The organism is Pantoea sp. DY-15 (assembly GCF_019795935.1).
GTDB classification, from domain to species: domain Bacteria; phylum Pseudomonadota; class Gammaproteobacteria; order Enterobacterales; family Enterobacteriaceae; genus Pantoea; species Pantoea leporis.
Window position 1 is genome coordinate 1 of the sequence record NZ_JAIMIF010000003.1, and the last position, 115343, is coordinate 115343.

A 115343-nucleotide genomic window follows, 5' to 3' on the forward strand; every position below is an offset into this window, starting at 1 on the left:
CAGCGATGCGTTGAGCTAACCGGTACTAATGACCCGTGAGGCTTAACCTTACAACGCCAGAGGCGTTTTGGTCTGAGAGACCGGATTTTCAGCTTGTTTTACGGATTAAAGATTTAGCGGAAGCGAATGACATTCGTTTTTGCGCAAAGAATTTGCCTGGCGGCTTTAGCGCGGTGGTCCCACCTGACCCCATGCCGAACTCAGAAGTGAAACGCCGTAGCGCCGATGGTAGTGTGGGGTCTCCCCATGCGAGAGTAGGGAACTGCCAGGCATCAGATAGTGAAGAAGCCCCGAACGAAAGTTCGGGGCTTTTTTACGTCTGTACATAGCGGAATGAAGCCAGTAGATGGCTGAATTTACGTGAAAATCAGCAAGAAATTGCACTAAAAACTCCGCGGCAGTCACATTTTGTACTCCAGGAATAGAGACAATTCCCGCAACCACTTAATAGATGCTTTACTGAATCCTTTGGCGCTAATTATTCGCAAGGAAAAGAGGTAAGCATGACTGACTCACAACAACAAAAAGTAGCACTATCGGAAACGGCAGCCGACAGTAAAAAGCGCATCTGGGCGATTGTCGGGGCATCATCCGGCAACTTAGTCGAATGGTTCGATTTCTACGTCTACTCCTTCTTCTCACTCTATTTTGCCCACGTATTCTTCCCAAGCGGGGATACCACCACCCAATTGCTGCAAACAGCTGGCGTCTTTGCCGCTGGTTTTCTGATGCGTCCGATCGGTGGATGGTTATTTGGCTACATTGCCGATCGTCACGGCCGCAAAACCTCAATGTTGATCTCAGTGTGCATGATGTGTCTGGGATCATTAGTGATCGCTTGCCTCCCTGGCTACAGCGAAATTGGCCTGGCCGCGCCTATCATTCTTCTGCTGGCGCGTATGTTTCAGGGATTATCGGTTGGTGGGGAATACGGTACCAGCGCCACTTATATGAGCGAAGTAGCATTGGAAGGACGAAAAGGATTTTATGCCTCTTTCCAGTATGTGACGCTCATTGGCGGCCAACTGTTAGCGGTGCTGACCGTTGTAGTCTTGCAGCAAATCCTCAGTGATGAAGAACTTCGCAGCTGGGGATGGCGTATCCCGTTCTTCCTCGGGGCGGTGCTGGCTGTGGTGGCATTGTGGTTGCGTCGTTCACTCAACGAAACCTCAGAGAAAAAACACCGTGAACATCGTGACGCCGGCAGCATTACCGGCTTACTGCGCAATCACACCCGTGCATTTCTGATGGTGCTGGGCTTTACCGCAGGCGGTTCGCTAAGCTTCTATACCTTCACCACCTACATGCAAAAATATTTGGTGAATACTGCTGGGATGGATGCGCGCAGTGCCAGTGGATTAATGACCGGTTGCTTATTGGTATTCATGTTGATTCAGCCGATAGTTGGCGCACTGTCAGATAAAATTGGTCGTCGCGCCTCAATGATGATTTTTGGTGCCGGGGCAGCTATCTGTACGGTACCTATTTTGCTATTGCTGCAAAATGTGCAAAGCAGTTGGCTGGCATTTGCCTTGATCATGCTGGCGCTAATCATCACCAGTTTCTACACCGCTATCAGTGGCATTTTGAAAGCAGAGATGTTCCCGCCGGAAGTCCGCGCGCTGGGCGTTGGGCTTTCCTATGCGGTGGCGAATGCTATTTTTGGTGGTTCAGCAGAGTACGTAGCCTTACTGCTGAAAAGGGAAGGTATTGAAACCAGCTTCTTCTGGTATGTTTCGGCAATGGGCGCTTTAGCATTCCTGGTATCGCTGATGCTGCATCGCAAAGGGAAGGGGATTGCGCTGTAGTTACTGACTGAGATTCCACAGTGCGATACCGCTGGCGGCGCCGGCGACATCCCAGCTAAGATCTTTCCAACTCCAGCCGCTCCCCGCTGAGCGGCTGTCATATAACTCTTTCCCCACACCAAAACTCAACGAGAAAAGAAAGCCGAAACGCAAATTCTGCCCGCGGCTGTAATTTTGATGCTGAGAAATCTCGCTACCTGCGGCAGCCAGAACAGCAGAAGAGAAGTAGTGTTGCGCTTTGTCTTTGCCGGTCCAGTTATCATTGGCGACATGCGCACATCCACTACACAGCAAAACCACGCAGAGGATGAGCGCACGCATCGGCTAGAGCAGACGGCTAATCAAGCGATCGATGCGGATACGGCGCAGGCGACGGATCAGCTTGCGAACCTTCGCCGGATAATCGGAAATACTTTCCAGCTCGCGATAATGCTGCACCACGGAAGTATGCTCACGAATCAACGCCAGCTCTTTTTCGCGCTGCTCGACCAATTGATTGAGCGGATCGTGAATCAGCACCGCATTTTCCAGATCCAGTCGCCACGCACGTGGATTGAGGTTATTGCCGGTGATCATCATCCATTCGTCATCCACCCAAATGCCTTTCAGGTGATAACTGTTCTCACCATCTTTCCACAAGCGCACCGTCAGCTGACCGTTATTCACGTAATACTGCAACCGGCTAAGGAAGCGACGCAGGTTAATCTCATAGAGATAAGGCAGCGCACCGATAATCTTAAACGGCTGTTCTGGCGGGATGTAGAAATCATTGGCCGTTTTATCGCCAATAATGATCTCAACTTCTTTACCCTGACGCAGTAATTGAATCAGGTTACGCACCAGAATAGCCGGCAGGTTGAAATAGGGCGTACATAATGTCAGCTTGCGCTCGGCGCAAGGCATCAAATGGAAAATGGTTTTGTTCAGCAGGCTGCGTTTGCCCAGGCCAACCAGCGGCGTGACGGCAAGGGATTCATTATCTGCATTGCCGGTAAACTGATAGTTAAAGCTGCGCAGCTCCTGACGGAATTGACGCGTTTCGTTTTTGATTTCCGGGCTGGAAGGGCGCTCAGTTTTATCGAGGCGGTTAACCGCATCGGAATCCTTGAGATTTTCGCAGATCCACGCATACATGGTATCAGTAAGCTGTGGATTGCGGATCAGTTGATAGCGGTCATAACGGTATTTATCATGCTGATGCAGATAGACATCGTTCAGGCTCGCGCCGCTGTAGAGCAACATATCATCAATGATAAACCCTTTCAGATGCAGCACGCCGAGCGCTTCGCGGGTGTTAACCGGAATGCCGTAAACCGGAATAGCGATATCCGGGTGCTGAGTCGCCATTTCGCAATACCAGTCAGCGTTGGTCACGCCGCGAGCAGCGCCAATACGACCACGCTGCGCACGATGCCAGTCAACCAGAATACAGACATCCAGCTCCGGACGTGCCTGACGCGCTGCGTACAGCGCCTGCATTATTCCCCGACCGCCGTCATCATTCTCCAGATACAGCGCGGTGATACAGATACGCTTTTCTGCTGCGGCAATTTTCGTCAGCAGGGTTTCGCGAAACTCGGCAGGCGAGTAAAGCGTCGTCAGATCCGACACGGATTGTGACAGTTTAGGCAGCTGTGCGAGGTGTTGTTGGTGTTTATTACGTTTAAATTTAGACAACATCACAGTGCACTTCTTCTCTGTTCATTGCATGGCCTTTTGCCATCAAATCATGATCCTAACGGTAAATAATACCATCAACCGGCCTGTAGAGGAGGAATTTTACCTTTCTGTACAGGTTAGCTGAAGACATCACCGAGCGGCAAATTCAGGCTGACAATGCCATCATCCAATTGAATATTCACGCGAAAATTGAGCTTTCGCGCCAGCGTGATCATGCCGCTATTGTTTGGCATGGTGATACCGTTCAATTGTTGCAGGCCATGATCGCGCGTATAGCGAATCATCTTCTCCAGTAAGCGCCTGCCCATGCCCAAGCCTTTCAGGTCAGACCGCACCAGCACGGAGAATTCAGCATCGATATTATCGGCATCGGAGATCGCACGTGTTACGCCAATGATCTCGTCGACGCCGTTGTGCTGCCGTACAGCGACAATCGCCATTTCGCGGTCGTAATCAATTTGCGTCATATTCGCCAAATCTTCATGGGTGAATTCATTGATTTCACTGAAGTAACGATAGTAGAGATCTTCTTTCGTTACCTGGGCGATAAAGGCGCGCAGCTGCGGTTCATCTTCCGGCAGGATCGGGCGGAACAGGCAATATTGCCCATTTTTCAGCTGCACCTGCTCTTCAAGATGATGCGGGTAAGGACGAATCGCCAGCCGTGTTTCGTTATCACCATTGAAAGGCGCCAGCTGCAGCGTGACATCCAGCAGCGTGAATTCGTCAGCTGATGCCAGCAGCGGATGAATATCCAGGCGCTGAATCTCCGGACAATCGACCACCAGGTTTGAAACCTGCACTAACAGCTGGCTAAGCCCGGTGATATCCAGTGGTCGCAACGCACTACGGCTGCGAACTTTGCCGCTTTTCATCGCCTGAATCACCAGATAGCGCGCCAGCGTCATATTCAGCGGCGGCAAAGCCACGGCGGCTTGCTTGTCGGGCTGCCACTCCACGCCGCCTTCGCCCAGCAGGATGATGGGACCAAACAGCGGATCCTGTTCGACCACCACACGCAACTCCTGCGCTCCCGCGCGATTCGCCATACTCTGCACCAACAAGCCATCAATATGCGCCTGTGGATGGGTTTCGCGCACGCGATCGAAAATGGCTTCAGCCGCTTGTTCTACTTCTGCAGCGCTGCGCAGATACAGCATTACGCCTTGTACCTCAGACTTGTGCGGAATATCCGGCGAACGCAGCTTGAGCGCGACCGGATAGCCAATCTGATCGGCGATGCTGGCAGCCGCGGCGCTGTCGCTGGCAATCCAGGTGGGCAGCGTCGCCAGGCCGTAAGCCTGCAACACCGGCTGCACTTCGTGGGTGTCCAGCGTGGTGATGCCTTTATCCAGTGCTTGCTGAATCAACTGATGCGCCTGCGCGCTGTTCTGCGTCAAACCGATCGGCAGCGCGGGCGTCTCACGCAGCTGTTTCTGGTTGCGGCGATATTCCACTTGATGCATGAAGGCGGTAACGGTGCCTTCCGGCGTGCGCCAGGTGGGAATGCCAGCCTGAGTAAACGCGCGCCGCGCGCTCTGCGAGGAGTATTCGCCACACCAGTTCGTCAGCAGCGTGACCTGCTTGCCACGCGGATGTCTGGCAACCGCAGCGATAATCTGCTCGGCGGTTTCGCTCGAAGGTGAAACGGCGCTTGGCGCATGAATGATCATCAGTGCATCGAGTTCATGGCTATCCAGCAGCCGTTCAATGCAGGCGACATAGCGCGCTGGAGTCGCGTCATCTTTCAAATCCAGCGGATTGCCGCGACCAACGCCTTCCGGCAGCAGTGTGGCCAGCGCTTGCAACGTTTCGTCACTCAGCGTCGCCAGCTTACCGTTGCGCGCATAAAGTTCATCCAATGCCAGCGCCGCCGGGGCCGCGCCGTTGCTGATGATCATCAGTCGATCGCCGCGCAAGGGACGCATATGGCTCAGTGACTCAACCGCCGTAAACAGCTCGTGCGTATCCTGTACGCGCAGTAAACCGGCGCGCTGAATCGCCGCATCCCAGGCAGCATCCAATCCGCTGTGGGTACCGATCATCGCCTGCGCCTGATGGCTGCGACCACTTTTTATCACCAGAATCGGTTTATTGCGTGAGGCGCTGCGTGAAGCGGAAACAAAGCGACGCGCATCGCTGAGGTGTTCGAGGTAGAGCAGAATGGCGCTGGTTTTACCGTCGCGCGCGAGGAAATCCAGTAGATCATCAACGTCGATATCCAGACTATCACCCAAGGCGATAAACCAGGAGAAACCGAGGTTACGCTGCTGCGCCCAGTCGAGAATGGTGTTAGAGACCGCAGCGGATTGCGAAATAAAAGCAATGCGACCTTTAGCAATCGGCACTGGCGAGAAGCTGGCATTCAACCCTTGCCAAGGCGCCAGCAAACCTAAGCTGTTGGGCCCAAGCAGGCGAATTTGCCACTGACTGGCGCAGGCTTTCAGCTCTTCCAGCTGGCTGGACGGCGCCGAGAGAATAATACAGGCCTTACAGCCTTTTTCGCCCAGTTGTTGCAGCAGTTCGAGATTACGTTTGGCGTGGGTACAGATGATGGCGAGATCGGGCGCGAAGGGCAGGCTGGCAATATCCGGCCAGGCCAGCACGCCGCTCACCGCTTTATACTTCGGCGTCACCGGCAATACCGGACCGCTAAATCCACCGGCCAGCAGGTTACGCATCATAAAGTAGCCGGCGCGCCCCGGTGTAATTGACGCACCGATTACCGCGATTGATTTAGGTCGTAACAGCGCTTCCAGTCCGCGTTGGCTCATCATCCGCTCCTGCTATCAAGATTGGCATGATTGTAAACGCTTTTTAGCGCGCGTGCCGATTCACCGATCGCAGGCTGAGAGCCAGCTTCAGATTCCGCTACTCAATGCTTCTTCCAGAGCATGAATCGGATGATGCGGTTTCCCCGCCAGATAAGCATGACGGAAGCGGGCGAAATAGTGCTGCAATTCTGCGGCGGCGGCGAGATCCCCGGCCTGTTCCAGCAGCGCGGCAGCAACTTCGGCGGTGCAGTGCTGGCCTTCGCCGTGGGCCTCGCGCAGCGTGTAGCGCGAGGGCGCAGACACGTTGAGCGACATCACCGGCAACGCATCCAGCCACGGACTTTTGCGGAACATCTTGCGCGCTTCCGTCCAGGTGCCGTCGAGCATAATAAACAGCGGCGGTTTGCCGGTGAGCGGCGGGCTGGTGAGCACTTCGCGATCGGCATCTGCGTAAGACGCCGGGAAAACCACCAGCGGCTGATAATGCGCGTTCTTCACCACCGCCAGCAGCGCGGCATCCGGCTCGGTGCGTGACCAGCCAAACGCCTCGGTGTCCGGCAGCACATCGGCAATTAACCTTCCGGTATTGCTCGGCTTCATCGGCTCGGTATCGAACATCACCAGACAGAAGCGACTGCGCGCTTGCTGAGGCTGGATGGTGGCGCACAGACAGTTTTTCTGCGGCAGCAGGCAGCGTTGGCAACGAATGACACGATTACCGCGTGCAAGAAACGGGCGCGTGGCGCGCGCTAAACGTTGCGCACGTAAGCGCAGAACGGCATTTTCAAACATAAATTCGCAGGTAGGAGAAAAAACGCCAGTGTAATGGAATCAGCCGGGAAAGGTAATAAGGAAGGCCAGCACGCGGCTGGCCATCAGCGGTTTACAGCGATTCGTCTAGCCACTCGTTGAAGGGCGCTTTTGGCATTGCGCCATTCAGCATGTCGACCATCTCGCCGTTCTTGAACAGCATAATAGTAGGAATGCTGCGAATGCGGAAACGCGAGCTGAGCGCGGGTTCGGCTTCAGTATTCACTTTCACGAAGCGCACCTTGCCGCGACGCTCGTCGGCGACATCTTTAAATACCGGTGCGAAGTTAACGCACGGGCCGCACCACGGCGCCCAGAAGTCGATCACCACCGGCAGATCGTCTTGCAGATACTTATCCAATGTGGCTGCCGTCGCGTTGGCGACTTCACCGTTGAATAGCTCGCCGCCGCAACGACCGCATTTTGCTCCATCGGCAATGCGCGACTCAGGCACGCGGTTGGTTGCCTGACAGGAGGCACAAACTGTATTCATATTTACCTCAACCCGGACCTGTAAATCTGATGATTGCCGGACATTATGAAAAGGTTGAGTGCTATGCTCAATCTGGATTGCCCAATAGGTTCAATAGTTGATAGCTAAGCACCGACACATCAGGTAATCTTCGCGCTCTCAATGCTGGAGGAACAGATGAACGACGAATTTAAAGGCAAAAGCGGCAAGGTAAAAGTGATGTACGTACGTGATGAGGAGGGTGGTCAAAAGCCGAATCCCCGTACCGGCAAAGGCGGCCGTCCTGCTGCGCGCCAGGAAGATAATCGTCGTTCTGGTCCTCGCAGCGGTGCACGTAATAATGAAGAAGGTGGCCGTAGCGGCGCACGCAGCTCGGCACCGCGCGGTGCGAATAATACCGAACGCGGCCGCAGCTTTGGTCGTCGTGACGATCGTGGTGACGACAACCGCAGCTTCGGTGATTCGCCGTGGCGCACCGTTTCTCGTCCGCTGGTCGCGGATGATAGCCAACTGGATGATGCCGCGAACAAGCCGGTCATCGATCCCGAGCAGATTCGCCGTCAGCGTCAGGAAGAGACGCGCGTCTACGGTGAAAATGCCTGTCAGGCGCTGTTCCTGAGCCGTCCAGAAAGCATCGTGCGCGCCTGGTTTATTCAGAGCATAACACCGCGTTTCCGTGAAACTCTGCGCTGGCTGGCGGCCAACCGCAAAGCCTATCATGTGGTGGAAGATGCTGAGCTGACCAAAGCTTCAGGTACTGAACACCACGGTGGCGTGTGCTTCATCATCAAAAAACGCATGGGCATGCCGGTTACCGAGTGGCTGACCAAGGCACCGACCAAAGATTGCGTACTGGCGCTGGAAGATGTCAGCAACCCGCACAACCTCGGCGGCATTATGCGTAGCTGCGCGCACTTCGGTGTGAAAGGTTTGCTGGTGAATGATGCTTCGCTGCTGGAGTCAGGTGCGGCAGTACGTACCGCCGAAGGTGGCGCTGAGCACGTACAGGCGATCAGCGGCGAAAGCTTTGCCGATGGTCTGGAAGCGTTCCGTAAAGCGGGTTACACCATCGTTACCACCTCAAGCCACGAAGGCACACCGCTGGCGAAAGCCGAGCTGCCTGCCAAAATGGTGCTGGTGTTAGGTCAGGAGAGCGAAGGTCTGTCAGACAGCGCCTTCCAGCAGGGCGATCTCAGCCTGTCGATTGGTGGCACCGGCAACGTTGAAAGCCTCAACGTGTCAGTGGCGACCGGTATTCTGCTCGCCGAATGGTGGCGTCAGAACGCATAAAAAAAACGGGCCGCAAGGCCCGTTTTTGTTTGTATCGCTTAGTGAGCGCCACCGCCGCCACTGCCCGCACCGAATGGTGGACGCGCAAACCACACCAGCACCAGCAAGATCAAGAACACTCCCGCCGATGCCCAGAAGATCTCATTCGCCGAGATAATCAGACCCTGATTGGTAATTTGCTGCGCGATATACGCCGAGGCCTGCTGCTGGGTCATGCCCATGCTTTGCAGCTGGTCATACATCTGCTGTGAATTGACGTTGTACGGATTCACCGACTCCGACAGATAGCTATGATGCATCGATTCACGGTTACTCCACATGGTGGTAGTGATCGAGGTACCGATGGAACCCGCCAGCGTACGCACGAAGTTCGACAGGCTCGATGCCGCAGCCATACGCTCTGGCGGTAAGCCCGACAGCGTAATGGTGGTGAGCGGCATGAAGAAGCACGCTACCGCAAAGCCCTGAATAAACTGCGGCCACGCCGATGCACCAAAATCCATCCCCGGCTCAAAGGTGTAGGCGCGCCAGTAGAAACAGACGGCATACATGATGAAGCTGAAGGTCACCAGCTTACGCATATCCAGCTTGTGGGCGAAGCGGCCAATGATCGGCGACAGAATCACCGGCAGAATCCCCACCGGTGCCGACGCCAATCCGGCCCAGGTGGCGGTGTAGCCATATACCTCCTGTAACAGCTGCGGCAGTAACACTATCGAGCCGAAGTAGAGCATATAGGCCAGGCTGATCGACAAACAGCCGATGGTGAAGTTGCGCATCTTGAACAACGACAAATCGACTATCGGATGGTCGTCGGTGAGCTCCCACACCAGCAACACCAGCAACGCCACCACGGCGACCACCATCAGCACAATGATCTCAGTTGAGCTGAACCAGTCGAGCTCTTTACCGCGATCCAGCATTACCTGCAGTGAGCCAATGCCCACCACCAGCAGCACTAAGCCGACCATATCGATCGGGCGGATTTCGGTTTTGGTTTCACGTCCGCGCAGCGTTTGCAGCGTCAGCAACACCACCACCAAGCCAATCGGCACGTTGATGAAGAAGATCCAGCCCCAGTGATAGTTATCGCTGATCCAGCCGCCGAGAATTGGACCGCAGATCGGCGCCACAATCACCGTCATCGCCCACAGCGAGAGCGCCACGCTGCGTTTCGCTGGCGGATAGTTGTTCAGCAGCAAACTCTGCGACAGCGGAATCAGCGGACCGGCAACCACGCCCTGAATGACGCGGAAGAAAATCAGCATCTCCAGGCTTTCGGACATGCCGCAAGCCCAGGACGCCAATACAAACAGGATGGTCGACCAGGTAAACAGCTTCACTTCACCGATGCGCTTGGCCAGCCAACCGGTAATCGGAATCGAGATGGCGTTCGCCACCCCGAAAGAGGTAATCACCCAGGTGCCCTGCGAGTTCGAGGCACCGAGGTTACCGGCGATGGTCGGAATCGCCACGTTAGCGATGGTGGAGTCGAGTACCTGCATGAACGTCGCCAGCGACAGGGCGATGGTCATCAGGACTAACGGCGCACCTTCAAGCGGTTTTTGTGCCATAACAGCCTCCCGCGGCGTTAGTCAGCGTTGGCACGAACGATGTCAGTAATCAGCTGGTTAACCGGCGCGAGGTCGATTGCCAACGCATTACTTTCATACGCGGCTTGCGAACGCACGGTGCTGGCCAGCGTGGCACCCTCTTTGTTTTGGGTATCCACTTTCACCAGCGTGGAGAGGCCGATACGCAGCGGATGTTCCGCCACTTGTTTCGGATCCAGCTCGATACGCACCGGCAGACGCTGGACCACTTTAATCCAGTTACCGGTGGCGTTCTGCGCAGGCAGCAGCGAGAAGGCGCTGCCGGTACCCATATCCAGACCCACCACTTTGCCGTGATACTCGATGTCATCGCCGTAGATATCACTGATCACCGTGGCCGATTGGCCGATACGGACACCTGCAAGCTGGGTCTCTTTGAAGTTTGCGTCGATCCACAGATTAGTGGACGGCACCACCGCCAACAGCGGGGTGGTGGTGGAGATTTGCGAGCCAACCTGTACGCTGCGACGTGAAATGAAGCCATCAATCGGGCTACGGATTTCAGTACGCTGCAGCGCCAGCCAGGCATCGCGCAGCTCAGCCGCACTCTGCTGTACCGCGGGCTGATTTTCCAGCGAGGTATTCAGAATCATCGCCTGGTTAGCGTTGTATTGCTGCACTGCCACATCCAGCTGCGCTTTGGCTGTCGCCACGGCATCACGCGAGTGTTGCAGCTCTTCGCGGCCAATCAGATTAGACGCGCCCAACGGCTCGCGGCGTTTCAGGTCAGCTTCGGCCTGTTCCAGCGCGGTTTGCTGCAGCTTGATGGTGGCTTGATACTGTTTGCCATTGATCATCAGCTGGTGGGTTTGACGCACGCTGGTGGCTAACGCGGTCTGCGCTTTTTCAAACGCCTGCTCGGCATCGGTTTTATCCAGCGACACCAGGACGTCGCCTTTCTTCACCACGTCGGTGTTATCAAACCACACTTTGTTTACGCTGCCAGAAACCTGCGCCATCACCTGCACCTGGTTACCTGCTACGTACGCATCATCGGTTTCCTGGAAGTGACGCAGCACCAAATACCAGTAAGCCAGATACGAAACACCAATAATTACAAACACGATAGCCAGCAGGATCAGCACACCTTTGCGCTTCTTCTTTTTATTCGCTGGCTGTTGCGGGCTTTGAGCTTCCGCTGTCGCACTCATGTCGTTCTCCACGTTTTCCATTTAGTCGGGATGTGCCGATCCTTCAACACGGTTGCCCGAGTCAAAAAAGCCAGCACTTAAGCGCTGGCCGGACAAAAGGGGATTAAAATAGCGATTTCGGAAGGTGATTGTGTCGCACTTCTTGCTATTAGCGCGACAGGGAAGCGATAACCTGATCTTCGTCCATTTTATCGAGACGGTTAAGTAACTTACGGGTAATCGATTCCAGCTGATCCTGCTCGTTAGTAGAGAGCGAAGACCACAGGTATTGCAGGCTCTGATGCTGCGGTGGCAGCAGCTGGCGCAGGAATTCATTGCCTTTTTCGGTCAAATGCAGATGCAGGCAGCGACGGTCGTTCTCGCTTTCACGACGTTCGATCCAGCCGCGCTTCTCCAGCTCATCAGCGATACGCGTGGCATTGGTGCGTGAAGAGCCGAGGGCAGAACTCAGTTCTGAAGGCTGAATGCTCTGATTTTCCTGTGCATCAAGGGTAATCAGCGCCATGAATAAGGTCTCGTTAATTCCCTGCGCCTTCAACATTTTGTTGCGATTATCCAGCAGTTTACCCTGCATGTGCATGCACAAGCGGGTCAAAATGATCTCCTGCAGCGGAAAATCTTTATGGCGGTTAGCACGGATGTTAAGCATCTGTTCAATGGGAGTAAACGAACTTTCCATTTTAAAAAAACCTCTTAGTTGCAACTGGTATAGTAATGATGGTGACAGATTAAGCGTAGTCACAATTTCCGCAGGTGATTGTTAGCACGATCACATAGTCAACATCTGACATTCCAGGTTGTTCCTTAACCCTGGGCATTTTGCCCTGACATCCCACCTGAACATACAGGCAGCCGATGCCATCAATTCGTCTCGGGAAACCTTTTTACAGATAAATAATTTCGCGAGAAAAAATAACTCTGGTGAATAACTGCGCGGCTAACCATAACAAACCCAATCATTAATGAATAGTATTGCTCAGCGGTTTAGAACCATCTTTACGATTTCTAAACACTTTTCGCGCGCCGCTTATCCACGTAAATCAAGGTGTTGATTAACATACTCTTAACAAAGCCCGCGCGAATGCGACACCAGCCTAAGTGATGGAATTTGATCGCTAAACGGGAAGCAGTCATTGCGTGCGGATAAGAGAGATAATCATTTGTAGGTAATAGTAACCGAAAAAATTATTTCAATGGTGTGTTAATTAACAGGACGTACCAGTGCGCTATAGCGCACGCTTCGCTTATCGGGTGAAAGGAAAAGGGGGAGGCAGCCATTTGCCGTAGCGGCGCAATTTATTGCGCTGAGTTCTTAAAGTGGATTGATTGCATGAAAAACGGCGCGATAAATCGCGCCGCTACAATACCAACGCTAATGTAAATGCGTTACTTCGCTGCCGCCAGTGCGTCCTGAATCCACTTATCGAATTCCGCCTGGTGACCTTTGATCCAGCCATCAACGTGGCCATTGATATCGGCTTCAGAAGCATGGCCCGCATGCATCGCCGCATTCTCGGCGTTGATGTCGCCAATCGGCAGCTTCATCTCAGCAAACAGCTTTGCCGCGGCCGGATTTTTCTCGGTCCAGGCTTTGTTGGCGACGATATGCATGGTGTTCACCGGGAAACCGTAGTTAGCCCCGTTCGCCAGCTTGGTATCGACTTTGCTCTGCTCGCCCGGCAGTGAAGAGAACGGCACCTGCAGCCATACCACATCTTTACCCGGCTTCAGCACGTCGCTGACCCAATACGGCGTCCAGGTGTAATAAAACACCGGTTTGCCCTGTTTAAAGCGCGTGATGGTATCGGCGATCATCGCCGAGTAGTTGCCCTGATTGTGCTCCACGGTGTTGCTCAGCTTGTAGGCATCAATCTGGTGATTAATCACCGCTTCACAGCCCCAGCCTGGCGTACAGCCGGTCAAATCCGCTTTGCCATCACCATTGGTATCAAACAGTTTGGCGATCTTGGGATCTTTCAGCTGTTCAATATTGGTGATGTGATACTGCTCGGCGGTTTTCTTATCGATCAGGTAACCCTGAGCCGCGCCACCGACGTAAGTGCCCTGGCGATAAAACTTCGCATCGCCGCCCGCGGCTTTATACATATCGTCGTGCAGCGGTTGCCAGTTGGTGGCAATAAAGGTGGCATCACCGGCTGCGATGGTGGTGTACGCCACGTTGTAATCAATCTCGCTTGGCTTCTCAACGGTATAACCGAGTTTCTCCAGCGCGCGGCTCACCAACAGCGTTTGGAAGGTCTCTTCAGAGATGGTGCTCTGCGTCGGTTTAACGGTGATGCCTTTACCGGGCAGGTCGGCGGCGGACACGTGCGTCGCGGCGAACGTCGTCAGGACGGCGGCGATGAGAGCTGTCTTGCGCATAGTCATTCCTTATTTTACGTGTTACGTCGAAGACGGGCGGCCGCAGCGGACCGCCCATTGAAATCAGGCTTTTTTACTGAAAGGGCGCATCAGCAGACCGAGCGGGCCAGTGCTGTACCAGTGACGGCTGCCACGGCTGCGGCTGTCGCGGCCCATCGACTGCGTCAAGCGATCGAGGATAATGGCGAGGATCACGATGCCCACGCCACCGACGGTGGCGAGGCCCATATCCAGGCGACCAATGCCGCGCAGCACCATCTGACCGAGACCGCCAACCGCGATCATCGAGGCGATCACCACCATCGACAGCGCCAGCATCAGCGTCTGGTTTACGCCAGCCATGATGGTCGGCATCGCCAGCGGCAGCTGCACTTTGAACAGCATCTGACGCGGGCTGGCACCGAAGGATTCACTCGCTTCAATCAGGTCGGCTGGTACCTGCTTAATCCCAAGAATGGTGAGGCGCACAATCGGCGGCAGCGCAAAGATAATGGTCACCACTACGCCCGGCACGTTGCCGATACCAAACAGCATGACGATCGGCACCAGATAGACGAAGGCTGGCGTGGTCTGCATCGCATCCAGCAGCGGACGAATAATGCGCGCGGCACGTTCACTGCGCGCCAGCCAGATGCCGAGCGGCAAGCCGATGATGATGCAGAACAGCAGGGCGGTTAGCACCAGCGCCAGCGTCACCATCGCCTGCGACCAGGCACCAATCGCGCCAATGGCAATCAACGAGACCAGCGTAGCAATGCCCATCGCCGGGCTGGCAATCTGCCAGGCGATCAGTGCGAACACCACAATCGCTACCGGCGCGGGCATGCCGAGCAGTAACTGCTGGAACGCGCTGAGGATGTAATCCACCGGCACGCGAATGCCCTGAAACACCGGGCGGAAATGGCTGACCACCCAATCAATGCCTTCAGTCACCCAGCTATCAAGCGGAATCCAGGTTTTATGGAACGGGTCCATGAGGTTGAAATGTTCCGGCGCGGGAGCGGGTGCGCTGCTCAGCCAGTCGCTGCTGCTGGCAGCATTGCTGGCGGCATCGTGGCCACCGCTGCTGGCGGCGGAGGGATCGCCCCATGCATCGGCGCTGCCGGAGCTGCTATCTGCAGGCGCGGCACCGCCGCTCGCCCAGGGATCGCTGCTGCTGGCGGCGGGGCTGGTATCAGTGGTGGCAGGTTGCTGGGTGGTTTGGCTGGCGCTTTCCCACGGATTCGCTGTTTGTTCGCTCATGATTAGGCTCCTTCACGGTCTAAAGCACGCAACAGCATGCTTTTCGAAATGATACCGACGTACTGATTCTCTTCGCTGACTACCGGCACGGCGCAGGGCGCTTGTGCCACATGCGACAGCAGATCGTTCAGGGAGGTATCGGCAGGAACCGCTAAGGGCGTGTCGAGCAGCGCGCTATCCAGCCCTTCACCGGCCGCCAGCGCGGCTTTCAATGAATCGGTGGACACCACGCCAACAAACTTCTGTTTCTCCAGCACGTAGCCATATTCGCGATCTTCATCCTGCAGCAGCTTGATGGCGGATCGCGGACCAAAACCGGCGGCTTTGCGGATCAGTGAACCCGCACTGCGACGCGCAATATCTTTGGCGCTAAACACGTGACTAATATCGACGCCGCGGAAGAAGGTGCGCACATAATCGTTGGCAGGATTATTGAGGATTTCATCCGGCGTGCCGACCTGTACCACTTCGCCGCCCTGCATAATGGCAATACGGTCGCCAATACGCATCGCTTCATCGAGGTCGTGAGAAATAAATACAATGGTACGCTGATGTTTGGCCTGCAGTTTTACCAGTTCATCCTGCATTTCGGTACGAATCAACGGATCAAGTGCTGAGAAAGCTTCATCCATTAATAAAATATCAGGATTAATCGCCAATGCGCGGGCTAATCCAACGCGTTGACGCATACCGCCAGAAAGTTCATCGGGGTAAGAGTGGGCGTAATTATCCAGGCCAACCTGACGCAATGCTTCCAGCGCTTTTTCCTGACGTTCGACTAAAGGAATGCCGGCTAATTCCATGCCAAAGGCGGCATTATTTAGCACCGTCATGTGTGGCATCAGCGCGAAGGATTGAAATACCATACTGATCTTATTTCTGCGGACTTCACGCAGTTCCGATTCCGATATTTTGGCAATATCGACACCGTCTATGATTACCTGGCCGCGAGTGGGCTCGATCAGACGATTGAGAAGGCGAACCATGGTGGACTTACCTGAACCTGAAAGCCCCATGATGACGAAGATCTCGCCTTCTTCAATGGCCAGACTGGCATTTTTGACGCCAACAGAGAGGCCGGTTTTTGCCAGAATACTCTCTTTGCTTTCGCCTTTATCGATCAGCTTAAATGCCTTTTCGGGATTATCCCCAAATACCTTATATAAATTCTTTACTTCGAGTTTAATTGCCATGCAGTAATTAATTTCCCGGTTAAATGTTTAACTATTTCTTGTTGTGGTCCTGAGTAAAATTAAGCGCCCTATACCCTAACATAGTGAAATTATCTGACAACCCTGAAGGGCGATATTTGGCAGCGCGCGCAGCAGTCAATCGCTAAAATTTCCAGTGCTCACAAGGGATGCGCGTGGATTGATTTTTTATGACGGAGAGTGTGATTTATCACTATTTCATGGCGGAAATGGCGTCAATGGCGTGAAAAAAGATATTGTTAGTGGAAATAGAAAGAGGGCGGTTGAGGGAGATTTAATTGTCTATTATGAACAGGAGATGGGAATAAATTTGGAATGCAGGTCGCCATAAATGGCGACCTGCATCGTAGGGTGCGCATTCATGCGCACCGGCTTTTAATGTTAAAAATTCCAGTCTTCGTCTTCGGTTTCTACGGCTTTACCCATTACATAGGAAGAACCTGAACCCGAGAAGAAGTCGTGGTTTTCATCGGCGTTGGGCGACAGCGCGGACAAAATCGCCGGGTTGACTGCGGTCAGTTCCGCCGGGAACAGCGCTTCGTAGCCGAGGTTCATTAGCGCTTTATTGGCGTTGTAGTGCAGGAAGGTTTTCACCTCTTCCGCCCAGCCGACGTCACCGTACAACGCTTCGGTATACACCACTTCGTTTTCGTACAGCGCCAGCAGCAAATCAATCGCGAACTGCTGCAGCTCTTCGCGGCGGCCAGCATCGACGTTTTCCAGCGCCTTTTGGTACTTATAGCCGATGTAGTAACCGTGTACCGCTTCGTCGCGAATGATCAGGCGAATCAGATCTGCGGTGTTGGTCAGCTTGCCACGGCTCGACCAATACATCGGCAGCCAGAAACCGGAGTAGAACAGGAACGATTCAAGGAACACGCTGGCGATTTTCTTCTTGAGCGGATCCTCGGCGCGATAGTGCTCCAGCACAATCTTCGCCTTGTTCTGCAACGCTTCATTCTCTTCACTCCAGCGATACGCCGCATCGACATCTGCGGTATTACACAGCGTGGAGAAAATCGAACTGTACGAACGCGCATGCACCGCTTCCATAAAGGAGATGTTCGACAGTACAGCTTCCTCGTGTGGCGTAATCGCATCTTCCATCAGGCCAGGCGCACCAATCACGTTCTGGATGGTGTCGAGCAGCGTCAATCCGGTAAACACGCGAATAGTCAGCTGTTGCTGCTGGTGGTCCAGCGACTGCCATGCGGGCAGATCGTTTGAGAGCGGCACTTTTTCCGGCAGCCAGAAATTACTGGTCAGTCGGTTCCACACTTCGAGGTCTTTTTCGTCCTGGATGCGGTTCCAGTTAATCGCTTGAATTTGTTTTAGTTGCATAGTTTTCATCACAGTGAGCAGGAGACGCAGCCCTGCACCTCGGTGCCTTGAAGCGCCATCTGGCGCAGACGAATGTAATAGAGCGTTTTGATGCCTTTTTTCCACGCGTAGATCTGCGCTTTGTTGATATCGCGCGTGGTGACGTCGTCGCGGAAGAACAGCGTCAGCGACAGGCCTTGATCGACGTGCTGCGTGGCTTCGGCGTAGGTATCAATAATCGCTTCCGGCCCAATGGAGTACGCATCCTGATAGAGGTCGAGATTGTCGTTGGTCATAAACGGCGCCGGATAGTAAACGCGGCCGGTTTTGCCCTCTTTACGGATCTCAATGCGCGACACAATCGGGTGAATGCTGGAGGTCGCATGGTTGATGTACGAGATCGAACCGGTGGGCGGAATCGCCTGCAGGTTCTGGTTGTACAGCCCATGTTGCATCACTGCTGCACGCAGTGCTTGCCAGTCGGCCTGCGTTGGCAGAGTCAGTCCGGCATCGGCGAACAGTTTTGCCACGCGCGCGGTGCGCGGCAGCCAGCGCTGTTCGACATATTTATCGAAGTAACTGCCGCTGGCGTATTTCGACTCGGCGAAACCGTCGAAACTCTTCTGATGCTCCTGCGCCAGCAGATTCGAGGTGCGCACGGCGTGATAGGTGACGCAATAGAAGTAAAGATTGGTGAAATCCAGCGCCTCTTCTGAACCGTACGCCATGCCTTCGCGCGCCAGATAACCATGCAGGTTCATCTGACCGAGGCCAATCGCGTGCGAGCGGCGATTGCCTTCCGCCACCGAAGGCACCGAATTGATCTCACTCATCTCGGAAACGGCGGTCAGGGCACGCACAGCGGTTTCCACGGTTTGCGCCAGATTGCGCGAATCCATGGCATGCGCAATGTTGAGAGAGCCGAGGTTGCAGGAGATATCTTTGCCGACGCGACGATAGCTAAGATCGTCATTGAATTCGCTGGCGCTGTTAACCTGCAAAATCTCGGAACAGAGATTACTCATGTTGATGCGCCCGGCAATCGGGTTGCTGCGGTTCACGCTGTCTTCAAACATGATGTACGGGTAGCCGGATTCAAACTGAATCTCCGCCAGCGTCTGGAAGAAATCGCGCGGCTTGATGTAGGTTTTGGTGATGCGATCGTCCGCCAGCATCTCGTCGTAATGCTCGCTGATGCTGATATCACCAAAGGCTTTGCCGTAGATGCGCTCGACATCGTACGGCGAGAACAGCGCCATATCGCGATTCTCTTTCGCCAGCTGGAAGGTGATATCCGGGATCACCACGCCGAGCGACAGCGTTTTGATGCGGATCTTCTCGTCGGCGTTTTCACGTTTGGTATCGAGAAAGCGGAAAATATCCGGGTGATGCGCATTCAGCCACACCGCACCTGCGCCCTGACGTGCACCCAGCTGGTTAGCGTAGGAGAACGCATCTTCCAGCATCTTCATCACCGGAATTACGCCGGACGACTGGTTCTCAATGCGCTTAATCGGCGCGCCTGATTCACGCAAATTGGAGAGCAGGAACGCTACGCCGCCGCCGCGTTTCGACAGTTGCAGCGCCGAGTTCACCGCGCGACCAATCGATTCCATGTTGTCTTCGATGCGCAGCAGGAAGCAGGAGACCAGCTCGCCGCGCTGCTGCTTACCGCAGTTAAGGAAAGTTGGCGTAGCCGGCTGGAAGCGACCGCTCAGCATTTCCGCCAGCAGCTCGCGCGCTAAGGTTTCATTGCCGCGTGCCAGCGTCAGCGCCACCATGCAGGCGCGCTGTTCGAAGGTTTCCAGATAGCGTTTGCCGTCGAAGGTTTTCAACGTGTAGCTGGTGTAAAACTTCCACGCCCCGAGGAAGGTGTGAAAGGCGAAACCTGCCGCATCAGCTTCATCGTGCAGCTGACACAGGAAATCGAAAGCGTACTGATTCAGCACCTCGGCTTCGTAGTAGCCTTCGGCCACCAGATAGCGCAGGCGCTCGCCTGCCGAGGCAAACTGCACGGTATTGGGTTGTACATGCTGCAGGAAGAACTGGCGCGTCGCTTCGTGATCTTTACTGAACTGGATGCGGCCATCGGCGTCATACAGGTTCAGCATCGCGTTAAGCGCGTGGTAATCAGTCAGCGAGCTGTTTAGGGTGTCTGTCGTTGCCAAAATTGGGTCACTCCCGCTTTTACATTAGCGATATCGTCGGGGGTTCCCATCAGCTCAAAGCGGTAGAGATAGGGAACCTGACATTTCTGCGCAATGATGTCGCCCGCCAGGCAATAGCCTTCACCGAAGTTGCGGTTACCGGCAGCGATCACCCCGCGAATCCCGCGTCGGTTGGCATCATCATTGAGGAATTGAATCACTTGTATCGGCACCGCACCGCGCGAACTGCCGCCGCCGTAGCTCGGCACCACTAAAATGTAGGGCTGTTCGATATGCAGGCGCTGCTTGCCGTCAACCGGAATGCGGCGGGCAGGCAGCCCAAGACGCGTGATGAATCGGTGCGTGTTTTCCGACTGGCTAGAGAAATAGACCAGTGGAAACATGGCTTATCCCCCGACGGCCGCGAGCTGGCTCAGGCTGGCAATTTTGTCGGGACGGAAGCCACTCCAGTGATCGTCTTGCGTCATCACCACTGGCACCTGGCGATAGCCTAGAGATTTGAGGTTGTCGATGGCTTCAGGTTGGGTATCAAGGTTGATCAGCTGATAGTCGATACCTTTGCGGTCCATGGCATTTTTTGTCGCATTGCACTGGACACAGTTGTCTTTGGTGTAAATAATAATGCGCATGATTCGTATTTCCATTTGATTGCGGTCAGATTGCGAGATACGAAGCAAATTCCTGTTTGCATCGAACTTCGTCCTTGACGACATTGGGTAGTTAGTTGATGGGTTGAATACTAGATGTAGTGGGTAAAAGGGTCAAGCCCACCAGATATAGGGTTTTGTGATTTTGATCTTCGGATATTCGCTAAGGCCAGAGATCATGCGCCTTCCAGGCCGGAAAAATTTTTTGTAAAGGGAATGGAGTGGGAAGGTTGGTTGGATTTTGTGCGATTTGACCCTCATCCCAGCCTTCTCCCGCAAGCGGGAGAAGGAGCCGATCTAGCATAGGTGTTACAGTTGAACGCCACCTAAACATTCCCTCTCCCGCCTGCGGGAGAGGGTTAGGGTGAGGGAAAGCGCGCACTATCTCGCGCCCACAAAAAAGCCCCGCATCAGCGAGGCTCATTGCATCAACGAACACAGGCTTATCGGCGTGAAGATACCAGTAGCGCGCCAAGCACTAAGCCTATCGCCGCGCCGACGCCCACGCCGTGCCACGGCTTGTCGTGGACATAGGCGTCAACCTGCGTACCCGCATCACGTGCCGCTTGCGATACGCGACTCTGTCCGCCGCTCAGTTTGGCACGCGTCTGCTTCAACAGCGCCTGCGCCTGGCTACGAGCATTATCAACTTCGTCTTTAGCTTCACTGCCATAAGATTTAAGTAACGCCTCTAGCGAATCGGCCAGTTCGTTTACATCCTGATTGATATCAATGTCATCGTTTTTTGCGCTTCGATTAAACATTTTTTAGCTCCCTTTGATTTAACACGTAATACTTAGTGTAGACGAAGCGTGATTAAACGCAGGGATGTGCCAGGCTTTAGGGAAAATTCCGAATGCCCATGCCATCTTGCTGCTGTAAGGTTGCGGGGCTGTGAGAAGAGAGGAGCAAGCATGTATTTACGACCAGATGAGGTAGCGCGCGTACTTGAGAAAGTGGGCTTCGAAATGGATACCCAAACGCCAAAAATTTACGGTTATCGTCGCGGCGAAAACTATGTGTACGTCAATCGCGAAGCGCGTATGGGACGGACCGCCTTAATCATTCACCCGACGCTGAAAGAGAAAAGCCAGAGCTTTGCTGAACCGGCTTCAGAGATGAAAACCTGCGATCACTACACGCAATTCCCACTCTATTTAATGGGCGATTCGCAGGAGCATTACGGCATTCCGCACGGCTTCAGCTCGCGCGTTGCGCTTGAGCGTTATCTGCAAGGCGTATTTGGCGCCTGAACTTGCGCCCCGTTTCACGCGGGGCCGCAAACCCTGACTCAATCCTCTCCTTCTGCCCCGTTGCAAATCCGCACGCTGACGCGTATAACCTTGTGTCCATATAGATGTTCAGACGTCCATACGGATAAATATCATGCAAACTCAGGATACGCCTCCACAGGAAAACTTTAAGCGCACCATGAAAGTACGGCATCTGGTGATGCTGTCGCTGGGCGGTGTGATCGGAACCGGGCTGTTCTTCAATACCGGCTACATCATCTCAACCACCGGTGCAGCCGGCACCTTGCTGGCCTATCTGATTGGTGCGCTGGTGGTGTGGTTGGTGATGGTCTGTCTCGGCGAACTGGCCGTAGCGATGCCGGAAACCGGCGCGTTCCACGTCTATGCCGCGCGCTATCTCAGTCCGGCCACCGGTTATACCGTCGCCTGGCTTTACTGGCTCACCTGGACGGTGGCGCTGGGTTCCAGCCTGACCGCCGCCGGGTTCTGTATGCAGTATTGGTTCCCGAGCGTACCGGTGTGGACGTGGTGTCTGGTGTTCTGCATCGCTATTTATCTGCTGAATATCGTCTCAACGCGCTTCTTTGCCGAAGGTGAATTCTGGTTCTCCATCATCAAAGTGATCACCATCATCGCCTTTATCATTCTCGGTGCGGGTGCGATCTTTGGTTTTATCCCGATGAAAGACGGCAGCGCTGCGCCGGGATTACACAATCTCACCGCTTCCGGCTGGCTGCCGCACGGCACGCTGCCGATTCTGATGACCATGGTAGCGGTCAACTTCGCTTTCTCGGGCACGGAATTGATCGGCATCGCTGCCGGTGAAACCGAGCAGCCACAAAAAGCGCTGCCGCTGGCGATCCGCACCACAGTCGCACGGTTGATCATCTTCTTTATCGGCACGGTATTTGTGCTGGCGGCGCTGATCCCGATGGATCAGGCCGGAATCGTCAAAAGCCCGTTTGTGCTGGTGTTTGAAAAGATCGGCATCCCGTACGCGGCGGATATTTTCAACTTCGTGATCCTCACCGCCATTCTCTCCGCCGCCAACTCTGGCCTGTATGCTTCTGGCCGTATGTTGTGGTCGCTGGCTAATGAGAAGACGCTGCCGCGCTGTTTTGCGCGCGTCAACCGTCGTGGCATTCCGGTGCTGGCGCTGACCGTGAGCATGATTGGCGGCTTGCTGGCGCTGTTCTCCAGCGTGATTGCGCCGGACACGGTGTTTGTGGCGCTGTCGGCGATTTCCGGTTTTGCCGTGGTGGCGGTGTGGCTCAGCATCTGCGCCTCGCACTATGTGTTCCGTCGTCGCCATCTGCAGGCGGGCGGCAGCTTACAACAGCTGGCGTATCGCGCGCCGCTCTATCCGCTGACGCCGATTCTGGGCTTCCTGTTATGCCTGCTGGCGTGCGTCGGTCTGGCGTTCGATCCGTCGCAGCGTATTGCGCTGTGGTGCGGCATTCCGTTTGTGCTGTTCTGCTATGCCGCATACCATGTCACGCAACGACGCAAGTCATCCCTTAAGGCTGAGGAGGCCAACGATGTCGCGTAATCCTATCGCGCAGGCTCTAACCCAAACTGACACGCTGATTCTGGATGGCGCGCTGGCGACCGAGCTGGAGGCGCGCGGCTGCAATCTGGCCGATGCGCTGTGGTCGGCCAAAGTGCTGATGGAAAATCCTGAGCTGATTTATCAGGTGCATCACGACTACTTTGCTGCCGGCGCGCATGTGGCGATCACCGCCAGCTACCAAGCCACGCCGCAGGGTTTTGCCGCGCGCGGCTTAGATGAAGCGCAGGCGCTGGCACTGATCACCCAGAGCGTACAGCTGGCGCAGCGCGCGCGTGATGACTATCGCGCATCCTCCGCCAGCACCGCGCCCTTGCTGGTGGCCGGTTCGGTCGGGCCGTATGGCGCTTTTCTGGCCAATGGTGCGGAGTATCGCGGTGATTACGCGCTGCCGGAAGAGGAGATGAAAGCGTTCCACCGTCCGCGCGTGAAGGCGTTGCTGGAAGCGGGTGTCGATCTGCTGGCCTGTGAAACGTTGCCGTCCTTTACCGAAGCGCAGGCGCTGGTGAGTTTACTGGCTGAATTCCCTGCCAGCAGCGCGTGGTTCTCCTTTACCCTGCGCGATGCCGAACACATCAGCGACGGCACGCCGTTGAGTAAAGTGGCTGAGCTGGTGCATGCGGCACCGCAGGTGGTGGCGGTTGGCATCAACTGCGTGGCGCTGGAGAGCGTAACGCCCGCTCTGCGCCGCTTCCAGGCGCTGTGTGATAAGCCGCTGCTGGTCTATCCGAACTCCGGCGAGCAGTACGATGCCAGCAGCAAAACCTGGCACTCCGCGCCGTCGGGCTGCACGCTGCATGACAAATTCGCTGAATGGCAGCAGGCGGGCGCACGTCTGATTGGCGGCTGCTGCCGTACCACGCCGCAGGATATCGCGGCGATTGCTGCTTGTTGTCAACCGCAATAAAGCGCAGAAAATCATCAGTGATAGCGCGATTAAGCACAGAAGGGCAGTTTACACTGTCCTATCTGATGCTGAAGCGGACCTGCTATGAACCTGCGACCTCTTTTTCCGGCCTGTGCGCTGCTGCTGAGCGGCTGCGCCACCATTGTTGGCACTGAAACGCAACCGGTGAAAATCGACTCCCTGCCGCAAGGCGCGCGTTTCACCGTGCAGGATGAGACCGGCCGCGCGGTGGCGCAGGGCTATACACCGCAAACCGTCGAGCTGGCGAAATCGACCGGGAATTACTTTGGTAAGAAGCACTATCAGGTGATGCTGGAGAGTCCGGGCTATGTGCCGCTAACCTTGCCGATCGAGGCCAATGCCAATCTGTGGTATTTGCTGGGCAATATTCCGCTGTTGGGCTTCCCCGGCTGGCTGCTGGTCGATCCCTTCTACGGCGGCATGTACGATCTCAAACCAGAACATCCGCAGCCCAAGCTGAACGTCGTCGGCGCGCGGGGTTGAGGAGTGTTGGTCGCCGGCAATGGCGACCATACGTTTACTGCGCGGTGGGCTTCACCATCGCATGGGCGCTTTTATGCTGCGCCAGATGTTGCTGCTGGAAAATGCACATGCGGATGGTGTTGCGGTATTCGCCGTTGATGAAAAACTCGTGCTTCAGTACGCCTTCCACCTCAAAACCCAGCTTGGTGTAGATGTGCACTGCCTTTTTATTCTCTTCATCGACAATCAGATAGAGTTTGTAGAGATTCAGCACCGAAAAGCCGTAATCCATCGCTAACTTTGCCGCTTTTGTGGCTAAGCCTTTGCCCTGATGTGAAGGATCGATAATGATCTGAAACTCAGCGCGGCGATGCACGTGATTAATCTCGACCAACTCCACCAACCCGGCTTTGTGTCCATCATGCTCCACCACAAAGCGGCGCTCGGTCTGGTCATGGATATGTTTATCATACAGGTCTGAAAGCTCGACAAACGCTTCGTACGGCTCTTCAAACCAGTAACGCATCACGCTGGCGTTGTTATCTAATTGGTGTACAAAGCGTAAATCTTCCCGCTCCAGCGGACGTAACTTAACCGTCATACGGTGTTCCTTGTTGTTGAATGTTGCTCCACGATGCGGCCCTGTGCCATACGCGCTGCGCGATCGCACATGTGATCGATCACATCCGGATCGTGGCTGACCAGCACCATGGTTAAACCATCTTTTTGCTTTAGATCGTTGAGCAGGTTGAGGATCTCGGCCTGCACCGACATGTCCAGCGCCGAGGTCGGCTCATCCAGCAGCAGGATCTTCGGTTCCAGCAGCAGGGCGCGCACAATCGCTACGCGCTGACGCTGACCGCCTGAAAGCTGATGTGGATAGCGATCCGCCAGCGCCGGATCGAGCCCGACATGACGGAACCCGGCATTAATGCGGTCGTCGATGTTATCACGTTTGAGCATTTTCAGCGGTTCCGTCAGCGTACGACGCAGGCGATGGCGCGGATGCAGCGAAGCGTAGGGATCCTGAAACACCATCTGCACATCGCGGCGCAGCTGGCCGGTAAACGCTTTGCCGGGCTGCACGGCGGTGCCCGCCAGCGACATGCTGCCGCTCCAGTGCGGATTCAATCCCGCCAGCACCCACAGCAGCGACGACTTGCCGCAGCCGGAGGGGCCAACCAGACCAAAACATTCACCGGCCGCGACCTGCAGCGACACCTCGTGCACCACGGTGCGCAGCTCGTAACCTTGCTTGTGCGAAACGCTGAGGTTCGCTAACTCAATCATAATTCTTCTCCAGCGCGGCACGATCCAGCACCGGCAAACGCTCGCCGTGCGTGGCTTTACTCGGACGACAGGCCCACAACGTGCTGGTGTAAGGATGGCTGGCGTTGGAGAGTTCGGACGCCGGCAAGGTATCCAGCACGCGGCCCTGATACATCACCATCACACGTTCGCAGTGCTCGGAAACCTGTTGCAGATCGTGGCTGATCAGCAGCAAACCCATGTTGCGCTGTTCAACCAGACGACGAATCAGCGCCAGTACCTGATCGCGCATCGCGTGATCGAGCGCCGACGTAGGTTCATCGGCGATCAGCAGTTCAGGATCGGTGATCAGGGCGATCGCCAGCATCACGCGTTGCCCCATGCCGCCAGAAAGTTGATGCGGATAGCGTTTCATCAGCTGACGCGGGTCGGGCAAGCCCACCGCATCCAGCATCTCGCACACTTTCTCTTTACGTTCAGCGCGGCTCAATTTGTGGTGCAGCACCAGCGGTTCTTCCACCTGCCAGCCAATGGTGCGCGTGGGATTAAGCGCATATTTCGGATCCTGCATCACCATCGCTACTTTGCTGCCGCGCAGTTGAATCCAGTCACGCTCGCGCAGGCTCAACGCATCGGTGCCGACAATCTGCAAACGGTCGGCCTGCAAGTGCAGCGAAGGTGACAGCAAGCCCATCAGCGTGCGCGCGGTGAGTGATTTACCGGAACCGGATTCACCCACCAGCGCCACGCGCTCGCGGCCAATTTGGAAGCCAATGTTATCGACCAGCAGCGCATCATCGCTGCGAATCGTCAGGCCTTGTACATCAATTAACAGATCATTTGGCATGGCGAGTATCCAGTCGGTCACGCAGGCCATCGCCTGTCAGGTTAAACGCCAGGCTGGCGAACAGAATCGCGCCGCCGGGTGCGGCGGCTACCCACCATTGGTCGAAGATCACTTTACTGCCTTCTGCCACCATCGAACCCCATTCGGCGGTAGGCGGTTGCACGCCCATGCCAAGGAAGCCGAGGCCCGCCGCTGAAAGAATGATTCCGCCGAGGCTCAGCGCGGCACGCACCACCGCCGTTGGCATACACAGCGGCAGAATGTGGCCAAACATCAGGCGTAAACCGGTGATGCCCTGCATGCGCGCGGCGGCGAGATAATCACTGCGGCGCAGCGCCAGCGTTTCCGCGCGCGCCTGACGGGCAAACGGCGGCCAGCTGGTGAGCGCCAGCGCCAGTGCGCCATTCATCAAGCCGGGGCCGAGCATGGCGACCAGCGCCAGCGCGATCACCAGATTCGGCAGTGACAGGAAGATATCGGTTATGCGCATCAACACGCGCTCGGTCCAGCCGCCCACGTAACCGGCGGTGATGCCGACCAGCAGGCCAACCGGAATGGTCAGCACCAGAATCAGTGACACCAACAGCAGCGTTGGGCGCGCGCCATAAATTACGCGTGACAGCAGATCGCGGCCAAAGCCATCGGTGCCAAACCAGTGCAGCGCCGATGGCGCCTGCAAACGCTGGGAGATGATCTGCGCATTGGGATCGAAAGGCGCCAGCAATGGCGCGAACAACGCCATCGCCACCACAATCAGCACCAACGTCAGGCCGATGGAAAGCGAGGTCACGCGCGCGCGCCGGCGGCGCGGACGCAGCGTTTCCAGTTCAGAGAGTTGTTGAGTCATCGGGTTCTCGGATCGGTTAACCAGGTCAGGGCATCGGCCAGCGCGTTGAGCAAAATAAAGCAGCTGCCAATTAGCAAGGTCGAGCCGAGAATCGCCGGTACATCGGAGGAAAACAGCGCGTTAGTCATGTAGCGACCAACGCCCGGCCAGGCAAATACCGTTTCGGTCAGTACCGAACCTTCCAGCAGCGTGGCGTAGGAGAGGGCGATAACGGTAATCAGCGTGCCCAGCACGTTGGGGAAAATATGACGCAGTAAAATGCGGCCACGGCTGGCACCTTTCGCACGCGCCAGCACCACATACTCTTTACTGCTCTCTTCCAGCAGCGCCGCGCGCAGCAGGCGCGTGATACCCGCCATCGCCAGCAGGCCGAGAATCACCACCGGCAGCCACAAGTGGGCAATCGCATTGCGGAACATCTCGGGATCGCCGGACATCCAGCTATCAATCAGCACAAAGCCGGTTTTTGGCTCCAGCGTGTAGATCCAGATGTCATCAAGCTGGCCCGGTCCGGCGGACCAGTGCAGCACGGCATAAAACAGCAGCAAACCCAGCAAGCCGAGCCAGAACACCGGCACCGAGTAGCCGAGCAGCGAAACAAAACGCGCCACGTTATCGATGATGCTGCCCGGCTTCCACGCCGCCAGCAGCGCTAAGGTAATGCCGAACACCGCGGCAAAAATCATCGCGCAGGTGGCCAGCTCAATGGTGGCCGGGAAGGTGCGCATCAGGTCGGCGCTGACCGGTTGATTGGTCAGATGCGATAAGCCGAGATCGCCGCGCGCCAAATGGCTGATATAGCGCCAGAACTGCACCAGCACCGGCTGATCAAGACCGAGATCGTGTCGCACCTGCGCGTAGGTGGCTTCGCTGGCGTGATCGCCTGCGATCTGTTGCACCGGATCGACTGGCGAAAGGTGCGACAGCATAAAAGTGAACGCTAACAAACCGACCAACGTCACCAGCAGCGAGAGCAGGCTAGTGACGATGTGGCTAACGCGTTGCCAGAGTGGCCGGGCGAACCCGGCCTGTGAAGCTGACACTGCCATTACTTAGAAACCTGCGAGTAATACACCATGTCCGGGTTGATGCCCTGCACATAGCCTTGCAGATTGTCGCGCAGCGCAATCAGGTTTTTCGCCTGCAAGCCAATCACGTACGGCGAGTTCTTCAGCACTTCACGCTGCATCGCCTGATAGAGTTCGACGCGCTTGTTGTTATCGCTCTCGGCGGTGGCGGCCAGCGTTTGCTTGTTCAGCTCCGGGATGTGCCAGTCAGAACGGTAAGCCACGGTTTTGCTGCCATCTTCCGGGTTGTAAGCGAAGGACGCGGCGTTGGTGTTGGGATCGAAATAGTCTGCGCCCCAGGCGTTCAGGGTGGCTTCATATTTGTGCGCCTTCACGCGGGTCGAGACTTCAGAGCTCAGGCCCGGTTGCACTTCCACTTTCACGCCGCCTTTGGCAAAGCTGCCCTGCAGCGCCTGCGCGATATCGAGGTAAGGCGGCTGGTTGCTGGTGGAGAGCTTGAAGCTGACGTTGGTCAGACCGGCTTTCTTCAGAATCGCTTTGGCTTTCTCAGGATCGTAAGTGTACGGCGTGTCGTTGATTGCGCCGAGGAAGCCTTTCGGCAGGAAGGTCTGATGCACGTCGAACTGGCCTTTCAGCAGGTCGTTAGCGATACCTTTATAGTCGAACAGATATCGAGCGGCTTCCCAGAGCGCCGGGTTCTTCAGCACTGGGTTTTCACCGATGTTGAACTGGATATAGTAGAGCGACGCCATCGGAATCGCTTCGGTCTTCACGCCCGCTTTGCCTTTCAGCGAGGCAATCTGATCCGCGCCGAGGTTACGCGCGATATCCACATCGCCCTGTTCCAGCAGCAGGCGACGCGCAGCCGGTTCCGGTACGTTTTTGATCAGGATGTTTTTCAGCTTCGGTGCGCCCGCTGGCGAAGTTGGGTTCGCGCTTAGCAGAACTGCTTCGTGCAGCACCACTTTACGAATCTGATACGGGCCGCTACCGGCAGAGTGAGTACCGAGCCACGCGTGGCCGAAGTCACCGTTCTTCGCGTTGGCCTGCGCGGTTTTCTCATCAACAATCGAAGAGACCGGCGCGGAGAGCAGGCTGAGCACATACGCCGGGCTGACGTTGGCGCTCCAGCTGATCTGTACGTGGTTGTCATCAACCTTTTTCAGGAAGGTATCGACGTTGTCTTTATTCCAGCCAAGTTGGGTAAGAATAAAGGAGGGATCGAGGTTGAGTTTCACCACGCGACCCAGTGAGAAGATCACATCCTCCGGACGCAGCGGATTGCCGCTGGCGAACTGAGCACCTTTGCGTAGTTCAAACGTCAGGCTGCGATTATCGCTGCCCGCTTGCCAGGACGTGGCCAGCGTTGGCTGCAAATCGGTTGGATTAGTGGGATCGGACTGAACCAGGCGCTGATAAATGTTAGTGAACGCTTGCACCGTGGTGAGTTCGAAGCCCTGCGCAGGGTCGAAGCTGTCGGCATCATCGGTAGACTGGGCAATCACCAGCGTATCTTTCGGCGTCGCTGCCTGAACCGAGAAGGCGGCTACCAGCGATAACGCCAGCAGTGATGGAATAATTTTTTTCATGTTGTTTCCTTGCCTAAAAAAAGTAACGCGAGTTTACGAGAGCGCAGCAGTGAAGAATAGTCAATTTCAGGCTATGCATATGCATTAATGATCTAAGCTGTGGGGTTCAGTTATAAGGCTTGAAAGCGTTATGGGCTGTTGGAGAGGTGCGCATGAATGCGCACCCTACGAAAACCATAATGACTACCCATTTCCCGGTGCGCATAAATTGGCAAAGCCGTCGTAGGGGCGCCATTTATGGCGACCGGAATGCGATATATCAACTTAACTGCAACGGAATATAAATGATCGGTGACTAACCGATAATTAACTTTACTTCGTTACTTCCCGGAATATAATGGCCGCAATTTCAAAGCAGGAGAGTTCAGTTGGACAGTCACCCTTTTAGTAGGCATCACAAGGCAAGCTGACGCGCGAACTTTTTTGTCGCTGCTTGCCAACACGGCGGGCAGCAATCCTCTCTTTACTTGATGATTGTTCCCTTAAAACGACACTGTAACGGGCCAAAGCCCGTGGGGATATCATCATGCACATGATTTTTAACACACTTTTCCCTCCGCCTCGATACGCGCGCTGAACCTCAGCGTGCTGATTTGCGCTGCGCATTAGACAGCTTCTCGCTGTTTGACTACGTGGTGTTTACCTTCGAATTTATTAATTACTCGTTATTTAACGAGCGACTCTTTTCGTCTTTAATTTCCGGGAGGTGATATGGAAATTCCCGACAGGTTATTTTTAATTTAAAAACGCATTGCCGTTAATTTAATTTGTGTGCCTCGCACGCAGGGATTTTTATTGCCGTAATAAAGAGGAATGTCACTATGACTGACATGAAACTCAACCAGGACAAAAAAGCCTGGAACACCACGCGCCAGCCGCGTCAAAAAACACCGCGTTACCTGATTGAAGATGAAGCCGGTTTTACTGCCGACGAAACGCTGGTGCGTCTGCGCAGCGATGCGCTTGGCCTGAGTGAACGTGAAGCCGAGGCGCGCCTGAATGTATATGGCCGTAATCAGGTCGAACACGACAAAGCGCCACCGGCGTTGTTGCAGTTGCTGCAGGCATTCAACAATCCGTTTATCTATGTCCTGATGGCGCTGGCGCTGGTGAGCTTTTTCACTGATTTCTGGCTGCCGCTGCGCAACGGCGAGGAGACCGATCTGACCGGTGTCATCATCATTGTGACGATGGTAACGCTCAGCGGTTTGCTGCGCTTCTGGCAGGAGTTCCGCACCAATAAAGCGGCGCAGGCGCTGAAATCGATGGTGCGCACCACCGCCACGGTGCTGCGTCGTGAGTCAGCGCAGCAAGCGCCGCTCAAACAGGAAGTCGATATCGCCACGCTGGTGCCGGGTGACATCATCTATCTGTCGGCGGGGGATTTGGTGCCAGCCGATGTACGGCTGCTGGATTCACGCGATCTGTTTATCAGCCAGGCGATTTTGACTGGCGAATCGTTACCGGTTGAGAAATATGACGTCACCGGCCACGTCACCAGCAAAAGCAGCGGTGCCAGCGAACAGGGCACATCGCTGCTGGAACTGGGCAGCGTCTGCCTGATGGGCACCAACGTGTCCAGCGGCAGCGCCAAAGCGGTGGTAGTGGCAACCGGCAGCGAAACTTACTTCGGTAGCCTGGCGAAATCGATTGTGGGTAATCGCGCACAAACCGCCTTTGACCGCGGCGTCAACAGCGTGAGCTGGCTGCTGATCCGCTTCATGTTGGTGATGGTACCGGTGGTGTTGCTGATTAATGGCCTAACCAAAGGCGACTGGCTGGATGCTTCACTGTTTGCGCTGGCGGTAGCGGTAGGTTTAACACCGGAAATGTTGCCGATGATCGTCAGCTCCAACCTGGCGAAAGGCGCCATCGCCATGTCGCGGCGTAAAGTGATCGTCAAACGTCTGAATGCGATTCAAAACCTCGGCGCGATGGATATTCTCTGCACCGACAAAACCGGCACGCTGACGCAGGACAACATCATTCTGGAGCATCATCTGGATTGTGCTGGCGTGGAAAACTCACGCGTGCTGATGCTGAGCTGGCTTAACAGCCACTATCAAAGCGGCACGCTGAATCTGATGGATCGCGCCATTTTGCAGTACGGCAAAAACCGCGTCAGCGAAGCGGTAAGCGATACCTATATCAAAGTGGATGAACTGCCGTTTGATTTCATTCGCCGTCGCGTCTCGGTGGTGGTGCGCGATCGTCGTCTCAATCAACAGATGCTGATCTGCAAAGGCGCGGTGGAAGAGATGCTGAGCATCGCGACTGCCGAGCGTGAAGGTAAACTGGTGCAGCCGCTGAACGAAACGCGTCGTGCAGAACTGCTGGCGCTGGCACATCAATACAACGAGCAGGGTTTCCGCGTGCTGCTGGTGGCGAGCCGCGTGCTGGCGGAGCCGGGTTTACAGCAGCCGCTGAGCGTGGCGGATGAGCAAGGCTTAACGGTAGAAGGGCTGCTGACCTTCCTCGATCCACCGAAAGAGAGCGCCGCCAAAGCTATCGGCGCGCTGCGCGACAATGGCGTTAGCGTCAAAGTGCTGACCGGTGATAATCCGGTGGTGACCGCGCGCATTTGCCAGCAGGTTGGCATCGACAGCGGCGCGATCGTCACCGGCGACCAAATTGCCCTGATGAGCGACGAGCAGTTGGCAGACGCCGCCGCACAGAGTGCGGTATTCGCTAAACTCACGCCGCTGCAGAAATCACGCATCCTGCGCGCGCTACAGCAGCAGGGCCACACCGTTGGCTTCCTTGGCGACGGGATTAATGATGCGCCGGCGCTGCGTGATGCCGATGTCGGGATTTCCGTCGATAGCGCGGCGGACATCGCTAAAGAGTCCTCCGATATCATCCTGCTGGAAAAAGATTTGATGGTGCTGGAAGAGGGCGTAATGAAGGGACGCGAAACCTTCGGCAACATCATTAAGTACCTGAACATGACCGCCAGCTCGAACTTCGGCAACGTGTTCTCGGTGTTGGTGGCGAGCGCCTTTATTCCGTTCCTGCCGATGCTGGCGATTCATCTGCTGATTCAGAACCTGATGTACGATCTGTCCCAGCTGGCACTGCCGTGGGACAAAATGGACCGCGAGTTCCTGCGTAAGCCGCGTAAATGGGACGCGCGTAATATCAAACGCTTTATGTTGTGGATTGGGCCAACGTCGTCGATTTTCGATATCACCACTTTTGCGCTGATGTGGTACGTGTTCGCGGCGAATACGCCAGAAATGCAGTCGCTGTTCCAGTCCGGCTGGTTTATTGAAGGCTTGCTGTCGCAAACGCTGGTGGTGCACATGCTGCGCACGCAAAAGATTCCGTTTATCCAGAGCCGTGCGGCGCTGCCGGTGCTGCTGACCACTGCGTGTGTGATGATCGCCGGCATTCTGCTGCCGTTCTCACCGCTGGGCGCGATGGTGGGATTGGTGCCGTTGCCATGGGCTTACTTCCCATGGCTGGTGGCAACGCTGCTCGGGTATTGCGTGGTCGCGCAGGGCATGAAAATGCTCTACATCAAGCGCTTTGGTCAGTGGTTTTAAACACATGGAGGTGAAATGCGTAACCGCAATCTCAATAAGGTGGTGTTTCACCTGATAATGATGATGGTTGTCATGGTGGTGTTAACGCTGGTGTTTCGTTAATGAAAAAAGGGCAGGATTTCCTGCCCTTTTCTTTACTCTTCGTCGGGCTGGTAATACTGCACGCCGATCTCAATGCGCTCGCGGCCGCTAGCTACACGATGGCGATTGCTGTCGCGCAGCGAGTAGATGCAGCCGCAATACTCCTGCTGATAGAAACGTTCGCGCTTGCTGATCTCAATCATGCGTGACGAGCCGCCACCTTTCCGCCAGTTGAACTCCCAATAAAGCATATCGGGATAGTGCGCCGCCGCGCGCACGCCGCAGTCGTTGATCTGCTGCATATTCTTCCAGCGCGAAATACCGAGTGAACTGGTGATCACCGGGAAACCGTTTTCATGTGCATACAGCGCGGTGCGTTCAAAGCGCATGTCGAAACACATGGTGCAGCGCACGCCACGTTCCGGTTCCCACTCCATGCCACGCGCCCGCTCAAACCAATTGTCTTTATCATAATCGGCATCAACAAAGGGCACGCCAAACTGCTCGGCAAAGCGGATATTCTCCTCTTTACGCAGCTCATACTCTTTCAGCGGATGAATGTTTGGGTTGTAGAAGAAGATGGTGTAATCGATGCCGGAAGCCAGCATCGCTTCCATCACTTCGCCCGAGCAGGGCGCACAGCAGGAGTGCAACAGGACTTTATTATGACCGTTGGGTAAGGGCAGCGGCTGGCGAGTAAAGGTGTCAGACATGAGCATTATTGGTTAATGGAGTGTTGGGTAAAGTCTAAGGGGATAGCGTTAAAGATGCAAAGTTGAGGAAAACAGGCAATAAAAAAGGCCGCAAACGCGGCCTCTGGATTGAGCGACGAACGTTATTCAGTCACTTTCTTTTTCAGATCGCTGGCACCTTCTTTGGTTTTATTCCAGCCTTTCTGCGTGCCTTCTTTGGTGGCATCCCAACCTTTCTCAGAACCTTCTTTGGTTTTATTCCAGGCTTTCTGCGTACCTTCGCTGGCTTTGCTGGTCAGGTTATCGCTTTTACCTTCTGCCGCATGCTTCGCTTTCAGCTGCTGCTCTTTACCTTCGTTCTGCGCCTGATGCAGTTTTTCTTTAGCGGTGTTCGCACCGGCCTGCGCGTTAGCGACAGTTTCATCAGTTGCATGTGTGGTCGCGGCAAAAGCCGAAGATGCCATCAGAATGGCTGACAGTGCAATAATGGTCTTTTTCATAATTCCCTCTTTCATGAAATATGTCGTCTCAGGTAATCATCCTGGCATAGGCCGGGATGGAAAGATTTAAGAATAAACCAGGAATGAAAAAGGTCTAGTTTCGCTGGCAAAATCACCAGTAGATAGCATTTTAGGTTGTTGCAGGAAGGGATAAGAGCCACCTGAGCGGTGGCTCTGCAATATTAATCTGCTATCTGTCTGGCGCAGCATAGCAGTGGCGCCACGTGCAACGGTTGCGTACCGAGGTTGGCAATCAGGGATTGAACGTTACGCTGGTAACGTTGTGGAATCCGGGTGGCAATAAATACGCGATAGCCGAGGCGTTTATCGCCAGCCTGCCTGAGCTCTGGAGCCGCCTCTAATCTTCGTCGCGCTCTTTAGCGGCGCGCTGACGATCGTAGAACTCATCTTCGGCGGCGATGATCTCATCCATCAATGAGTTCATATCCACTTCATGCACCTCTTCGACGAAGAGACCGGTGAGCGGCGTTTCTGGCGTCAGCTTTCCATCTTCATATAACTGCCAGATCTCCTTCGCATAGCGCGTTTGCAAAATCTGCGGAGCGTATTGCCCGTAATAGGCGGTGATGTTATTCACATCGCGCTCAAACATCGATTCCGCGTGGTTGTTTGCCGCGGCATCGACAGCTTGTGGCAAGTCGATAATGACCGGTCCGTTGGCATCCTGCAGCACGTTGAATTCCGACAGATCGCCATGAACAATGCCGGCGCACAGCATGCGCACGATATTGCGGATCATGGTATCGAAATCCTTCAGGGCGTTATCTTCAGTCAGGAATACATCGCTCAGGCGTGGCGCAACCAGGCCTTCTGCGTCTGTGACCAGCTCCATCAACAATACGCCGTCGATGCAAATGTAGGGCTGCGGGACGCGCACGCCAGCATTCGCCAGGCGGAATAACGCATCAACTTCCGCGCTTTGCCAGGTCTCTTCTTGCTGCTTGCGCCCGAATTTTGACCCTTTTTGCATCGCACGTGAATTGCGGCTGTTACGGACTTTACGTCCTTCCTGATAATGCACGGCCTGCTTGAAACTTCGTTGTGTGGCGTCCTTGTACACTTTGGCACATTGGATTTTGCCGCCCGTTAACACGGTATAAACGTCAGCTTCTTTGCCGCTTCTTAGTCTTTGTAGTACTTCATCTACCAAGCCATCATCGACGAGAGGCTGGAGTCGGTTTGGGATTTTCATGCGAGTCGCCTTGAAAGAGTCCAGATACAAAAAAGCCCGTAAGGCTTGCGCCATACGGGCTCTTAGGACTTCATCGAATGACTCTGGTAATCATCGATGGAGAATTTTGGTGGGCTGGCGGAATCTGAAAAAGAAATATAAGGTCATAAAAATAAAATGTTTTATTCAATTCAAGTTTCCTTCGTATACCTAAACGTATACCAATTCAGGAAAGTAACTAGTCAATAACTCGAAATTGGACCATCTTATCTCATCAGCGCAATCGCTGATTCAATATACTCTTCATGAGGTTTGAACCTCGACATATGCCGCACACACACAACCGGAACCCGCTGGCTGTGGAATTTAGCATAAAAGGCGTATGTGGTGTAATACCCTTTAGGATGCGAATACTTCAATGTACCAACCTCGCCAAAATGTTTGAGTAACAAACTGGCGGCGGACAATGAAGTTAGCCCATTGCTATAAGCGATGATCACCTCTGGCTTGCAAAGCGGCAGTGTTACATTCTCGAAGAAGCCCATAGAGTTTTTCGCCAGTTGCTCAATGGATAGATTTTGCTTCAATGCTTCCTTATGTATGGATGCTGCATTTTGGGAGCACATCATAAGAGCGTTAGTGTAAACAACGTCCTGCCAATCATAACCAAGCCCTACTGGGATTTGTTGCAACCTCTTCGCGAGGTGAGTTATTCCCCAGGCACCTTCGATTCCGTTCTGAACATTTGAGATGGTGGGGGACTCGAAATCTTTCTGAATGGATTGCGCGTTGGTAATGTGGGCATCTACGAGGGAACCATTGAATCCCATCATTATTACGCGCTTTCGATCTGGAGGAGATGCTAAAAGTTCAAAGGCACTGTCGTAAGGCCTTCCTGGTAAATCGCTTAAGCCAAAGTCTGCTAAACCATCTAAGATGAATTTTTTTGTGGCTTCCATTTGAATCCCTTCGATGAAAATCATCACTTCATAATACGTGAAAAAAGTTTTTTTTGAATTTATCCTTCACAATGTTCACCTTGTATTTTTTACAAATAAAAACAATGGATTAAGTGACGATTAATCCATGAATGGTGAGATTTATCGTTCACCGCTGATGAATCATGGCCGCGAAAAAAACGGCTTTCGCCAGTTCTGGTCAGTCATATTGCTGTTGGATCATCACATTTCGGCAGGCAGTCGCTGATGCTTTCTATCCTAAGGTCAAGATTGGTTTGCATGCCCAGCTTCGTGCGTCGCTTCAAGTTGTGATGCCCGCACTCCCGCACGATGCCCTCAACAGCAAACTAAGCATCTTCATACCTTGCGACTTCTTGTAGCAGCTGACCCCATCAAAGGCAGATATGCGTGATAGAGGTACAGCTTAGGCTGTTAGGGGTCAGTGCTGACGTTCCCCTCATAAAGCGAATTGATTCTGGCAAGGTAAAAAGGTAGCCGCAAAAATCGGCTATCGGATAGGCGCCTCACTTAATGCTTATGAATTTGTCCGCATTCTGCTAGGACTGAGGAATAACTTATGATTAGTGTGGCAAGCTGAAGTTCTGCAAAACTGGCGTGTGTTAACGGCAAGCTCACCACTGATTTTCTCTTTCAGCTGCAAATCGTTCTCGTTTGCTGAGATGATTTATATGAGGCATAGGATAGGAAGGCGGCTCGATACGCTGCCGCTGCGGTTAGTTAAGCGCAGCGGGTATTTGGTAACGGTAAGTATTATCACAGGAATGTACCTTGAATTAATGTCCCTGCACTTCGGATTGACAGACACAACGTCTCTGCCGGTAATAACCTTTAGTACAGCATTGACACCGTTCCATCTCCTGTAAGCGCAAACGTATCAGGGAGAGATCAATCAATTCAGCGCGCTCGCAAATATTCCAGCTTTTCGAAAGATGCAAGCACCACCTCATTCGCTACTGCCATCATGGTAGCGATTTTCGCCATGACTAAAAACGGCGCAGCGATGATGCTGCGCTCCTTCACTTTGCGTCCAGCGGCGCGTCTCAGTCAGTGTAAGAAACAGGCGCATGAGTTTTAGCGTTTCACTTCCTGCCGAGCTTACGTAATCGCCAGTCCGCTTTGTGCCAGAAGCGGACCTTCAGGCAGCAATGTCATCGTTGCGTAATGAAACAGATGACGAATAGTATTTTTTTTACGTAAGGTAAATGCTGATTCCAGAGACAAATAAGGCTGTAAGCATGGGCAGATTTAAGGGTAAACGGATACTGATTACGGGCGGCTCGAGTGGCATGGGGCTGGCAGGCGCTCAGCGTATTGTCACGGAAGGTGGCCATGTAGCCATAACTGGGCTTAATGAAGAAAGACTGGAGCGTGCACGCAGTCTGCTCCCTGCAGCTTCGCTTATTCTGAAGAGTGATGCCGCAAGCGAAGCTGACATACATGGACTGGGTGAGGCTATTAACGACTGGGGTTCACTTGATGGATTATGGCTAAATGGCGGCTTTGCAGAAGTAGGCTCTCCGGAATCTGTAACGGCAGATTCTTTTAATCGTATGATGAACGTTAATGTGCGCGGCCCGATGCTACAGCTGGCAGCCCTCTCCGAATCGCTCAATTCAGGCGCGTCCATTTTGGTAACTTCTTCCTCCTCTGTCTATGAAGGTGCGGCGATGACAAGCCTGTATGCGGCGACGAAAGGTGCCGTTATTGCTATGGTCAAAAGCTGGGCATCTGCGCTGGCCGAACGCGGTATCCGCGCCAACACATTGGTGCCGGGTCCGATTGAAACCAACTTCAGGCACTTTATGCCGGAAGAGTCACGTCAGCAGTTTGAGGATTTTGTGATAAGCCAGGTTCTTTTAGGCCGTGCAGGAACAGCAGAAGAGGCCGCTGCAGTTGCACTTTTCCTCCTGTCCGATGACGCATCCTATGTTACCGGCAGCCAGTATGCTGTAGATGGCGGGCTGATTCATTACTGAAGTTTTTAAGGAGAGTAAATTCATATGGGCATTCCGGATTACCCTTCACAAGATTCCGATAAATGGGCTCAGGTAGATGCCTGGTTTTCTGAAAAGCTAGCCCCTGAAGATTCAGATTTAAAATACGCTCTCGCTTATAACTCAGATCAAGGTTTGCCTACACATGATGTATCCTCTTTGCAGGGAAAATGCTGGCTATTTTCATGCAAATGTCACGTGCCGTTCGTGTTCTTGAAATAAGCACACTTGGGGGGTATAGCACCATATGGATGGCCAAAGCTCTCCCACCTCATGGAAGCATAACGACAATTGAATTCAACGAGCATCATGCAGAAGTGGCCAGCCAGAACATTAATAAAGCGGGGCTGGCTGAGCGCGTCACGCTGCACAAGGGAGCTGCGCTTGAGGTCTTACCCACGCTTGATGCTCCTTTTGACCTGATTTTTATCGATGCCGATAAAGTGAATAACCCCCAATACCTTGAGTGGGCTATCAGACTGTCGAAACCAGGCACTGTTATCGTTGGAGATAACACAGTGCGCGGTGGCAATGTCATCGACTCTGGTAGTGAAGATCCGAACGTTATAGGCCTGAGAAAATTTGTCGAAATGATTTCTGAGGATGAGCGTTTTGAAGCGACGGCAGTATAGACTGTTGGTGAAAAGGGATGGGATGGTTTCGTTATAGCTATCGTTAAGACCCTATGATGCTATTTATCATTCAGGAAAACGCACTTATCTCCAGTGTTAATTCACAATTTCTGAATGATATACACAAAACATTCACCTCCTCACAAAGCGAACATTGTTTATTGCACATGTCCGCTTTGAGCCAGAAGCGGAAGTTATCTTGTGAAGAGAGCTTACAATCAAAATGCTCGATCAGAATTTATGACTTTGAAACTCAGCGTTTAGCCAGTTCGCAAAATTTATAAGTCGTTTTTCGGAATCAGCAAGGTTTCCTCGGGCCCCGGAACTCATTGCCATTAATTCATCCATATCGTTTGCTAAAGAAGGATATCGAGCAATGAACCTGATGCGGTGCTCTTGGAGCGAACCCGGCCAGTCATTGTCCTGTTCACTGCGAAGGATATTGGTTGATCTGACAAGCTTTCTCGCAGCCGAGCGGAGAAATTGCAGCTTTTTGTTTTCATCGGAAGACATTTTCATTTGCGTAATAAGCCTGTTCAGAACCTGCTGGAAGTCACCGTTCACAGCTATCGCAATAGCTTTAGAAGGCTTGAAAGCCTGAAAACGATGGCTCAGGTCCTCTCCATAAACGCAGCGACAATGATGTTTAAGCCAGTATCCCCAGCTGAGTACGTTATCCTGGTTGAGAACCTGTTCCAGCAGACCACAATCAAAATCAATTTTACTGATAATGGAATTATTTTTTTCAAGCTCAGCCTGAATAGCGGCAAGTTGTTCTGTCGTAGTTTGATCGAGTTTATGCCTGAAAATGATTGTCATATCCAAATCAGACTTACCTGCCTCAGCTCTGCCTTCAGCCACGCTGCCATAGACGTAAAGACTGTGTATTAGATCAGGAAAGCAACGGGTCAACTTCCTCACGACACGTTCGAGTACACGCGAGAATGCAGGCTGAATTTCAGGGCATTTTGGCAAAGGAATATCGTTATTATGAAAGACACCCACCCTTGCTCCTTTTGCTGAGTTTATTACAGTAGAGTACTTACTCTCCTGAAACTTTTTGTTCAGACGATTATGCCTCACCGTCCGCTCTTCGCTCATAGCGAACTTTTCAGTGCTCAGAATTAACTCGACAATATCAGATAATTTTTTTTGAATAAAAATCTTTATAAGATCTAAACAGATTGAGCGCGTTTTTTATGGGGTATTTCAACCCACGAAAAAAAAGCGCCCCGGAGGACGCTTTGGATATCAGAAGCTCACTTTAACTCCCAGCAGCGCGCTGGTATCGGAATACCCGCCGCCGCCCATCTGCTGGCCAATGTTGCCCCACAGGTTCACGCCGGGCTTAATCTGGCCTTCAACTCCCACCTTCAGCTCGCCCACGTTACGTGTCCCTTTTTGCGTCACCGTTACGCCGTTAAGACGGCTGCCGAAGGATTTAGTGTTGCCAATCCAGTTGGCCTCTAAAAACGGTTCGAACGTGCGTTTTTTGCCGTCATCAATAGAGTTGTGTCCCTTGATGAAGGCCCGCACACCTACCCGGGCCTGCACGTTGCCGGCACCCGTGCCCTCAACGCGGGTGCCGTTGGCCTCACGGATGCGGTCCGCTTCGACGCCCATCCAGGTCATCTGCGCCTTCGGCTGAACGTAGTAGCTTTCGCGCTCGTTCCTCTCGCCCAGCTTCCAGGTATAGCCACTCTCAACTGAGGCGGTGATCCCTTTGGACTTATAGGACTCCGTGGCCAGCGAGTCACCTTTTACCGTGTTATCGAACCAGCTGTACTGCGCCCACGTATCCACGTACGCGCCGGTCTTCTGATCGTTGTCCTGCAGCCAGGTGCCGTACAGCCCTGCACTGTAGCCGCGGATGCTGCCGTCCGCCTTCTGGCCGGTCAGACGGTTGCGGCTGTTGCTCTGCTGATTTGCGTAGCCTGCCATCACGCCCAGGTGGTAACGGTCCGCGCCGTCGGAGCTCCACTGCGCCACGTCGCCGCCCAGCTGCATCACGTAGCGGTTGGCCTGCGTTTTCATCTGTCCGCTGCTGTCGGTGGAGCGGGTATGCCCGCCGACGTTGCGTAACCACATGCTGGTTACCTTTTCCTCACCGGTGATGGCGTCCACGTAGTTAGTTTCCCCGAGGCGATCGTGCAGGCGCGTGTTAAACAGCGTGTTGCCTGCGGCCATGTTGGACGCATAGGCGCCGGACTCCGGACGGTAAACCCTGACTTCCTCTGGCTCAGGCAGGTTGCCACCTTCTCCTTCTCCCCCGTTGCTGAGGGTGTTGGAAAGGTACCAGTTACCCGCGCTGCCGCCTTCGCCGCGCTGCAGATGATAATCATAGGCGCCGGCCACGATGCGTCCTTCCTGCACAAACTCGCCGTCGGACCTGCCGTTGACGTGGATAAGCTCAATACCGTTAAGCGTCTTCGCGCCGCTGCCGCCGGCGTTATTCACGCTGACGCGGGTGAGGCCGGAAGTATCACCGTCGACCACCATTCTATCGGTGAACGAGCTGTCGTCGCCCAGCGCGGTATTGAACGTCAGGTGCCCGTTGTCGCCCGCGTAGCTGCCCGCCACGTGCAGCAGGTTGCCCGCCGTGCCGCCCGGACGTCCGAGCACCACATCGCCGGAGTTGCGCAGGCTGCCGCCAATGCTGAAGGTCAGGGCGTCAGCGACCGCGCGCGTTACGGGCTTCAGCGATCCCAGCGTCAGCATTCCCTGATTGTTCACGCTGCCGGCTGTGCCGCCAAAACCACCGGCCGTCGCGCCGGCAGCAATGTTCAGACTGCCGGAGGCCAGGGTCACGTCACTGCCAGACTCACCGAGCTGCAGGCCGCCCGCGTTGACGTTCGTATCACCGCCGTACTGCGCGGCCGCCTGGGTCAGCGTCACAACGCCTGAGCCGTTCTGGTTCAGCGCACCGCTGCCGGTAATGCTGTTGCCCAGCGTCCAGCTGTCCATGGAGGCCAGATTCAGCGTACCCGCGTTGCTGACCGACGCGCTGCCGAGGCTGCGCTGGCCGGTGACGGTCAGCGCGGAATCAGCGTCCGTTGTGAACCGGCCGGTAAAGCCGCTGTTATCGCCGGTCAGCCGGACGTCGCCGGCGCCGGCAACCTGCGTTTCCCCCGCGCCGCTCAGGCTGTTGACCAGATCTCCTGTAGCCTGTTTAAGAGCCAGAAGGCCGTCGTTGATGATGCTCCCGGTACCGAGGCCGCTGGTCTGGTTAAGCTGCGCGGCCGCGCCTGCCGCGATGGACGTGACGGCCGAGAGGGCCGAGTTGCTGCCGTTCACCGTCAGCGTGCCGCCCGTGACGTTCAGCGCGCCAGCGCCCTGCAGCGAACCGTCCACCGTTCCGCCGCCGGTGATATCCAGCGCACCGTCCGCGATGCTGACGGCAGAGCCGGACGCCGCGTTAAGCGCCCCCACCGTCTGGCGATGACCGTTCATGTCAAAACCGGCGCCTGACGCCAGCGCGAGCTCACGGGTCTGCCCTAGCACGTTGTCGTTGCCCATCTGAAGCGTGCCGCTGCGAACCTCTGTTTTACCGCGGTAGTCATTATTCAGGTTAGACAGCGATACGATCTGGCCTGCACCGGTATCGATCGCCAGATCGCCACCGCCGGTCAGCTTCGCGCTCATATCCGCCGCGCTTCCGGTCTGACCCGCTGCGTTCAGCACTAGGGCGTCGTTGCCCTGTGTCAGTAAATCGAGCTGCGCCAGGCCGTAGCTGACGTAAAGGCCGTCCTGCGCCGCGCCGCCGGTCAGGCGGTAGTCGTAGGTCGCGTTGGCGACGGCCAGGCCATTTTGCGTTATCTGCGTGTGCAGCGCGTCGCTGATGACGTTGCCGTTCTGATCCTTCAGCACCAGGTTGCCGCCGCTGCCGGTGACCGCGCCGTCGCTGCCCGCCAGCTTCAGCAGGGTGTTCGCGTCGTCCTGCGCCATCAGCGGCAGCGTGTCCGGCGGCAGCACCGGCGCGTTGTCCACGGTGCCGGCATTCACCTGCACCGTGCCGCTGCCGCTCAGGTCCAGCAGGTTCGCGGTCTGCACGCTGCTTTTCGCCGCGCTTTCGCCCGGCGTGCCGGTATTGAAGGCCACAGTGCCGCCGTCAAAAGCGAGTCCGCCGGTGCGCTGCACGCCGTCCGCCACGCTGACGGTGCTGCCCGCGCCTGCCAGCAGGCGGGAGGCTGTCAGCGCCTGCGCGTTCAGGCCGCCCAGTGCGAAGGTGGCGTCGGTAAGCGCCAGAGTTCCCGTGAAGTCCCGGCCCGCCGCAGCCGCGTTGTTACCGGTAAAGTGAAAGGCATGACCGTCCGCGCCGGCCGACAGCGTACCGCCGCCGCGAATGAAGCTGTTAAAGGCCGTGTCGCCGGTCGCGCGTATGCGCAGCGTGCTGTCGTCGCTTAGGCTGAAGCCGGTGCCGGCGGCATCATCCTGCGCGTCGCCGAGCGCCAGCAGCGTGTTATCCAGCGTGAGCTCAGAGCCGTTCGCCAGCGAAACCTGCTCAAAGCCTGTCAGCATGGCGGGGGCGGCCACGTTCAGAATCGCGTCATTCAGGTTCAGCGTGTCGTTACCGGTACCCGCCTGCAGCGAGCTGAACAGCCCGGTATCCGCCGGACGAATGCCGTTGAGGTAAAAGTTATCGCTGCCGCGTCCGGTTATCACATCATCAGCCGTGCTGCCGCCCTCCAGCGTGACGCTGTTATTGCCGTCCGAGAGCGCCACCCGGCCCGTAATGTGGCCGCCCCGCGCGTTGGTAAAGCTGAGGTTACTGCCTGCGCTGACGCGGAAGGCGTCATAGAGCGAGCCCGCGGCCTGAATGGTGCCCTTGTTTATGAAGCTCGTCAGATAGCCGTTGGCCACGTCTACCACGGCCGAGGTCAGCGACTGCGAGGTAAGGTTGCCCGACTGCTCAACATGGCGGGTCTGGCCCTTAACCTGCAGCGCCGCGCCGCCGGCCGCATCGTGCACGTTCACGCTTACGCCGGAGCGTACGTCACCGGTGGTATTGGTCACTACGCCACTACCGGTGGCGCTGTCCACATTAATGACCAGGCTTTGCGAGTCTGCCGTATTGAAGTCCGTGTCCGACAGGGAGGAGTCAGCATGGCCAAAATAGATGCCCGTTCCGCTGCCGCTTACGGTGATGGTGCCGCTATTCTCGTTCGCCAGGGAAGCCGCAGTGCGGACGCCGGCGCCGTCACCGACGTTAATGGTGGTGTCCTTAAGCTGTATGCCCTGCAGCTCTGCGGCGTTCTCAATGGCGCTGCCGGTACCGCCAGCCGCCATGTCAATGCTAGCTCCTTCAACCGTCAGTCCCGTGGCCCCCTTATCCAGCAGCACGCCGTGGGCGCTGCCGGCGGCCAGAACGAAGCCCGAACCATTCAGGTTCAGGTCCGATCCGCTGCCGACGCGAAACGCCGCAGTGCCGTCTGTCGCTTCCACGGTACCGCTGTTGCTCACGACCGAATTCGCCCCCTCAATGTCAACGGCGATCCCGTTAACCCGGACGCTGCCGCTGTTGCTGAGCGTGCCGCCGTCGACCTTTACGCCCGTGGTGTCCGGCGCAGAGAAGTTGATGCTGCCCTGGTGGTTCAATACGCCACCGTTGCGGGCGATATAGCCCACCGCGCCAGCGGCCGCGTTAGCGCTGCTCAGTGATGCGTTACTCGTCAGCAGGGCACCTCCGACATAGGAGGTGCTGCCGGTGATATCGGTGTAGTTACCGTCCACGATCCCGGCGGAGCTACCGGCGCCGCTGAGGCTGAGCGTGGTGTCCGCCGAAAGTTCGCCGCTGGCCGAGCCCGCAACGCGAATACCCGTGGCGTCAGCGCCCGTAACGTCAATCGTCATATTACCGGTGTTCAGGGTGCTGCTAGCGCCTTGTGCGCCGGTGACCAGCAGGCCAGTCGCACCGGCTCCGTCAACGCCAACGTTTGTCGCTCTGCCGGCACCGTCAAAGCTCGCGCCGCCGTCAATGCGGTAAAGAGTGGAGCCAGCCGTAATGACACTCTGCCGTGTGTTGCTGTTGTCGGTGATGCCGGAGCCACTGCCGAATACGTAATAGCCAATCTGATTTATGTCGCCGAAGCTCACGGTCGCAGCGGAGTCGATAACAAGCTGACCACCGTTACGGGCGTGCGCGGCGATAGCCCGCTCCCCTCCGAGCGTAATGGTGCCGGCATTCGTGGCGCTGGCTCCTCTGCCTTCAGACCAGAGGCCATAGTTTGCGGTACCGCTCACCGGATCCACACCGGTCTCTACGGCTATATTGCCTTCGTTACGCACCGCCGCGCCCGTCCGATCGGTAGTTTTACTCAGGGCCTTCATGGCGACGGCGTTGATGCCCTTCAGACCGATAACGCCTGTGGCACCGTTAATGACATCAGTGGCGCCTTCAGTGGCGGCCAGTCCCACGTTCTGAAGTGGTGCGGATGTATTAACTCGTCCGTCAATTACTATATTGCCTTTATTTAGCACCGATGAACTGGACCCTCTGGCTAATGCCGCAAATCCCCCCTGAGTTTTGCTGCCAATAATCAGGTCCCCGCTGTTAACAAAGGTTCCGGCATCAACGTGAACCAGCCTGCTGTCGGGTGAGCTGGCTTCAATATCGGCAGAGGATGACGTCACCGTTCGTTGTGCTTCCCGGCCTAAATAAAGTATGCCGTTATTGACGAAGTCCGATAAGCCAGAAACTCTGACACCGATAGTAAATATGCCCGAATTTGTGGCATTGCTTGTCCTGTTGATTGCAGCAACGTTGATGTTTCCATCGTTGATCATGGAGCTGCCTGACGTTAAGTCCACTCCCGAATTAATCGCATAGCTTCCGTTCGGGGCAATATTGATAACGCCCGTGTTATTCACCGCGGAACCTGAGGCGTAGACGGCGAGGTTATGACCGGTATTCACATTTGTTTTACCGCCCGGAGATAAATCGGCACTGTAATCAGCCATTTCCTGATTAGTACCCGCATCAATTACTCCGCTGTTATTTACCGTAGCATTAACTGTTCTTACAACAGTGGTACCTCTACTGCTGCTGGCAACATGACCCAGTGCGCCTGCATTATTCAGTGTTGCGCCGTCAGTGACATTGACAATAGAGATGTCCGTGTTGACGCCCTGTATGGACGCATCATTATCAATATTAATTTCAGCTCCGGCGCCCTGTCCCAGCAGGAAAGCCACCCGGGCTGAATCAATTTTCTGAAGTACCGCATCGTCATCGTTTATCGGCGTCTGATAATCCTGATAAACATATTTAATTGTCTTTTTAATGGCTTTGTTAAATTCGCTAATATAGAGACCTGGTGCGAGGTCTCCGCTTTTAACTGCACTGATAAGATTGCTGTTATAAGCCTTGAGGTCATCGATGCTATTCACACTCTGGGGTCCCAGCGAGCTGTCAAAATCACCTGAGAATTCGTTAGGTATTGTGGCAATTGGCTCAGAGGCTAATGTAGCCTTATTTGTAAAATTCCCCAGATTGACAACCGTTTTGCTGTCATAGTTAATCGTTGCCTTACTGGCCACATTGTCCGAGCTGGCTTTAAACACTGAAGAAATGAAAGAGCTATTTTTACTTCCTTTCAAATAGGCTTTTAAGCGATTAGATACATCATTAAACCACTGCGAACCTGTTTGATTACCCACACTGACATTGAGTTCGCCACCTGACTGAACATTAATGAGATTTCTGTCTACATATTGTCCATCTGAACCGACGGCGTTATAGATAGGAATGGGTATGCCTGAAATGTTTTTCATTCCCAGCTGATTATTGTCGTATCCCTTGAATGTTGAAATATTGCCCGTATGCTTATCATAGTGATCGTAGCCTATGAGCTGACCGGTTTTTAAATAACCGTCGGGAATTGAACTTACTCCATCTCCACTGAGCAATCCCCGGCGGTAAGCCTCACCCAGCGTCATGATTTCCGAGCCGGTAAGACCCGCAGCAATACTTCCCCATCCAGAATCCTTGAGAAGGTCTTTTCGGGTAATTAACTGAACGTATCCGCCATCCCTGGGATTAAATACGTCAACAGAAATCTCCTCAGCCATTGCGCTGCAAGTGCTGAATGATATGCATACTGATGCAAGCTTCAGCGCAGACAAGCTAATTCCCGATCTTTTATTTAACGTTGCTGAAGATTTTGATTTTCCTTTTGCCAGTTCAGAAGTCACATCATATCGCTGGCAGGCGGCGTTCCATTTTACTTTAAATATTTTATTCATGGCATTGCGCTCGTAATAATGTTAATAATTTTAAAAAAATAAGTCGGATAATGATGCCTGCCGTGAACCAGGAGCCCACAGAGTTAGAAGTAACACCTCTCCATGCTGCAGGTCTCAGTAGTTCCCATTTTAGTAATGATTGATGTGTTATCTTCATGTTTACCCGCCTGAATAATTAACCAGCAAGTGCGCTAGCTTATTTCGCGGCGAGTCTGTCATTTTTTGAACACAAAAAAAATCAGACAAAATGTGGCATCCTGTAGGCCGGGGACTACAGGTACTGTGTGTTATTCTTAATTTTATAATGTAATTATTTATAAAACAGGGAGGTAAAGCATCGTGTTTATTGCCGGAATGGAGTAAATACTTTGGTTGATTGAGTAATCAGAATACGTTAACTCACATTACTTGGCGTTACATTTAATCGCGGCATTTACTGTCAGAGTCTTGCTCATCAGCAACCTTCCGTGCCTGGCCAGGGGAGAACAGGAACCATTGCGTTAATGGGAAAATGGAAGATAGTTAAATCTCATTACACTTATTCAGTGATACGGCGCCAGTTTTGTGGAATTAATGTTTTTTTTGATCTGTGTCAGTGTTAATTTTAAAATGCTTGCTGTGTGCGGGTGATGTATTAATTTTGTATTTACATTTTGCTTGAATTAGAAAAGCTGCTGTTTTTTTGCCAGGGATGACGGCGGCGAATGCAGAGTCATCAATAAATTAAAATGAATGATTCATTCTGAAAGGATGTGATGTCGGTGATTAAAGTTATGAATGTCTTGTGCCGCCCTTATATGAAACCAGAAAACAGTATGAGCCAGGGCTGGACGCTGAGCACCTTTAAGAGTTATGCCTGTGTGAGTTTATATGCTGCGATTCCTTACTGAGAAATAACATCAGTAGCATCGCCGCCTGCATACTCACAATACATGAAACGATGAGTCTAAAGACTATCTGGTCGACTGGTCCTGAAAAATCTCGTAACTTGCTTAACGTCATCCGTCTAAACAGCTTTTCACCTTAAGAATGAAATCATCTGGGGCTTTTTTTCACTTTTTGTATAAACACATCAGACTGAATTATTTCATCTTTAAGTCGCGGACTACACAGTATTGGCATTGCTCTTATTTATTCATTAAGAAAATAAACAGGGTTTTAGTCAGCAACCGGAACGATTTTTTTTGCACTCCAATTCAGAAGTGCAATAGTATTAAAACACGCTAATGCAGACAGGTTTTCTATGGCCACGTTTATTATTATTGATGACCACCCTCTGGCGAGAATTGCGATGCGCATGCTGCTGGAAAAAGATAATCATTCTGTTGTTGCAGAGGCCGACAGAGGAGACGATGTCGTCGGACTGGTGCGAAAGCACAATGCCAGTGCGTTGATAATGGACATTGAGCTGCCCGGTATTAACGGTATCGAGGCTATCAGTACTCTGCGTACCGCCGGCATACACATTCCGGTCATTGTGTTGAGCGGAAAAAACCCAGACTACTATTCACAGCTCAGCATGAAAGCAGGTGCAAGCGGATTCATCAGTAAACAGAACAACCTGAATGATCTTACGCAGGCTGTAAATGCGGTGTTTTCCGGTTATGGATATTTTCCGCTGCGCGTGCACGAAAGCAGCGAACCGCATGAGCATAGTGTAGACGCTGAGCGCCTGCAGACATTATCCCGCCGTGAATTTGAAGTACTGCAATCTCTGAGTGAGGGGAAAGAGATCCATACCATTGCTGCCCGCATGCAGATAAGCAATAAAACCGTGAGCACCTATAAGGCGCGCCTGATGGAGAAACTGGGCCTTAAAAATCTGCACGACTTGCTCAATTTTACACGTCGGAACAATATCTCCTGATGGTCATTCGTTCGCTGCTGATCACCTGTGCCCTGCTGGCTTATGGGAGCGCATTTGCTGCGCCCTCAGGTCTTGACTACAAACCGCCTTTACTGCCGGATGCTACATCCCCCGAACTTTCTGATGTGCAGTGGCGACTGATTGGCAGAAAGCGTGAACTGGTGCTGGCCCTATATGGTCCTGCGCGGCCGCCAATGACCAGAATAGCCCCTGCGCATGTGCTGACGGGTTACATCGCAGATTTTGCATGGACAACAGCCCGAAGCCTGGGACTTACCCTGCGCGTGCTTCACTATGATGATGCAGAGGAGGCCTATGCTGCACTTGATGCAGGGGACGTTGATACAGTTTTCAGCCTAGCTGGAGACTTAGTACCTGCTCGCTTTGGGCCCGGAGAGCTCCTAACAGTGGCGGAATCTCATCCGGTTGAGGTTACACGCCGGTCGGATCAGCCCAAAGTCAGAGTCGCTGAATTCAGGTCTGCCTCCGAATACAGTCCGGGACGGTTACTTGCTTCTCTTGATGAGGGGAAAGTCAACACCGTAACATTGCCCGCAGGCGAGGCGCATTATCTGACGGAGCGAAATTACGTTAACTCACTGGATATATCACGCACGTCAGACGTCTCTATGCCACCATATCGCTTCGTGACAGGTGCCCGGGAACCACTGTTTAATGGCACGCTGCGTGCGGCAGTAGACCACCTTCGCTTCAGTGCTGCAGGCGAATTACTGGCTACACGCTGGGATCAAAACAATCTGACGCAGTTTATCTCAGCGCCACTTCTTCTGACGCGTGAGGAAGAAGACTGGCTGCACACTCATACTCAAGTGCGGGTAGCGTCTTCAACCTTCAACCCTCCCTTTTTTTTAAGAGATAGTGGCAAGCGGAACACCGGGATTGGCCCTGAGCTTCTGTCACTTGTCAGCCTGCGTACGGGCATTCAGTTCCGCTATGTGGATATTGATGACAGCCAGCAGCTACACACCGCCCTTGACGACGGAGAAGCGGAGATGACAGCACCGCTTATCTGGAGCCGCGAACGAACTCGCGATATTTTGATGACCGCACCTTTCATGTTTACGCCTGTCGTCATGGTTACCCGAAAAGAGGAGGCGGAAGAGGTAGACCGTGCGGTACTTATCCCCGGACTGAATTCATCGGAATGGTTCAGGGAGGCGTATCCCCATGCTTCAGTAACGTTTAACGGCAACCCGGCGCTTGCAATGCGCATGGTTGATGAAGGTGCAGCAGATGCTACGCTCAACACCCTTATCAGCGCGCGCTATCTCATGCAGGGGCTTTACGCGGACAAACTGTCTCTCATTCAAGGGCTGCCGGTCAGTGATGCCGCAATTGCGTTTGGCGTAAGACGGTCTGATCCCGAACTGCTTGGGATCCTCAACAAGACTCTTGCCCTCATACCACCTGACATGGTCACAAACATTCTCACTCACTGGCAGTCAAATCCCGCTGCAAAATTTGACACGTGGAGGATCTACAGAACTGAGTTTTATCTTGGTGCAGCTGGCGCGCTTTTCGTGATCATAACTGCTACGGTTTGGGCCATCACACTGCGCCAGCAGGTCAGAAGAACGCACCAGGTTAAGTCCCGATTGCGCCAGGAAATTCAGTTCCGTGACCAGCTTATAAATGGTCCGCCACGGCCCGTTTACGTTGCCACTTCCGATGGACAAATCATTCACTTTAATCCGGCGTTCAACCGTTATTTCGGTGAGAATGCTTCAAGCAGGCTGAGCCTGTCGCTTTTTGATACGCGGCATCCGCTTTATACGGTATGGAAAGCGTGCATGAAACAGCCGCCCTCCGGAAATATCCCCCTTGAGGCTGAATTTACCGTTGAAGCAGAGCCCGGCTCTCAGCGGCAGATCAGGCACTGGATGACCAGCTTTCTGGAAAATGACGATAAAATGGGCGGCTTCATCGGCGGATGGCAGGACGTCACGGAATACCTGAATATGCAGTCCGATCTGCGTCAAGCCAGGACGGAGGCGGAGGAGGCAAGCCAGGTAAAAAGTCGTTTTCTGGCAACAATGAGTCATGAGATTCGCACACCGCTAAGCGCCATAATTGGTCTGCTGGAGTTGCAGGTACAGGAGAAACGTTCCGATACTGAGCTTATTCGTGTCGCACATGAGTCATCGCTCAGCCTGCTCGCACTCATTGGCGACGTGCTCGATATCGCACGCATTGAGTCGGGTAAGATGTCTGTAGAGCCCCGATGGTTCCCGCTTGCCACGATTGTGAACTCTGTTATGCAGGCATTTAGCGGCGTAGCACTGCAGAAAGGGCTGAAGCTATCACTGACGTTACAGGATGATGGCCGAGAGGTACTGGCGGATGATAATCGTCTGCGGCAGGTGCTGGCCAATCTTGTGAGCAACGCCGTAAAGTTCACATCTGAGGGTGAAGTACGCGTCAGTGTTGTCCTTTCAGGAAGTGAGCCTGAGCGTCTAAAAATTTCGGTAGTGGACACGGGGCCTGGTATCCCGGCGAGTAAGCAGGAGCACCTGTTTGCGCCTTTTGAGCAGGCTGCAGATCATACCGCAGGTGGCAGCGGTTTGGGCCTCGCGATAAGTCGTGAAATAGCTACGCTGCTGGACGGAACGCTGACGCTTGAGAGCATGCCAGGTCGGGGGGCTGCATTCACACTTGATATTCCAACCAGTTCCCGGGCACATACCTCTGAGAATATTGCTCCGCAATTGTCTCTCGCAAAGCAGTCTGCGCTGCGCATCCTGGTCGTGGACGATCACCCTGCAAATCGTCTGCTGATAGCGCGTCAGCTGACGCTGCTCGACCATACGGTGTCCGTCGCTGAAGACGGTAAGTCCGGTCTTGCTAGGTGGCGTGATGAAAAACCCGATGTCATTCTTACTGACTGCAGCATGCCGGAAATGGGGGGCGCTGAAATGACGCGCCTGATTAGGCTCGAAGACAGCAACGTCGTCATCATAGGCATTACCGCTGACGCACAGTCAGCCGCAAGAGAGCGCTGTCTGGAAGCGGGAATGAATGAATGCCTGTTCAGGCCCGTAAAGCTATCCCGGCTTGCGAAGGTGATTGACTCATTCCGTTCTGTTTCCACCTCCGCGCACGATAACCTGCCGGAGATCTGGCTTGATCATGAAGCAATGTCTGTCTTTATGCCAGATAGCCCGGAAGAGCTTCGCGAATTTTTACGGTTGGCAATCAGTGAAACCGAAAGCGATCTGCATAAGGCCAGAGAGGCAGTAACGCAGGGTGACATGCCGGCAGCGCGGAAGATATTTCACAGGATTGCGGGCACATTGCGAGTCACCGGGATCAGAAAGCTGGATGAGCAGTGTGCGTTTCTGGAGGAACTCGTGGACATGGAAGAGGACCAGACGATCATTCAGCTGCAGATTTCGAATGCTGAAGAGATGATTAAGGCATTCAGGCAAAGCACCCATTAATAAAAAATAGGATTAATCCTACAGTCGTTTTTATTTTGTCTTATTTTTTCTTCATCAACCTTCCGTTGTAATGATTTCAGCACAACGGAGGAGCTATGTTCACACTGACCATAATCGACAGCGACAAGTGGATCGCCGGTGGAATCGCACACTATTTCCGCGAAAGATCTGTAAAGGTAAAGGTGATTGATGAAGAGCAGTTTGAAAAAGCACTCACGATTGCAGCGGGTTCTGATGTCGTTATTAGCGAAATACGAACATGTCATCGTGACGTTCAGACTTTCGTTGAGCTTTTTTTCAACCTGCGCAAGTTGTTACCTGCACCACGCCTGATTATTTTGACTGATCTTGAAGAGGAGGCGGTTATTAATTACGTCACGTGGCGGCTGCCAGAAGCTACTGTAATTTCCAAAAGAACCCCTAGTACTCAACTTGCGGGGGAGATTTTCGGCGGTTTGATATTGCATGGGTCAAAACATTCAGTGCAATATCCAGTTGAAAACCATGGGGCTCTGACTGCCAGGGAATTTGGTCTCCTGAGAATGCTCGCAACTAAAAGGACTCTCACTGATATAGGCCAGTCACTTAATCTCAGTGTTAAAACAGTCAGCAATCATAAAAGAAACATTATGCGTAAGCTCAACTGTAAGAAAAAAAACGAGCTGCCGACGCTACTGGCTAAAATGGGATTCACAAACAGCCAGTTCTGACGACCCTCGTCATGCGAACAGAATATAGTTTTCAAAAAATGAAAAGTGCGTCAACACACTGGGGAATTGATTTATATATTACATGGAATAATCATAATGGAAAATGTCATACTGGATTTTCATTTTATCAGTTAAGATTCTTTATACTAAATATCAGACTCCTAACAATAAGTTTATCTTATTTATAATTAAATTTAAGGGGTTATTGCAAGCGAGTTTTCACCCTCTAAAAATGACATAACTTATTCAGCGGAAGAGAAATGAAAAAAATTTACTAATCTTACTGGCACTGGCTATTTCGGGTTGTAATTCCTTTTCTAATGTAGATAAACTCAGCGCCTCCTATGCTCTTACGCACCTCATTGCCAATCAGACGACGGAAGAACAGGTTAAAGCTATCTACTGAGTGCCGGATAGCCAAACAAGCTTTTCTGATGGAAGTTACAGCTGGCAGTACGGTAAGAACGGAAATATGACAGCCATAAATGAACTTACTAAATATATTCCCGGTGCAGGAGCTATATCAGATGCGTTAGATATGGCCAGTTCAGCCAGTGGGGCTGCGGATTCTGTTAACATTGTTTATGGTAAAGCCTCAGGTAATACCGAACATCATGGTAATGGCCTAGCAATAACTTTCAATAAAAATAAGACCGTTTCATATTGGGAGCTATAGGAAAAACCTTTATGACATCGGAAAAAAATCGACGCGGCCGTGCGCTATTGTCAAAATAGCGCCGCGTGTGCATATGAATTTGCCGGGTAAATTTTAATAGAGAGAAAAGCCAATTTCTCTCATCCGGCCAGCATGTTATTAAGTATGAGAATGGTTTTGATAAACCTGTCTTTAGATCAAAAATAAATAATATTGTGATTTATAGGTAGTGTATTTTTTTCGCTGCGATCCGGATCGCAGATCATATGGATCAGTACCGAAAAAATAACATCAGGCGTTATATGCCCATCTGATGAATTTAACACTGTACTACTTTCATCAACCCTTCTTTTTTTTCTGACCGTCCGCTGATTCCGCAGTACACCCTTTGCAGGGCGATACGTTTTTTCCCCTAAAACGCCTTGCAGGCCTTTCCTTTTTCTCTCCGCTGCGGACACAGGATCGTCTTTCATCGTTATCTTTCCCGTACCAGGCATGCAGCCAAGAGTGCTTGGTTTCCACTTTGTCACGCCATATTTCGCTCTTTCCATTTTCTATTAGTAGATTACGCCCTAACTGCGACACGAACCGAGCTCGATCGCCCCGCTGTATAATCCGCGCCATTCAGGTTATTCTCCCTATTAAGGAGAAAGGCCGAAATACATATTTTGAAAAAATTATCGACGGGACGATTTAATCCTCTTAAATAATTTCCTCAAAGATAAATTTAAATAAATCACGCCCTTCTAAAATATATTTTAGCTAGAGCTGGCAATGGTTAACTATGTATCATAATTTTTATTCATAATAAGGATATAAAAGCTCATAACTCAAGCGGATAGCTAACGAATATCTCTAATTGTATTTCGCAGCTTTTGGTCCTTCGCCATGAAGTGGCTCCATCACACTTACCGCGAGAGTTTCAAAGACCGTTATTAAAATTCATATTATAATATGTTGTGTTACTCACCCTTAGAGGTGCTTTCAAATTCGAATTATTCAAGAGTTGAATTTTAATGTTTATTCGATAAATACTTTAATTTCTGCATTTTTTATACCTACACTGATGTCGTATTTCCACTTACAAAATGCATGTATCATATCAATGATCTTTACTAACAAAATTTTATTACAATAGCTGAAATTATTTTTTCACAACTTTCTTATTTAAATTTATCTATCTTCAATCGCTCAAAAAAACCGGCTTTCGCCGGTTCTAAATATTATGAATTTCAGGTGGCATCACACTTGGGCAGCCAGTCAGAACTGCTTTCCTCAGTCAGATCAAGATTGGTCTGCATCCCCAGCTTCGTGCGCCGCTTCAGATAATGATGCCCGTACTCACGCATAATGCTCTCCAGCGACAGACTGAACATCTTCATGCTGAGTGGATTTCTGTAACCGTTCGCCTCCATGTAAGCCAGATAAGCATGGTAAAGATAGCGTCTCGACTGTAAGGGCCTGATGCTGGCGTTCCCCATATAAAGCGAAGTAGGCTCCGGCGTGGTGAACAGGTAGCCGCAGAAGTCCACCATCGGATCCGCGTCGCGCTTGATGCGCATCGCCTCATCGGAGTTCTGCTGCGACTGAAGCAACGCTCTTGCGTCCTGCGGCTGGCTGAACTGCTGCATCAGCTGGCGCACGATAACGGCCAGCTCGCCGCTGATTTTTTCCTTCAGCTGCGGGTCGCGCTCGTTTGCCGGGATGATTTCCGGGAAGTGAAGGATAACCCGGCGGCGCGATATGCCACCGCTGCGGTCGGTAAAGCGCATCGGATTGTTGTTCACCGCCAGAATCACCGCCGGAATGTGCGTTGAGTAGGCATCGCGGTATTTCGGGTCTACGGATACCGCGTCGCCGCCGGTAATCGCCTTGATGCCCGCGCCGTCGCCGCTCCACTTCTCCTGGTCGGGCAGAATTATCAGCGAGTAGCCAATCACCGCCGCGCGCTCGCGCGATGACTCCAGCGTCTCGATGGTCGCGGAGGTGGTGTTGTCCGTTCCGGCCAGCATGGTGGCGATTTCGGCCATGATGCTTTTGCCGCTGCCGCCGGGACCCGTGACCTCCAGAAACAGCTGCCAGTCGTAGCGGTTCGCCAGCACCATAAACAGCGCGGCGAGAATAATATCGCGCTTTGCCGCGTCGCGTCCGGCGGCGCGGTCCAGCCACTGCCAGAAGTGCGGCGCGTGGGCTGCCAGCGTCTCTCCCTTAACCGGCGGGGTAAAGTCCACTTCGCTGACCGTGCGCAGCCAGAAGCGTTTGCTGTGCGGGCTGAAGCTGCCGGTACGCGTATCCAGCACGCCGTTGCGAAAGCCTATCAGGCGGCGCGCCGGGTCGGACTGCTGCGGCAGCATCAGCTTCAGCGTATCCACCACGCCTGAAATCTTGCCCGCCGAGAACGGCGCGCGCAGCCGCTGGAACAGTTTCGCCACGTCGCGCTCAAACTGCTTCCCCGAAATGACCTTCCACGCGCCCGCCCTGTAGCGTGACAGGATTTCACCGCTGGCATCCACCGCCAGCGCATTACGATAATGCTCAGCAACGCGCTCCGCCTTTTCGCTGGCGCTCATCGCCGAAAACTCCGCCTCACTCATCACGTCAAACGGGCTGGCGGTGGCGGGCGCTGCGGCCTCAGCAAGCGCCTGCTTCGTCGATACGTCGCCGTGCTGCACAAAGGCGTCGTTCCAGTCGCCGAACACGGGCGGCAGCGCGACGACGGCGTTACTGACATCAGCGGCCTTCTTCGCCTTATCCTGACCGTTGCCGTTAAGGTCGCGGTCGGCGGCAATCATCAGCGGCAGCGTGGCGTGCTTTTCACGGGCAAGGCCAGCCAGAGAAAGGAGGTTGCCCGATGAGAGCGCAACCCACACCTCATCACCGGTCAGGTTGTGCACCGTCAGGCCGGTCGCGTAGCCCTCTGCGAGCCAGATGCGCTTTGCAGGCTTAGCGCTGCTGAGAACGTGGCAGGCGCCTTTCACCTGGCCGCCCTTGAGCGTGCGCTTCTCTCCCCTGGCATTAATGAGCTGCACGTTAACCAGCTGGCCGCTCATGTCGTGCAGGGGCACAACCACATCGCCGGTGCGGTAGGACGTTAACGCCACCTTATGCGCCTTCGAAAGCGTAAGGCACGCCTGTTCTGGCAGGCCTTTGCGCGACAGGTAGGCGTTATCCGCCGTTTCCTTTGCCGTGCTGACCAGCTGCTGCGCCAGTGCAGCCGCTGCGGCGCGGGATGCCTCGTCCGTTTCGGGACCGGCTGCCGTACTGTTGCCGGCAGCCACCGGCGGCAGGTTGCCGGTCAGGTCGTTTACGCGCGCGGCGGCCTCTATGAACGTAATGCTGAGCGCCTTTTTCACCAGGTCCATGCCGTCACCGGCTCCGCACTGATTACAAATCCACGTGCCGCGCCCGTCTATATCGTCGAAGCGAAAGCGGTCCGTTCCCTGACAGACCGGGCACGGCATGTGGCGGTTTTTGGTTACCTTCACGCCCAGCGCGGGCAGAATGCGGGGCCAGTGGCCCCGCGCAGCGGTGGCCGCCTCTGATACGGTCATTTTCATCGTTCTGTTCTCCCTCAGTGCAGCACCGGCGCGTCTGTCATGCGCCCGCAGAGTTCATCCATCATCACCTGGCCGAGAATGCTCAGGCGCGGGGCCGACTTCAGCGGCCCAACAGCCAGCAGGTCATCCAGCAGCGCGCAGGCAATTTCCTGATCGCGCAGGCGTCCGTGCTGGCGCAGGTAAAAGCCCTCCAGCTCGGTTTCAATAACGTGCTCAAGGCGCGCCAGCGTCAGGCCGGGGTAGCGCTGCTGTTCACGGCAGACTGTCAGCCAGGCGCAGGCGACGGCGCGGCGTGAAAGCGCGGCGCGCAGTTCAGGCGAAAGGGTGCGGACTTTCATGATTCAGCCTCCGCGTTCATCCAGTTGTTCTGGCAGCGCGTCACCACGTCATCCAGCTGCTCGGTGATGAGAAAGACCAGTGAAGCCAGCTGCGCGCGCTGAGCGGGCTGCGGTAGTTCGTGGCACTCCTGAAAGGCGGTCATATCGCTGACAAAGCGCCCGGCGTTGCGCAGGTGCTCAAGGCGTACCAGGTCGGCGTGAGAAATCGTGGCGTGAGTCATGCGCGCACCTCCTGAACCGGCAGGCGGGCGGCAAAGGACAGCACGTAATCGCGGGCCAGCGAAAGGCGTGCGGCGCGCTCGTCGGCGGCAACGGTGCGGAGCATATGAATATGCTGCTGGCGCTCGCTGCGGCGCACGGCGGCAAAAACGAAAACAAACTGAGGGTATGGGGAATTAAGGACCGTAGCCATGATGGCAGCCTCCTGTGAATAGCGGTTAACGCCACCACCGGAGTTCCTACACTCATGGGTGGTAGCCCGAACGGGGGTAGGAATACCGGCTTCACAGGATACCGGCCAGCCCGAAGGCTGCCCCGCCCGGGCCACCATTACGCAGACGGCGCAACGGATACAGAACCGTTGCCCGAAAAATGGGTGCACTGAGGCTTGGACACAAAAAAAGACGCATGGCGCGTCTGGTGTCGCCTGTGAATTACGCGGGTTCCTACGCCCGGCTGCCGATTTTGCGACAGCGGATTTACTGTACCAGGGAATGGCCCCGGCGCGCAAGCCGGAGGCAGCAGTTAAAAATGACATCAGTCAACCTCAGCAGCTGGCGGGATGAATCTCGCCACGGGAAACAGTCCGGATACCGGAGGGCGCGATGCCAGGACTTTGCAGACTGAAGGCTGGCTTCACTGTGCGAAAGCGCTGCGGCTGAAGCGGTTTACCCATCCCGGCGCCAGCCATATGCATAAGCGGGATTGCGTGCGCGACAGAGGGTTCGCGTGATTTACCGGCACGGTTTAAAAACCTCATGCGGTGCGCTCCTGACCGCGTGCTGCAATGCGATCGCTCATCCAGACGCTGATTTCGCTGGCGAGCCATGCCACGTTCTTGCCGCCAAGCGACACCTGCGCCGGGAAGGCGTTGCGGCTGATAAGGTCGTAAATGGTGGAGCGGGACAGGCCGCAGACGTGCATGACTTCCGGCAGTCGCAGGAAGCGATCGTTCAGCACCGGGTTTACGGGTAAAGCCGGGGTCGCAGGAGCGGAGGAGTTTGCGGATAATACGGTGTGCATGAGCTACCTCTTATTGAGTCCGTGGTGATACGGACAGATACGTCCGAAGTCGGGTAGCTCTTTATTCTCAGCATATTTACTGCCAAAGCAACATGGCGAAAGGGTGCTGCAGCTGGCACAAACGCGCAAAAATCAGCCGCCTGTTTTTTGCACAGGTAAATATAGGGCAATATAGACCAATAGTGCTGAGATGAATTAAGCGAATCGTTTTTAATGATTAATTTTCATTAAAACAATCGAAATAAACACTCGATAAGGTTTATCTGCATAAAAAGTTGGGTGAAGCATGGTGAACACTGGGTGAAGGGATAACCATTAATTGTTCACCCTTTAATATACTGTATTTACTCTCTTTTTTATTAAGGTGAAGAATAGTGAAGGATATATATAAATCTAAAAGCTGAGTCAGAAGTCAGGCCCAATGCGGCCAGCCAGAAGAAGGTCATTTTGTCTGGGCCATCACACAACGCCATCCCATAGCTCGACTGTGCCAGCAACGGCACAATGCATTCACCGGAGCCCCCATTGGCTCTCCCTACAAAGAAAGCTAACGATAACGGCTTTTATAAACCGTTAACTCCAGCCTGGATGGGGACTGGCGCTAAACAGAAGGATAAAACGTGATGGCAATGAAATGCCCTGAATGCAGCATGACCGCACACACGCGTACCAGCGAATATCAGACAGGTACGTTAAAAAAGACGTGGTATCAGTGTCGTAATATCGACTGCTCCTGCACGTTCACAACGCTGGAGAGCCTGGACACCATTATCATGAAACCGCAGAAGGTAACTGAAGACGTCCCTGAGAAAGAATCACCGCCACCACGGCAGACGCTGAACCGTTATGGATCAGCCAGCAGACTATCGAACCGCCAGAACGCCCCCGGCTGAGTTTTATCAGCCACACTTTACCGGCCATCGTGCCGGTTTTTTTACATCCCTTTTCTCTGGCCAGCCTGAAGCGCGTGAGTGCATGCCTATGCTGCATGAAAGCGCATGAATATATGCAGCTGAGTTAATGCAATTCAGGCCAGTAGTGGGGCTGCCTGAGGGGACTCATGCAGCCGCATGAAAACTGCTACATAAAGCGGGCAGGCGTGGCGGGGGTACGAGCGCGCGCGATAGGAATAGATTGTATCCCAACTGATTAATTACTTAATGGAATTAATTAGTGTAATTTTTAGTGTTAAGGTTATAAATAATAGTGGTCCATTCAAAGTCAGGTTGTATCTTGATAATTTATAAGTTTATTATTAATTTTTGCGATATTAATCACAATTTTAATATTGTCGATTTTTTTAGTACTTATCTTAAAAAATGGATGTGCACTGCGCTTCTTATTTGATAGTAATAGATGACTCTTCAAAGTAACCAATTCGATTTGTTATCATGATAAGGAGTTTTATGAAAATCTCATTCTTTGGTGTAAATAACTTCAGAGCAATATCTGGTGGAATTAAAAATAATAAAATAATTTTCAAGGATACCAACACTCTCTTCATATACGGTGCAAATAACGCTGGGAAATCAACCTTTTTAAAAGCATACATGTTTTTCTTTACAAATGAGAAACCCACACAAGATGACTTTCACAAACGTGATGATAAAAACTCCATTGAATTCGAACTCGAAGTTCAACTTGATGATTTAGATAAAGAGAGAATTGAATTAAAAGCGCCCAAGCAAAAGGAAAGTTATAAAAAATATTTGAACGATGACTGCATCAGAATAAAGAAGGTATGGAGTAAGGATGGTGCCAAAATTGAAGATAAAAATTATACTTTCAATTTTGATAAAGGTGAGGCTGGCGAGTATGAAGAAGTTGGATATGCAACAGTAGGACTCCATACCGTTTTTCAATCCTGTTTACCAAAACCTGTATTTATCAAAGCAATGCCGACTGAAGAGGAGGCTAAAAAAATATTAAATGAAATTTTAAAGATGATGGCTGAAAGTACTCTTAAATCCTCAGATTTAGAAGAATTGAAGATCGCTCAGGATAAAATAAAAGAATTACAGGATAAAATGTATGATCCTCTTTTAATTGAAGCTTATCAGGATTCGGTAAATGGATACTTTAATAAAATATTTGGAGATACAGCCATTCTATTTAAGCATCTAAAAGACAGAGTTGTTTGGACGGAAAATAAGCTTGGGCGAGATTTCGAGATTGAGTTTATGAAAAAGGATATTAATGGAGATTATGATGGTAACATTCCTTCTAGCTATAATAGTGTAGGGCACGGAACTATCAGGACCGCGATTTTCACCTTGCTCTTAATGAAAGATGTTGCTGAGAAGTTTGAAAGACGGGAGGGAAGAAAAGATTATATGGTCCTATTCGAAGAGCCAGAGCTTTTTCTATATCCAAGAATGGTGAAGGAGTTAAGAGAATTAATTTATCAGGTTAGTGTGGAAGATCTACCGTACCAAGTATTGTGTGCATCACACTCATCTTCCATGATTGATTTAGCCAAACCAAAATCATCAATAATACGTTTGATTAATAATGATAAAGGAACTAGAGCTTTTCAAATAAATGATCGGTTTCTGAAAGATGCCAAGGGTATTCAAACTAACGACGAACTAAAACAAGAAATGTATGAAGTGCTCAGATTCAATCCATATATTTGTGAATCATTCTATGCTGATGAAGTTTTATTAATTGAAGGGCCAACAGAAGAGATAATTTCAAGAGCATACTTCCAAGAGGTACCATCAAAGAAAACAATATTTGTTTTAAATTGCGGCACTGTTAATAATATTCCATTTTATCAAAAGATTTTTTCAAGGTTTAATATTAAATATCATGTTATCTGTGATACTGATAAAGCCAAAATAACATCTTTAGATGGGAGAGGTAACCCTACATTTGATTCAGGTATACAAATGTCTATTTCAGAGCAACATAAATTAGATTATGTTGACATGGATGCTAATGTAGGTTTGATTAGGGCGCATAACATAACTTTTGAACCTGCTCATCAAAGCGAAGATATACCTGAATTCCTAAGGTTTGTTGATGGTAAGGATAGAAGTAAACCTTTCAATGCTAATCTCTACTGGAAGAATGTGTTGAAACCTAATCTTAAACATGTTGATATAAATAAAGTTCATATTATCAGGTATTTGAACGAAATAATGGCATCCTAAATAACGGGTTGAGCTTTAAAGCTCAACCTCATTTCATATAAACAAATTCCCCCCACCAACTCATTAAAGAAATTCTTTGGTCAAAATAAGTTGACCGATTGTAAGCGCGACGGACTTCATTTTTATCAGTATGTGCCAAAGCTGCTTCTATTACATCAGCATTAAACCCTTGCTCATTTAGCGCTGTACTGGCGATCGAACGTAGCCCATGAGCTACAAGTCTTCCGCCATAGCCGATGCGTTTTAAAGCTGCATTGGCTGTTTGACTATTCATTGGCTGCCTAGGGTTATTTCTGCTCGGAAAGACATGCTCTCGATTTGAACTAATTGAAAGCATCATGTTTAGTAAGTCAAGAGCCTGACTAGATAAAGGTACAATATGCTCGCGCTTTCCTTTCATTCGTTCTGCTGGAATAGTCCATACTTTAGCGGCTATATCAATTTCCGTCCATTTAGTTCCAGATGCTTCAGAGGGTCGAACTAAAGTTAATAGCTGCCATTCAATCAAACACCTTGTCGAAACCGATAAATTGGATATATATAATGAACGTATTAATTCTGGTAATCCCTCAGGTCTTAAAGTAGGCATATTTTGTTTTTTGGGTTTCTCAAAAGCCATGCCAACGCCTGATGCTGGGTTTGCATCAATCAAACCAGTGTTAACCGCGTAAATCATTATCTCATTAACGCGTTGAACCAATCTGCGGACCGTCTCTAATGCCCCACGAGCTTTAATAGGCTCAAGGGCCTCAACTAGTGTCCTAGCTTTAATTTGTTGAACAGGAATTTTACCAACAGTAGGAAACACGTCTTTCTCTAGAGAACGCCAAATATCTTTGGCGTAATCAGGTGTGACGCTCTTGCTTTTAAGCTGAAACCAGTTAGCTGCAACGGTTGAGAAAACGCTGTCTAAAGCAATCTGTTGCTGCTCCTCTGCAACCACTGCCTGTACTTGCGGATCGATCCCATTAGCTAAGAGAGCAAGATAATCCGCCCTCAAGCTGCGTGCATTGGCGAGTGTAAGGGCGGGGAAGGCACCTAATCCGATCATTGTCCGTTGCTTCGTTGCGGGACGTTGATAGCGGAAGCGCCAAAGCTTCTTGCCGCTGGTTTTGATGACTAAGAAAAGCCCGTCACCATCATGCAGAGTCAAATCTTTATCATCTGCTTTAGCGCGTAGAACTTCTGTGTTGGTTAATGGGCGCGTAGTCCTTGCCATGTCTACATTTCCTGCATGAATTGGTATACGTTAATGGCATACATCTTACCGTATACCAATTCGTATACCAATTATCACTGGATTCAGGCGGATCGTCTCGGAAGATTACAGACACAAAAAAGCCCGCAGGGCTTGTGCCGTGCGGGCTTTCAGTACTTCTACGGATGACTCTGGAATCATCTTCGAAGGATTTTGGTGGAGCTGGCGGGAGTTGAACCCGCGTCCGAAATTACTACACCGTCGGCACTACATGCTTAGTCAGTCTTTACATTCGCCGGCCAGCTGCGGACAGACACGCCACTGACAAACTAGCCTGATTAGATTTAGTGCTTCAACCCCAGGCAAGGCATCCACACGATCTCTTTTGGGTTTGACCTCTCTTGATCCCCGTCTTAAGAGCGGAAGCTAGGGAGAGAGGGCTTCAAAGCAGGTTATTAAGCTGCTAAAGCGTAGTTTTCGTCGTTTGCGACTATTTTTTTGCGGCTTTTTACGAGGCAAACCGCCCCTCGGCATGCTCCTAAGGCTTCACAATCCCGTCGAGTCCAGAATCAGCCCCAAGAAATTTCAATACTACAGACAAGCGACGCCAAAATCCAGCGCTTAACGCTTTGAATTCTTCATAATACGCGCTTTGTCCATCTTCCATTCGCGTTCTTTCACGTCGTCACGCTTGTCGTGCTCTTTCTTACCGCGTGCCACACCGATTTTCAGTTTGGCCCAGGCATTTTTCCAGTACATCGACAGCGCAACCACGGTAAAACCTTCGCGGTTGACGCGACCGTACAGCGAATCGAGTTCGCGTTGTTTCAGCAGCAGCTTGCGGCTTCGCGTGGGATCACACACCACATGCGTTGAAGCAACCGCCAGCGGCTGGAAAGTAGAGCCGAACAGGTAAGCTTCACCATCGCGCAGCAGTATGTAGCTATCGCTGATGTTAGCCTTACCGGCACGGAGTGATTTGACTTCCCATCCTTGCAACGACATACCCGCCTCGAACTCTTCTTCAATGAAGTATTCATGACGTGCGCGTTTATTGAGGGCAATAGTGGCTGAACCGGGTTTGTTAACTTTTTTCTTTGTCATAGTGCGGCGTAGTCTACATCACTCAGTTTATGGGCGCATCCCCTGTCCTGCAGGGCGGTAAAAAACACTCCATTTTAGCACAGCAAGCAAAGCCGTGAATTTTTGTTTGGTGACTGAAAATGGTATTATTCAATGGTTTTGTGATGAACAGGAACCATTATGGCCCAGATTAGTCGTTCAGCGCTGGTCCCTTATAGCGCTGAGCAGATGTACCGTCTTGTGAATGACGTGGATGCTTATCCTCAGTTTCTGCCGGGCTGCACCGGCAGTCGCGTGCTGGATAACAGCGGAGATCAAATGACCGCGGCCGTTGATGTCTCGAAAGCCGGCATCAGTAAAACTTTCACCACGCGCAATACGCTGATCAGCAACCAAAGCATATTGATGCAGTTGGTTGATGGCCCGTTTCGTAAATTGACCGGCGGCTGGCATTTCACCTCATTGGGTGATGATGCCTGCAAGGTTGAGTTGAACCTCGATTTTGAGTTCACCAATATGCTGGTAGAAATGGCGTTCGGCCGCATCTTTAAAGAGCTGGCAAACAGCATGGTGCAGGCGTTCAGTCAGCGTGCGAAAGAGGTTTATCGTGCCTGATATCAGCGTGGAAGTGGTTTACGCACTGCCAGATAAGCAGTATTTGCGTGCCGTAACGCTTGAAGAAGGCGCAACCGTTGAGCAAGCGATCAAGGCTTCCGGGTTGCTGTCACTGCGTAAAGATATTGACCTGAACTCGAATAAGGTTGGTATTTATAGCCGCCCGGTAAAATTGGGTGATGTCGTGCAGGATGGTGATCGCATTGAGATCTATCGTCCATTGATTGCCGACCCGAAAGAGTTGCGGCGTCAACGCGCAGAGCGTTCAGCTGAGAAGAAATAGTCAGAAAGTAAAAACTAAAAAAGGCGCTTAAGCGCCTTTTTTATTGCCGTTCACTTAGCCTTCTTTGCCAGTGAGCTTCGGCTTATTGTCGATGTTGGTCAACGTTCCGTTGCTGTCAAAGGTCAGCGTCAGCGTTTGCTGTTTCACACCTTCATGGCCTGGTTCCTGACGGAACACGTAATACCAAACGTTGCTGCCAAACGGATCGCGCATCATCGGCGTACCGAGCGTGTAGGCAACCTGCTGCTGCGTCATGCCGTTATGAATCTTCGACACATCGTTGGCGACCAGGTAATTCCCCTGATTGATATCCGGACGATACACAACGCGCTCAAGGGTGGAACATCCAGCGGTCATCATCAACATTACTACTGCCGCGGCAGTCAGCGTTTTACAGCGCATCTATACATTCCTTTTCTGGGGCCAAACGCCTTTCAGCAGGCTATTTTTTTGCCATCAAATTCTGAACTCTGCCTGCGGCAGGCTTTATTACTCAGACGACATAACTGCCGATGATAATAAACCTTTTCGCTATTTGAAACCTCTACAGAGCAAGCATATGACCACCAGCCGGGAAAAAAGTGCGGTATCAGGCGGCTAAAAGTTCTTTGGCGTTGGCCAGCGTGTTGCGCGTTACCTCGCTGCCGCCCAGCAAACGCGCCAACTCTTGCAGACGCGCGCGTTTATCCAGCGGCTGCATATGCGTTTCTGTCATCGCGCCATCGGTCTCTTTGCTGACGTAGAAGTGCTGATGACCGCAGCCGGCAACCTGCGGCAGGTGCGTGACACACATCACCTGCGTTGACTCGCCCAGCTGACGCAGCATTTGACCGACAACAGCGGCGGTTGGGCCGCTGATGCCAACATCTACTTCATCGAAGATCATTGCCGGTGTTTCCATTTTCTGTGCGGTAATCACCTGAATCGCCAGAGCAATACGCGACAGCTCACCGCCGGATGCCACTTTGCCCAGCGGCTGGAGCGGTTGGCCTGGGTTCGTCGTAACGCGGAAATCAATGCGCGTTGCGCCATCTGCAGTAAGTTGATCGGCATTGAACTCCAGCACAATCGCAAACTGTCCGTGCGGCATTGCCAGCGTGCGCATGCTTTGCGTGATCAGATGGCTCAATTCTTGAGCGGAGTGCTCACGCAGTTGATGCAGATTTTCAGCACTCACTAACGCGGCTTTATGGTGAGAGACAACTTCAGACTGCAAGGTTTCCTGATCGCTCTCTTGTTGCGAAAGCAGTTCCGCTTCATCCAGCAGCTGCTGATAAAGCACCGGCAAGGTTTCAGGTGAGACATGGTGCTTACGCGCCAGCGCAATCTGCCGTGACAGACGTTGCTCCAGCTCATGCAGACGATTGGGATCGAGATCCAGGCGTTCGCAGTAGTGACGCAGTTCATCGCTGGCTTCACTGAGCTGAATCGCGGCTTCCTCCAGCAGATTGAATACGCCGCTGACTTTATTATCCAGCGTCACTAATTCACCCAGCATGTGGCGGGCGCTGTACAGCAAGCTTTGCAGGTTGGTGTCATCACCATCGGCGAGAATTTGCAGCGCTTGCTGGCTGGTAGACAGCAACTGGCCGCTGTTCGCCAGGCGCTTGTACTCTTCATCAATCTGTTCAAATTCGCCGAGCTGTGGGGCAAATTCATTGAGTTCTTTCAACTGATACTGCAGCAGCTCTCGGCGGGATTCACGCTCTTGCGAGAGCTGCTGATGCTGCGCCAGCGCGCGGCAACTCTGATGCCAGCGTTGATAGTGCTGGCGCATTTCAGACAGCAAATCATCGTGGGCTGCATACGCATCCAGCAGATGTTTTTGATAATCGGATTTGAGCAGCAATTGGTGAGCATGCTGACCGTGAATCTGAATCAGTAACTGGCCCAGTTCACGCAACTGCGACAGCGGCACCGACGTGCCATTGATAAAGCCACGCGAACGACCATCCGCGCTAATCACACGCCGCAGCAAACACTCATTGCCTTCATCCAGCTGATTCTCCACCAGCCAGCGTTGTGCGGAAGGCGAAGCTTTGAGTTGGAAGCGGGCGCATATATCAGCGCGGCTGGCACCCTGACGCACCATATCTGCTTCAGCGCGGCCGCCCAGACACAGGCCCAGCGCATCAATGGCGATAGATTTACCCGCGCCGGTTTCACCCGTGATCGCCGTCATACCACGATGAAAGTCGATCTCCAGTTCACGAACGATAGCAAAGTTACTGATGGTCAATTGTGCCAGCATAGAATCACCTGTATGTAAAAACAGATATGGTTTTACATACAGTATATCCTGGTTTTTTATACAGTAAAGTAGCCAGTGCTGATTTTCAGAACAATTTTTTAGACCAGCCCAGCTTTGAACTTAAGGTATTAAAATAGTTGTAATTTTTAGGATGGATAAGATTGAGATGATTGGCGCTGCGGCGGATCAGGACATCTTCACCTTCCTGAATTGGCAGGGCAATCTGGCTGTCGCAACTGATCTCGAGATCGCTGCGCAGGTAAGAAAAACGCAGGCGGATGGTGCTGCTACTGTTGATCACCAGCGGACGCGCAGAGAGCGTGTGCGGGAACATTGGCACCAGCGTAATCGCATCCAGCGACGGCGTCAGAATAGGGCCGCCAGCCGAAAGCGAATAGGCGGTGGAGCCGGTTGGCGTGGAGATAATCAAACCATCGGAGCGCTGTGAAAAGGCAAAAACCTCATCAATATAGACTTCGAATTCAATCATATGCGCGACTTTTCCGGGATGCAGCACCACTTCATTAATGGCGCTACCAATGCGCGGCGAGCAGTCTTCTTTGCACACCTGCGCCTCCAGCAAGAAGCGGCTTTCGACAAAGTAATCGCCCTGCAGCACATCGTCCAGCTGCTGTTGTGCGTTGTCCGGATCGAGATCGGTGAGAAAACCGAGGTTGCCACGGTTGATGCCAATCACTTTGATGTCATAGCGCGCCAGCACGCGAGCAGCCCCAAGCATGTTGCCATCGCCACCAACCACCACAGCTAAATCAGCGCGTTGACCAATATCCGCAAGGCTGCCGGTTTGGGCATTTTTCAAATCCAGTTCGCGCGCAATCTGCTGCTCGACAATCACCTCATAACCCTTTGCCGTTAGCCAGCGCCAGAGCATTTCATGGGTGGTTAACGCAGTAGGATGGCGCGGATGGCCGACAATCCCGATGCAGTTAAAGTGTTTGTTCATTTAGCGCGAGTTCCTTATAAGCCAAAACGGCCAGGCAATGTGATGGGTTTACTTGAAACCGTCAAACTGATCCCCATAATAAGCCAACCAGCGAGATGAATGTGCAAAACGCGGAGAAATTCATGAGTAGTAAAGAACAGAACACCCCAAACGAGCAAGTCTCAGACGAAATTCAACAGGATCAGCAGCACGTGGACGCAGAGACAACCGCTGAGGTGGACCCGCGTGATGAGCGTATCGCGCAACTGGAAGCCGAGTTAGCCGTGTCGCAAACCGGCGTGCGAGATGCACAGCTGCGTGCGCAGGCGGAGATCGAAAATATTCGTCGCCGTACTGAAATGGACGTGGAAAAGGCGCATAAATTTGCGCTGGAGAAATTTGCCAACGAGCTGCTGCCCGTGATCGATAGCCTGGAGCGCGCGCTGGAAGTGGCAGACAAAGAGAACGCTGAACTGGCTTCGATGATCGAAGGTATCGAACTGACGCTGAAGTCGCTGCTGGGCGCGGTGCGTAAGTTTGGCGTGGAAGTGGTGGGCGAAACCAATGTGCCATTCAATCCAGAGATCCATCAGGCGATGTCGATGATGGAATCAGAAGATATGGCGCCAAATCACGTGCTGATGGTGATGCAGCGCGGTTACACCCTCAATGGTCGCCTGCTGCGTCCAGCGATGGTGGCAGTGACCAAAGCCAAAGGCTAATCTGTCGCTGTAATAACAACGGCCGCTTAATGCGGCCGTTTGTTTATTAAGGCAACACCGGCATCCAGTCAATTGGTGACTGGCCCGATTGCCTCAGCAGCGCATTCGCCTGCGAGAAGTGTTTACTGCCAAAAAAGCCGCGATGCGCGGAGAGCGGAGAAGGGTGCGGCGCTTTCAATACATGATGACGTTGCGTATCAATGATGCTGCCTTTCTTCTGCGCATGCGAACCCCACAGCAAGAAAATTACCCCTTCGCGATGCTGATTGATGGCGCTGATGACGTTATCGGTAAAGGTTTCCCAGCCAAAGCGCGCGTGCGAATGCGCCTTACTGGCTTCCACCGTTAACACGGTGTTCAACAGCATCACGCCTTGTGTTGCCCAGCTTTCAAGAAAACCGTGTGTAGGACGCACAAAGCCGGGCATATCCTGCTCCAGCTCTTTGTACATATTCAGTAATGACGGCGGGATCGCCACGCCGGGCAGAACGGAAAAAGCCAGACCATGCGCCTGATTCGGGCCGTGATAGGGATCCTGACCCAAAATCACCACTTTGATATCGCCCAGTTCGGTCAGCCGAAAGGCATTAAACACATCCTTCTGCGTCGGATACACCGTTACGCCGGCTGCGCGTTCATTGGCCACCGCTTTCAGCGTTTCCACGAAGTAAGGTTTCTCTTTCTCTTCAGCCAGCACGTCGTGCCAGGTCAGCTTCTCAGCCATCGTTGACTCCCTGCAAAATAGTGCGCCTAGCTTAACGTGTCGGACTCAACAGCAGAAGGATAAAAATAATTTGAATATTTACGTAAAATTTTAATTGGCGAAGTTGTTATTAATCAATTTGTTAGGTTTTCAGCGTGTAATCGTGACTAGACGAAATTGATACAGGTCAAAACGGAGCATTTCCTGCAGTGATATACCACAGCATTCCAAAACCTTATGAACCTCGCTGCCCAGTTGCGACAGCGTAAAGCCCTGGAGACCTACTATGATTACCGGTATTCAAATTACTCAGGCAAATAATCCACAGCTGTTGAACTCATTCTGGCTGCTGGACGATGATAAAGCCGAAGCGCGCTGCCTGTGCGCCAAAGGGGATTTCGCAGAAGATCAGGTTGTTGCTATCAGCGATCTCGGCGAAATCGCTTACCGTGAAATTCCACTTGAGCAGAAACCGCAGGTGCGCATCGAAGGTGGTCAGCACCTGAACGTTAACGTGCTGCGCCGCGAAACGCTGGAAGATGCCGTCAATCATCCGGAAAAATATCCGCAGTTGACCATTCGCGTATCTGGCTATGCCGTGCGCTTTAACGCGCTGACGCCAGAGCAGCAGCGTGACGTGATTACACGTACATTCACCGAAAGCCTGTAATTGCAGCGCTGACGAAAAGACACACAGCAATACAAGCCGCGCCAATGTTGATTGGCGCGGCTTTTTTTATCTGGCGAGTTTAAAAGAACGGTTCTTCAGGGCGGATGATAGCGAAAGCGCGTTTTCACTACGCTTAAAACAAAAAAATCGCCTCAAAAGAGGCGATTAATTACAGCGAGTGCTGTTTTATTCCGCACCAGACTTTGGTGCATCGCTACCGCTTGGTTTGCGGCGTTTACCCACATTTTTGGTGTCGCGATGACGTTGCTTGACGCGCGGTTTCTCTTGTTCTTTCTCTTTACGCTCTTGACGCTTCGCAAGTGCTTTTTTCGACGGTTTTCCCGTCACTTTAGCACTTGGCGCACGGCTTTCTGGACGCAGCTCATCAATCACACGCGCTTTTAACGGCTCGTTGATGTAACGGGTGATTTTACCCAGCAGCACGTGATCGTGCGCTTCAACCAGCGAGATCGCGGTACCTTTACGGCCCGCACGCGCGGTACGACCGATACGGTGCAGATAGGTATCTGCGGTGCGCGGCAAATCGTAGTTAATCACGTGCGAGATATCGTCGATGTCGATACCGCGCGCAGCAACGTCGGTGGCAATCATCACCTTCACGCGGCCATCATTCATACGCTTGATGGCTTCGTTACGGTTGACCTGCACCATTTCGCCTTCGAGGTAGCTGGTGCGGATGCCCGCTTCATGAAGCCAGGTAACCAGCTCATGCAGGCGCTCACGTTTGCGCACAAATACAATGACGCGCGTGGCATCTGGCTGTTTCAACAGGTGAATCAGCAGCTTATTCTTATGCTCTAAATTATCGGCACGGTAATACCATTGCTGGATTTTTTTGCGTTCGCTTTTGCTTGGGTCGGCCTCAATAAACACAGGCTCGTTGAGCAAACGCTCGGCGAAGTCTTTGATGTGCTCACCTTCCAGCGTCGCCGAAAACAGCAGCGTCTGTTTGCGCCAGCGGGTTTCTGCGGCGATGGTTTCGATGTCCTGCGCAAAGCCCATATCGAGCATGCGGTCAGCTTCATCGAGAATCAGCGTTTCTACGGCGCGGCAGTCAAAGTTCTCTTCTTTGATGTACTGCAGCAAACGGCCGGTGGTCGCGACGACGATGTCCTGGTTTTCGCTGAATACTTCGGCATGGTTCATATACGCCACGCCCCCGGTGATGGTGGCGATATCCAGATGCGTGTGTTTAGCCAGCTCGCGCGCGTGATCGGCAACCTGCATCGCCAGTTCGCGCGTTGGGGTGATGATCAGAATGCGTGGTGGGCCTGATTTCTTACGCGGGAAATCGAGCAAATGCTGTAAAGCGGGCAGCAAAAACGCTGCAGTTTTCCCCGTCCCGGTTGGAGCCGAACCCAGAACGTCACGGCCTTCCAGCGCGGCAGGAATGGTCTCGGCCTGAATAACAGTAGGGCGAGTGAAGCCTTTTTCCTGCAAAGCTTGTAGCAGGCTTTCGTCGAGTTCGAGTTCGGAGAATGTGGTTACGGTCATGGTCTACCTCAGTTTGGGGCGCTGATTATAGACAGAACGAATATAATCTTCATCTGTTTGTGTAGGTATTACCGGCGCAGGTGAATTCCCATCGCCACCACGTTACACTTCCGGCAGTAAAAAATTCAATGGTAGTGAAGTATGTCTCAGGACCAGCCGCACGCGCGGCCGACGTTAAGAAAAGACGGTTTTACCTTTAAGCAATTTTTCGTGGCGCACGATCGCTGTGCGATGAAAGTCGGCACCGATGGCGTGTTAATCGGGGCCTGGGCGCCAGTAGCCGGCGCGCGTCGCGTCCTCGATATTGGCTGCGGCAGTGGCTTGATTGCGCTGATGCTGGCGCAACGTACGCCCAATTCGGTAAAGATTGATGCCGTCGAACTGGAAGCCAGCGCAGCGCAGCAGGCGCAGGAAAATATGCAGGCTTCGCCGTGGGCGGATCGCATCCACGTCCACCATCAGGATATTGTCAGCTGGAGCGAACAGTGTGAAAAACGCTTTTCGCTCATCGTCAGTAATCCGCCTTTTTTTGCGCCCGGTATGGCAACCGGTAGTGTCGCGCGCGATACCGCACGCAGCACCGCCACGCTCGACCATCTGACGCTGCTGCGTTGTGCCGCCCAGTTGATTGAAGAAGAAGGGCTATTTTGCGTGGTGCTGCCGGCTGAAGCTGGCGAAGCATTGATTTCACTGGCGCTGGCGGATGGCTGGCATTTGCGTTATCGCTACGATGTCGCCGCCTATGCGCAGCGCCCGCCGAATCGCGTGGTGTTAGGCTTTTCTCCCTCCGCCGGCGAAACCTTGCTGGAACGTCTCGCCATTCGTGATGAAGATAAAAGCTATTCAGCCGACTGGCTCAGCCTGGTGAAAGACTTTTACCTGTTCCGCTAGCTTCGGGCTGCAGGATGGTCGGTAACGCTTCATCCAGCAGATCGGGATTGTCGAGTGTAAAGTGCAGCCCTCGGCTCTCCTTGCGCTCCAGCGCACAGCGCACCATCAGTTCGGCGACCTGTACCAAATTGCGCAGCTCGAGCAGATTGTTAGAGAGGCGGAAGTGCGCGTAGTACTCGTCAATCTCCTGTTGCAGCAAATTAATACGCCGCAGCGCACGCTCCAGACGTTTGGTAGTACGCACAATTCCCATGTAATCCCACATGAACAATCGCAGTTCATGCCAGTTATGCTGGATCACTACGCGCTCATCGGCATCATCAACGCGGCTTTCATCCCATGCGGGCAGATGTTCTACCGCCGCGATGTCCGGCAAGCGGGCGATCATATCTTCAGCCGCAGACCAACCGTAAACCAGGCACTCCAGCAGGGAGTTGGACGCCATGCGATTTGCGCCATGTAAGCCGGTGTAGCTCACTTCGCCAATCGCATACAGTCCGTCAACATCTGTACGTCCTTGCTGATCCACCACCACGCCGCCGCAGGTGTAATGCGCGGCTGGCACAATCGGAATCGGCTGTTTAGTGAGATCGAGGCCAAAGGTCAGCAATTTTTCGTAAATCATCGGGAAGTGCGCGCGCACAAAGCTTTCCGGCTGGTGGCTAATGTCGAGATACATGCAATCGACGCCCAGCCGTTTCATCTCATGGTCAATGGCGCGCGCCACAATATCGCGCGGTGCCAGCTCGGCACGCTCATCAAAGTCAGGCATAAAGCGCGTGCCGTCAGGACGCAACAGCCAGGCACCTTCACCGCGCAGCGCTTCGGTCAGCAGGAAGTTTTGCGCTTGTGGATGGAATAAACAGGTGGGATGGAATTGATTAAATTCGAGGTTCGCTACGCGGCAACCGGCACGCCACGCCATCGCAATGCCATCGCCGGAGGCCACGTCCGGATTGGTGGTGTACTGATAGACTTTCGCTGCGCCGCCGGTGGCTAACACCACGGCGCGCGCGCGGCAGGTTTCCACCTGTTCACGTTTACGGTTCCAGATCCACGCGCCAACCACGCGGCGCTTGCCGGGCAGGCCAAGCTTATCAGAGAGGATTAAGTCCACCGCATTGGTGCGTTCAATAATGCGGATGTTGGGATGGCTCAGCGCCTGGCTTACCAGCGTGGTTTCCACCGCGCGGCCAGTGGCATCGGCGCTATGCAGAATGCGGCGATGGCTGTGCCCGCCTTCGCGCGTGAGGTGGTAACGCGCTTCACCCTCAGCCTGCGGCTCTTTATCGAAGGCGACGCCGTTATCAATCAGCCACTGCACGCAGTGACGCGCGTTGCTGGCGATAAAGCTCACCGTATCGCGGTCGCACAAGCCAGCGCCAGCAACCAGCGTGTCTTCAACGTGTGATTCGATGCTGTCTGTTTCATCAAACACCGCCGCAATCCCGCCCTGCGCATACAGCGTTGAGCCCTCATTCACCTGCGCTTTACTCAGCACGGTAACCTGATAATGCGGCGCTAAGCGCAGCGCTAACGATAAACCTGCCGCACCGCTGCCGACGATGAGGACATCACACTGATATTCTGGGAGAGAAGTCATGATGTTTAATTTACTAAACAAAAGGTGGCTTGAGCATAAGCCGTGATGGGGGTGCTGTGAAGTATTTTGAACCAATTGCGCGGAAAAATTATTCAGCGGATAGAGATAGTAGCGTGAATTCAGTGAGTTAACTCTGAAATTGAGCACAATGTGTTTTTTATATCAAACACTCTGAAAATTCAGGGAATAAAGGTGAAAATGACGGCGTCATAAGGTACTCTGCCAGCGATTATCGGTGCCGCAAAAGACACCACCAGCGTGGCAAGTCGCTACACTGAAAGACAATCAACAACAATGATGTCGTGGTTCCGATACGGAAAATTCTGGTCGTAGTGAACTTCGGGCCAAAGGGCCGCTCTAAGCGCATGCTTGCTCAGAACAATGAGATGTGCTGGCAGTTCACTTACGCATAAAAAAGTTTTGGGGAGATATTACCTCGGATGAGCGAGCAGTTAACGGATCAGGTTCTCGTTGAGCGGGTTCAGAAGGGAGATCAAAAGTCCTTTAATTTACTGGTGATTCGATACCAGCATAAAGTGGCGAGCCTGGTTTCACGCTATGTTCCGTCAGGCGATGTGCCTGATGTGGTTCAGGAATCTTTTATTAAAGCGTATCGCGCACTGGAATCGTTCCGTGGCGACAGCGCCTTTTATACATGGCTGTACCGCATCGCGGTAAACACAGCGAAAAATTATCTGGTTGCTCAGGGGCGACGTCCGCCATCCAGTGATGTGGATGCTATCGATGCGGAAAATTTCGAAAGTGCGGGTGCACTGAAAGAAATTTCGAACCCTGAGAACTTAATGTTGTCTGAAGAACTGAAACAAATCGTCTTTCGTACCATTGAGGCGCTTCCCGAAGATCTTCGTATGGCCATTACCCTTAGGGAATTGGATGGTCTGAGTTACGAAGAGATTGCCGTCATCATGGATTGTCCGGTCGGTACCGTACGTTCGCGTATCTTCCGTGCACGAGAGGCTATTGATAATAAAGTTCAACCGCTTATCCAACGTCAGTGATAACGGCTACTGGAAGGGTACCAAGGCATGCAGAAAGAAAAACTTTCCGCTTTAATGGATGGTGAAACTTTAGATAACGAGCTGTTGGCATCGTTGTCGAAGGATGCGGATCTTCAGCACAGCTGGGAAAGCTACCATCTCATTCGCGACACCTTACGCGGTGATATCGGAGAAGTGCTGCATTTTGATATCTCCGCACGTGTGGCGGCGGCCATCGAAAACGAGCCGGCACGCAAAGTCACTCCGCTGATCCCTGAAGCGCAGCCTGAGCCGTCACGTTACGAGAAGATGCCGTTCTGGCGTCGTGGTGGCAGTTGGGCGGCACAGCTGACGCAAGTTGGTGTTGCTGCTTGTGTCTCACTGGCGGTGATTGTCGGTGTTCAGCACTACAACAGTTCACCAACTGGCAGCGCGACTGAAACCTCCGATTCACCGGCATTCAACACCTTGCCGATGATGGGTAAAGCGTCACCGGTCAGCTTAGGCGTGCCTTCTGAAGCCTTCGACACCAACAGCTCTAATCAGCAGGTGCAGGAACAGCGTCGTCGCGTGAATGCCATGCTGCAGGATTATGAACTGCAACGCCGTCTGCATGCCGATCAGGTTCAGTTTGAGAAAAACGATCCGCAACAGGCTCAGGCTAATGTTCCCGGAAATCAGTCGTTAGGAACTCAGCAGCAGTAATGAAGCAGCTTTGGTGTGCCGTTAGCCTGCTGGCAGGCAGCCTGTTTTGCTCATCTATCGCCTCGGCGCAGACCTCTGCGTCCGGGGCGTTGTTGCAACAGATGGAGCAGGCAAGCCAGAACCTCAACTACGAATTTGCCTACATCAATGTCTCGCGTCTCGGCATTGAATCTCTGCGTTATCGCCACGCGGTTATCGACAATCGTATCTTCGCCCAACTGTTGCAGATGGACGGGCCGCGCCGTGAAGTGATCCAGCGCGGAAACGACATCAGCTATTTCGAGCCGGGATTAGATCCCTTCTCGCTGCCGGGCAATCACATTATCGATGCGTTACCTGGTTTGATGTTTGCCGACTTCTCCCGTTTGGGTGAGTCTTACGATTTCATTCCGGTGGGCCGCTCGCGCATGGCCGATCAGATGTGCGAAGTGGTGCGCATCGTGTCACGCGATGGCACGCGCTACAGCTATGTCGTGTGGCTGGATGTGGATACCAAATTGCCGCTGCGTATTGATCTGCTCGATCGGGACGGTGAAACGCTGGAACAGTTCCGCGTCATCAGCTTTGCCGTCGATGAAGGCGTACGCAATCTGATGCAAGGGCTGGAGAAGGCCAACTTGCCGCCGTCGCTGTCGTTACCGGCCGGTGACAAAGTGGAACTCAGCTGGCAGCCAAACTGGCTTCCGGCGGGCATGAAACTGATCTCACAAAGTCGCCGCGATATCCCGTCGATGAACAAAACTGTCGAATCGCGCCTGTACAGCGATGGCTTGTTTAGCTTTGCCATTAACGTTACGCCAGCAGATAAAAGCAGCAGCGTTCAGGCATTGCGCACTGGGCGTCGTACGGTGCAGACAGAAGTACGCAATAATAACGAAATCACGGTGGTGGGCGAGTTACCGCCAGCCACTGCCAAACGTATTGCGGACAGCATAGATTCGGGTTCACCAAAATGATGAAAGAATGGGCCACCGTGGTGGCGTGGAAAGAAGGCATCGCCACCCTGCACACGGAAGCGAAAACGTCTTGTAACAGCTGCTCGGCGCGTAAAGGCTGCGGCAGCCATGCGCTTAATCAGCTGGGGCCGAAAAATGCCCACGTGATGACTATCGCCAGCGCGGAGCCGTTGCAACCCGGCCAGCGCATTGAGTTAGGCATCCGCGAAAGCAGCCTGCTGGGTTCTGCCTTGCTGGTTTACATGACGCCACTGTTTGGCCTGTTTTTAGTGGCTGGCATCTTCCAGATGCTGTTCGCCAGCGATCTGGCTGCGGCCTGTGGTGCGCTGTTGGGCGGCATTGGCGGCTTTATCGTAGCGAAAGGTGTATCCAAACTCTTCGGTGATCGCGAGGCTTTCCAACCGGTGATTCTCAGCGTTGCGTTACCGCCTGATGCGTTGCGCGTGGAAAGCGAAGCTTGATCCCCGTCCAGGCCGCGTTTGATGCGGCCTTCCCCAATCAGCTTAACCGCTGAAATCTGTTGCGATTCCCCACAGTTCCATTCTTTAACGCGCGGCGTTAACAGTGTAATATGCGTCGTCATTAATGAGGCCGACAGGGTTCCGGGTAAAGCTCACTTTCCTGAATGTGTCCGTGCTCAAGTTTCCCACTGATTTTCTACGTGAAGATATTCATATAAATGAAGCACATACGAAATTTCTCCATCATCGCTCACATTGACCACGGCAAATCAACGCTCTCTGACCGTTTGATTCAAATTTGTGGTGGCCTGAGCGATCGTGAGATGGCGGCGCAGGTTCTGGATTCCATGGATCTGGAACGCGAGCGCGGCATTACCATTAAAGCGCAGAGCGTCACGCTCGATTACAAAGCGCAGGACGGTGAAACTTACCAGCTCAATTTTATCGATACTCCCGGTCACGTTGACTTCTCGTATGAAGTTTCCCGCTCGCTGGCGGCGTGTGAAGGGGCATTGCTGGTGGTCGATGCAGGGCAGGGCGTTGAAGCTCAGACGCTGGCAAACTGCTACACCGCAATGGAAATGGATCTGGAAGTGGTACCGGTACTGAACAAAATCGACCTGCCTGCTGCCGATCCAGAACGTGTAGCGGAAGAGATTGAAGATATTGTCGGCATTGACGCGACCGATGCGGTGCGTTGCTCGGCGAAAACCGGCGTCGGCGTGCCCGACGTGCTGGAACGTCTGGTGCGTGACATCCCGCCGCCAGAAGGCGATCCGGAAGGTCCGCTGCAGGCGCTGATCATCGATTCCTGGTTCGATAACTACCTTGGCGTAGTATCGCTGATTCGTATTAAGAACGGCACCCTGCGTAAAGGCGACAAAGTTAAAGTCATGAGCTCCGGTCAAAGCTACAACGCTGACCGTCTCGGCATCTTCACGCCGAAGCGTGTTGATCGCAACGAGCTGAACTGCGGTGAAGTCGGCTGGCTGGTGTGTGCGATTAAAGACATCCTCGGCGCACCGGTGGGTGATACGCTGACCTTACAACGCAATCCGGCGGAGAAAGTATTGCCTGGCTTCAAGAAAGTGAAGCCACAGGTTTACGCCGGTCTGTTCCCGATCAGCTCTGACGACTATGAAGCGTTCCGTGATGCGCTGGGCAAATTGAGCCTGAACGATGCGTCACTGTTCTACGAGCCAGAGAGCTCAACGGCGCTGGGCTTCGGTTTCCGCATCGGCTTCCTTGGTCTGCTGCATATGGAGATCATTCAGGAACGTCTGGAGCGTGAATACGATCTGGATCTGATCACCACTGCACCAACCGTAGTGTATGAAGTGGAAACCACCGACGGTGAAACTATCTATGTAGATAGCCCGTCGAAGCTGCCACCGCTGAATAATATTGCCGAGCTGCGTGAGCCGATTGCTGAGTGTCACATGCTGCTGCCGCAGGAGTTCCTCGGCAACGTCATTACGCTGTGTATTGAAAAACGTGGCGTGCAAACCAACATGGTTTACCACGGCAAGCAGGTTGCGCTGACGTATGAGATTCCGATGGCGGAAGTGGTTCTTGACTTCTTCGACCGTCTGAAATCAACCTCGCGCGGTTATGCTTCGCTGGATTACAACTTCAAACGTTTCCAGACCTCTGACATGGTGCGTGTCGACGTGATGATTAACTCAGAACGTGTTGATGCGCTGGCGCTGATTACTCACCGTGATAACTCACAATATCGTGGCCGCGACCTGGTGGAGAAGATGAAAGATCTGATCCCACGTCAGCAGTTTGATATTGCGATTCAGGCGGCAATCGGCAACCACATTATCGCTCGCTCAACGGTAAAACAGCTGCGTAAAAACGTCCTGGCGAAATGCTATGGCGGTGACGTGAGCCGTAAGAAGAAACTGTTGCAGAAGCAGAAAGACGGTAAGAAGCGAATGAAGCAGGTCGGCAACGTTGAGCTGCCGCAGGAAGCATTCCTTGCCATTCTGCATGTCGGTAAAGACAGCAAATAAGGATTTTTAATGGCTAACATGTTCGCCCTGGTTTTAGTGATCGCAACGCTGATCACTGGCGTTATCTGGTGTATCGATCGCTTTAAATGGGCACCGGCGCGTCGTGCGAAGCAAGCTGCCGCGCAAGCGCAGGCCGGCAACGCACTCGACAGTAAAACGCTGGCGAAAGTAGCCGCGCAGCCGGGTTGGGTAGAAACCACCGCATCGGTGTTCCCGGTGCTGGCGGTGGTGTTGATCGTGCGTTCGTTTATTTTTGAGCCGTTCCAGATTCCCTCGGGCTCAATGATGCCAACGCTGCTGATTGGCGACTTCATCCTCGTGGAGAAGTTTGCTTACGGTATTAAAGATCCGATTACCCAAACCACACTGATACCAACTGGCCATCCGCAGCGCGGTGATGTCGCGGTATTCAAATACCCGAAAGATCCCAGCGTGGACTACATCAAGCGCGTGATTGGCTTGCCGGGCGATAAAGTGGTGTTTGATCCTTACAGCAAAACCCTGACCATCAATCCGGGTTGCAGTAGCGGCAGTTGCGACACGGCGCTGCCAGTGACTTACACTAACGTTGAGCCAAGTAACTTCATTCAAACCTTCAGCGGCTTTGATGGCAATGAAACCGGCAACGGCTTCTTCCAGGCGCCGCAGGGCGAAACCATGAAGGGCGGCCTGCGTCTCGGCACCCGCAAAGAGACATTGGGCAACGTAACGCACGATATCTTGCTGGTAAACGAAGCGCAAAGTCAGGCAAGCATGTATTATCAGCAGCCGGGCCAGCCGCAATCGACCTGGATTGTGCCGCAAGGGCAATATTTCATGATGGGTGATAACCGCGATAACAGCGCCGACAGCCGCTACTGGGGCTTTGTGCCCGAGAAGAATCTGGTCGGCAAAGCGGTGGCCATCTGGATGAGCTTCGAGAAACAGGAAGGACAGTGGCCGACCGGCGTGCGCTTTAGCCGCATTGGTGGGATTCACTAATTAGCTTCAAAAAAGGTTGGCCTCTCTTTCGGGAGGCCAGTGCACACCAAACAGAACAGGTTGGAACCTCAGCCCTGTTTCGTATGCAGTGATAGGCGCACAGAACAACTGGAATAGCATGAACCCCATCGTCATTAACAAGCTGCAGCGCAAACTGGGCTACACTTTTACTCATCCGGATTTATTGCAGCAGGCACTGACGCATCGTAGCGCCAGTAGCAAACACAATGAACGTCTTGAATTTCTTGGCGATTCTATTCTCAGCTACGTGATTGCCAATGCGCTCTATCACCGCTTCCCGCGTGTGGACGAAGGCGACATGAGCCGTATGCGTGCCACGCTGGTGCGCGGCAATACGCTGGCAGAGATGGCGCGAGAGTTCGACCTTGGCGAATGTTTACGCCTCGGTCCGGGCGAGCTGAAAAGCGGCGGTTTCCGTCGTGAATCGATCCTCGCGGATACCGTTGAAGCCTTAATTGGCGGCATCTTCCTCGATAGCAGCATTCAAACCGTCGAAAAGTTAATTCTCGACTGGTATCACTCACGACTGGAACAGATCAGTCCGGGCGATAAGCAAAAAGATCCGAAAACGCGCCTGCAGGAGTATTTGCAGGGACGTCATCTGCCGCTGCCGTCGTATTTGGTGGTACAGGTGCGTGGCGAAGCCCACGATCAGGAATTCACCATTCACTGTCAGGTGAGTGGCATGGCAGAACCGGTGGTGGGCATTGGCTCCAGCCGCCGTAAAGCCGAGCAAGCAGCCGCCGAACAGGCGTTAATTAAGCTTGGCCTCGAATAAATAGTCACATTGCAGCGTCGAAAGCGGCGCTGCCCAAGTCAGGACTCGAATGAGCGAACTCGAAACATATAGCGGCTTTGTCGCGATTGTAGGCCGACCAAACGTCGGTAAATCCACTTTGCTGAACCAGTTGCTGGGGCAGAAAGTGTCGATCACGTCGCGCAAGCCGCAAACCACGCGTCACCGTATTATGGGCATCCATACCGAAGGCGCTTATCAGGCGATCTACGTGGATACGCCAGGGCTGCACATGGAAGAGAAACGGGCGATCAACCGCCTGATGAACCGTGCCGCCAGCAGCTCCATTGGTGACGTTGAGCTGGTGATCTTTGTGGTTGAAGGTACGCGCTGGACACCAGACGACGAGATGGTGCTCAACAAGCTGCGTGATAACAAAGTTCCGGTGGTATTGGCGATCAACAAAGTCGACAATATCCAGGACAAGAGTATTCTGTTACCGCATCTGCAGTTCCTTAGCCAGCAGATGAACTTCCTTGAAATCGTCCCTATCTCAGCTGAAAGCGGCAAAAATGTCGACGCGATTGCGGCGATTGCGCGTAAATGCCTGCCAAAATCTGAGCATCATTTCCCGGAAGATTATGTCACCGACCGCTCGCAGCGCTTTATGGCGTCTGAGATCATCCGTGAAAAGTTAATGCGCTTCCTGGGGGCAGAACTGCCTTACTCCGTTACCGTCGAAATTGAGCAGTTTGTTTCGAACGATCGCGGCGGCTACGACATCAATGGCCTGATCCTCGTTGAGCGCGAAGGCCAGAAGAAAATGGTCATCGGCAATAAAGGCGCCAAGATCAAAACCATCGGCATTGAATCGCGTAAAGACATGGAAGAGATGTTTGAAGCGAAAGTGCATCTCGAACTGTGGGTTAAAGTGAAATCGGGCTGGGCGGACGATGAACGTGCGCTGCGCAGCTTAGGTTACTCTGACGAAGGTTAAGTAATGGAAGGCTGGCAACGCGCCTTTGTGCTGCATAGTCGCCCTTACAGCGAAACCAGCCTACTCCTCGATCTGTTCAGCGAAAGCGAAGGGCGCGTCCGCGTCCTTGCCAAAGGCGCCCGCTCGCGCCGCTCCCAACTAAAAGGTGCACTGCAACCCTTTACGCCACTGCTGGTGCGCTGGGGTGGACGCGGTGATGTCAAAACGCTGCGCAATGCCGAAGCCGTTTCGCTGGCATTGCCGCTCAGCGGCATTACGCTCTATTGTGGGCTCTACGTCAACGAGCTGCTGTCGCGCGTGCTGGAGCAGCAAATTCCCTTCTCTGATATGTTCTTTGATTACCTGAATTGCATCCAAACGCTGGCGGCAGGCAACGGCTCGCCTGAACCGGCGCTGCGCCGCTTTGAGCTGGCGCTGCTCGGGCATCTCGGTTACGGCGTGGATTTTCTGCACTGTGCCGGCAGCGGCGAAGAGGTGGCTGATGGCATGACCTACAGCTACCGCGAAGAGAAGGGTTTTATCGCCAGTTTGGTGGTCAATCAACGCAGCTTTACCGGCCGCCAGCTGCGTGCGTTGTGGGAGCGCGAATTCCCCGATGCCGATACTCTGCGCGCCGCCAAACGCTTTACGCGTATGGCGCTCAAACCCTATCTTGGCGGCAAGCCGCTGAAGAGTCAGGAACTGTTTCGCCAGTTTGTGCCAAAAAAGAAACCAGATGTGGCAAACGACTAGCGCTGGTCGTACCGCCTGATATATTCAGCGCGGTACACTGCAAACACACTGAACACATTTAAGGATTGTCATGGCTGAGTTGCTGTTAGGCGTCAACATTGACCACATTGCCACCGTACGTAACGCACGTGGCACAAACTATCCCGATCCGGTGCAGGCCGCGTTTGTTGCTGAGCAGGCCGGTGCTGACGGCATTACCGTGCATCTGCGTGAAGATCGCCGCCACATTACCGACCGCGATGTACGCATTCTGCGTGACACCATTCAGACGCGCATGAATCTGGAGATGGCGGTAACGGACGAGATGATCGACATTGCCTGCGAAATCAAGCCGCACTTCGTTTGTCTGGTGCCGGAAAAGCGTCAGGAAGTGACCACCGAAGGCGGGCTGGATGTGGCGGGTCAGCAGGACAAAATTAATGCCGCGGTGCGCCTGTTAAGCGACGCCGGCATTCTGGTGTCACTGTTCATCGATGCCGATCACCGTCAGATTGAAGCGGCGGTTGCCAGCGGCGCGCCTTATATCGAAATTCACACCGGCGCCTATGCCGAAGCGCCCGAAGGTCTCGCGCGCCAGGCTGAGCTGTCGCGCATCCGCAAAGCCGCGACTTTCGCCGCCAGCCTTGGTTTAAAAGTGAATGCCGGCCACGGTTTGACTTACCACAACGTGCAGCCGATTGCTGAATTGCCGGAGATGCATGAGCTGAATATTGGCCATGCGATTATTGGCCGCGCGCTATTCAGCGGTTTGGCCGATGCGGTCAGCGAAATGAAGCAGCTGATGCGGGAAGCGCGTCGCTAATGGCGATTCTCGGACTCGGCAGCGATATCGTAGAGATCGAGCGCATTGCTGGCGTTATTGAGCGCTCCGGCGACCGTCTGGCGCGTCGCGTATTAAGCGAAGCCGAGTGGCAGCAATATCAGGCGCACCAGCAACCGGTGCGCTTTCTGGCTAAACGTTTTGCGGTGAAAGAGGCGGCCGCGAAAGCCTTCGGCACCGGCATTCGCGGTGGCCTGGCCTTCAATCAGTTCGAAGTGTACAACGATGCGCTGGGCAAACCGGGATTACGTTTCTTTGAGCAGGCCAGGGTGATTGCCAGCCAGCTCGGGGTGAAACACGTGCATGTGACGTTAGCGGATGAACGCCATTACGCCTGCGCAACGGTGATTATTGAGAACTAAGGGTGCAACACCACAAACTTCTCCCACAGCGCCTCGCGGCTTTCCGGGTGCTGTGGATCGGTAATGATGGTGTTATCAATCGGGCAGACGCTTTGGCAGGTCGGCACATCATAATGGCCCACGCACTCGGTGCAGCGGTCGACATTAATTTCATAGATCGCGTCACCTAAGCTGATTGCCTGGTTTGGGCATTCAGGTTCGCACATATCGCAATTGATGCATTTGGTGGTGATGAGCAAGGCCATAGCAGAAGTCCAATAACAGCAGAAAAGGCGCGGGTATTATACGCGCCTGATCTCATCAGACCAGCTTTTTCACCAACGCTTCGCTGTGGCGAATGTGGCTGGAGGCGCGTTCAGGATCGTTTTGTACCAGCGCCATAAACAGCAGATCGGTCAACGCCAGCTGCGCGCTGGTCGACGAGATCGCCGCACTGCGCGTGCTCTGCTCCTCCGCCACGGTGTAGAGGCAAACCGTGGCGCACTGCTGCAGAGCATTCGGCGTAAAGCCGGTAAAGGCCAGCACATCGGCACCGACCTGCGCCGCTTCCTGCGCCGCCAGATTGATTTCGCGACGTTCGCCAGTATAGGAGATCGCCAGCAGCACATCGCCCGGCGCCATCGCTTGCACGCTGGCGAGCAAAGCGTGCATATCCTGCTCCGCCACCGCATTGATGCCGATCTTCATCAGCTTCCACGAAAAATCTTTCGCCACTAAACCGGACGCGCCGATGCCAACCAGCAAAATACGATTGGCATTTTTCAGCAGCTGCAAGGTTTGCAGCAGCTTCTCTTCGCTATTGATGTCCAGCGTGGCGCGGATCGCCGAGATCTTTTCGGTCAGCAGCTTTTCGCCGACCACTTTCAGCGGATCGTCGCTGAGAATATGGTTATGCACGGTAATCGCATCGCGATCGGCCATCGATTCGCTCAGCGCCAGCTTCAGCGCTGGAAACCCTTTGTAGCCCAGCTTCTGGGCAAACTTCACCACGCTGGACTGGCTAACGCCCGATTCCTCAGCGAGTTTTTGTGAACTGAGATGCCGTGCACGATCCGGCTGCGACAGCAAAAAATCCGCCAGCCGGCGCTCATTTAGCGCCAGTCGAGGGTAGAGCTGACGAATGCGCAGCAATGAACTCATGGTTCGATCCTTAATTCCTTTATCCGCAAACAGCGCGTAAACGCGAAGAATAAACTATTCAAATGGCATTGTAGTCACTGGAATTAAAAATAGCAGCTTTCGCCTCGAACGCCGAAGCTGGCTACACTGTAGTGCAGAAACCGCGAAGGATAGAGAAGGAGTGCTGTTTGACAAAGGGTACACAACGACGCGTGGTATTTTTCGATCTCGATGGCACGCTGCATCAGCAAGACATGTTTGGCACCTTTATGCGCTATCTGCTGCGACGTCAGCCGATCAATCTGCTGCTGGTGGTACCGCTGTTACCGGTGATTGGTCTTGGCATGCTGATCAAAGGGCGCGCCGCACGCTGGCCAATGAGTTTATTGCTGTGGGCGATTACCTTCGGCCACAGCGAAAAACGTCTGCGCCAGCGTGAGGCGGAATTCGCTGAGTGGTTCCGCCAGCGTGTTACTGCGTTTCCGGTGGTGCAGCAGCGACTCACCGACTATCTCAGCAGCAGCGATGCCGATGTCTGGCTGATTACCGGTTCGCCGCAGTCTCTGGTGGAGCAAGTCTATTTCGACTCGGCCTTCTTACCGCGCGTACAGCTGATTGCCAGCCAGATGAAACCGGGCCGCGGCGGACGTTTGCTGTCGATGCGCTGCCTCGGCCATGAAAAGGTGGCACAGCTGGAGGAGAAAATCGGCACGCCGCTGCAACTGTATAGCGGCTACAGCGATAGCAAACAGGACAACCCGCTGCTGTTCTTCTGTCAGCACCGCTGGCGCGTCACGCCGCGCGGTGAGCTGCAACAACTGGAATAACGCTTCGATTCCGGCAGCAGCATCGCTATAATGCGCCGCCTTTTACTGCCCGCAGGAGTTGCCCGGTGAACCCACAAACTGATGAATATTGGATGCGTTATGCGCTGGAACTGGCGAAGCGCGCGTGGGAGCAGGGCGAAGTGCCGGTTGGTGCGGTGCTGGTGCAGGGCGACAAGGTGATTGGCGAGGGCTGGAACCGGCCGATTGGTCAGCACGATCCTACCGCACATGCCGAGATCATGGCGCTGCGTCAGGGCGGCAAAGTACTGGAAAACTATCGTCTGCTGGATACCACGCTGTATGTCACGCTGGAACCCTGCGTGATGTGCGCCGGTGCGATGGTGCACGGCCGCATCACGCGGCTGGTGTACGGCGCTAAAGATGAGAAAACCGGCGCGGCCGGTTCATTGCTGGATGTGATTGGTCATCCCGGCATGAATCATCAAATTCAGATTGATTGCGGTGTGCTGGCGGAAGAGTGTGCCGGGATGCTGAGTGACTTTTTCCGCATGCGTCGCGAACAGAAGAGGGCGCTGCGTCAGGCGCAGCGCACCGGTTAATTCATCGCAATTTTCGGTTCGACCGCCGGGTAACCGGCGCCTAACTCCGCTTCCAGTGCCGACTGCTGCGCTAAACGCTTCTCCTGTTCCTGCAAATATCCCACCAAACTGATCTGATATTTACGGATATTCTCCACGTAGTTATAAGCTTCGTGGCCGCGAGCGTAGCCGTAGGTGGTTTGCGTGTAATAGCGCTTCTGGCTCAACATCGGCAAACGCAGCTTCACGTCGGCCCAGCTGTCGGGATTACCGCCCTGTTTCGCCGTCAGCTTGCGTACGTCCAGCATGTGCGCATAGCCCATGTTATATGCCGCCAGCGCGAACCAGATACGTTCATCTTCAGGAATCGTTTCCGGGACTTTCTCCATCATGCGCTTGAGATATTCGCTGCCGCCGCGAATGCTCTGTTCGGGATCGAGGCGATCGTTGACGTCAAGGCTGTCGGCGGTATTACGCGTCAACATCATCATGCCGCGCACGCCGGTTGGCGATGTGGCCTGCGGATTCCAGTGCGACTCCTGATAAGAGATCGCCGCCAGTAAACGCCAATCCATGCTGGCGGAATATTTCTCAAACAGCGGTTTGATATCCGGCAAAGTGTTATCAATGGCGCGCAGGAAGGTGCGGGTATCAACGTAATCGAAGGTGCCAACGTGGCCGAGATACTTCTCTTCCAGCCGCGCCATCGTGCCTTCCTCGCCCATCTGGCTGTAGAAGTCGAGCATCGCCGCACTCAGGCTGTCGTCTTCATTGCGCGGTAAATACCAGGTGACCGGCTCTTCGTCGGTCACATCAAACGCCACCGCCAGCTGCGGATGAATGCGCTGCAGCAGGCCGATGGTAACCGAATCGCCCACCGTGTAATCGAGTTTGCCGTCAGCAACTGCTTCAAGCAGCGCTTTCTGACCCTGATCGGTGGAGATCGCCCAGTCGAGATCGGGATAGCTGTCAGCTTTGGCGGAACGTAAAGTTGACAGATATGCCGAACCGGACTGCACAATCAGGCGGCCTTTGAGATCGCCGAGATTCTTAGGGCGAGGCTTATCAATGCGGTACACCAGCTGCTGCGACACCGAATAGTAGCTCGGGCCACTTTGGTAGTGCGCGAGGCGCTCGCTGTTGTAGATCAAGCCGGCGGCCAGCAAATCCGCTTTACCGTCATCGAGGTCGTCAAACAGATCGCCGAGATTAGGACGCACCTCAACTTCCAGTTTCACGCCAAGGTAATCGGCGAAGCGCTTCGCCAGCTCGTAATCCATACCGGCTGGTGCATTGTTAATGGTGTAGTAAGTCAGCGGAGAGTTAACGGTACTGATGCGCAGCACTCCGCGTGATTTGATCTGTGATAGCGCGTCTGTTCCGCCCCCGTACCACGGGATTGAAGGCCACAATGCTAGCGCAAGTAGCACGGTGATCAGACCGATAAACAGATAGTTTATTTTTAGGCGTTTCAAATAGTTGTCTCGTAATGGCTCACAGGCCTCTGTCTTTTAAAGGCAGTATTTATGTTGTTTTAACTCCCAGAGCGAGGGGCATTTTGCGCAACAAAAAGGGGCAGGGCAACTTTTATAGCAAGAATTGTGCAAAATTCAGCCAAACGCCAGGTGCCAGAATTTATGCGCAAACGGTTTCGTAACCCGAGCTGTTTCTCTATAATACCGCCCGTTTTCCCCTGTTGCGCCCAATGAAGCGTCGCCCGGCACTTCAAAGACGAGAGATCTTTAATGATGGAAATTCTGCGTGGTTCGCCCGCTCTGTCGGCATTTCGTGTAAACAAACTGCTGACCCGCTTTCAGGACGCTCACCTTCCGGTGAGTGATATTTACGCCGAGTACGTCCATTTTGCCGATGTTAGTGCACCGCTCAGCGCGGATGAGCAAGCCCGCCTGCAACGCCTGCTGAAATACGGTCCTTCTCTCGCCGAACACGCGCCACAAGGGCGTCTGTTGCTGGTAACGCCGCGTCCCGGCACCATTTCACCGTGGTCATCGAAAGCCACCGACATCGCCCATAACTGCGATCTGCCACAGGTCTTGCGTCTTGAGCGCGGTATGGCCTTCTATGTGCAGGCACCTGAGCTGACGGAAGCACAGTGGCAGCAGCTGGCGAGCCTGCTGCATGACCGCATGATGGAAACGGTGTTCGCTGATCTCAACGATGCGCAGCAGCTGTTTGCTCACCATCAGCCGCAGCCGCTGAAAAGCGTTGACGTGCTGGGCGCAGGCCGCAGCGCGCTGGAGCAGGCCAACACCACGCTGGGTCTGGCGCTGGCCGATGATGAGATCGACTACCTGCTTGATGCCTTTACTAAGCTGGGCCGCAATCCAAACGACATCGAGCTCTACATGTTTGCGCAGGCAAACTCCGAGCACTGTCGTCACAAGATCTTCAATGCCGACTGGATTATCGACGGCGAAAAGCAGCCAAAGTCGCTGTTTAAAATGATTAAAAACACCTTTGAACATAATCCTGAGCACGTGCTGTCTGCCTATAAAGACAACGCTGCGGTAATGGAAGGTTCTGAGGTTGGCCGCTTCTACGCCGATGCGCAGAAGGGCGAATATGAGTTTCATCAGGAAGCCGCACATATCCTGATGAAAGTCGAAACCCATAACCACCCAACCGCCATTTCACCATGGCCGGGTGCCGCGACCGGTTCCGGTGGCGAAATTCGTGACGAAGGCGCAACCGGACGTGGCGCGAAGCCCAAAGCCGGTCTGGTCGGTTTCTCGGTATCGAACCTGCGTATTCCGGGCTTTGAACAGCCGTGGGAAGAGGATTTCGGTAAGCCGGATCGCATCGTCACCGCGCTGGATATCATGACCGAAGGTCCATTGGGCGGCGCGGCGTTCAACAACGAATTTGGTCGTCCAGCCCTCAACGGCTACTTCCGTACCTACGAAGAGCGCGTTAACAGCCACAATGGCGTGGAGCTACGCGGCTATCACAAGCCCATCATGCTGGCGGGCGGCATCGGTAACATCCGTGCCGATCACGTGCAGAAAGGCGAGATCGTGGTCGGCGCCAAGCTGATCGTGCTGGGGGGCCCGGCTATGAACATCGGTCTGGGCGGCGGCGCGGCATCGTCAATGGCATCAGGCCAATCGGATGCCGATCTCGACTTTGCGTCAGTACAGCGCGACAACCCAGAGATGGAACGTCGTTGCCAGGAAGTGATCGACCGCTGCTGGCAGCTGGGCGAAGCCAACCCGATTCTGTTCATCCACGACGTCGGCGCGGGCGGCCTTTCGAACGCCATGCCAGAGCTGGTGAGCGACGGTAATCGTGGCGGTAACTTCAACCTGCGCGACATCCTCAGCGATGAGCCAGGCATGAGTCCGCTGGAAGTATGGTGTAACGAGTCGCAGGAACGTTATGTGCTGGCGGTCGCGCCGGAGAAACTGGCGCTGTTCGACGAGCTGTGCCAGCGTGAACGCGCGCCTTATGCGGTCATCGGTGAAGCCACCGAAGAGCTGCATCTGAACCTCGCCGACAGCCATTTCGACAACAAGCCAATCGACATGCCGCTCGACGTGCTGCTGGGCAAAACACCGAAAATGACGCGTGATGTTGCCAGCCAGCAGGCCAACGGCGAAGCGCTGCAGCGTGACGGGATTAGCGTAGCGGATGCGGTGAATCGTGTGCTGCACCTGCCGACCGTGGCGGAAAAAACCTTCCTGATCACCATTGGTGACCGCAGCGTAACCGGCATGGTCGCGCGCGATCAGATGGTAGGACCGTGGCAGATTCCGGTCGCGAACTGCGCCGTCACCACCGCCAGCCTCGATAGCTATCACGGTGAAGCCTTCTCGCTTGGTGAACGTGCACCCGTCGCATTGCTCGACTTCGCGGCTTCAGGTCGCCTCGCCGTCGGTGAAGCGCTGACCAACATCGCCGCAACCTCCATTGGTTCGCTACAGCGCGTTAAGCTCTCTGCGAACTGGATGGCCGCCGCCGGTCATCCAGGCGAAGACGCGGGCTTGTACGCGGCGGTTAAAGCGGTCGGCGAAGAGTTGTGTCCCGCGCTGGGTATCACCATTCCGGTAGGCAAAGACTCAATGTCGATGAAAACCCGCTGGCAGCAAGGTACTGAGCAGCGCGAAATGACCTCGCCGCTGTCGCTGGTGATCACCGCCTTTGCGCGCGTGGAAGATGTGCGTCGCACCGTGACGCCGCAGTTGCAGGCGGATCAAGACAACCTGCTGCTGCTGGTGGATCTCGGCAACGGCGCGAACACCCTTGGCGCGACTGCGCTGTCGCAGGTTTATCGTCAGCTGGGCGATAAGCCTGCCGACGTGCGTGATGCTACGCAGCTGGCGGGCTTCTTCAACGCCATTCAGGCGCTGGTGGCCGAGCAGAAACTGCTGGCTTACCACGACCGTTCTGACGGCGGCCTGCTGGTCACGCTGGCGGAGATGGCCTTCACCGGTCACTGCGGTATCGAAGCCGATATTGCCGCTTTGGGCAGCGATGCGTTAGCCGCATTGTTCACCGAAGAGCTGGGCGCGGTGCTGCAGATCAACGCAGCGGATCGTGCAGCCGTCGAGAAGGTGTTCGCTGACCACGGTCTGAGCGCTAACCTGCACGTGATTGGTAAAGCCCTGCCAGGCGATCGCTTCGTGATCCGCTCTGGCGACAGCGCGGTGTACAGCGAAAGCCGTAGCACGCTGCGTACCTGGTGGGCAGAAACCACCTGGCAGATGCAGCGTCTGCGTGATAACCCAGCCTGTGCCGATCAGGAGCATGAAGCGAAGAAAGACGATAACGACCCAGGTCTGAACGTCCATCTGACCTTCAAACCAGAAGAAGATGTTGCGGCACCGATGATTGCGACGGGCGCACGTCCGCGTGTGGCAGTGCTGCGTGAGCAGGGCGTTAACTCACACGTAGAGATGGCCGCCGCCTTCCATCGTGCGGGCTTTACTGCAGTTGACGTACATATGAGCGATCTGCTGGCGGGCCGTCGCGGTCTGGAAGAGTTCCAGGCGCTGGTCGCCTGCGGTGGCTTCTCGTACGGTGACGTGCTGGGCGCGGGTGAAGGCTGGGCGAAATCCATCCTGTTCAATGGTCGCGTGCGTGATGAGTTCGAAAATTTCTTCCATCGCCCACAGACGCTGGCACTTGGCGTGTGTAACGGTTGCCAGATGATGTCGAACCTGCGTGAACTGATTCCAGGAAGCGAGCTGTGGCCACGCTTTGTGCGCAACCAATCCGAGCGTTTCGAAGCGCGTTTCAGCCTGGTTGAAGTGGCGGCGAGCCCATCGCTGCTGCTGGATGGCATGGTCGGATCGCATATGCCAATCGCGGTATCGCACGGTGAAGGTTTTGTCGAAGTGCGTGACGGCGCGCATCTGGCACAGCTGGAGAGCAAAGGTTTGGTGGCGCTGCGCTTTGTCGATAACTTCGGCAAAGTGACAGAAAGCTATCCGGCTAACCCGAACGGATCGCCTAACGGCATCACTGCGGTAACCAACGAGAGCGGACGCGTCACCATTATGATGCCGCACCCAGAGCGTGTGTTCCGTACCGTGAGCAACTCCTGGCATCCGGCAGAGTGGGGCGAAGACAGCCCGTGGATGCGTATCTTCCGCAACGCGCGTAAGCAGTTGGGATAACAAAACAAAGGCCGCTAAACAGCGGCCTTTTTTATTCTGCGCGTTTTGCAGGTCTGCCATTCATGGCGACCTTACTAAAATCCGCATAATCTTCAAACTGTCGGAAAATAACGACAATCCCGCCAATACGTTGTCGTCAAAAGGTGACATTTAACTCATTGATTTATATAGCAAGTAAATTACCACGACAAACACGTTGCTAATCAGCGACACTTTTCACAGACCGTCCGGTCCGCTTTTCTCTGGGAGAGTGCTTCGTCTCTGGCATTCCTCTGATAATAAACGCTATTTATTTATTGGCACGATACTTGCTATACTCCCTACGTGGCTCATTCACCTGTTTATGATTGCCCCGCTTCAGCGGCTGAGCTCATAAAAACCGAATGACGCACCAAACGGAGCCTGTCGTCCACCTCACCGATAATCGTTTGCTTTGCAACGTTATCAAACATCGGGCGCAACGTTGAGTTAGGCTCCACCTATTTTGCAAGCGATGCTGCGGCGTCGCTCTCACGGCAGGCCAAAAGGCCTGCCGTTTTCATATCTGGCCTTTCTTCCGTTTTGATACTTCGCTAGCATGCCTGCAGCTCACATTTAAGGAAGCGCGGTTGTGATGAAATGGCGTCTGTTTCCCCGATCCCTGCGGCAGCTAGTGTTAATGGCTTTCCTGCTGGTACTGCTGCCGTTACTGGTGCTGGCATGGCAAGCGTGGGAAAGTCTTTCGGCGTTAAGCAACCAGGCGGCGGATACCAACCGCAATACCTTTACCGATGTGCGTCGCAGCGAAGCGATGGCGCGTACCGCGCTGGAGCTGGAGCGCAGCTACCGCCAATATTGCGTGCTCGGCGATGCGTCGCTGGCGAAGCTGTATCAAACGCAGTGGACGCGCTACGGCCAAATGCTCAGCAGTCACGCTGCCAGTTTGCCCGATCTGCCTTCCTTCAAAGTGCTGCAAACCACCTTGCCTTCGCTGCAGCAACTGCAGTGCGATAACGGCAATCCTGAGGCGCAAGCCGCCAGCGCGCTGGAGCGTTTTTCCGATACCAACACGCAAATGGTGCAGGCAACGCGTGAAGTGGTATTTTCGCGCGGCTTACAGCTGCAGCGTGAAATCGCCGATCGCGGTCAGTTTTTTGGCTGGCAGGCGCTGATTCTGTTCCTGATTAGCCTGGTGCTGGTTTTGCTGTTCACGGGGATGATCATCGGTCCGGTGAAGCGGGTTGAACGCATGATCAATCGATTGGGCGAAGGTAAGGCGCTGGGCGATAGCGGCAGTTTCCGTGGTCCGCGTGAGATCCGTTCGTTGGGGCAGCGCATCGTCTGGCTGAGTGAGCGGTTAAGCTGGCTGGAAGAGCAGCGCCACGAATTTTTGCGCCACCTGTCGCATGAGCTGAAAACGCCGCTTGCCAGTCTGCGTGAAGGCACAGAACTGCTGGCCGATCAGGTCGCTGGACCACTGAATGCCGAGCAGCAGGAAGTGGTGGCGATTCTCGATACCAGCAGCCGTCATTTACAGCGGCTGATTGAGCAGTTGCTCGATTATAACCGCAAGCTGGCCGATGGACCGATGGCGCTGAAGCCTGTGGCGCTAAATGAGATCATTGATTCGGTGGTAAAAGTGCACTCGTTGCCAGCCAATGCACGTGAAATGACCACCCACGTTGATCTGCAAGTGCATCATTGTCTGGCGGAAGCGACGCTGCTGCAGCGGGTGATCGATAACCTCTATTCGAACGCCGTGAACTACGGCAGCGAATCCGGTAACATCTGGCTGCAGAGCCAGCAGAAGGGCAACCAGGTGTGGATTGAGGTGGCAAACACCGGCACACCGATTCCGGCTGAAGAGCAGGCGATGATTTTTGAGCCCTTTTATCAGGGCAGCCAACAGCGCAAAGGGCCGGTTAAAGGCAGCGGGCTGGGCTTAAGCATCGCCAAAGATTGTCTGCGCAGGATGCACGGCGATCTGCAGTTGGTAACGCGCAAGGATGCGGATGTCTGTTTTCGTATCATTCTGACGACCAGCGCCGGGAATGCCTGATTAATGAAATTAACCCTATTCAAACTTGTGGCCAGTGCAGTGCTGGTTTTCGGCCTCAGCGCCTGCCAGGCACCGTCACAAGATCGTACGCAGCATAATGGCGTTAGCGTCCCTGAACCGGAGGTACGCCTGCCGGATTATCTGGCGACCGATTGCCAAAACGTGTGGCAAATCGAAACGCCAGCCGCCGCTGGCAATCCGCTCTATTGGCAGCGCGCAATGGATTGCGCCGAGCGCTTATCGCCGGCCGAAGCGCGTGCAGAAGCGCGTCGCTGGCCGGTGCAGGGCTGGGCGCGCGCCTTCAAGCAGGGCATCTTGCTCGCGAACGGTAACGTCACGCCAGTTGAGCGCCGTGATTTCGTCACTACCTTAGACGGTTACAGCGCGGCTTATCCGGCGTCGGTGCGTCCGCTGCTCCAGCTGTGGCGCAGCAATCAGGCGGCCCAACTCGAGCTGAGCGAAGCGCGTGGACGCTACGCCGCTTTGCAGCAGAGTAATGACGCGGAGATGGATAACCTGCGCCAGCAGCAAACCAAAATGCGTCAGTCGCTGGCCGATACTCAACGCAAGTTAGAGCGTTTAACCGACATTGAACGCCAGCTGTCGTCGCGTAAAGCGCCTGATAGCAGCGACACATCGCACGGCGGCAGCGATGTGCAAAGTGAGGATCAGTAACCATGAAACAAGCCGCACGTTTATTGCTGGTGGATGATGATCCGGGCTTATTGAAACTGCTCGGCATGCGTCTGAGCAGCGAAGGCTATCAGGTGGCGACGGCCGCCAGCGGGCCGGAAGCGCTGCGCCATCTGCAGAAAGAGAAGGTCGATTTGGTGATCAGCGACCTGCGCATGGACGAAATGGATGGTTTGGCGCTGTTCGGCGAAGTGCAAAAACGTCATGCGGGCTTGCCGGTGATCATTCTCACCGCGCACGGTTCGATCCCGGAAGCGGTATCCGCCACGCAACAAGGCGTGTTCAGCTTTCTGACCAAACCGGTCGATCGTGACGCTTTGTATAAAGCGATAGATGAAGCGCTGGCCCAGCGCGCACCGATCAGCGATGACGGCTGGCGCGAAGCGATTGTGACGCGCAATCCGCAAATGCTGCGGTTGCTGGAGCAGTCGCACATGGTGGCGCAATCTGACGTCAGCGTATTGATTAACGGTCAAAGCGGCACCGGTAAAGAGGTGCTGGCGCAGGCGATACACGCCGCCAGCCCGCGCGCCACCAAGCCGTTCATCGCCATCAACTGCGGTGCGCTGCCGGAACAACTTTTAGAATCTGAACTGTTTGGTCATGCTAAAGGCGCCTTTACCGGCGCGGTCAGCGCGCGTGAAGGTCTGTTCCAGGCAGCTGAAGGCGGCACGCTGTTTCTTGATGAGATTGGCGATATGCCGCAGGCGCTGCAGGTGAAACTGCTGCGTGTGTTGCAGGAGCGCAAAGTGCGGCCGTTAGGCAGCAACCGCGATCTGGATATCAACGTGCGGATTATTTCCGCCACGCACCGCGATTTGCCCAAAGCGATGGAGAAGAAGAGTTTCCGCGAAGATCTCTACTATCGTCTTAACGTGGTGAATCTGAAAATTCCCGCGCTGCACGAGCGCGCTGAAGATATCCCGCTGCTGGCGAATCATCTGCTGCGCCAATCCGCCGATCGCCATAAACCTTTCGTGCGTAGCTTTTCGGTGGATGCGATGAAGCGGCTGGTCAGCGCCGCCTGGCCGGGCAATGTACGTCAGCTGGTCAACGTGATTGAACAGTGCGTCGCCTTGAGTACCGCGCCGGTCATCGGTGATGCGCTGGTTGAACAGGCGCTGGCGGGGGAAAATACCGCGCTGCCGACTTTCGTCGAAGCACGTAATCAATTTGAGCTGAACTATCTGCGTAAACTGCTGCAGATGACCAAAGGAAATGTCACCAACGCTGCGCGTCTGGCTGGACGTAACCGCACTGAATTCTATAAGCTGCTGTCGCGCCATGAATTGGACGCCAGCGAATTTAAAGAGTAGCTTGCTGCGGCAGCGTCAGGAACAATTATACTAACGGTATCCGTCCATCATGGAGGGAGTAAAAAAGGATCTGTCATGAAAAAGATCGATGCAATTATCAAACCATTCAAACTCGATGATGTACGTGAAGCCTTAGCGGAAGTGGGCATCACCGGGATGACCGTCAGTGAAGTGAAAGGCTTTGGTCGTCAGAAAGGTCACACTGAGCTGTATCGCGGCGCTGAGTACATGGTCGATTTTCTGCCAAAAGTGAAAATCGAAATGGTGGTAGGTGACGATATCGTCGATACCTGCGTAGAAACCATTATGAAAACCGCGCAGACCGGCAAAATCGGCGACGGCAAAATCTTCGTCTTTGACGTGGCGCGCGTAGTGCGTATCCGTACCGGTGAAGAGGACGAAGAGGCGATTTAAGCCCCTTCGCGCATTGCCTGTAAAAGCCTGCCTTGCGCAGGCTTTTTTGTTTTACAGCACCTTGTGCGGGCCAAATACTTCGTAGTGGATGCGATCGGCATTGATGCCGGCATCGACCAGTTGACGTGCGACAAACTGCATAAACGGCAGCGGACCACAGATCCAGAACTGACGATCGGCCTGGTTCAGCGCGGAGGATACGCTCGCCAAATCCATCAAGCCCTGCGCGTCGTAACGCCCGGCATCGGCACTTTCTGGTTGCCGATACCAAACGTGGCTGGTGAAGTTTGGCAGGCGTGCGCCAAGGGATTTCACCTCTTCAGCAAACGCATGCTGCGAACCGGCTTCCGCGGCGTGCAGCCAGTTAACCGCCGCCGCATGTTGCTGCTGCGCCAGAGTAGCCAGCATCGCCAGCATTGGGGTTTGGCCGACGCCAGCAGAGATCAGCGTAATCGGCGTAGCGGCTTCAGCCTGCAGGATGAAATCACCGGCTGGTGCCGCGCATTGCACGATATCGCCCACCTGCGCACGATCATGCAGCCAGCCCGACACGCTGCCCAGCGCTTCGCGTTTAACCGCGATGCGATAAAATTGCCCATTTGGCTGGTGCGTCAGCGAATACTGGCGATGCTGAATATTTTCACAGCCTGCCGGTTGTAGGCTGATGGCCAGATACTGCCCTGGCAGAAAGGTTGCCACCGGCTTACCGTCGTTTGGCACTAGTTCAAAACTCTTGATCACCGAACTCTCCTGATTGATAGCGCGAATACGAAAATCACGCGCACCGCGCCAGCCGCCGGTTTTCTCTTCGGAGGCCGAATAGATGGCTTCTTCACGCTGGATAAACACATCGGCCAGCACGCCGTACGCTTTGCCCCATGCGGTCAGCACTTCTTCACCCGGATGCAGCAGCTCATCAATCGTCGCCAGCAGGTTTTCACCCACAATCGCATACTGCTCGGGCTGAATGTTCAGGCTGGCATGCTTCTGCGCGATTTTCTCCACCGCCGGCAACAGCACGGCCAAATTTTCCAGGTTGCTGCCGTAAGCCACAATGGCGTTGAACAACGCTTCCCGCTGATTGCCGCTGCGCTGATTGTTCATGTTGAATACGTTTTTCAGTTCAGGATGTTGCGTCAGTAAACGTTGGTAGAAATGGCCGGTCAGCTGCGGTCCAACCTGGGCAATGGCGGGCAAGGTCGATTTGATGGTAGCGATGGTTTGCGCGTCGAGCATGGTGAAATCCTCAGAGTGAATTTAAACATGTATTTTAAATACATCTTATGAATAATCGAAGCGCCTGTAAATCCCTTGTTGTGATTAAGGATTAAGCAAGAAAGGTGCGGGCTGGCGCGCAAAGCTGAAATTCTCTCGCCATGAAAGTGAGCAAATTTCGTGATTTTCTGGCTTGCAAAAAAGCGTAAAAAACCCGTTCCAGCGCCATGCCAATCGTTTGCGCAAAAAGAGGGGATTGACGCTACCGTCACCTGTCAAAACCGTTTACACTGTTCGCCTTCGCCCCCTAGCCGGGGCCTAAACTGCCGTTAAAAAGTTAGCTGAGTCAGGAGAGTCCGGATGTTAAAGCGTGATATGAACATTGCCGATTATGATGCCGCGTTGTGGCAGGCTATGGAGCAAGAGAAAGTGCGTCAGGAAGAGCACATTGAACTGATTGCTTCTGAAAACTACACCAGCCCACGCGTAATGCAGGCCCAAGGTTCACAGCTCACCAACAAATATGCCGAAGGCTATCCGGGCAAACGCTATTACGGCGGATGTGAATACGTCGATATCGTTGAGCAACTGGCGATCGATCGCGCTAAAGAGCTGTTCGGCGCAGATTTCGCTAACGTGCAGCCGCACTCCGGTTCTCAGGCCAACTTCGCGGTTTACACCGCGCTGCTGCAGCCGGGCGACACCATTCTGGGTATGAACCTGGCGCACGGTGGTCACCTGACGCACGGTTCCCCGGTAAACCTGTCGGGTAAGCTGTACAACGTTATCCCTTACGGCATCGATGAAACCGGCAAAATCAATTACGAAGAGCTGGCTGAGCTGGCGCAAACCCACAAGCCAAAAATGATCGTCGGCGGCTTCTCTGCTTACTCTGGCGTGTGCGACTGGGCCAAAATGCGTGAAATCGCAGACAGCGTTGGCGCCTACCTGTTCGTCGATATGGCACACGTTGCGGGCCTGATCGCCGCAGACGTCTATCCGAACCCAGTTCCTCATGCCCACATCGTGACTTCAACCACCCATAAAACCCTGGCGGGTCCGCGCGGCGGCCTGATCCTGGCGAAAAACGGTGACGAAGAGCTGTATAAAAAACTGAACTCCGCGGTGTTCCCGGGTGGTCAGGGCGGTCCTCTGATGCACGTGATCGCCGGTAAAGCGGTGGCGTTCAAAGAAGCGATGGAGCCAGAGTTCAAGACTTATCAGCAGCAGGTGGCTAAGAACGCGAAAGCGATGGTGGAAGTTCTGCTGGAGCGCGGTTACAACATCGTTTCCGGTGGTACACACAACCACTTGTTCCTGATCGATCTGGTCAGCAAAAACCTGACCGGTAAAGAAGCCGATGCCGCTCTGGGCCGCGCCAACATTACCGTTAACAAAAACAGCGTACCTAACGATCCGAAGAGCCCGTTCGTGACCTCTGGCGTGCGTATCGGTACCCCAGCGGTGACGCGTCGTGGCTTCAAAGAAGCTGACGTTCGCGAGCTGGCTGGCTGGATCGCTGACGTGCTGGACAACATCAACGACGAAGCGACCATCGAACGTACCAAACAGAAAGTGCTGGAAATCTGCAGCCGTCTGCCGGTGTACGCGTAAGCTTTACGCTTCTCGATGCAGTGCAAAAAAGGATGGTGCAAGCCATCCTTTTTTATTGCCGTCGCAGCAGTGCTCTGACAAAGTAGCGCCCACTCGTGCTGCTCAGCAGCATTTTTGCTGGAGGGAATATGGCAATCGGCTCCGCCAAATGGCTCGGTTTGGGCTACTTCACTTACTTCTTCTGTTACGGCATTTACCTTCCTTTCTGGAGCGTGTGGCTCAAAGGCACCGGACTTGATGCAGAAAAAATCGGTCTGCTGCTGGGGTGCGGCATGGTGGCGCGCTTTGTCGGCAGTTTGCTGATTGCCTCGCAGGTAAAAAATCCCTCACAGCTGGTCACTGCGCTGCGCTTGCTGGCGCTGATGACGTGCCTGTTCGCTATCGGTTATTGGCTGGGACAACAGTGGATGTGGCTGCTGTTCGTGATGATCGGCTTCAACCTGTTTTTCTCACCGCTGGTGCCGCTGAGTGATGCGCTGGCCGCCACCTGGACGCAGCAAATCGGTCTGACATATGGCCCGGTTCGTTTGTGGGGCTCGCTGGCGTTTGTCATCAGCTCTGCCTTAACCGGCATGCTTGTCACGGCGTTCTCATCGCAGGCGATTCTGGTGCTGCTGTCACTGGGCGCGATCGGCATGTTAGGTGGGATGATGTTAACGCCAGCGACGAAGCCGCAGGGCAGTGAACGTCAGACGTCAACCGATGGTGGCTGGCAGGCATGGCGTGATTTGCTGCGCGAAAATGCGGTGTGGCGTTTCATGTTATGCGTGACATTGTTGCAGGGCGCGCATGCGGCTTACTACAGCTTCAGCGCCATCTGGTGGCAGGAGAGCGGTTATTCCGCGTCGATTATTGGCTACTTGTGGTCGCTGGGCGTGGTGGCTGAAATCATCATTTTTGCCCTCAGCAGCCGACTGTTCCGCCGCTGGAGTGCGCGCGATCTGCTGCTGTTATCAGGCGTGTGCGCCATTATCCGCTGGACGATGCTGGGCTCCAGCACCGCGTTGCCATTGCTGATCGTGGCGCAGATTCTGCACTGCGGCAGCTTTACCGTTTGCCATTTAGCGGCGATGCGGTTTATTGCCGCGCGCCAAGGCGCGGAAGTGATTCGTCTGCAATCGCTCTATTCGGCGCTGGCCATGGGCGGCGGTATTGCGGTGATGACTATGATTTGCGGCGTGTTGTTTACGCATCTGCAAGGACATCTGTTCTGGGTGATGGCGTTAGTGGCGCTGCCGGCGCTGTTCCTGCGTCCGCGCGCCGCTTAACTCTCCAGCAACTGGAGAATACGCTGCTGCTGATGACGACTCAGCGGCAGCTCCGCCTGGATTAGCGGCGGTGAAAACAGCGGCAATGAAATGGCATACGGCGTGATCACCAGCGCGATATCGCGCGGCGCGCCTTCACGCTGAAAATGCACGACGTCCTGATAGCTGATGTTGATCGGTAGCAGCGTCATTTCCCGCAGCTGCTGCTCCAGCAACTGCTCCAGCGCCGCATCCGCGCCCGTCAGCAGCAGCACTTGCTTTTCCTGCAATGCACTCTCCTGCATCAGCCAGGCACCAAATAACACCGCCACCAGACTTATCTCTTCAGCACTAAAGCGCGTGGCAAAGTTACGGCTGAAATGCTCAAGTGCGCGTTCAGTGGTGCGCAGCAGGCGCGGATAGAGTCGTGCGACATCCAGCGCCACGCTGTTATCGATGCCGATGGCAAAATGGCTGCGATCCAGCGCCTGCGCCAGATGCGTAAAGAGTTGCTGAGTGAGTTCGGCGCGATTTCTGAAGGTGGTTTGTGCCAACTGCTCAAAGCGCGCAATCAGCGCTTCCACTGACTGCATCAGCTTTACTGCCTGCGGATGCTCCAGCTGCGTAGCGGTTGGCGCGTGAATCAGGCTAAATAGCAGCGTCCAGAAGTCGGTCTCGCTTACATCCGGCGCTAAGTGGCAGCGCTTCTGCCAGTGATGGATGACGTCGTCGGCGGCAGCACGTTCGACTTTTTCCGCCAGCCACGCGCGCTGTCCGTCATTGAACAAGGCGTTTTGGCGCTGGCACAGCGCATACTTCATGAAGATTTGCAGAAACAGGCGGTCGCGCGGGCTGAAGTCGCGCGCCAGACGCAGGCTGCAGTGCTGAATCAGCGCCTGCAAGTTGGTTTCATCCCACAGCGCTTTCTCGATTTTCAGGACTTTCAGGCGCTGACGCAGCACCGGGGCAAAATGCTCGCAGACAAAATCCTGCGACAAACGCAGCGCGCGTCGCAGCCAATGGATCAGGCACAGCCGCCTGTCCAGTTCCGTCCCGTGAATGCGGAAGCTGCCATCGACCATCTGGTGTAGCTCCAGTTGATGGTAACGCTGTATCTCCTCTCCCACATCCGCGATATCCTGTCGGGCGACAACAGGCGCCACGCCATTTAACTGGCAGAGCTTTTCAAGCGTCAACGCGGGAGCGGGCAGAAATAGCAGCAGTAACAGATGACAACGACGCTGGGAACGGCTGAAGAGTGGTGCAGAGGAGGGTGCAGAACTCATCAATGGTTTATCCGCAGGTCACTTTTGAGCTAAGAATAGCTAACTCCACGCGGTAACCTTGCACTTTGTCGTGACTTTTGTTCAGAGCTTTAGGGCGGGTCACAATTTTTTTGGGCCACTCTACACTTCACTTTAAAATTGTTACTTTATAACACATGAAAATTGCACTCATTACGTTTACGCTGTTGTTCAGCACCGCAGCCTGGCCACATCCGCATAGCTTTATTGACATGAAAACCGAGTTCATCAGTGACAACCAACATCTTAGCGGCATGAAAATGGTGTGGACCATGGATGAGATAACCTCCGCCGATCTGTTATACGACGCAGGTAAAGCCAAGCCCGGTGATGTGGTGTGGAAAAAGCTGGCGGCGCAGGTGATGGCAAATGTGCTCGGTCAGCACTATTTCACCGAAGTGTGGCAGGACAAAAATCGGGTCAAATTTCTCAATCTGCCGAAAGAGTACAACTTATCGCGCAACGGCAACAAAGCGGTGCTGGAGTTTATCGTGCCGTTTGGCGAGCCGCAGTTATTGAGCGCGAAGCAGTATCGCATTCAGACTTTTGATCCCAGCTACTTTGTTGATATGTATTACGATAATCCACAGGCATTAACCATGGACGACACCGTTAAATCGCATTGCCAGATCGATCTGCACACGCCGAAACCGGATGACTCGCTGAAGCAATATGCGCTATCGCTGGATAAAGCCGATGCGCCGCCAGAGGATATGGATCTTGGCCAGCAATTCGCCCAAACGGTGACACTGACATGTCACTGATTTCGCTTCCCTCCCGTTCACGTCGTTTATGGCCGCTGTGGCTGATAGCGGTGTTATTGCTGCTGGCGGGCGTGCTGCTGTGGCAGCACTGGTCGCAGATTTTGCTGCAAAGCGTGCTGTGGCAAAAAAACCTCAATCGCGAGATGACTCAGCTTTTGCAGCAGGTGGCTGAACTACCGCAGCAGGCGGGCGTGACGTTGATGCTGTTCAGCCTCGCTTACGGCGTGCTGCATGCGCTGGGGCCGGGACACGGCAAAGTGGTGATCACTACCTTTCTTGCCACCCATCCGGCAAAGTTGAAAACCAGCATGAAGCTAACGTTGCTGGCTGCTTTGCTGCAGGGCGGCGTGGCGATTGGTTTGGTGACGCTAATGCTGGTGGTGCTGCAAACCTCGTCGCGCCAGATGCATCTCGGCAGTTACTGGCTGGAGAAGGGCAGTTATCTGTTAGTCGTCGCGCTGGGTATTTGGGTCGGTTGGCGTGCATTGCGATCGCTGCGTCAGCAATGGCGTCCTCAGCCAAAGTTGCAGATCCACGCTATTCGCCCAGCGCATCAGCACGATGAACACTGCGGCTGCGGACATGCGCATCTGCCCAGCGCTGCGCAGATGGATCAGGCAGTTAGCGCTAAAACGCAGACGCTGGTGGTGTTTTCCATGGGGCTGCGGCCCTGTTCCGGTGCCATCATGATGCTGCTGTTTGCCAAAGTGATTGGTGTGTATGCGTGGGGCGTCGCCTCTGCCGTGGCAATGGCGGTGGGCACTGCTCTAACGGTTTCGGCGCTCGGCTTGTTAGTGCAGCGCTCTCGTCTGCTGGCTCAGCGCTTAGGGCAGGCCGGCGGTACTCATCCTGTGACCAGGCTGCTGGTGCCGCTGCTCGCCATGTTAGGTAGCGTGCTGTTAATCGTTGCGGGCGTTGCATTATGGCAAAGTGCCGCGCCGGGCATCGGCGGTGGAATTCGTCCTTTCTGACATTAAGGATATTTGGGTAGTGTAAATATTCCACTGTTGCAAGTATTCTCACCCTCAACAGTTAATTAAATATCTCCGCTTAGCGCGCTGGTGAAAATAGATTTCTCTGTCTAAGCTCAATTACACCAGTCAATATCCTGGTGAATTAGCAATTATAAAATTTCAGCAAAATATTCTGCGAGGAGAAAACGATGCCTGAAACTCGGATTAATAATGGCAGCGTAGATACGGTGCACGACGTGCATGGCGGCCTACCATTAAAACGTATTTCATGGAGCGCAGTATTTGCCGGCGTTATCGCTGCGCTAATCATTCATATTTTATTGGGGATATTGGGTACAGCGATTGGTGCAACAACCATCGATCCACAACAGGAACAAAATCCGCTGCAGCATCTGGGAACCGGCGCGTTAATCTGGACCGGCGTGAGTATGCTGATTGCCATGGGCGTAGGTAGCTACGTTGCGGGGCGTCTGGCGCAGCGCGAAGGGGCGATGCATGGTTTGTTGATGTTTGGTGTTAGCACCATTTTGACATTATGGCTCGCGATTACCCTGGCGACTGGCGTTATTGGCGGTGCGTTTAATATTTTAGGCGCCGGCGTAAATGCCGTGGGTAATGGAATTTCTGCAGCGGCGCCATCACTAACCAATATGGCAAAAGAGAAGCTGCAGGAAAGTAATATCAATTTAGATGATTTAAAAAACGAATTACAAACTACGCTGCGTCAAACCGGCAAGACAGAATTACAACCTGAGAATCTGCAAAAGGATGTAAATAACGAAGCCAATAACGCGCAAAATCAAGCAGAGCAAACGGCACAAAATCCACAGAATGCTGATAATGATCTGGCTAATTGGTTGAAAGGCGTTATGAATCGTCACTCAGATACATTGCAAGCTGCCGATCGTGATGCGCTGAAAAATATTATCAAAGCGCGCACCGGTAAAAGCGATCAGGAGGTTGAGCAGATTGTGACTCAGACCGAGGAGAGCTATAAAAAAGCCGTGCAACAGTATCAGGAGTTGAAACAGCAGGCGGAGCAGAAAGCCCGTGAAGTCGCTGAGCAAGCGGCCGCCGCAACGGCGAAAGCGAGCTGGTTCACCTTCTTTATGCTGGTGATTGAAGCGGTACTGGCAGCATTGCTGGGACGCGTAGGTCGCAAGACGCAACCGCGTCAGGTATTAAGTCACGAACGTCGGTAATAAAAAAGGCGGCTGATTCAGCCGCCTTATCTTATTTAGCGCTTCAGCGCTTCACTCAATTCTTCACGCATCGATGCCAGCATCGCTTTCACTACGCGTGGGTTACCCGCAACGATGTTACCTGACATCACGTAACCGTGGTTGCCGGTAAAGTCAGTTACCAGGCCGCCCGCTTCACGAACCAGCAGTTCGCCCGCCGCAAAATCCCACGGCTTCAGGCCAATTTCAAAGAAACCATCAACGCGACCCGCAGCGGTGTAAGCCAGATCCAGCGCAGCTGAACCGGTACGACGGAAATCAGCGCACTGGGTGAACAGTTTGCCAACGATGTTGATGTAAGGCGTTGCGTGCTGCTTCAACTTGAACGGGAAGCCAGTCGCCAGGATGGTGCCATCCAGATCGCGCGCGGTGCTGCCGCGCAGGCGATAGCCGTTCAGCTGGGCGCCCTGACCGCGTACTGCGGTGAAGAGTTCGTTGCGCATTGGATCGTAAACCACAGCAACTTCGGTGCGGCCTTTGATGCGCACAGCGATAGAAACGGAGAAGTGTGGTAAACGTTTGATGAAGTTGGTGGTGCCATCCAGCGGATCGATTACCCATTGAATGTCTTGATCTTCGCCCGCCAGCTCACCGCTTTCTTCGGTGATGATGGTGTGTTTCGGGTACGATTTACGAATTACTTCGATAATCAGACGTTCTGCGTCACGGTCAACATTGGTAACGAAGTCGTTGCTGCCTTTCTGGCTGGCTTCGACAGCGTCCGGGGTTTCATAATTCTTGGCAATTAAATTTCCGGCCTTACGCGCGGCGCGCACGGCTATGTTGAGCATCGGATGCATCGGTATCTCTCGCTGGATGTTAAAGAACGGGGAAAACGGCGCGGAGTATATCAGCGTGTTCAGCAAATGTCCTCTTTTTATGTTAGGATGCGCGCCATCATTTCCCTGACCGCCTCTAATTATGCTGCAGAATATCCGAATCGTATTGGTAGAAACGTCGCACACCGGCAACATGGGCTCCGTCGCACGCGCGATGAAAACCATGGGCTTAACCAACCTTTATCTGGTCAATCCGCTGGTGAAACCAGATTCACAGGCCATTTCCCTCGCCGCCGGTGCCAGCGATGTCATTGGTAATGCGCGCATTGTCGATACCATGGATGAAGCCATTGCCGGTTGTAGTCTGGTGGTTGGCACCAGCGCACGTTCGCGTTCACTGCCGTGGCCCATGCTGGATTCACGCGAGTGCGGCATTAAAAGCGTGGAAGAGGGCCAGCAGGCGCCGGTGGCGTTGGTGTTTGGCCGCGAGCGCGTGGGCTTGACCAACGAAGAGTTGCAGAAGTGTCACTACCACGTCGCGATTCAGGCGAACCCGGAATACAGCTCACTGAATCTGGCGATGGCGGTGCAGATCATCGCTTACGAAGTGCGCATGGCATGGCTGGACGCGCAGGAGAAAGCCGCGCCAACCGAACAACCTGTCGAATCACCGTATCCGTTGGTTGACGATTTGGAGCGCTTCTATCAGCACATCGAACAGATGATGCTGAACAGCGGCTTTATCCGTGAAGGCACGCCAAGCCAGGTGATGAGCAAGCTGCGTCGTTTATATACACGTGCGCGCCCCGAACGCGATGAACTGAACATCCTGCGCGGCATGATGGCATCGTTCGAAAAGCGCAAAGGTAATGTGGATAATAGTTGAGTAAAACAGTTGGTTAAATAGTTGAGCAATTTACTTGGTTAAATAGTTGACCGTTTTACTCAGGAATGTCAGACTGGCGTCAATTCTTCAGATAACCCGCCGATAACCGGACGGACGCTTACGAGGTTGTATGCTATGAGACTGACATCCAAAGGACGTTATGCCGTAACCGCTATGCTGGACGTTGCACTGCACTCCAATGAGGGCCCGGTGCCGCTAGCTGACATTTCTGAGCGTCAGGGCATCTCATTGTCCTATCTGGAGCAGTTATTCTCACGTCTGCGTAAGCATGGCTTAGTGGCCAGCGTTCGTGGTCCAGGTGGCGGTTATCTGTTAGGCAAAGATTCAAGCGCGATTGCTGTGGGCGCGGTTATTACCGCCGTTGACGAATCTGTCGATGCCACTAAATGCCAGGGCAAAGAGGGCTGCCAGGGCGGCGAGCGTTGCCTGACCCACGTTTTGTGGCGTGATCTGAGTGAGCGCATCAGCGACTTCCTCAACAACATCACGCTGGCGGAACTGGTGAATAATCAGGAAATCCTCGAAGTGGCCGATCGTCAGAATACCGTCGACAATCGTCGTTTCCAGCAGCATCGTGTGCAAGAAACCATCAACGTTAATCTGCGCGCTTAATCAGTTCTCCTTCGGCCTTTCCTGTTCATACGGGCGAGGCCGAATGTGCTATAAAGACGTATGATTTTTTATACGGAGTTTTAGCGCAATGAAATTACCGATTTACCTGGATTACGCAGCCACTACGCCTGCGGATCCGCGTGTTGCCACCAAAATGATGCAGTTCCTCACAATGGATGGCACTTTCGGTAACCCCGCGTCCCGTTCCCACCGTTTTGGCTGGCAGGCTGAAGAAGCTGTTGATGTGGCTCGCAATCAAGTTGCTGAGCTGGTCAATGCCGATCCCCGTGAAATCGTTTTTACCTCCGGCGCGACCGAAGCGGACAACCTTGCGATCAAAGGTGCCGCGCAATTCCATCAGGCGCGCGGCAAACACATTATTACCAGCCAAACCGAACACAAAGCGGTGCTCGACAGTTGCCAGCAACTGGCGCACGAAGGCTTTGATGTCACCTTCTTACAGCCGGGCAGCGACGGTATCGTTACGCCGCAGATGCTCGAATCTGCACTGCGTGACGACACGGTGCTGGTATCGCTGATGCACGTCAATAATGAAACCGGTGTGATTCAGGACATCGCCGCACTCGGCGCGCTGTGCCGTGCGCGTGACATCCTGTTTCACGTTGATGCCACGCAAAGCGTCGGCAAATTGCCGATTGACGTCACTGAACTGCCGGTGGATTTGATGTCGTTCTCAGCGCACAAGCTGTATGGACCGAAAGGCATCGGCGCGCTGTGGGTGCGTCGTAAACCGCGTCTGCAAATTGATGCACAGATGCACGGTGGCGGTCACGAGCGCGGCATGCGTTCGGGCACGTTGCCGGTGCATCAGATTGTCGGCATGGGCGAAGCCTACCGTATCGCGCGTGAAGAGATGGGCAGCGAAATGGCGCGTCTGGCCGAGCTGCGCCAGCGTCTGTGGCGCGGTATTAGTCAATTGGGTAACGTGAACCTCAACGGTTCGCTGGAGCAGGGCGCTCCGAACATCCTCAATATTAGTTTTGCCCACGTCGATGGCGAATCGCTGATTATGGCGCTGAAAGATTTGGCGCTGTCATCCGGTTCCGCCTGTACCTCGGCCAGTCTCGAACCTTCCTATGTGCTGCGCGCGATGGGCGTTGAGCAGGAGCTGGCACACAGCTCGCTGCGTTTTTCGCTCGGACGCTTCACCAGCGCAGAGGAAATTGAGTACGCTATCGAGCTGGTTAACAAAGCGGTAACACGCTTGCGGGCACTTTCGCCTGCGGCAAACGCCCGCTAATTCATGCACCCCTTGCGCCGGTTCTGGCGCAAGGTGACACCTAACGCAAACGGAGCCACGCGATGACAACACAACCGATGATAATTACGCTCAGCTCCCAGGCCGCCGATGCGCGCTGGGGTGACAAAGCGCTGCTGAGCAGCAACGAAAGTGGCATGACCGTACACCTGACTGGCGCAGACGCGCTGATGAGCATCCAGCGCGCGGGGCGCAAGCTGGACGGCCAGGGCATTCGTCACGTCTCGCTGCAGGGCGAAGGCTGGGATGTGGAAAAGTGCTGGGCGTTCTGGCAAGGCTACCGCAGCCCGAAAGGCAAACGTCAGGTCGAGTGGCCGGAATTCAATGAAGACGATCAGGCTGAATTTGCACGTCGTCTGAAGATTGTTGACTGGGTGCGCGACACCATCAACCTGCCGGCGGAAGATCTTAGCCCGGAACAGCTGGCGCACAACGCGGTTGATCTGATCAACGAAGTGGGCGGCAAAGCAGTCAGCTATCGCATCACCAAAGGTGACGATTTGCGTGTTCAGGGTTACGCCGGTATCCACACCGTGGGCCGCGGCTCCACGCGCGCACCGGTGTTGCTGGCGCTGGATTTCAATCCAACTGGCGATGAAGATGCGCCGGTTTACGCCTGTCTGGTCGGTAAAGGCATCACCTTTGATACCGGCGGTTACAGCCTGAAGCAGAGCGCTTTCATGGACTCAATGAAGTCCGACATGGGCGGCGCGGCAACGCTGACTGGCGCACTCGCGCTGGCGATTTCACGCGGACTGAATAAGCGCGTGAAGCTGTATCTATGCTGCGCAGACAACATGGTCAGCGGCAACGCGTTCCGTCTGGGCGACATCATTCGCTATCGCAACGGTAAAACCGTGGAAGTGATGAACACCGATGCGGAAGGTCGTCTGGTATTGGCCGATGGCCTGATCGATGCCAGCGAGCAAAATCCTGAACTGCTGATCGATGCGGCAACGCTGACCGGCGCGGCGAAAACCGCGCTGGGTAACGATTATCACGCGCTGTTTACCTTTGACGATGTGCTGGCGGAATCGCTGCTTGGCAGCGCAACCGGCGAAAACGAAGCATTCTGGCGTCTGCCGCTGGCCGAGTTCCATCGCAGCCATCTGCCTTCGAACTTTGCCGATCTGAATAACATCGCCAGCCCGTCACATGCGGCAGGTGCCAGCAGTGCGGCGGCGTTCCTGTCGCATTTCGTCAGCAAATATCAGCAAGGCTGGCTGCACATTGACTGCTCCGCGACGTACCGCAAAAGCGCGGTGGATCAGTGGTCCGCGGGTGCGACCGGTTTGGGTGTGCGCACCGTCGCCAATCTGTTACTGAAATAATCCTCATCACGGCAGGCGCAAGCTTGCCGTCTTTTTTGGAATACGATAAATGAGTAACCGTCTTGAAGAGGTGCTGAAGCTGGCGGCCACTGAGCCTGCGCACCGTCCGGAGTTTTTCCAACTGCTGCTGGAAGCCGATGTGTGGGTGCCAGGCGAAAGTCCCGCCGAACAGTTTGATGCGACTTCGCCGGTCGAATTACAGCATTGGGAAAAAGAGGGTGGCGGCAGCGTGATCCCGTTCTTCACCTCGGAAGAGGCGATGGGCGAGGCCATCAAAGATGAACAGTCTTATCTGCGCATGCCGGTGCGCACGCTGTTTGAAATCACGCAAGGCGAAACGCTGTTCCTCAATCCGAAACTGCCTGCGGGTAAAGAGTTTTCGCCGGGTGAAATCGCCCATTTGATTGGCGAAGAGGGCAGTGCGCTGAGCCAGCAAACCGTGCTGGAAGGTGGTCATGCGTTGCTGTTGTCCGAAGTGGCCGAGCCGCCAGCGCAGATGATTGATTCGTTAACGCAACTGTTTGCCAAGTACAAACAGGTACGCCGTGCTTACATCGCCAGCATTCGTGAAAGCGCCAGCGAAGCACCGAACCTGCTGATTGGTATCGAAGCTGATAGCGATATCGATGAGATTATTCAGGCGGCGGGCGGTGTAGCGACGGATACGCTTGCGGATGATGCGCCCATTGATATCTGTGAAGTGGTTAATGAAGATCGCGGCGTGAGCCACTTCTTTACTGCCCACATCACGCCGTTCTATGAACGTCGCTGGGGCAGTTTCCTGCGCGATTTTAAGGGCAGTCAGCGGATTATATAATGCGCGGTCGCCATTGATGGCGACCTGCTGTTACTTCTCGATTGGTAAATCGTCGCGGCTGCCCCATTCGCCCCACGAACCGTCGTAGAGCGTTACATCCCGCACACCCAGTGAGGTGAGCGCCAGAATCACCACCACCGCCGTGACACCCGAACCGCAGCTGGCAATCACCGGCTGATCCAGTTTTACCCCCGCCTGAGCAAACAGATCGCGCAGTTCCGCTGCCGGTTTCAATTCACCATTCACCACCAAACTGTTCCACGGCAGGTTCAGGCTGTTGGGAATATGTCCGCGCAGCAAGCCCGGACGCGGTTCATCCACTTCGGCGTTAAAACGGTTCGCCGCGCGGGCATCGACAATCTGCGCGCCGCCTTCGTGGCTGATCAGCAGCACGTCGGTCAGACGTTTCACCTGTGCGCCATCATAAGTCGCCTCGAATTCACCTTCAGGCAAACTAACCGGTCCGGTTGCGACATCGAAACCGGCCGCTTTCCAACCCTGTAATCCTCCGGCGAGAATCGACACATTTTCGCAGCCAAATGCGCGCAGCATCCACCACGCACGCGGAGCCGAGAACAGGTTGCCTTCGTCATACACCACCAGATGTTTATCCTGGCTGATGCCCAACTCACGCATGGCCACCGCGAAAGATTCGGGACGCGGCATCATGTGCGGATAAGCACTGGTGTGATCGGACAGGGCTTCAATATCGAAGAACGGGGCATCCGGCAGATGACCAGCCAGATATTCAGCCTGCAGATCGCGTAGGGCTTCCTGGCCAGGCGGTAACATGCGGGCATCAAGCACCTGCAATGTTTCCTCGGTGTAATGTTCTTTCAACCAATCAGTGGACACAAAAATGGCTGTCATAGCAACCTCTTCTCAGCAAACGGGAAACAACCAGTCTCCGGGAATGTGAACGCTATCTCAAGGGTATGATTGCTAAAGTTGGCGGGTTGATGTGAAATTGCGCGAAATTGCGTTTTCTTAACTTCTGGGACTGGTGAGGGAATTACCATGGCAAAACGTTTTAACCGGCTGCTGCTCAGCGCGCTGATCGGTGGTGGATTACTGGGCGGCGGAACCTCGACGATTTACGCGGAGGAAACGGCAGCCGCTACAGCAACGCAGAAATCGCTGTCGGTTATCGATCTCTCCGAACTGCAACTCGACGGTGCCGCCGCGCTGGTGTTGACCTTCAATACGCCGCTTGAGGCGAAGCAGGATTTCGCTGCGCGCGTGCAGATTATCGATGAGAAAAGCGGCAAGGTTGATGGCGGCTGGGAGCTGGCGCCAAACGGTAAAGCGTTGCGTTTTCGTCATCCTGAACCGTCGCGCAAGTTGACGGTTAACGTCGATGCCGGTCTCAAAGCGGCCGATGGCAGCACCTTATCCACGGCTTTTAGCCAATCGCTCACCACGCGCGATATCCAGCCGATGGTGGGTTTTGCCAGTCGCGGATCGCTGCTGCCGCTGCGTCTGACGCAGGGATTGCCGGTGCTGGCGCTGAATGTGAATAACGTCGACGTCGATTTCTTCCGCGTGAAAAACGCGTCGCTGGCCGATTTTCTGGCGCAGTGGAATTACGGCAACAATATGTCGTACTGGGAATCACGCGAGCTGCTGAAAAATGCCGATCTGGTTTACGGTGCACGCTTCGATATTAATCCGGCGCGCAACACGCGCGAGAAAATGCAGCTGCCGTTGGGCGATGTCGATGCGCTGAAACAGCCGGGCGTCTATCTGGCGGTGATGAAACAGGCCGGAACCTACAACTACACGCAACCGGCGACACTGTTTACATTGAGCGACATCGGTTTGTCGCTGCACCAATTCCCCGAACAGCTGGAACTGTTTGCCCAAAGCCTGGCCAACGGCGCGCCGCTTGATGACGTTAGCGTGCAGCTGCTGGATGAAAAAGGCAAACAACTCGCCAGCGGCACCAGCGACAGCAACGGTCATTTGCGCTTACCGGCGAATGCCAAAGGCAAGCTGCTGCTGGCGACACAAAAGGGCCAAACCTCGCTGATCGATCTCAATCGTCCGGCGCTGGATCTGGCGGAGTTTCCTATTGATGGTCCGCAAGGCTACGACAAACAGTTGTTCGTATTTGGTCCGCGCGATCTCTATCGTCCGGGTGAAACGGTGATCGTCAACGCGCTAATGCGTGATGCTGACGGCAAACCGTTGCCGCCGCAGCCGGTGAAAGCCGAAGTGGTGCAGCCGAATGGCGAAGTGTCGCAGACCTTCGTCTGGCAGCCGGAAAATGGCATCTATCAACATCGCTTCGCGATACCGGCTGCGGCGATGACCGGTGAATGGACGCTGCGCATTAACAGTGGCGACAACCAGCCGCGCAGCTGGCCGTTCCACGTCGAAGACTTCCTGCCGGAGCGTATGGCGCTGGATTTGACCAACAGCGCGCAGCCGGTGGCGCCGGATGACGACATCACCTTTGCTGTTGAAGGCCGCTATCTGTACGGCGCGCCGGCTGCGGGTAACGAGCTGCAAGGGCAGCTGTTCCTGCGTCCCGCGCGTGATGCGGTTGCCGCGCTGCCTGGCTATCAATTTGGTGACATCACTGAAGAGCTGAAACGTTCGCTCGATGATGTGGATGAGAAGCTGGATGAGAGCGGCAAGCTGCAGCTTAACGTTGAGAGCAGCTGGAAAGAGAGCCATTCACCGCTCAATCTGATTCTGCAAGCCAGCCTGCTGGAAACCGGCGGCCGTCCAGTGACGCGCCGCGCGACTCAGGCAATTTGGCCGGCAGCGGCGCTGCCCGGCATCCGTCCGCTGTTTAGCAGTGAATCGGTATATGACTATCGCAGCGATCGTTATCACGATGAGCCGACCGTGGCAGAAAACAGCCTCGCGGAATTCGACGTGGTCTACGCCAATCCGCAGGGCGAAAAACTGGCGGCGTCAGATCTTGATGTGCGCCTGATCCACGAACGCCGCGACTATTACTGGAGCTTCTCTGACAGCGAAGGCTGGCAATCGCGCTTCGATCAAAAGGATCTGCAGGAGGATCAGCAGCGCATCTCTATTACGGCGGGCGGCAGCCAGAAAGTGAATTTCCCGGTGGAGTGGGGCACCTATCGCCTGGAAGTGCATGCCGGCGACAACATCATTAGCAGCGTACGCTTCCAGGCCGGATATGGGTGGCAGGACAATACCAACGGCACCGGCGCGCTGCGTCCGGATCAGGTCAAACTG

99 protein-coding genes, 1 rRNA gene, 1 other RNA gene and 1 pseudogene (1 of these 102 running past the window's edge) are annotated in these 115343 nt (G+C 53.9%); 51 read left to right on the plus strand and 51 right to left on the minus strand.

Annotation, left to right across the window (positions count from 1 at the left end):
* Nucleotides 1-155 precede the first annotated feature (155 nt).
* Together rrf and K5Y32_RS12630 are read left to right on the plus strand one after the other, a co-directional pair.
* A 5S ribosomal RNA gene (rrf, locus tag K5Y32_RS12625) occupies nucleotides 156-271 on the plus strand.
* Between the two features lie 232 nt (nucleotides 272-503).
* Entirely contained in the window at nucleotides 504-1808 is a 1305-nt protein-coding gene (locus K5Y32_RS12630) for an MFS family transporter (protein WP_222184348.1), read from the plus strand.
* On the opposite strand, the gene K5Y32_RS12635 is transcribed toward K5Y32_RS12630, so the two are convergent.
* The 5 genes from K5Y32_RS12635 to trxC all read right to left on the minus strand — a co-directional run bounded on the left by K5Y32_RS12635 (nucleotide 1809) and on the right by trxC (nucleotide 7565).
* The gene (locus K5Y32_RS12635; RefSeq protein ID WP_222184350.1) at nucleotides 1809-2129 is read right to left on the minus strand and encodes a YfiM family lipoprotein; all 321 of its coding nucleotides are present in this window, start codon (nucleotides 2127-2129) and stop codon (nucleotides 1809-1811) included.
* A 3-nt stretch (nucleotides 2130-2132) separates the two neighbouring features.
* Nucleotides 2133-3488 carry a CDP-diacylglycerol--serine O-phosphatidyltransferase gene (gene pssA, locus K5Y32_RS12640; RefSeq protein ID WP_222184352.1) on the minus strand — a complete coding sequence of 452 codons (1356 nt, stop codon included), beginning with the start codon at nucleotides 3486-3488 and terminating at the stop codon, nucleotides 2133-2135.
* A gap of 116 nt (nucleotides 3489-3604) precedes the next feature.
* Nucleotides 3605-6262, minus strand: coding sequence for a bifunctional acetate--CoA ligase family protein/GNAT family N-acetyltransferase (locus K5Y32_RS12650; RefSeq protein ID WP_222184881.1), 2658 nt, complete (start codon nucleotides 6260-6262; stop codon nucleotides 3605-3607).
* 87 nt (nucleotides 6263-6349) lie between these two features.
* A complete protein-coding gene (locus K5Y32_RS12655; RefSeq protein ID WP_222184354.1) occupies nucleotides 6350-7054 on the minus strand; it encodes a tRNA-uridine aminocarboxypropyltransferase in 705 nt (234 codons plus the stop codon).
* A gap of 91 nt (nucleotides 7055-7145) precedes the next feature.
* Nucleotides 7146-7565 (minus strand): thioredoxin TrxC, encoded by a 420-nt coding sequence (gene trxC, locus K5Y32_RS12660; RefSeq protein ID WP_222184356.1) that lies wholly within the window; start codon nucleotides 7563-7565, stop codon nucleotides 7146-7148.
* A gap of 156 nt (nucleotides 7566-7721) precedes the next feature.
* On the opposite strand from trxC, the gene K5Y32_RS12665 reads away from it, so the two are divergent.
* A complete protein-coding gene (locus K5Y32_RS12665) occupies nucleotides 7722-8834 on the plus strand; it encodes a tRNA/rRNA methyltransferase (protein ID WP_222184358.1) in 1113 nt (370 codons plus the stop codon).
* A gap of 38 nt (nucleotides 8835-8872) precedes the next feature.
* Here K5Y32_RS12665 and emrB read toward each other — a convergent pair whose 3' ends face one another.
* The 11 genes from emrB to K5Y32_RS12720 form a co-directional block, all read right to left on the minus strand.
* A complete protein-coding gene (gene emrB / locus K5Y32_RS12670; RefSeq protein WP_176971478.1) occupies nucleotides 8873-10408 on the minus strand; it encodes a multidrug efflux MFS transporter permease subunit EmrB in 1536 nt (511 codons plus the stop codon).
* A gap of 17 nt (nucleotides 10409-10425) precedes the next feature.
* A complete protein-coding gene (gene emrA / locus K5Y32_RS12675) occupies nucleotides 10426-11598 on the minus strand; it encodes a multidrug efflux MFS transporter periplasmic adaptor subunit EmrA (protein WP_222184361.1) in 1173 nt (390 codons plus the stop codon).
* A 148-nt stretch (nucleotides 11599-11746) separates the two neighbouring features.
* On the minus strand, nucleotides 11747-12277 hold the full coding sequence (gene mprA / locus K5Y32_RS12680) for a transcriptional repressor MprA (RefSeq protein ID WP_008101638.1): 531 nt from the start codon (nucleotides 12275-12277) through the stop codon (nucleotides 11747-11749).
* Between the two features lie 707 nt (nucleotides 12278-12984).
* Complete coding sequence (gene proX, locus K5Y32_RS12685) at nucleotides 12985-13980, minus strand: glycine betaine/L-proline ABC transporter substrate-binding protein ProX (protein ID WP_101763435.1); 996 nt, start codon at nucleotides 13978-13980, stop codon at nucleotides 12985-12987.
* 63 nt (nucleotides 13981-14043) lie between these two features.
* Nucleotides 14044-15222 carry a glycine betaine/L-proline ABC transporter permease ProW gene (proW, locus tag K5Y32_RS12690; protein WP_101763436.1) on the minus strand — a complete coding sequence of 393 codons (1179 nt, stop codon included), beginning with the start codon at nucleotides 15220-15222 and terminating at the stop codon, nucleotides 14044-14046.
* 2 nt (nucleotides 15223-15224) lie between these two features.
* Nucleotides 15225-16415, minus strand: a complete 1191-nt coding sequence (proV, locus tag K5Y32_RS12695; protein ID WP_222184363.1) for a glycine betaine/L-proline ABC transporter ATP-binding protein ProV — start codon at nucleotides 16413-16415, stop codon at nucleotides 15225-15227.
* Between the two features lie 399 nt (nucleotides 16416-16814).
* Nucleotides 16815-17774 carry a class 1b ribonucleoside-diphosphate reductase subunit beta gene (gene nrdF, locus K5Y32_RS12700; RefSeq protein ID WP_222184365.1) on the minus strand — a complete coding sequence of 320 codons (960 nt, stop codon included), beginning with the start codon at nucleotides 17772-17774 and terminating at the stop codon, nucleotides 16815-16817.
* Nucleotides 17775-17782: 8 nt separating this feature from the next.
* Entirely contained in the window at nucleotides 17783-19921 is a 2139-nt protein-coding gene (gene nrdE, locus K5Y32_RS12705) for a class 1b ribonucleoside-diphosphate reductase subunit alpha (protein WP_101763438.1), read from the minus strand.
* A complete protein-coding gene (gene nrdI, locus K5Y32_RS12710; RefSeq protein WP_222184367.1) occupies nucleotides 19900-20304 on the minus strand; it encodes a class Ib ribonucleoside-diphosphate reductase assembly flavoprotein NrdI in 405 nt (134 codons plus the stop codon). The genes nrdE and nrdI overlap by 22 nt, the downstream gene beginning before the upstream one ends.
* Nucleotides 20305-20307: 3 nt before the next feature.
* A complete protein-coding gene (gene nrdH / locus K5Y32_RS12715) occupies nucleotides 20308-20550 on the minus strand; it encodes a glutaredoxin-like protein NrdH (protein WP_101763439.1) in 243 nt (80 codons plus the stop codon).
* 461 nt (nucleotides 20551-21011) lie between these two features.
* On the minus strand, nucleotides 21012-21332 hold the full coding sequence (locus K5Y32_RS12720) for a DUF883 family protein (RefSeq protein ID WP_008101623.1): 321 nt from the start codon (nucleotides 21330-21332) through the stop codon (nucleotides 21012-21014).
* 150 nt (nucleotides 21333-21482) lie between these two features.
* On the opposite strand from K5Y32_RS12720, the gene K5Y32_RS12725 reads away from it, so the two are divergent.
* The 4 genes from K5Y32_RS12725 (at nucleotide 21483) to K5Y32_RS12740 (ending at nucleotide 24799) form a co-directional block, all read left to right on the plus strand.
* Nucleotides 21483-21821 (plus strand): DUF2002 family protein, encoded by a 339-nt coding sequence (locus K5Y32_RS12725; RefSeq protein ID WP_008101622.1) that lies wholly within the window; start codon nucleotides 21483-21485, stop codon nucleotides 21819-21821.
* 133 nt (nucleotides 21822-21954) lie between these two features.
* On the plus strand, nucleotides 21955-23370 hold the full coding sequence (gene mmuP / locus K5Y32_RS12730) for an S-methylmethionine permease (RefSeq protein WP_101763440.1): 1416 nt from the start codon (nucleotides 21955-21957) through the stop codon (nucleotides 23368-23370).
* Nucleotides 23360-24295 (plus strand): homocysteine S-methyltransferase, encoded by a 936-nt coding sequence (mmuM, locus tag K5Y32_RS12735; protein WP_210081442.1) that lies wholly within the window; start codon nucleotides 23360-23362, stop codon nucleotides 24293-24295. Before mmuP ends, mmuM begins: the two co-directional genes overlap by 11 nt.
* A gap of 84 nt (nucleotides 24296-24379) precedes the next feature.
* The gene (locus tag K5Y32_RS12740; RefSeq protein WP_008101619.1) at nucleotides 24380-24799 is read left to right on the plus strand and encodes a hypothetical protein; all 420 of its coding nucleotides are present in this window, start codon (nucleotides 24380-24382) and stop codon (nucleotides 24797-24799) included.
* 34 nt (nucleotides 24800-24833) lie between these two features.
* On the opposite strand, the gene speG is transcribed toward K5Y32_RS12740, so the two are convergent.
* Genes speG through K5Y32_RS12770 form a run of 6 tightly spaced genes read right to left on the minus strand, consistent with a single transcriptional unit; the run spans nucleotide 24834 to nucleotide 30358 of the window.
* Nucleotides 24834-25379, minus strand: coding sequence for a spermidine N1-acetyltransferase (gene speG / locus K5Y32_RS12745; protein ID WP_061718042.1), 546 nt, complete (start codon nucleotides 25377-25379; stop codon nucleotides 24834-24836).
* Nucleotides 25376-26068 carry an ABC transporter ATP-binding protein gene (locus K5Y32_RS12750; protein WP_222184370.1) on the minus strand — a complete coding sequence of 231 codons (693 nt, stop codon included), beginning with the start codon at nucleotides 26066-26068 and terminating at the stop codon, nucleotides 25376-25378. The genes speG and K5Y32_RS12750 overlap by 4 nt, the downstream gene beginning before the upstream one ends.
* The gene (locus K5Y32_RS12755; RefSeq protein WP_061718038.1) at nucleotides 26061-26894 is read right to left on the minus strand and encodes an ABC transporter ATP-binding protein; all 834 of its coding nucleotides are present in this window, start codon (nucleotides 26892-26894) and stop codon (nucleotides 26061-26063) included. The genes K5Y32_RS12750 and K5Y32_RS12755 overlap by 8 nt, the downstream gene beginning before the upstream one ends.
* Nucleotides 26884-27741 carry an ABC transporter permease gene (locus K5Y32_RS12760; protein ID WP_101763443.1) on the minus strand — a complete coding sequence of 286 codons (858 nt, stop codon included), beginning with the start codon at nucleotides 27739-27741 and terminating at the stop codon, nucleotides 26884-26886. Before K5Y32_RS12760 ends, K5Y32_RS12755 begins: the two co-directional genes overlap by 11 nt.
* Nucleotides 27738-28790 (minus strand): ABC transporter permease, encoded by a 1053-nt coding sequence (locus K5Y32_RS12765; RefSeq protein ID WP_222184372.1) that lies wholly within the window; start codon nucleotides 28788-28790, stop codon nucleotides 27738-27740. Before K5Y32_RS12765 ends, K5Y32_RS12760 begins: the two co-directional genes overlap by 4 nt.
* Nucleotides 28790-30358, minus strand: a complete 1569-nt coding sequence (locus K5Y32_RS12770; protein ID WP_222184374.1) for an ABC transporter substrate-binding protein — start codon at nucleotides 30356-30358, stop codon at nucleotides 28790-28792. The genes K5Y32_RS12765 and K5Y32_RS12770 overlap by 1 nt, the downstream gene beginning before the upstream one ends.
* Nucleotides 30359-31179: 821 nt before the next feature.
* Here K5Y32_RS12770 and mgtA point away from each other — a divergent pair.
* Nucleotides 31180-33903 (plus strand): magnesium-translocating P-type ATPase, encoded by a 2724-nt coding sequence (mgtA, locus tag K5Y32_RS12775; protein WP_222184376.1) that lies wholly within the window; start codon nucleotides 31180-31182, stop codon nucleotides 33901-33903.
* Nucleotides 33904-34037: 134 nt separating this feature from the next.
* On the opposite strand, the gene K5Y32_RS12780 is transcribed toward mgtA, so the two are convergent.
* Together K5Y32_RS12780 and K5Y32_RS12785 are read right to left on the minus strand one after the other, a co-directional pair.
* Nucleotides 34038-34697 (minus strand): epoxyqueuosine reductase QueH, encoded by a 660-nt coding sequence (locus K5Y32_RS12780; protein WP_008101584.1) that lies wholly within the window; start codon nucleotides 34695-34697, stop codon nucleotides 34038-34040.
* Nucleotides 34698-34819: 122 nt separating this feature from the next.
* On the minus strand, nucleotides 34820-35176 hold the full coding sequence (locus K5Y32_RS12785) for a hypothetical protein (protein ID WP_110868297.1): 357 nt from the start codon (nucleotides 35174-35176) through the stop codon (nucleotides 34820-34822).
* 224 nt (nucleotides 35177-35400) lie between these two features.
* Between K5Y32_RS12785 and K5Y32_RS12790 the strand changes: the two genes are divergently transcribed.
* The gene (locus tag K5Y32_RS12790) at nucleotides 35401-35538 is read left to right on the plus strand and encodes a hypothetical protein (protein WP_222184378.1); all 138 of its coding nucleotides are present in this window, start codon (nucleotides 35401-35403) and stop codon (nucleotides 35536-35538) included.
* Here the strand turns inward: K5Y32_RS12790 and K5Y32_RS12795 are convergent.
* The 3 genes from K5Y32_RS12795 to K5Y32_RS24910 form a co-directional block, all read right to left on the minus strand.
* The gene (locus K5Y32_RS12795) at nucleotides 35535-36389 is read right to left on the minus strand and encodes a PA4780 family RIO1-like protein kinase (RefSeq protein ID WP_222184379.1); all 855 of its coding nucleotides are present in this window, start codon (nucleotides 36387-36389) and stop codon (nucleotides 35535-35537) included. The genes K5Y32_RS12790 and K5Y32_RS12795 overlap by 4 nt on opposite strands.
* 245 nt (nucleotides 36390-36634) lie before the next feature.
* Entirely contained in the window at nucleotides 36635-37327 is a 693-nt protein-coding gene (locus K5Y32_RS12800) for a hypothetical protein (RefSeq protein ID WP_222184380.1), read from the minus strand.
* A 915-nt stretch (nucleotides 37328-38242) separates the two neighbouring features.
* Nucleotides 38243-38368 carry a hypothetical protein gene (locus K5Y32_RS24910; protein WP_255602631.1) on the minus strand — a complete coding sequence of 42 codons (126 nt, stop codon included), beginning with the start codon at nucleotides 38366-38368 and terminating at the stop codon, nucleotides 38243-38245.
* Nucleotides 38369-38583: 215 nt separating this feature from the next.
* Here K5Y32_RS24910 and K5Y32_RS12805 point away from each other — a divergent pair, with 215 nt between their 5' ends.
* Together K5Y32_RS12805 and K5Y32_RS12810 are read left to right on the plus strand one after the other, a co-directional pair.
* Entirely contained in the window at nucleotides 38584-39324 is a 741-nt protein-coding gene (locus K5Y32_RS12805) for an SDR family oxidoreductase (RefSeq protein ID WP_222184883.1), read from the plus strand.
* Nucleotides 39325-39348: 24 nt separating this feature from the next.
* Nucleotides 39349-39974, plus strand: a pseudogene (locus tag K5Y32_RS12810) (O-methyltransferase).
* A gap of 231 nt (nucleotides 39975-40205) precedes the next feature.
* Here K5Y32_RS12810 and K5Y32_RS12815 read toward each other — a convergent pair.
* Nucleotides 40206-41075 (minus strand): nucleotidyltransferase domain-containing protein, encoded by an 870-nt coding sequence (locus K5Y32_RS12815; protein WP_255602633.1) that lies wholly within the window; start codon nucleotides 41073-41075, stop codon nucleotides 40206-40208.
* 150 nt (nucleotides 41076-41225) lie between these two features.
* Nucleotides 41226-48215, minus strand: coding sequence for an autotransporter outer membrane beta-barrel domain-containing protein (locus K5Y32_RS12820; protein WP_222184382.1), 6990 nt, complete (start codon nucleotides 48213-48215; stop codon nucleotides 41226-41228).
* Nucleotides 48216-49458: 1243 nt separating this feature from the next.
* On the opposite strand from K5Y32_RS12820, the gene K5Y32_RS12825 reads away from it, so the two are divergent.
* The 4 genes from K5Y32_RS12825 (at nucleotide 49459) to K5Y32_RS12840 (ending at nucleotide 54926) form a co-directional block, all read left to right on the plus strand.
* Nucleotides 49459-50082 carry a response regulator gene (locus tag K5Y32_RS12825; RefSeq protein ID WP_222184384.1) on the plus strand — a complete coding sequence of 208 codons (624 nt, stop codon included), beginning with the start codon at nucleotides 49459-49461 and terminating at the stop codon, nucleotides 50080-50082.
* Nucleotides 50082-53540, plus strand: a complete 3459-nt coding sequence (locus K5Y32_RS12830; RefSeq protein ID WP_222184386.1) for an ATP-binding protein — start codon at nucleotides 50082-50084, stop codon at nucleotides 53538-53540. Before K5Y32_RS12825 ends, K5Y32_RS12830 begins: the two co-directional genes overlap by 1 nt.
* Before the next feature lie 95 nt (nucleotides 53541-53635).
* On the plus strand, nucleotides 53636-54250 hold the full coding sequence (locus tag K5Y32_RS12835; protein ID WP_222184388.1) for a LuxR C-terminal-related transcriptional regulator: 615 nt from the start codon (nucleotides 53636-53638) through the stop codon (nucleotides 54248-54250).
* 472 nt (nucleotides 54251-54722) lie between these two features.
* A complete protein-coding gene (locus tag K5Y32_RS12840; protein WP_222184390.1) occupies nucleotides 54723-54926 on the plus strand; it encodes a hypothetical protein in 204 nt (67 codons plus the stop codon).
* Nucleotides 54927-55102: 176 nt separating this feature from the next.
* Here K5Y32_RS12840 and K5Y32_RS12845 read toward each other — a convergent pair whose 3' ends face one another.
* From K5Y32_RS12845 to K5Y32_RS12870, 6 genes are all read right to left on the minus strand, one after another.
* Entirely contained in the window at nucleotides 55103-55378 is a 276-nt protein-coding gene (locus K5Y32_RS12845) for a hypothetical protein (protein ID WP_222184399.1), read from the minus strand.
* A 759-nt stretch (nucleotides 55379-56137) separates the two neighbouring features.
* Nucleotides 56138-58462: a phage/plasmid primase, P4 family gene (locus K5Y32_RS12850; protein WP_222184401.1), complete on the minus strand. Its 2325-nt coding sequence runs from the start codon at nucleotides 58460-58462 to the stop codon at nucleotides 56138-56140.
* Nucleotides 58463-58476: 14 nt separating this feature from the next.
* Nucleotides 58477-58800, minus strand: a complete 324-nt coding sequence (locus K5Y32_RS12855) for a DUF5375 family protein (protein ID WP_222184403.1) — start codon at nucleotides 58798-58800, stop codon at nucleotides 58477-58479.
* Nucleotides 58797-59021 (minus strand): hypothetical protein, encoded by a 225-nt coding sequence (locus K5Y32_RS12860; RefSeq protein WP_110867847.1) that lies wholly within the window; start codon nucleotides 59019-59021, stop codon nucleotides 58797-58799. The genes K5Y32_RS12855 and K5Y32_RS12860 overlap by 4 nt, the downstream gene beginning before the upstream one ends.
* Complete coding sequence (locus tag K5Y32_RS12865) at nucleotides 59018-59557, minus strand: host cell division inhibitor Icd-like protein (protein WP_222184405.1); 540 nt, start codon at nucleotides 59555-59557, stop codon at nucleotides 59018-59020. The genes K5Y32_RS12860 and K5Y32_RS12865 overlap by 4 nt, the downstream gene beginning before the upstream one ends.
* Before the next feature lie 218 nt (nucleotides 59558-59775).
* Nucleotides 59776-60042 carry an AlpA family transcriptional regulator gene (locus K5Y32_RS12870; protein ID WP_222184407.1) on the minus strand — a complete coding sequence of 89 codons (267 nt, stop codon included), beginning with the start codon at nucleotides 60040-60042 and terminating at the stop codon, nucleotides 59776-59778.
* 623 nt (nucleotides 60043-60665) lie between these two features.
* Between K5Y32_RS12870 and K5Y32_RS12875 the strand changes: the two genes are divergently transcribed.
* Entirely contained in the window at nucleotides 60666-60935 is a 270-nt protein-coding gene (locus K5Y32_RS12875) for an ogr/Delta-like zinc finger family protein (RefSeq protein ID WP_154181967.1), read from the plus strand.
* A gap of 513 nt (nucleotides 60936-61448) precedes the next feature.
* Nucleotides 61449-63197, plus strand: a complete 1749-nt coding sequence (locus K5Y32_RS12880) for an ATP-dependent endonuclease (RefSeq protein WP_222184409.1) — start codon at nucleotides 61449-61451, stop codon at nucleotides 63195-63197.
* Between the two features lie 28 nt (nucleotides 63198-63225).
* On the opposite strand, the gene K5Y32_RS12885 is transcribed toward K5Y32_RS12880, so the two are convergent.
* The 3 genes from K5Y32_RS12885 to smpB form a co-directional block, all read right to left on the minus strand.
* Entirely contained in the window at nucleotides 63226-64416 is a 1191-nt protein-coding gene (locus K5Y32_RS12885) for an integrase domain-containing protein (protein WP_222184412.1), read from the minus strand.
* A 193-nt stretch (nucleotides 64417-64609) separates the two neighbouring features.
* Nucleotides 64610-64972, minus strand: a transfer-messenger RNA (tmRNA) gene (gene ssrA, locus K5Y32_RS12890).
* 44 nt (nucleotides 64973-65016) lie between these two features.
* Entirely contained in the window at nucleotides 65017-65499 is a 483-nt protein-coding gene (gene smpB / locus K5Y32_RS12895) for an SsrA-binding protein SmpB (RefSeq protein ID WP_007886141.1), read from the minus strand.
* A 159-nt stretch (nucleotides 65500-65658) separates the two neighbouring features.
* Between smpB and K5Y32_RS12900 the strand changes: the two genes are divergently transcribed.
* Both K5Y32_RS12900 and K5Y32_RS12905 read left to right on the plus strand, forming a co-directional pair.
* On the plus strand, nucleotides 65659-66093 hold the full coding sequence (locus K5Y32_RS12900; protein ID WP_008101549.1) for a type II toxin-antitoxin system RatA family toxin: 435 nt from the start codon (nucleotides 65659-65661) through the stop codon (nucleotides 66091-66093).
* Nucleotides 66086-66376, plus strand: a complete 291-nt coding sequence (locus K5Y32_RS12905) for an RnfH family protein (protein ID WP_222184414.1) — start codon at nucleotides 66086-66088, stop codon at nucleotides 66374-66376. The genes K5Y32_RS12900 and K5Y32_RS12905 overlap by 8 nt, the downstream gene beginning before the upstream one ends.
* A 54-nt stretch (nucleotides 66377-66430) precedes the next feature.
* Here the strand turns inward: K5Y32_RS12905 and bamE are convergent, their stop codons facing one another.
* From bamE to nadK, 3 genes are all read right to left on the minus strand, one after another.
* A complete protein-coding gene (bamE, locus tag K5Y32_RS12910) occupies nucleotides 66431-66778 on the minus strand; it encodes an outer membrane protein assembly factor BamE (protein WP_064739594.1) in 348 nt (115 codons plus the stop codon).
* Nucleotides 66779-66965: 187 nt separating this feature from the next.
* Nucleotides 66966-68627, minus strand: coding sequence for a DNA repair protein RecN (gene recN / locus K5Y32_RS12915; RefSeq protein ID WP_222184416.1), 1662 nt, complete (start codon nucleotides 68625-68627; stop codon nucleotides 66966-66968).
* Between the two features lie 85 nt (nucleotides 68628-68712).
* Nucleotides 68713-69591 (minus strand): NAD(+) kinase, encoded by an 879-nt coding sequence (gene nadK, locus K5Y32_RS12920; RefSeq protein ID WP_222184418.1) that lies wholly within the window; start codon nucleotides 69589-69591, stop codon nucleotides 68713-68715.
* Between the two features lie 122 nt (nucleotides 69592-69713).
* Here nadK and grpE point away from each other — a divergent pair, with 122 nt between their 5' ends.
* Nucleotides 69714-70292 carry a nucleotide exchange factor GrpE gene (grpE, locus tag K5Y32_RS12925; protein ID WP_101763451.1) on the plus strand — a complete coding sequence of 193 codons (579 nt, stop codon included), beginning with the start codon at nucleotides 69714-69716 and terminating at the stop codon, nucleotides 70290-70292.
* Nucleotides 70293-70338: 46 nt separating this feature from the next.
* Here grpE and ung read toward each other — a convergent pair whose 3' ends face one another.
* The gene (gene ung / locus K5Y32_RS12930; protein WP_222184420.1) at nucleotides 70339-71016 is read right to left on the minus strand and encodes a uracil-DNA glycosylase; all 678 of its coding nucleotides are present in this window, start codon (nucleotides 71014-71016) and stop codon (nucleotides 70339-70341) included.
* 265 nt (nucleotides 71017-71281) lie between these two features.
* On the opposite strand from ung, the gene grcA reads away from it, so the two are divergent.
* On the plus strand, nucleotides 71282-71665 hold the full coding sequence (grcA, locus tag K5Y32_RS12935; RefSeq protein WP_008101535.1) for an autonomous glycyl radical cofactor GrcA: 384 nt from the start codon (nucleotides 71282-71284) through the stop codon (nucleotides 71663-71665).
* A 186-nt stretch (nucleotides 71666-71851) separates the two neighbouring features.
* Here grcA and srmB read toward each other — a convergent pair whose 3' ends face one another.
* Nucleotides 71852-73180 carry an ATP-dependent RNA helicase SrmB gene (srmB, locus tag K5Y32_RS12940; RefSeq protein ID WP_137386305.1) on the minus strand — a complete coding sequence of 443 codons (1329 nt, stop codon included), beginning with the start codon at nucleotides 73178-73180 and terminating at the stop codon, nucleotides 71852-71854.
* 141 nt (nucleotides 73181-73321) lie between these two features.
* Between srmB and K5Y32_RS12945 the strand changes: the two genes are divergently transcribed.
* Entirely contained in the window at nucleotides 73322-74071 is a 750-nt protein-coding gene (locus tag K5Y32_RS12945; RefSeq protein WP_222184422.1) for a tRNA1(Val) (adenine(37)-N6)-methyltransferase, read from the plus strand.
* Here the strand turns inward: K5Y32_RS12945 and nadB are convergent.
* Entirely contained in the window at nucleotides 74037-75674 is a 1638-nt protein-coding gene (gene nadB, locus K5Y32_RS12950) for an L-aspartate oxidase (protein WP_222184425.1), read from the minus strand. The two genes, K5Y32_RS12945 and nadB, sit on opposite strands and share 35 nt — an antisense overlap.
* A 440-nt stretch (nucleotides 75675-76114) precedes the next feature.
* On the opposite strand from nadB, the gene rpoE reads away from it, so the two are divergent.
* The 11 genes from rpoE to acpS all read left to right on the plus strand — a co-directional run bounded on the left by rpoE (nucleotide 76115) and on the right by acpS (nucleotide 85461).
* On the plus strand, nucleotides 76115-76693 hold the full coding sequence (gene rpoE / locus K5Y32_RS12955) for an RNA polymerase sigma factor RpoE (protein ID WP_007886161.1): 579 nt from the start codon (nucleotides 76115-76117) through the stop codon (nucleotides 76691-76693).
* Between the two features lie 27 nt (nucleotides 76694-76720).
* On the plus strand, nucleotides 76721-77377 hold the full coding sequence (gene rseA / locus K5Y32_RS12960; RefSeq protein WP_176971027.1) for an anti-sigma-E factor RseA: 657 nt from the start codon (nucleotides 76721-76723) through the stop codon (nucleotides 77375-77377).
* Entirely contained in the window at nucleotides 77377-78333 is a 957-nt protein-coding gene (rseB, locus tag K5Y32_RS12965) for a sigma-E factor regulatory protein RseB (protein ID WP_222184427.1), read from the plus strand. The genes rseA and rseB overlap by 1 nt, the downstream gene beginning before the upstream one ends.
* Entirely contained in the window at nucleotides 78330-78794 is a 465-nt protein-coding gene (gene rseC, locus K5Y32_RS12970) for a SoxR-reducing system protein RseC (protein WP_061718009.1), read from the plus strand. Before rseB ends, rseC begins: the two co-directional genes overlap by 4 nt.
* Before the next feature lie 218 nt (nucleotides 78795-79012).
* Complete coding sequence (gene lepA / locus K5Y32_RS12975; RefSeq protein ID WP_101763458.1) at nucleotides 79013-80812, plus strand: translation elongation factor 4; 1800 nt, start codon at nucleotides 79013-79015, stop codon at nucleotides 80810-80812.
* Between the two features lie 9 nt (nucleotides 80813-80821).
* A complete protein-coding gene (gene lepB, locus K5Y32_RS12980) occupies nucleotides 80822-81793 on the plus strand; it encodes a signal peptidase I (protein WP_101763459.1) in 972 nt (323 codons plus the stop codon).
* Between the two features lie 118 nt (nucleotides 81794-81911).
* Complete coding sequence (gene rnc / locus K5Y32_RS12985; RefSeq protein ID WP_036620136.1) at nucleotides 81912-82592, plus strand: ribonuclease III; 681 nt, start codon at nucleotides 81912-81914, stop codon at nucleotides 82590-82592.
* A 49-nt stretch (nucleotides 82593-82641) separates the two neighbouring features.
* Nucleotides 82642-83547 carry a GTPase Era gene (gene era, locus K5Y32_RS12990; protein ID WP_008101512.1) on the plus strand — a complete coding sequence of 302 codons (906 nt, stop codon included), beginning with the start codon at nucleotides 82642-82644 and terminating at the stop codon, nucleotides 83545-83547.
* Between the two features lie 3 nt (nucleotides 83548-83550).
* Nucleotides 83551-84279 carry a DNA repair protein RecO gene (gene recO / locus K5Y32_RS12995; RefSeq protein WP_008101510.1) on the plus strand — a complete coding sequence of 243 codons (729 nt, stop codon included), beginning with the start codon at nucleotides 83551-83553 and terminating at the stop codon, nucleotides 84277-84279.
* A 70-nt stretch (nucleotides 84280-84349) separates the two neighbouring features.
* Nucleotides 84350-85081 carry a pyridoxine 5'-phosphate synthase gene (gene pdxJ / locus K5Y32_RS13000; RefSeq protein WP_007886179.1) on the plus strand — a complete coding sequence of 244 codons (732 nt, stop codon included), beginning with the start codon at nucleotides 84350-84352 and terminating at the stop codon, nucleotides 85079-85081.
* Entirely contained in the window at nucleotides 85081-85461 is a 381-nt protein-coding gene (gene acpS, locus K5Y32_RS13005) for a holo-ACP synthase (protein WP_101763460.1), read from the plus strand. Before pdxJ ends, acpS begins: the two co-directional genes overlap by 1 nt.
* On the opposite strand, the gene K5Y32_RS13010 is transcribed toward acpS, so the two are convergent.
* Nucleotides 85458-85706 (minus strand): YfhL family 4Fe-4S dicluster ferredoxin, encoded by a 249-nt coding sequence (locus K5Y32_RS13010; RefSeq protein ID WP_222184428.1) that lies wholly within the window; start codon nucleotides 85704-85706, stop codon nucleotides 85458-85460. The two genes, acpS and K5Y32_RS13010, sit on opposite strands and share 4 nt — an antisense overlap.
* A 55-nt stretch (nucleotides 85707-85761) precedes the next feature.
* On the minus strand, nucleotides 85762-86601 hold the full coding sequence (locus tag K5Y32_RS13015) for a MurR/RpiR family transcriptional regulator (RefSeq protein ID WP_101763462.1): 840 nt from the start codon (nucleotides 86599-86601) through the stop codon (nucleotides 85762-85764).
* A 167-nt stretch (nucleotides 86602-86768) separates the two neighbouring features.
* Here K5Y32_RS13015 and yfhb point away from each other — a divergent pair, with 167 nt between their 5' ends.
* Both yfhb and tadA read left to right on the plus strand, forming a co-directional pair.
* The gene (gene yfhb, locus K5Y32_RS13020; RefSeq protein WP_192232985.1) at nucleotides 86769-87407 is read left to right on the plus strand and encodes a phosphatidylglycerophosphatase C; all 639 of its coding nucleotides are present in this window, start codon (nucleotides 86769-86771) and stop codon (nucleotides 87405-87407) included.
* A gap of 65 nt (nucleotides 87408-87472) precedes the next feature.
* Nucleotides 87473-87967 carry a tRNA adenosine(34) deaminase TadA gene (gene tadA, locus K5Y32_RS13025; RefSeq protein ID WP_222184430.1) on the plus strand — a complete coding sequence of 165 codons (495 nt, stop codon included), beginning with the start codon at nucleotides 87473-87475 and terminating at the stop codon, nucleotides 87965-87967.
* On the opposite strand, the gene mltF is transcribed toward tadA, so the two are convergent.
* Nucleotides 87964-89421: a membrane-bound lytic murein transglycosylase MltF gene (gene mltF, locus K5Y32_RS13030; RefSeq protein ID WP_110868275.1), complete on the minus strand. Its 1458-nt coding sequence runs from the start codon at nucleotides 89419-89421 to the stop codon at nucleotides 87964-87966. The two genes, tadA and mltF, sit on opposite strands and share 4 nt — an antisense overlap.
* Before the next feature lie 270 nt (nucleotides 89422-89691).
* Between mltF and purL the strand changes: the two genes are divergently transcribed.
* The 5 genes from purL to glnB all read left to right on the plus strand — a co-directional run bounded on the left by purL (nucleotide 89692) and on the right by glnB (nucleotide 98043).
* On the plus strand, nucleotides 89692-93582 hold the full coding sequence (gene purL / locus K5Y32_RS13035; protein WP_192232987.1) for a phosphoribosylformylglycinamidine synthase: 3891 nt from the start codon (nucleotides 89692-89694) through the stop codon (nucleotides 93580-93582).
* A gap of 610 nt (nucleotides 93583-94192) precedes the next feature.
* Nucleotides 94193-95620, plus strand: coding sequence for a HAMP domain-containing sensor histidine kinase (locus K5Y32_RS13040; protein WP_101763467.1), 1428 nt, complete (start codon nucleotides 94193-94195; stop codon nucleotides 95618-95620).
* A 3-nt stretch (nucleotides 95621-95623) separates the two neighbouring features.
* Nucleotides 95624-96295, plus strand: coding sequence for a two-component system QseEF-associated lipoprotein QseG (qseG, locus tag K5Y32_RS13045; RefSeq protein WP_101763468.1), 672 nt, complete (start codon nucleotides 95624-95626; stop codon nucleotides 96293-96295).
* A 2-nt stretch (nucleotides 96296-96297) separates the two neighbouring features.
* Nucleotides 96298-97629: a two-component system response regulator GlrR gene (glrR, locus tag K5Y32_RS13050; protein ID WP_101763469.1), complete on the plus strand. Its 1332-nt coding sequence runs from the start codon at nucleotides 96298-96300 to the stop codon at nucleotides 97627-97629.
* A 75-nt stretch (nucleotides 97630-97704) separates the two neighbouring features.
* Nucleotides 97705-98043 carry a nitrogen regulatory protein P-II gene (glnB, locus tag K5Y32_RS13055; RefSeq protein WP_007886217.1) on the plus strand — a complete coding sequence of 113 codons (339 nt, stop codon included), beginning with the start codon at nucleotides 97705-97707 and terminating at the stop codon, nucleotides 98041-98043.
* A 51-nt stretch (nucleotides 98044-98094) separates the two neighbouring features.
* On the opposite strand, the gene hmpA is transcribed toward glnB, so the two are convergent.
* A complete protein-coding gene (hmpA, locus tag K5Y32_RS13060; RefSeq protein WP_222184432.1) occupies nucleotides 98095-99279 on the minus strand; it encodes an NO-inducible flavohemoprotein in 1185 nt (394 codons plus the stop codon).
* Between the two features lie 339 nt (nucleotides 99280-99618).
* Here hmpA and glyA point away from each other — a divergent pair, with 339 nt between their 5' ends.
* Nucleotides 99619-100872 (plus strand): serine hydroxymethyltransferase, encoded by a 1254-nt coding sequence (glyA, locus tag K5Y32_RS13065; protein WP_101763471.1) that lies wholly within the window; start codon nucleotides 99619-99621, stop codon nucleotides 100870-100872.
* A 128-nt stretch (nucleotides 100873-101000) separates the two neighbouring features.
* On the plus strand, nucleotides 101001-102140 hold the full coding sequence (locus tag K5Y32_RS13070) for a 3-phenylpropionate MFS transporter (protein WP_222184434.1): 1140 nt from the start codon (nucleotides 101001-101003) through the stop codon (nucleotides 102138-102140).
* Here the strand turns inward: K5Y32_RS13070 and csiE are convergent.
* Complete coding sequence (gene csiE / locus K5Y32_RS13075) at nucleotides 102137-103405, minus strand: stationary phase inducible protein CsiE (RefSeq protein ID WP_110868270.1); 1269 nt, start codon at nucleotides 103403-103405, stop codon at nucleotides 102137-102139. The two genes, K5Y32_RS13070 and csiE, sit on opposite strands and share 4 nt — an antisense overlap.
* Before the next feature lie 155 nt (nucleotides 103406-103560).
* Between csiE and K5Y32_RS13080 the strand changes: the two genes are divergently transcribed.
* From K5Y32_RS13080 to K5Y32_RS13090, 3 genes are all read left to right on the plus strand, one after another.
* Nucleotides 103561-104187 carry a DUF1007 family protein gene (locus tag K5Y32_RS13080; protein WP_222184437.1) on the plus strand — a complete coding sequence of 209 codons (627 nt, stop codon included), beginning with the start codon at nucleotides 103561-103563 and terminating at the stop codon, nucleotides 104185-104187.
* A complete protein-coding gene (locus tag K5Y32_RS13085; protein WP_222184440.1) occupies nucleotides 104178-105158 on the plus strand; it encodes a nickel/cobalt transporter in 981 nt (326 codons plus the stop codon). Before K5Y32_RS13080 ends, K5Y32_RS13085 begins: the two co-directional genes overlap by 10 nt.
* Nucleotides 105159-105349: 191 nt before the next feature.
* Complete coding sequence (locus K5Y32_RS13090) at nucleotides 105350-106363, plus strand: hypothetical protein (RefSeq protein WP_110868267.1); 1014 nt, start codon at nucleotides 105350-105352, stop codon at nucleotides 106361-106363.
* Nucleotides 106364-106398: 35 nt separating this feature from the next.
* Here the strand turns inward: K5Y32_RS13090 and suhB are convergent, their stop codons facing one another.
* On the minus strand, nucleotides 106399-107202 hold the full coding sequence (gene suhB / locus K5Y32_RS13095; RefSeq protein WP_008108283.1) for an inositol-1-monophosphatase: 804 nt from the start codon (nucleotides 107200-107202) through the stop codon (nucleotides 106399-106401).
* A 121-nt stretch (nucleotides 107203-107323) separates the two neighbouring features.
* Between suhB and trmJ the strand changes: the two genes are divergently transcribed.
* From trmJ to sseB, 5 genes are all read left to right on the plus strand, one after another.
* Nucleotides 107324-108067 (plus strand): tRNA (cytosine(32)/uridine(32)-2'-O)-methyltransferase TrmJ, encoded by a 744-nt coding sequence (trmJ, locus tag K5Y32_RS13100; RefSeq protein WP_222184442.1) that lies wholly within the window; start codon nucleotides 107324-107326, stop codon nucleotides 108065-108067.
* A 135-nt stretch (nucleotides 108068-108202) separates the two neighbouring features.
* A complete protein-coding gene (gene iscR, locus K5Y32_RS13105) occupies nucleotides 108203-108700 on the plus strand; it encodes a Fe-S cluster assembly transcriptional regulator IscR (protein ID WP_008108287.1) in 498 nt (165 codons plus the stop codon).
* Between the two features lie 88 nt (nucleotides 108701-108788).
* Nucleotides 108789-109961 carry an IscS subfamily cysteine desulfurase gene (locus K5Y32_RS13110; RefSeq protein WP_192232997.1) on the plus strand — a complete coding sequence of 391 codons (1173 nt, stop codon included), beginning with the start codon at nucleotides 108789-108791 and terminating at the stop codon, nucleotides 109959-109961.
* Nucleotides 109962-110023: 62 nt separating this feature from the next.
* A complete protein-coding gene (gene pepB, locus K5Y32_RS13115) occupies nucleotides 110024-111310 on the plus strand; it encodes an aminopeptidase PepB (RefSeq protein WP_101763480.1) in 1287 nt (428 codons plus the stop codon).
* 49 nt (nucleotides 111311-111359) lie between these two features.
* Nucleotides 111360-112127, plus strand: coding sequence for an enhanced serine sensitivity protein SseB (gene sseB, locus K5Y32_RS13120; RefSeq protein WP_222184444.1), 768 nt, complete (start codon nucleotides 111360-111362; stop codon nucleotides 112125-112127).
* Nucleotides 112128-112157: 30 nt separating this feature from the next.
* On the opposite strand, the gene sseA is transcribed toward sseB, so the two are convergent.
* Nucleotides 112158-112997 carry a 3-mercaptopyruvate sulfurtransferase gene (gene sseA / locus K5Y32_RS13125; RefSeq protein WP_222184446.1) on the minus strand — a complete coding sequence of 280 codons (840 nt, stop codon included), beginning with the start codon at nucleotides 112995-112997 and terminating at the stop codon, nucleotides 112158-112160.
* A 147-nt stretch (nucleotides 112998-113144) separates the two neighbouring features.
* Here sseA and K5Y32_RS13130 point away from each other — a divergent pair, with 147 nt between their 5' ends.
* Nucleotides 113145-115343, plus strand: the 5' end (the start) of a protein-coding gene (locus tag K5Y32_RS13130) for an alpha-2-macroglobulin (protein ID WP_222184448.1). Its footprint extends 2688 nt past the window's final position; only the first 2199 of its 4887 coding nucleotides appear in the window; its start codon is at nucleotides 113145-113147; its stop codon lies off the right edge, out of view.

Excerpts from the sequence above, each read along its gene's own strand:
- K5Y32_RS12630 (WP_222184348.1), top strand. The coding sequence starts at position 504 with ATGACTGACTCACAACAACAAAAAGTAGCACTATCGGAAACGGCAGCC.
- K5Y32_RS12635 (WP_222184350.1), bottom strand. The coding sequence starts at position 2,129 with ATGCGTGCGCTCATCCTCTGCGTGGTTTTGCTGTGTAGTGGATGTGCG.
- pssA (WP_222184352.1), bottom strand. The coding sequence starts at position 3,488 with ATGTTGTCTAAATTTAAACGTAATAAACACCAACAACACCTCGCACAG.
- K5Y32_RS12650 (WP_222184881.1), bottom strand. The coding sequence starts at position 6,262 with ATGAGCCAACGCGGACTGGAAGCGCTGTTACGACCTAAATCAATCGCG.
- K5Y32_RS12655 (WP_222184354.1), bottom strand. The coding sequence starts at position 7,054 with ATGTTTGAAAATGCCGTTCTGCGCTTACGTGCGCAACGTTTAGCGCGC.
- trxC (WP_222184356.1), bottom strand. The coding sequence starts at position 7,565 with ATGAATACAGTTTGTGCCTCCTGTCAGGCAACCAACCGCGTGCCTGAG.
- K5Y32_RS12665 (WP_222184358.1), top strand. The coding sequence starts at position 7,722 with ATGAACGACGAATTTAAAGGCAAAAGCGGCAAGGTAAAAGTGATGTAC.
- emrB (WP_176971478.1), bottom strand. The coding sequence starts at position 10,408 with ATGGCACAAAAACCGCTTGAAGGTGCGCCGTTAGTCCTGATGACCATC.
- emrA (WP_222184361.1), bottom strand. The coding sequence starts at position 11,598 with ATGAGTGCGACAGCGGAAGCTCAAAGCCCGCAACAGCCAGCGAATAAA.
- mprA (WP_008101638.1), bottom strand. The coding sequence starts at position 12,277 with ATGGAAAGTTCGTTTACTCCCATTGAACAGATGCTTAACATCCGTGCT.
- proX (WP_101763435.1), bottom strand. The coding sequence starts at position 13,980 with ATGCGCAAGACAGCTCTCATCGCCGCCGTCCTGACGACGTTCGCCGCG.
- proW (WP_101763436.1), bottom strand. The coding sequence starts at position 15,222 with ATGAGCGAACAAACAGCGAATCCGTGGGAAAGCGCCAGCCAAACCACC.
- proV (WP_222184363.1), bottom strand. The coding sequence starts at position 16,415 with ATGGCAATTAAACTCGAAGTAAAGAATTTATATAAGGTATTTGGGGAT.
- nrdF (WP_222184365.1), bottom strand. The coding sequence starts at position 17,774 with ATGCAACTAAAACAAATTCAAGCGATTAACTGGAACCGCATCCAGGAC.
- nrdI (WP_222184367.1), bottom strand. The coding sequence starts at position 20,304 with ATGTTTCCACTGGTCTATTTCTCTAGCCAGTCGGAAAACACGCACCGA.
- nrdH (WP_101763439.1), bottom strand. The coding sequence starts at position 20,550 with ATGCGCATTATTATTTACACCAAAGACAACTGTGTCCAGTGCAATGCG.
- K5Y32_RS12720 (WP_008101623.1), bottom strand. The coding sequence starts at position 21,332 with ATGTTTAATCGAAGCGCAAAAAACGATGACATTGATATCAATCAGGAT.
- K5Y32_RS12725 (WP_008101622.1), top strand. The coding sequence starts at position 21,483 with ATGTATTTACGACCAGATGAGGTAGCGCGCGTACTTGAGAAAGTGGGC.
- mmuP (WP_101763440.1), top strand. The coding sequence starts at position 21,955 with ATGCAAACTCAGGATACGCCTCCACAGGAAAACTTTAAGCGCACCATG.
- mmuM (WP_210081442.1), top strand. The coding sequence starts at position 23,360 with ATGTCGCGTAATCCTATCGCGCAGGCTCTAACCCAAACTGACACGCTG.
- K5Y32_RS12740 (WP_008101619.1), top strand. The coding sequence starts at position 24,380 with ATGAACCTGCGACCTCTTTTTCCGGCCTGTGCGCTGCTGCTGAGCGGC.
- speG (WP_061718042.1), bottom strand. The coding sequence starts at position 25,379 with ATGACGGTTAAGTTACGTCCGCTGGAGCGGGAAGATTTACGCTTTGTA.
- K5Y32_RS12750 (WP_222184370.1), bottom strand. The coding sequence starts at position 26,068 with ATGATTGAGTTAGCGAACCTCAGCGTTTCGCACAAGCAAGGTTACGAG.
- K5Y32_RS12755 (WP_061718038.1), bottom strand. The coding sequence starts at position 26,894 with ATGCCAAATGATCTGTTAATTGATGTACAAGGCCTGACGATTCGCAGC.
- K5Y32_RS12760 (WP_101763443.1), bottom strand. The coding sequence starts at position 27,741 with ATGACTCAACAACTCTCTGAACTGGAAACGCTGCGTCCGCGCCGCCGG.
- K5Y32_RS12765 (WP_222184372.1), bottom strand. The coding sequence starts at position 28,790 with ATGGCAGTGTCAGCTTCACAGGCCGGGTTCGCCCGGCCACTCTGGCAA.
- K5Y32_RS12770 (WP_222184374.1), bottom strand. The coding sequence starts at position 30,358 with ATGAAAAAAATTATTCCATCACTGCTGGCGTTATCGCTGGTAGCCGCC.
- mgtA (WP_222184376.1), top strand. The coding sequence starts at position 31,180 with ATGACTGACATGAAACTCAACCAGGACAAAAAAGCCTGGAACACCACG.
- K5Y32_RS12780 (WP_008101584.1), bottom strand. The coding sequence starts at position 34,697 with ATGTCTGACACCTTTACTCGCCAGCCGCTGCCCTTACCCAACGGTCAT.
- K5Y32_RS12785 (WP_110868297.1), bottom strand. The coding sequence starts at position 35,176 with ATGAAAAAGACCATTATTGCACTGTCAGCCATTCTGATGGCATCTTCG.
- K5Y32_RS12795 (WP_222184379.1), bottom strand. The coding sequence starts at position 36,389 with ATGAAAATCCCAAACCGACTCCAGCCTCTCGTCGATGATGGCTTGGTA.
- K5Y32_RS12800 (WP_222184380.1), bottom strand. The coding sequence starts at position 37,327 with ATGGAAGCCACAAAAAAATTCATCTTAGATGGTTTAGCAGACTTTGGC.
- K5Y32_RS12805 (WP_222184883.1), top strand. The coding sequence starts at position 38,584 with ATGGGCAGATTTAAGGGTAAACGGATACTGATTACGGGCGGCTCGAGT.
- K5Y32_RS12815 (WP_255602633.1), bottom strand. The coding sequence starts at position 41,075 with ATGAGCGAAGAGCGGACGGTGAGGCATAATCGTCTGAACAAAAAGTTT.
- K5Y32_RS12820 (WP_222184382.1), bottom strand. The coding sequence starts at position 48,215 with ATGAATAAAATATTTAAAGTAAAATGGAACGCCGCCTGCCAGCGATAT.
- K5Y32_RS12825 (WP_222184384.1), top strand. The coding sequence starts at position 49,459 with ATGGCCACGTTTATTATTATTGATGACCACCCTCTGGCGAGAATTGCG.
- K5Y32_RS12830 (WP_222184386.1), top strand. The coding sequence starts at position 50,082 with ATGGTCATTCGTTCGCTGCTGATCACCTGTGCCCTGCTGGCTTATGGG.
- K5Y32_RS12835 (WP_222184388.1), top strand. The coding sequence starts at position 53,636 with ATGTTCACACTGACCATAATCGACAGCGACAAGTGGATCGCCGGTGGA.
- K5Y32_RS12840 (WP_222184390.1), top strand. The coding sequence starts at position 54,723 with ATGACAGCCATAAATGAACTTACTAAATATATTCCCGGTGCAGGAGCT.
- K5Y32_RS12845 (WP_222184399.1), bottom strand. The coding sequence starts at position 55,378 with ATGAAAGACGATCCTGTGTCCGCAGCGGAGAGAAAAAGGAAAGGCCTG.
- K5Y32_RS12850 (WP_222184401.1), bottom strand. The coding sequence starts at position 58,462 with ATGAAAATGACCGTATCAGAGGCGGCCACCGCTGCGCGGGGCCACTGG.
- K5Y32_RS12855 (WP_222184403.1), bottom strand. The coding sequence starts at position 58,800 with ATGAAAGTCCGCACCCTTTCGCCTGAACTGCGCGCCGCGCTTTCACGC.
- K5Y32_RS12860 (WP_110867847.1), bottom strand. The coding sequence starts at position 59,021 with ATGACTCACGCCACGATTTCTCACGCCGACCTGGTACGCCTTGAGCAC.
- K5Y32_RS12865 (WP_222184405.1), bottom strand. The coding sequence starts at position 59,557 with ATGTCATTTTTAACTGCTGCCTCCGGCTTGCGCGCCGGGGCCATTCCC.
- K5Y32_RS12870 (WP_222184407.1), bottom strand. The coding sequence starts at position 60,042 with ATGCACACCGTATTATCCGCAAACTCCTCCGCTCCTGCGACCCCGGCT.
- K5Y32_RS12875 (WP_154181967.1), top strand. The coding sequence starts at position 60,666 with ATGGCAATGAAATGCCCTGAATGCAGCATGACCGCACACACGCGTACC.
- K5Y32_RS12880 (WP_222184409.1), top strand. The coding sequence starts at position 61,449 with ATGAAAATCTCATTCTTTGGTGTAAATAACTTCAGAGCAATATCTGGT.
- K5Y32_RS12885 (WP_222184412.1), bottom strand. The coding sequence starts at position 64,416 with ATGGCAAGGACTACGCGCCCATTAACCAACACAGAAGTTCTACGCGCT.
- smpB (WP_007886141.1), bottom strand. The coding sequence starts at position 65,499 with ATGACAAAGAAAAAAGTTAACAAACCCGGTTCAGCCACTATTGCCCTC.
- K5Y32_RS12900 (WP_008101549.1), top strand. The coding sequence starts at position 65,659 with ATGGCCCAGATTAGTCGTTCAGCGCTGGTCCCTTATAGCGCTGAGCAG.
- bamE (WP_064739594.1), bottom strand. The coding sequence starts at position 66,778 with ATGCGCTGTAAAACGCTGACTGCCGCGGCAGTAGTAATGTTGATGATG.
- recN (WP_222184416.1), bottom strand. The coding sequence starts at position 68,627 with ATGCTGGCACAATTGACCATCAGTAACTTTGCTATCGTTCGTGAACTG.
- nadK (WP_222184418.1), bottom strand. The coding sequence starts at position 69,591 with ATGAACAAACACTTTAACTGCATCGGGATTGTCGGCCATCCGCGCCAT.
- grpE (WP_101763451.1), top strand. The coding sequence starts at position 69,714 with ATGAGTAGTAAAGAACAGAACACCCCAAACGAGCAAGTCTCAGACGAA.
- ung (WP_222184420.1), bottom strand. The coding sequence starts at position 71,016 with ATGGCTGAGAAGCTGACCTGGCACGACGTGCTGGCTGAAGAGAAAGAG.
- grcA (WP_008101535.1), top strand. The coding sequence starts at position 71,282 with ATGATTACCGGTATTCAAATTACTCAGGCAAATAATCCACAGCTGTTG.
- srmB (WP_137386305.1), bottom strand. The coding sequence starts at position 73,180 with ATGACCGTAACCACATTCTCCGAACTCGAACTCGACGAAAGCCTGCTA.
- K5Y32_RS12945 (WP_222184422.1), top strand. The coding sequence starts at position 73,322 with ATGTCTCAGGACCAGCCGCACGCGCGGCCGACGTTAAGAAAAGACGGT.
- nadB (WP_222184425.1), bottom strand. The coding sequence starts at position 75,674 with ATGACTTCTCTCCCAGAATATCAGTGTGATGTCCTCATCGTCGGCAGC.
- rpoE (WP_007886161.1), top strand. The coding sequence starts at position 76,115 with ATGAGCGAGCAGTTAACGGATCAGGTTCTCGTTGAGCGGGTTCAGAAG.
- rseA (WP_176971027.1), top strand. The coding sequence starts at position 76,721 with ATGCAGAAAGAAAAACTTTCCGCTTTAATGGATGGTGAAACTTTAGAT.
- rseB (WP_222184427.1), top strand. The coding sequence starts at position 77,377 with ATGAAGCAGCTTTGGTGTGCCGTTAGCCTGCTGGCAGGCAGCCTGTTT.
- rseC (WP_061718009.1), top strand. The coding sequence starts at position 78,330 with ATGATGAAAGAATGGGCCACCGTGGTGGCGTGGAAAGAAGGCATCGCC.
- lepA (WP_101763458.1), top strand. The coding sequence starts at position 79,013 with ATGAAGCACATACGAAATTTCTCCATCATCGCTCACATTGACCACGGC.
- lepB (WP_101763459.1), top strand. The coding sequence starts at position 80,822 with ATGGCTAACATGTTCGCCCTGGTTTTAGTGATCGCAACGCTGATCACT.
- rnc (WP_036620136.1), top strand. The coding sequence starts at position 81,912 with ATGAACCCCATCGTCATTAACAAGCTGCAGCGCAAACTGGGCTACACT.
- era (WP_008101512.1), top strand. The coding sequence starts at position 82,642 with ATGAGCGAACTCGAAACATATAGCGGCTTTGTCGCGATTGTAGGCCGA.
- recO (WP_008101510.1), top strand. The coding sequence starts at position 83,551 with ATGGAAGGCTGGCAACGCGCCTTTGTGCTGCATAGTCGCCCTTACAGC.
- pdxJ (WP_007886179.1), top strand. The coding sequence starts at position 84,350 with ATGGCTGAGTTGCTGTTAGGCGTCAACATTGACCACATTGCCACCGTA.
- acpS (WP_101763460.1), top strand. The coding sequence starts at position 85,081 with ATGGCGATTCTCGGACTCGGCAGCGATATCGTAGAGATCGAGCGCATT.
- K5Y32_RS13010 (WP_222184428.1), bottom strand. The coding sequence starts at position 85,706 with ATGGCCTTGCTCATCACCACCAAATGCATCAATTGCGATATGTGCGAA.
- K5Y32_RS13015 (WP_101763462.1), bottom strand. The coding sequence starts at position 86,601 with ATGAGTTCATTGCTGCGCATTCGTCAGCTCTACCCTCGACTGGCGCTA.
- purL (WP_192232987.1), top strand. The coding sequence starts at position 89,692 with ATGATGGAAATTCTGCGTGGTTCGCCCGCTCTGTCGGCATTTCGTGTA.
- qseG (WP_101763468.1), top strand. The coding sequence starts at position 95,624 with ATGAAATTAACCCTATTCAAACTTGTGGCCAGTGCAGTGCTGGTTTTC.
- glrR (WP_101763469.1), top strand. The coding sequence starts at position 96,298 with ATGAAACAAGCCGCACGTTTATTGCTGGTGGATGATGATCCGGGCTTA.
- glnB (WP_007886217.1), top strand. The coding sequence starts at position 97,705 with ATGAAAAAGATCGATGCAATTATCAAACCATTCAAACTCGATGATGTA.
- hmpA (WP_222184432.1), bottom strand. The coding sequence starts at position 99,279 with ATGCTCGACGCGCAAACCATCGCTACCATCAAATCGACCTTGCCCGCC.
- glyA (WP_101763471.1), top strand. The coding sequence starts at position 99,619 with ATGTTAAAGCGTGATATGAACATTGCCGATTATGATGCCGCGTTGTGG.
- K5Y32_RS13070 (WP_222184434.1), top strand. The coding sequence starts at position 101,001 with ATGGCAATCGGCTCCGCCAAATGGCTCGGTTTGGGCTACTTCACTTAC.
- csiE (WP_110868270.1), bottom strand. The coding sequence starts at position 103,405 with ATGAGTTCTGCACCCTCCTCTGCACCACTCTTCAGCCGTTCCCAGCGT.
- K5Y32_RS13080 (WP_222184437.1), top strand. The coding sequence starts at position 103,561 with ATGAAAATTGCACTCATTACGTTTACGCTGTTGTTCAGCACCGCAGCC.
- K5Y32_RS13085 (WP_222184440.1), top strand. The coding sequence starts at position 104,178 with ATGTCACTGATTTCGCTTCCCTCCCGTTCACGTCGTTTATGGCCGCTG.
- K5Y32_RS13090 (WP_110868267.1), top strand. The coding sequence starts at position 105,350 with ATGCCTGAAACTCGGATTAATAATGGCAGCGTAGATACGGTGCACGAC.
- suhB (WP_008108283.1), bottom strand. The coding sequence starts at position 107,202 with ATGCATCCGATGCTCAACATAGCCGTGCGCGCCGCGCGTAAGGCCGGA.
- trmJ (WP_222184442.1), top strand. The coding sequence starts at position 107,324 with ATGCTGCAGAATATCCGAATCGTATTGGTAGAAACGTCGCACACCGGC.
- iscR (WP_008108287.1), top strand. The coding sequence starts at position 108,203 with ATGAGACTGACATCCAAAGGACGTTATGCCGTAACCGCTATGCTGGAC.
- K5Y32_RS13110 (WP_192232997.1), top strand. The coding sequence starts at position 108,789 with ATGAAATTACCGATTTACCTGGATTACGCAGCCACTACGCCTGCGGAT.
- pepB (WP_101763480.1), top strand. The coding sequence starts at position 110,024 with ATGACAACACAACCGATGATAATTACGCTCAGCTCCCAGGCCGCCGAT.
- sseB (WP_222184444.1), top strand. The coding sequence starts at position 111,360 with ATGAGTAACCGTCTTGAAGAGGTGCTGAAGCTGGCGGCCACTGAGCCT.
- sseA (WP_222184446.1), bottom strand. The coding sequence starts at position 112,997 with ATGACAGCCATTTTTGTGTCCACTGATTGGTTGAAAGAACATTACACC.